The sequence below is a fragment of the Geodermatophilus sp. CPCC 206100 genome (assembly GCF_048569675.1).
GTDB lineage: Bacteria > Actinomycetota > Actinomycetes > Mycobacteriales > Geodermatophilaceae > Geodermatophilus.
In genome coordinates this window covers 1-112,861 of record NZ_JAQISV010000010.1, presented here as the reverse complement: position 1 = coordinate 112,861, position 112,861 = coordinate 1, and the positions used below count along the sequence as shown (strand labels likewise).

Here is a 112,861-nt window from a genome sequence, read left to right as displayed (position 1 = left end):
CGGCCCAGCGCCCGGGCCGCCAGGACCACGTCTCCGGCGGCCACGCAGGCGCGGATGTAGGTCGAGGAGATGGTCACCTCCCCGTCGGCCGAGGACTCCCCGGCCAGCGGGACGCCCTCCACGGTGAAGCCGAACCGCCGGCCCTCCTGGGTGAGGGTGGCCACGGTGCCCGCCGCCCGGTGGCCGTAGGTGAAGTTCTCCCCCACCACCACCGCGGCCGCGTGCAGCCGCTCGACGAGCACCGTGTGGGTGAACGTCTCCGCCGACAGCCGCATGAACTCGGGCGTGAACGGCAGCACGCACATCGCGTCGACCCCGAGGGCGGCCACCAGCTCGGCCTTGCGGTCCAGCGAGGTGAGGATGGCCGGGTGTGAGCCCGGGCGCACGACCTCGGAGGGGTGCGGGTCGAAGGTGAGCAGCAGGCACGGGCGGCCCATCGACCGGGCGCGCGCGACCGCCCGGCCGATCAGCCCCTGGTGGCCGCGGTGGACGCCGTCGTACATGCCGACGGTGACCACGGTGCGGCCGAGGTCACCGGGGGTGGCCTCCAGTCCCCGCCAGCGCAGCAATGCCGGTTCCCGCCCGCCCTCAGGAGACCCGGTGCAGCCAGCCGTGGGTGTCGGGCACCCGGCCGTGCTGGATGTCCAGCAGGTGCTCGCGCAGCCGCATGGTCAGCGGACCCGGCTCGCCGTTCCCGACGACGAAGTCCCCCGTGCGGGCCTTCACCTCGCCGACGGGGGTGATCACCGCCGCGGTGCCGCAGGCGAAGGTCTCGGTGACGGTGCCGTCGGCCACCCCGGCCCGCCACTCCTCCACGCTGAACCGCCGCTCGGTGACCCGGTGCCCGAGCTCGCGGGCGACGGTGATGAGCGAGTCGCGGGTGATGCCCGGCAGGAGGGTGCCGGTGAGCTCGGGGGTGACCAGCTCGGCGTCCTCCCCCTCGCCGAGGACGAAGAACAGGTTCATCCCGCCCATCTCCTCGACATAGCGCTTCTCCACCGCGTCGAGCCAGACGACCTGGTCGCAGCCGGCGTCGATCGCCTGCTCCTGCGCCAGCAGGCTGGCCGCGTAGTTGCCGGCGCACTTGACGTCGCCGGTGCCACCGGGCGCGGCGCGGATGTAGTCCTCCGACAGGTAGACCGACACCGGGTGCACCCCGCGCGGGAAGTACGCCCCGGCCGGGCTGGCGATGACCAGGAACAGGTACTCGTGCGCCGGGCGGACGCCGAGGAACGGCTCGGTCGCCAGCTGGTAGGGGCGCACGTAGAGGGTCTGGTCGGGGCCGGTGGGCACCCAGTCGCGGTCGGCGTCGACGAGGGCGTCGACCGCGGTGAGGAACGCCTCCTCCGGCACCGGCGGCATCGCCAGGCGGCGCGCCCCGCGGGCGAAGCGCGCGGCGTTGGCCTCGGGCCGGAAGGTGGCCACGCTGCCGTCGGGCTGCGCGTAGGCCTTGAGCCCCTCGAAGATCGACTGCGCGTAGTGCAGGGCCGCGGTCGCCGGGTCCATCTGCAGCGGGGCGTACCCGGTGAGCCGGGCGTCGTGCCAGCCCTCGCCCTGGCGCCAGCGCGCCACGAACATCGAGTCGGTGAAGTACCGGCCGAAGCCGGGGTCGGCCAGCAGCCCCTCCCGCTCGGCCGCGGGGCGCCGCCGCACGTCCTCCACGACCACCGGCACGCCCTCGGAGAAGACCCGGGGCGTGGTCCGGCTGTCGGCGAGCGTGTCGGTCATGGTCCCACCTCGCGGTGCGCAGGGGTCAACGGACGGCGTCCGGCTGCGCCGGACCCGCCCCGCCACAGTAGTCCCGCCGCCGAGCGCGGCCGACGACGCCCGCCGCCGGCCGCGCCGCGCTCAGACCTGGTTCTCCTGGTTGGCCCGGGGCCCGGCCGACTCCAGGACCTCGTAGCTCCACAGGTGGGAGGAGTTGGCGGCCGCGGGGGCGAGGGTGTCGCCGCCGCCGTCGTGGGCCCGGTCGAAGTCCTGGCTGGACTGCCAGGCCTCGTAGGCCTCCTGGGTGCTCCAGCGGGTGTAGACCAGGTACTGGTCGGTGCCCTCCACGGGCCGCAGCAACTCGAACCACTCGAAGCCGGGGGTGCTCTCGACCGCACCGGCCCGTCCCCGGAAACGCTCCTCGAAACGGGCCTGCCGCTCCGGCGGCACGGTGATCGCGTTGATCTTCACGACGCTCATGGCCCTCCCCTTCCCGGCGCGGCGGACGATCAATCGCGCATGCTGGCGCCGTGGACCTGCCGCGCACGACCGACCTCGGTTTCGCCCGCCTCGACCCCGACCGCGCGGCCCGCACCGGCACCCCGGAGGTCGTGTACGCGGCGGGCAAGACCCCCGAGCAGACGGTGACCTGCCTGGCGGGGCTCCTGGCCGACGCCCCCCTGGCGTGGGCCACGCGAGTGGACGAGGCCACCCGGGCCGCCGTCCTCGACCGCTGGCCCGGCGCCGTGGTCGACGAGGAGGCCCGGTGCGTCGCCGTCGGGGAGCTCCCCCGGCCGCAGGGCCGGGTCCTGGTGCTGACGGCGGGGACGTCGGACGGTCCCGTGGCCGCCGAGGTGGCGTTCACCCTGGCCGCGTGCGGCGTGGGCTGCCGCCGGGTGGACGACGTCGGCGTGGCCGGGGTGCACCGGGTGCTCGCCGTCGCCCCCGACCTCGCCGCGGCCGACGCGGTGGTCGTCGTCGCGGGGATGGACGGCGCGCTGCCCAGCGTGGTGGCGGGCCTGACCGACCGGCTGGTGGTCGCGGTGCCGACGTCGGTGGGCTACGGCGCGGCGTTCGAGGGCCTGGCCGCGCTGCTCACCATGCTGACCGCCTGCGCGCCCGGGGTCCTGGTGGTCAACATCGACAACGGCTTCGGCGCGGGGGTGGCCGCGGCGCGGATCGTCCGCTCCGCTCAGCGGTAGCGGACCGGGTCGGGCAGCAGCTCGTTCATCGACCCGGACCGGAAGCCGCGCGGGTCGACCTCCACCCGGTCGAAGCCGGGAACCGCGCCGAGCAGGTCCGGGCGGGCGGCGAGGGCGGGGACGACGGCGGCGTCCACCTCGATCCGCGCGACGTCGTCCCCCATGTCGCGCACCCGCAGGTCGCGGACGGCCACGCCGGCGGCGGCCATCGCCGCGCGCAGCGCCGCCTCGGCCGCCTCGACCCGGGCCAGCCGCTCGGCCGACACGGGCACGCCGTAGGCGATGCGGCTGGCCAGGCAGGCGGCGGCGGGCTTGTCGGCCAGCGGCAGCTCCCACCGCCGGGCGGCGGCCCGGACGTCGTCCTTGGTCATCCCGGCCCGGGCCAGGGGCGCCCACGCCCCCCGCTCGGCGGCGGCGCGGATCCCGGGGCGGAAGCCGGCCCGCAGGTCGTCGGCGTTGGTGCCGGTCACGACGTCGGCGATCCCGAGGCGCCGGCCCAGCGGCACGAGGACGTCGACCAGCTCGGTCTTGCAGAAGGCGCAGCGGTCCCCGGCGTTGGCCACGTAGCCCGGCCGCGACAGCTCGTCGGTGCGCGGCAGCTCGTGCCGCACCCCCAGCGAGGCGGCGAAGTCGGCGGCGGCGGCGCGCTCGGCCGCCGGGAGGCTGGGTGAGACGGCGGTGGCGGCCACCACCCGGCCGGGCCCCAGCGCCCGCACCGCGGCGGCCAGCAGGGTGCCGGAGTCGACCCCACCGGAGAAGGCGACCAGCACCCCGGGCAGGCGGCCGAGCAGCGCGTCCAGCGTGGCCAGGCGGTCGTCGAGCACGCCTGCAGGCTAGGCGCTCAGCCGGCGGGGGAAGCCGACCGCGACCCGGGCGGTGGACCCGGCGTCCTCGACCAGGGCGACCAGCCGGCCGGCGCCGTCCACCGCGGCGTGCAGACCGGCGGCACCGGTGGCCGGGATCCGCTGCCCGTGGCCGAGGGCGCGGGCCTCGTCGTCGGTCACTCCCCGCTCGGGGAAGACCAGCCGGGCGGCGTCGGTCAGGCCGAGCACGCCCGCACCGCCGCCGGCGGTCAGCGCCGCGGCGGCCTCCTCCACGGGTGCCGCCCGCTCCAGGGCGAACGGCCCGGAGGCGGTGCGGCGCAGCGCGGTGAGGTGGCCGCCGACGCCGAGGGCCGCGCCGGCGTCGCGGGCGATGGCGCGGACGTAGGTGCCCGCGGTGCAGCCGACGGTGACGTCGACGTCGACGAGGTCGGGCGTGGGCCGGGCGATCCGGTGCACCTCGAGCCGGTGGACGGTGACCGCCCGCGGCTCGAGCACCACCTCCTCGCCGGCCCGGACCCGGTCGTAGGAGCGCCGGCCGGCGACCTTGACCGCGCTCACCGACGAGGGCACCTGCAGCAGCGGGCCGGTCTGGGCGGCCAGGGCGGCGGCGACCGCGGCGTCGTCGAGGTGCGCGGCCGACGTCGTCGTCAGGACCTCGCCCTCGCGGTCGTCGGTCACCGTGGCCTGGCCGAGCCGGAGGGTCGCCTCGTAGGTCTTGTCGTGCCCACCGACGTGGCCGAGCAGCCGGGTGGCCGCGCCGACCCCGAGGACGAGCAGGCCGGTGGCCATCGGGTCCAGCGTGCCGGCGTGGCCGACCCGGCGGACCGACAGCACGCGGCGGGCCCGCGCGACCACGTCGTGGGAGGTCAGGCCGCCGGGTTTGTCGACCAGCAGCAGGCCGGGCGGGACGTCGGCGTCCGGGCGTCGGGGACTCACCCGCCCACTCCAACAGACACCCACCGGTCGCCCGACACCCGGACCACCACGGCGACCAGGCGCAGGGCGATGAACAGGGTGAGGCCGGCCCACACCCCGGCCACTCCCCAGCCCAGCGGAACGGCGAGCAGCGACAGCGGCACGAACCCGACGAGCACCGAGCCGACGGTGACCGTGCGCAGGTACCCGACGTCACCGGCGCCCATGAGCACGCCGTCGAGGGCGAACACGACACCGGCCAGCGGCTGCATGCCGGCGAGGAACCACCAGGCGAGGCCGGCCTGGGCCACCACGGCGGGGTCGTCGGTGAACAGCGGCGGGACCACGGGGCGCAGCGCCAGCAGCAGCGCCGCGACGAGAACGCCGGTGCCCAGCCCCCACCGCGCCACCCGGCGGGCAGTGGCCCGGGCGTCGTCCGGGCGGCCGCCCCCGAGCGCCTGGCCGACCAGCGTCTGCGCGGCGATGGCGTAGGCGTCGAGCACCAGGGCGAGGAAGAAGAACAGCTGGATGGCGACCTGGTGGGCGCCGAGCTCGGCGGTGCCGGCGCGGGCCACCACGCCGGTGGCGACGAGGAAGGACACCTGGAGGACCGCCGACCGCACCAGCAGGTCGCGGCCGATGACCAGCTGCACCCGCAGCGCGGCCGGCCGCGGGCGCCACGCTCCGCCCTCGCGCAGGAGCGCACGGAGGAACAGCGCCGCGGACACCGCCTGACCGGCGACGTTGGCGACCGCGGAGCCGGGCAGGCCCCATCCCACGGCGTGCACCAGCAGCGGGCACAGCACCAGGCTGACCAGGCTGCCGGCCAGGACGTAGCGCATCGGCCGGCGCAGCTCCTGCACGCCGCGCAGCCAGCCGTTGCCCGCCAGCGACACCAGCAGCAGCGGCGCGCCCAGGCTCGCGACGCGCAGCCAGGTCTCCCCGGCGGCCGCCACCGGCCCGGCGCCGCCGGCCAGCAGGCGGGTCAGCGGGCCGGCCAGCAGCTGGAACCCGGCCAGCACCGCCAGGCCGAGGGCGAGGGCGAGCCAGGTGGCCTGGACCCCCTCGGCGACGGCCCCGGCCCGGTCCCCGGCGCCCGCCCGGCGGGCGGCGCGGGCGGTGGTGCCGTAGGCCAGGAAGTTGAGCAGCGCGGCCGCCCAGGCCAGCAGCCCGCCACCCACCGCGAGGCCGCCCAGCGCCACCGTGCCCAGGTTGCCGACGACGGCCGTGTCGACCAGCAGGTACAGCGGCTCGGCGGCCAGCACCACGAGCGCCGGCGCCGCCAGGGCGGGGATGGACGGCGCGCGGGTCACCCCTCGGTCGACAACCCGGCTCTGAGCGCGGCCACGGTGCCCTCGCGGTCCGCGGTGGAGGTGTAGCCGGCCGCGGCCCGGTGGCCGCCGCCGCCGAGGGCGACGGCGACCCGGGCGACGTCGGTGGCGCCGCGCGAGCGCAGCGACACCGACCACGACCCGTCGTCCTGGCCCTTGAGCACGCAGGCGACGTCGGCCTCCTGGGTGGAGCGGACGACGTCGACCAGCGCCTCGAGCTGCTCACCGGGCAGGCCGTGCTCGGCGGCCTCGGCGGTGCTCGACCAGGTCCAGACCAGCCCGGCGCCGACGTCGGGCTCCAGCACGGCGCGGCCGGCGACGACCGACAGCAGGCCCAGCCAGCCGAACGGCGCTGTGTCGAACAGCCGCCGGCTGATCTCCGCGTGGTCGATGCCGGTGGCCAGCAGCCGGGCGGCCAGCTCGTGGGTGTCGGGGCGGGTGTTGCCGAACCGGAAGGACCCGGTGTCGGCGGCCAGCCCCGCGTACAGGCAGGTGGCCAGCCGCTGGTCGAGGACGACGCCGAGCCCGTCGAGCAGGTCGGCGACCAGCGCCACGGTGGCCGGCGCACCGGGGTCGACCGCGCGCACGTCGCCGAAGCCGGGGTTGCTCGCGTGGTGGTCCAGGACGACGGAGGTGCCCGCACGGTCCAGCAGGACCGCGAGCTCCCCGAGCCGGCCGGGCGAGGCGGCGTCCAGGCTCACGAAGACGTCCGGGGACCCGGGCACGGCCGCCGACGGCACCAGGCCCTCGGCGCCGGGCAGCCAGGCCAGCGACGCGGGCAGGACGAAGGGGTCGGGGAAGGTGGCGAGCACCCGGGCGCCGCGGCGGCGCAGCCCCTCGGCCAGCGCGAGGGTGCTGCCCAGGGCGTCCGCGTCGGGCTGGACGTGCCCGGACAGGACCACGGTGGCGTGGGCGGTGGCCGCCTCGACCAGGACGGCGGCGGCCCGGTCGGTCAGCTCGGTGCCCCGCGGGAGCGAGACCGTCACGCGCTCGGGCCGGGGTCGGCGACCGGCGGGGCGTTCTGCTCCTCCTGCACGTCGCCACCGCCCACCGGGTAGCCGATCCCGTCGTCGGGCTCGTCGGAGGTGATGCTGGGGGCGTCGCCGATCTCGCCGTACTTGCCGCCCTGGGTGGGGTCGCCGGTGTCGGGCACCGGCTTGCCACCGAGCTCGGAGTGGCCCTGGCCCTCGTCGGACAGGTGCGGATCCGGGTCGTTCTCGCTCACGAGGCACTCCTGGTCGAGGTGGGGACGTCGGCACCGTCATCGGCGGTCTCGACGTCGTCGTCCTCGGCCGGGTGCCGGTACGGGTCGGGCTCGCCGGCGTAGTCCGCACCCTCGCGGATGCGGGCCAGCTCGGCGTCGGCGTGCCGGACCCGCTCCAGCGCGGCGTCCAGCTCGCGCGCGGTGTCGGGCACGTGGTCGGCGACGAAGGTCAGCGTCGGGACGAACTTGATGCCGGTCTGCCGGCCCACCGTGGAGCGCAGCACGCCGGTCGCCGACGACAGCGCCCGGGCGGAGTCCTCGACCTGGGTGGCGTCGCCGTACACGGTGTAGAAGACCGTCGCCTCGCGCAGGTCGCCCGTGACCCGCGCGTCGGTGACCGTGACCATGCCGAGCCGGGGGTCCTTGATCTGCGTCTCGATCGCGGCGGAGACGATCTGACGGATGCGCACCGCCAGCTTGCGGGCGCGGGCCGGGTCGGCCATTCCGGACCTCCAGGGATCAGGCGCCCCGGAAGGCCGGGGCGCGGGTGGGACACGGGCGCGGGGAGCCTCCCTGCGGAGGCCCACCGCGAGCAGTGCGGAGGAGGGACGTCCTCCCTCAGTCGGTGTCGGAGAACAACTGCCGGTGCGTCGACAGCAGCGTCACCTCCGGCCGCTCGGCCAGCAACCGCTCGCACGCGTCGAGCACGTCGGTCACCTGTCCGGCGTCCGCAGCGACCGTGGCCACCCCGACCTGCACGCGCCGGTGCAGGTCCTGGTCACCGACCTCGGCGGCGGCCACGGCGAACCGCCGCCGCAGCTCGGCCACGATCGGCCGGACGACGGCGCGCTTGCCCTTGAGCGAGTGGACGTCGCCCAGCAGCAGGTCGGCGGTCAGCGACCCGGTGAACACCGGCTCTCCCCCGTCCTGGTGGTGACGCGCCGGACCGCCCGCCCCGCCCCGAGGGGGCGGGGCGGACGGACGGCCCTGCTACGGCCCCGTCCCGAGGCTCACGCCGAGCGTGCGAGGCGTGAGGAGGACGGGGTCCTTCCTCAGTCGCGCGGCTTCTCTCGCATCTCGAAGGTCTCGATCACGTCGTCGACCTTGATGTCGTTGAACGACCCCAGGCCGATACCGCACTCGTAGCCCTCGCGGACCTCGGTCGCGTCGTCCTTGAACCGGCGGAGGGACTCCACCGTCAGGTTGTCGGCGACCACGGCACCGTCGCGGATGAGCCGGGCCTTCGAGTTCCGGACGATCGTGCCGCTGCGGACCAGCGAACCGGCGACGTTGCCGATCCTCGGCACTCGGAAGACCTCGCGGACCTCCGCCGTGCCGAGCTGGACCTCCTCGAACTCGGGCTTGAGCATGCCCTTGAGGGCGGCCTCGATCTCGTCGATGGCCTGGTAGATGACCGTGTAGTACCGGACGTCCACACCCTCGCGGTTGGCGAGCTCGGTGGCCTGACCCTCGGCCCGGACGTTGAAGCCCAGGACGATGACGTCGTCGGCCAGCGCCAGGTCGATGTCGCTCTTGGTGATGCCACCGACGCCGCGGTGGATGACCCGCAGCGAGATGTCGTCGCTCACCTCGATCTTCATCAGCGCCTCTTCGAGCGCCTCGACGGTGCCCGAGTTGTCACCCTTGATGATCAGGTTGAGCTGACGCGTCTCCTTGAGCGCGGCGTCGAGGTCCTCGAGGCTGATCCGCTTGCGCATCGAGGCGTTCTGCGCGTTGCGGATGCGGGCCTGGCGGCGGTCGGCGATCTGCCGGGCCACCCGGTCCTCCTCGACCACGAGGAAGGTGTCACCGGCACGGGGCACCGAGGTGAGGCCCACGACCTGCACGGGGCGGGCCGGCAGGGCCTCCTTCAGCTTGTTCCCGTGCTCGTCGAGCAGCGACCGGACGCGGCCGTAGGCGTCGCCGGCCACGATCGAGTCGCCCTGACGCAGCGTGCCGCGCTGGACCAGCACCGTGGCGACGGGGCCACGGCCCTTGTCCAGCTTGCCCTCGATGACCACACCCTGCGGGTCCTGCTCGGTGTTCGCGCGCAGGTCCAACGAGGCGTCCGCGGTCAGCAGGATCGCCGTGAGCAGGTCCTCGAGGCCCTGACGGGTGGTCGCGGAGACGTCGACGAACATCGTGTCGCCGCCGTACTCCTCGGCCACCAGCCCGTACTCGGTGAGCTGCTGGCGGATCTTGGCGGGGTTGGCCCCCTCCTTGTCGATCTTGTTCACCGCGACCACGATCGGCACCTCGGCCGCCTGCGCGTGGTTGAGCGCCTCGACCGTCTGCGGCATGACGCCGTCGTCGGCCGCGACGACCAGGACGACGATGTCGGTGACCTTCGCGCCACGGGCACGCATCGCGGTGAACGACTCGTGACCCGGGGTGTCGATGAAGGTGACCGGACGCTCGTTGCCCTCCAGCTCGGTGACGATCTGGTAGGCGCCGATGTGCTGGGTGATGCCGCCGGCCTCGCGCGCCACCACGTTGGTGTTGCGCAGGGCGTCGAGCAGCTTGGTCTTCCCGTGGTCGACGTGACCCATGACGGTCACGACCGGCGGACGGATGTCCCAGTCGCCCTCTTCGCCCTCCTCGTCACCGAAGGTGAGGTCGAAGTCCTCGAGCAGCTCGCGGTCCTCGTCCTCCGGGCTGACGACCTGGATGATCCAGCCGATCTCGGCGCCGAGCAGCTGCAGCGTCTCGTCGTTCACCGACTGCGTGGCGGTCACCATCTCGCCCAGGTGGAACAGGGCGGTGACCAGCGCCGCCGGCTGCGCGTTGATGCGCTCGGCGAGGTCGGTCAGCGAGGCACCGCGCGGGAGGCGCACGGTCTGACCGTTGCCGCGGGGCAGCTGGACGCCGCCCATGCTGGGCGCCGCCATGGAGTCGAACTCCTGACGCCGCTGCTTCTTGCTCTTGCGGCCGCGGACCGGGCCACGTCCGCCGGGACGACCGAAGGCACCCGCGGTGCCGGCACCGGAGCCACCACGGCCACGACCGCGGCCACCGCCGCCGCCTGCGCGGAAGCCACCGCCGGCCGGAGCGCCGGCACCGCCGCCGCCACCGGCACCGCCGCCACCGCCGGGACGGAAGCCGCCGCCGCCACCGCCGGGGGCGCCGCCGGGACGACCGCGACCTGCGCCGCCGGGTCCGCCGCCGCCGGGACGGCCGGCACCGGCCGGCCGGCCGGGCATCATGCCGGGGCTCGGACGCTGCGGCATCATGCCCGGGTTCGGGCGCGGGCCACCGGGACCGGCCGCCGGGCGCGGGCCACCCGCACCGGGAGCCGGGCGCGGACCACCCGCACCGGGAGCCGGGCGGGGACCGCCGGGACCGAGCCGGGGGGGGCCCGCCGGGACCCGGACGCGGACCGGCACCGGGACGGGGCCCACCGGGACCGGCGGCCGCCGGCCGGGGACCGGGCGCACCGGGTCCAGGACGCGGAGCGCCACCGGCCGGCGCCGGACGCGGCGCACTGCTGAAGGGGTTGTTGCCCGGCCGCGGGGCCGGACGGGGACCGGGCCGCGGACCACCGGCGCCGGGGCGCGGGGCGCCGGGCGCCGACCCACCGGCCGCAGCCGGACGGGGTGCGGCCGGACCGGGCCGCGGACCGCTGGGCGCGGCGGACGGCTGCTGCGTCGGCGCACCGGCCGCGGGAGCGGCACTGGCCGCCGGCGCGACAGGAGCCGCCGGAGCAGCAGGAGCCGCCGGAGCAGCAGGAGCGGCGGGCGCCGCCGGGGCCTGGGGAGCCGGTGCCGTCGACCGCGGGCCGGGCATCGGAGCACCCGGACGGGCAGCCGCCGGACGGGGTCCGGGCGTGGGACCACCCGGGGCGCGGGTCGCCGGCGCCTGCGGTGCAGGTGCCGGGGCCTGCGGAGCCCGGGCCGGGCTCTGCGCGACCGGAGCCGCCGGGGCGGCGGGTGCGCTGGGACGGGCGGCCGGAGCCGCCGTGGTGCCGCCGTTGGCGGCGCCGAGGGCCTCGCGGAGCCGACGGGCCACGGGGGCCTCGACGGTGGAGGACGCGGACTTCACGAACTCGCCCTGCTCCTTGAGCGTGGCGAGCACGGTCTTGCTGTCGACACCGAACTCCTTGGCGAGTTCGTGTACGCGGGCTTTGCCTGGCACGGATCTCCTCTTGGTGAGGCCGGCGGCGGGCCCGCTCGACCTCGTGGTTAGTCCTGCATGGTCATCGTGGGGACTTCACGGCTTGCTCATCCGACGACGTCCTGCCCTCGACTGCGGACCGGCCGGTTGCCGGTCCGTCGGTGTTGCTGCGGTCTGTCGTTCGATTCCGGTCGCCCGCCTCCGCTCCCGCGCCCGGGGGCGCCGCAGACGGCGCACCGAGGACGTGGACCCGGAGCGGACCGGCCTCGACCGGGGAGCTGCTGCGCAGCGCCCGGACGAAGGCCCGGCGTCGCTCCGCTGCGTGCAGGCACTCCGGGGTGGGGTGCAGCGAGGCCCCCCGACCGGGGAGCCTCCGTCGCGGATCGGGGACCAGGGCCCCGCTCCGGACGACGACACGCAGCAGATCGGTGACCGGAGCGCGTTTCCGGCAGCCCACACAGGTGCGCACCGGGATCGACGTTTCGGCCACCCTGCACTCTAGCGCGCGGCGGGCCCCCGGTGTTCCGCACTCCTGGGGTTCCCCACCCGGCCGGGACGTGATCCTGCACCCGGTGCCCCCGGGCGGCCGCCGGATCCGCCCGCGCGGACCGCCGGTGCCCCGGAGCGCAGCGGTGCCCGCCCCACCCCGGGGGACGGCGTCGCGTCGTCGGGCTGGGCGTCGCTGCGGATGTCGATCCGGCACCCGGTGAGCCGGGCGGCCAGCCGCGCGTTCTGCCCCTCCTTCCCGATCGCCAGCGACAGCTGGTAGTCGGGGACGACGACCCGCACCGCCTTGGCCTGGGGGTCGACCACCCGCGCGCTGCTCACGCGGGCCGGGCTGAGCGCCGAGGCGACGAAGGTCGCGGGGTCGTCGGACCAGTCGACGATGTCGATCTTCTCGCCGTGCAACTCGCTCATGACGTTGCGCACCCGCTGCCCCATCGGGCCGATGCAGGCGCCCTTGGCGTTGAGCCCGGGCACCTTGGTGCGGACGGCGATCTTCGAGCGGTGCCCCGCCTCGCGGGCCACCGCGACGATCTCGACACTGCCGTCGGCGATCTCGGGGACCTCGAGGGCGAACAGCTTCCGGACCAGGTTCGGGTGGGTGCGGGACACGGTGACCTGCGGCCCCCGGAAGGTCCGCGCCACCGACACCACGTAGGCCTTCAGCCGGCTGCCGTGGGGGTAGCTCTCCCCCGGCACCTGCTCGGCCGGCGGCAGCACGGCCTCCACCTTGCCGATGTCGATGAGGACGGTGCCCTGCACGTTGCGGCGGTCGTGCGCCTGCACGATGCCGCTGATGATGTCGCCCTCCTTGCCGGCGTACTCCCCGAAGGTCTGCTCGTGCTCGGCGTCGCGCAGCCGCTGGACGATGACCTGCTTGGCGGTGCTGGCCGCGATGCGGCCGAAGTCGGAGGGGGTGTCGTCCCACTCGCGGACGACCTCACCGTCGGGCCCGAGCTCCTGCGCCAGCACGGCGACCTCGCCGCTCTTGCGGTCCACGTGCACGCGCACGTGCTTGGCCGCGCCGTCGGCGTGCCGGTAGGCGGTCACCAGTGCCGACTCGATCGCCTCGATGACCGTGTCGGCCGGGATGCCCTTCTCCCGCTCGACCGCCTTGAGGGCGGTCACGTCGATGTTCACTGTCCTCCTCCGTCGTCGTCGTCCGCGGGATCGGCCGGCTCGTCGGCCGCCGCCGGGTCGGGCCGGCCGAACTCCACCTGGACCCGGCCGGCGCCGAGCTCGGCCCAGGGCACCTGCCGCCGGGTCGGTGGCCGCTTCTTCGCCCCCGGCTTGCCCTGGGCCTCGACCGCGAGGGTGACCCCGCTGCCGTCGACCTCCAGGACCCGGGCGGTCACCGCCTCGACGTCCCCCGGCGGGCCGACCGGGACGGCCACCAGCCGGCCGGTGTTGCGCCGCCAGTGCCGCGGCTCGGTCAGCGGCCGGTCCACGCCGGGGCTGGTGACCTCCAGGACGTACGGGGCCCGGCCCAGGTCGCCGTCGTTGGCGTCCAGCGCCGCCGAGACCGCGCGGCTCACCTCGGCGATGTCGTCCAGGGTGACGCCGGTGTCGCGGTCGACGACCACGCGGACGACGCTGCGGCGTCCGGCCGGGGTGACGACGAGCTCCTCGAGGTCGTACCCGGCGGCGTCGACGACCGGCGCGATCCAGCCGGCCAGCCGGGTGGCGACGGGGTCGGTGCGGGGTGCGGCGGCCACGGCTCACTCTCCTTGCTCGGTCGGCGCGCGTGCGCTGCGGGGCGGGACGGGGCGCTCGGCCCGGGATCCCGGGACCCCCTGGGGACGACGGCGGACGCACCGTCGGCCCGCGACCCGGATGGGCTCAGGCTACCGCCCGTTTCCGGGGCCCGAGACCCGGAGCCGTGGGGGACCCGCCCGCCCCGTGCTCCCGGCCGCGTGGGGCCGGGGCTGAGAAGATGGCGGGTGATGCCCCCCTCCCCCGTGCCCTTCTCGCGGCGCGCCCTGCTCGCCGCCTCCGCCGGGTTGGCCCTGGCCGTGGCGGGCTGTACCGCCGACCCCGGCGGCGCGCCCGCGGTCACCACCGAGGAGGCCGACCGGCTGGCCGGTCAGGTGGCGGCGCAGGAGGCGGTGGTCGCCGCCTACGCGGCGGCCGCGGCCGCCGATCCCGCCCTCGGCGCGGCGGTGGCGGAGCTGGCCCGCCAGGCCGACGACCAGCTGGCGGCGCTCCGGGCCGCGGCGCCGTCGTCGTCCTCGTCGTCGGCCGCGCCCTCCAGCCCGCCGGGCGGACCGCCGGCCGGCGGCGACGTGCGGGGGTGGCTGCGCGACCAGGTGTCCGCCGCCGCCGGCTCGCACGCCGGGGCGTGCGCGGAGCAGGCCGGGGCCCGGGCGGCACTGCTGGGCTCGGTCGCCGCCGGGCTGCGCGGACACGAGGCGGTGCTGGCGTGAGCGCCCGGCCGGGAGGAGCGTCCCGTGGCTGACGACGGCAGCACCCTCGACGAGGGCACCGAGACCGCCGCCCTGCAGGAGGCGCTGGCGGCCGAGCACGCCGCCGTCTGGGGCTACGGGACCGTGGGGGCGGCGCTCGCCGCCGAGGCCCGCCCGCCCGCGGTGGCGGCGGAGAACGCGCACCGCGACGTCCGCGACCGCGTCGCCGCCCTCCTCGAGGACCGCGGCGCCGAGCCGGTCCCGGCCGAGGGCGGGTACACGCTGCCGTTCCCGGTCCTCTCCCCCGCCGACGCGGCGGCGATGGCGGTGCTCCTCGAGGACGGCGTGGCGGCGGCGTGGGTGCGCGTCCTGGACCAGGCCGCACAGGCCGTCGTCCGGGAGCTGGCCGCCGGCGTGCTCGCGGCCGCGGAGGTGCGCGCGGTCGGCTGGCGCACGGCGGCGGGGCAGACGCCGGCCACCACCGCGTTCCCCGGCCTCCCGGAGGGCTGAGCGCAGGGTCGCCGGACCCTGGCCGCGGTCGCCGGCGCGGGAGCAGACTCCCCGCCGCCGGAGCACCCCGCACCGGCGTCCCGGCCTCCCCGGAGGACCCCATGAGCACGACCGCTCCCCCGAACCGACCCCAGGTGAGCCTGCCGGGTCAGGTGCACACGGCCGAGGGGCCGCTGGACATGAGCGGCATGTACGTCATGCACCACGCGTTCCGCCGCGACCTGGACGCCTTCTGCGCGGCCGCGGAACGGACCCCGCTGGAGGACGCCGCCACGTGGCGGGCGCTGGCCGGCCGCTGGGAGCGGTTCGCCACGATGCTGCACCACCACCACGCCGTCGAGGACGCCAGCATCTGGCCGGCGCTGAGCGAGCGGGTGCGGGCGGTCGAGGGCGCCCCCGCCACGCTGGAGGCGATGCACGCCGAGCACGCGACGATCGACCCGGTCCTGGCCCGCTGCGCCGAACTGTTCGACGCCATGTCCACGGCGCCGGACGCGGCGACGCGGGAGGCGCTGGCCGAGCAGCTCACCGCGACCCGGGACCTGCTCATCCGCCACCTCGCGCACGAGGAGACCGAGGCGCTGCCGCTGGCCCAGCGCCACCTCCCGCTCTCCGACTGGGCGGCGTCGGAGAAGGCGGCCCAGCGCAGCTACGGCCTCCGCGACACGGGCTTCCTCGTCCCCTGGGCGGCCGAGGGGCTCAGCCAGGAGGCCCTCGACCGCGCGTTCGCGACGGTCGGGCCGACGTTCCGCCTGGCCTACCGCCTCACCCGCGGCCGGTTCGCCCGGCGCGAGGCAGCGGCCTTCCGCTACGTCTGACGAAGGACCCCCTGCCCCCCACCACTCGCAGGCTCGCGGCGGGACCCCGCAGGGGGCCAGAGGCCGAGGCGGGACCCCGCAGGGGGCCAGAGGCCGAGGCGGGACCCCCTGCCCCCCACCACTCGCAGGCTCGCGGCGGGACCCCGCAGGGGGCCGACCGAGAGGCGACTACCCGAGGCCGCCGAGGAAGGCGTCGGTCACCCCCACGGCCAGGCTGCTGGACTGCCCGCCCTCCACGAGGACGGCGAAGGCCAGGTCGCCCTGGGCCCCGCCGAGCCGGTAGCCCATGAACCAGCCGTGGGCGTCCGGCGGGGTGTTGCTGCCGAACTCGGCGGTGCCGGTCTTGCCGAACACCTCGCCGCGGTCGGCGAGCGCGGTGGCCGTCCCCGACAGCACCACCTCGCGCATCATCGGCCGCAGCGCGTCCAGCACCGCCGGGTCCGGGCCGGTCGGGGCCGGGCCGGCCGGCTCGCCGCCCACCACCTCGACGGGCACGACCGGGGTGCCGCCGGCGACCCCGGCGGCGACGAGGGCCATCTGCGCAGGGCTCATCAGCACCTGGCCCTGCCCGATGGCGTTGGCGGCCTTCGTCGTCCCGGTGCTGTCGGCCGGGACGCTGCCGCTGAAGACGTCGACCGGCAGCTGCCAGTCAGTGCCCACCCCGTAGGAGGCGGCCGCGCCGGCCAGGGCGTCGTCGGGGAGCTGCAGCGACTGCTGCATGAAGGTGGTGTTGCACGACTGCGCGAAGGCCTCGGTGAAGGGGACGGTGCCGAGGTCGAACTGGTCCTGGTTCTCGAACTCGCGGCCGTCGACGACGAAGGTGCCCGGGCAGGCCACCGGCGACTGCGGGGTGAGCGTCCCGGTCGCCAGCAGCGCCGTGGCGGTGATGGTCTTCATGCTCGAGCCGGGCGGGTACTGACCGCCGAGGGCGTTGCCCGCGGCCGCCGCCTCGTTGGAGGCGACGGCGACGATCTCGCCGGTGCGCGGGCGGACGACGACCAGGTGCGTGGGCAGCGGCTGGGTGCCGACGGCGGCGTCGGCGGCGTTCTGGACCGCCGGCACCAGCGGGGTCTGCACCGGCTCACCCGGCACCGGCTGGACCGCGCCGACCTCGCGGCCGGCGTCCCCGGTGCCCTCGTCGCTGCTGACGACCGTGACGGTGACCCCCGGCGTGCCGGTCAGCCGGTCCTGCAGGGCGCGCTGCAGGCCGGAGAGCCCCAGCTGGTCGCCCGCGGCGTAGCGCGGCCCCTCCTCCTCGCCGGTGGTCTCCTCGAGCACCTCGGCGGTCGCCGGGCCGACCCGGCCCAGCAGGGCCGAGGCGAACCGGGACGTCGGGGCCAGCAGCCGCGTCTCGGTCGGGAACACCGCGCCCGGCAGGTCGAAGACCCGGGCCCGGATCGCCTCGAAGTCCGGCCGGCGCAGCGTGATGACCGGCACGAACTGCCCCGGGGGCGCGGCCTGGACGTCGGCGGTGATCTCCTCGGCGGCGACCCCCGTGGCCGCCGACAGCGCGCCGGCCAGGGCCGGGAGGTCGGTGACCTGGCCGGGGTCGACGCCGACGTTGACGACCTCGGTGGGGGTGAACAGCGGGCGGCCGTCGGCGTCGGTGATCGGAGCCCGCTCCGGCAGCACCCGCTGGACCACCAGGTGCTGGCCCTCGCCGAGCTCGGGGTGCACCAGCGTCGGCTCGGCGACGACGTCCCAGCCCTCCTCGGCCTCGCGCAGCCGGAGGGTGGCCGGGTAGCTCCACTCGGGGGCGGCGGCGAGATCCCAGGTGGCGGTCCAGTCGACGGTGGCGGTGCCGTCCTCGACCGCGACGTCCCCCACGTCCGCGGTCAGGGTCGCGTCCGGCAGGTCGGCGGCCGCCTGGTCGAGCAGCGCGCCGGCCGCGTCGGGGTCGGTGGTGGCCCCGGCCGCGGCCGCGGTGTCCCCGGCCGCCCAGTCCTCGAGGAACGCCTGGGCCGCGGCCCGCACGTCGTCCTCCGGGTTGCCCGAGCAGCCGGCCAGCACCGGCACCGCCAGCAGCACGGCGGTGGTTCCGAGGACCCTCACCCGTCGAGTACGCACGGGGAGACAGCGTTCCAGACGGCAGTGTCGATCCTCGGGAGGCCGGCCCCGTCCAGAGGCTCGCCGCGAGCCTGCGAGCGGTGAGGAGGACGGGGTCCTCTCTCAGAAGAGGACGCTGGCGAACCGCCCGACCTCGGTGAACCCGACCCGGGCGTAGGAGGCCCGCGCGGCGGCGTTGAAGTCGTTGACGTAGAGGCTGACCACCGGCGCGATCGCGGTACGGGCGTACTCGACGACGGCGGCGGTGCCGGCGGTGCCGATGCCGCGTCCGCGGTGGGCCGGGGCCACCCACACGCCCTGGATCTGGCAGGCCGACCGCGACACCGCGCCGATCTCGGCCTTGAACAGCACCTCGCCACGCTCGATCCAGGCCAGGGACTGCCCGGCGCGGACCAGGTCGGCCACCCGGGCGCGGTAGCCGGCGCCGCCGTCCACCCGCAGCGGACTGACGCCGACCTCCTCGGTGAACATGGCCACGGCCGCCGGCAGCAGGACCTCCACCTCCGACGGGCGCACCGGCCGGACGCGGGGCTCGGGGGCCACGGCCGGCGGCCCCTCGATCGCCAGCAGCGGCTGCCGCGGCCGGTGGTCGCGGGCCGGTCCCCAGGACGGCTCCAGCAGCGCCCACAGCGGCTCGACGGTCGCGGCGGGGCCGACGATCGTCGAGCACCGGCGGCCGGCGCGGCGGGCCCGCTCGGCGAAGGCGGCCACCGCGGCGCGCTCGGCCCCGGGAAGGGCGAACGGGATGAGGTTGGCCCCGGCCAGGCAGACGGCCTCCAGCGAGCGGCCGGCGCCGAAGCCCCACAGCGGCGCGCCGAGGGAGGTCGCGGCGGTCCCGGCGGCCTCCACCCGGCCGGCGATGACGCAGGCGGCGACCGGGTCGGTGGCGAGCAGCCGGCGCACGGCCGGCTCGTCCCCCTCGTCGAGGACCCGCGCCGTCGGCGTGCGGAGCACCGGCGCGGTCAGCCGACGGTGACGACGGGCGCCCCCGAGGGGACGCCGGAGTCGGCCTGTTCACCGGCCAGCCGCATGGCCTCCTCGATGAGGGTCTCGACGATCTGCGACTCCGGCACGGTCTTGACCACCTCGCCCTTGACGAAGATCTGGCCCTTGCCGTTGCCCGAGGCCACCCCGAGGTCGGCCTCGCGGGCCTCCCCCGGGCCGTTGACGACGCAGCCCATGACCGCGACCCGCAGCGGCACCTCGAGCCCGTCCAGGCCCGCGGTGACCTCGTCGGCCAGCCGGTAGACGTCGACCTGGGCGCGGCCGCAGGAGGGGCAGCTGACGATCTCCAGGCCGCGCTGCCGCAGGTTCAGCGACTCCAGGATCTGGGTGCCGACCTTGACCTCCTCCACCGGCGGGGCGGAGAGCGAGACGCGGATGGTGTCGCCGATGCCCTGGCTCAGCAGCGCCCCGAAGGCGACCGCGGACTTGATCGTGCCCTGGAAGGCCGGCCCGGCCTCGGTGACGCCCAGGTGCAGCGGGTAGTCGCACTGCGCGGCCAGCAGCTCGTAGGCCCGCACCATGACCACCGGGTCGTTGTGCTTGACCGAGATCTTGATGTCGCGGAACCCGTGCTCCTCGAACAGCGAGCACTCCCACAGCGCCGACTCCACCAGCGCCTCGGGGGTGGCCTTGCCGTACTTGGCCAGCAGCCGCTTGTCGAGCGAGCCGGCGTTCACGCCGATCCGGATGGGGATGCCGGCGTCACCCGCCGCCCGGGCGATCTCGCCGACCTTGTCGTCGAACTTCTTGATGTTGCCGGGGTTGACCCGCACGGCGGCGCAGCCGGCGTCGATGGCGGCGAAGACGTAGCGCGGCTGGAAGTGGATGTCGGCGATCACCGGGATCTGCGACTTCTTGGCGATCGCCGGCAGCGCCTCGGCGTCGTCGGTGTCCGGGACGGCGACGCGCACGATCTGGCAGCCGGCGGCGGTGAGCTCGGCGATCTGCTGCAGCGTGGCGTTGATGTCGGCGGTCTTGGTCGTCGTCATCGACTGCACGCTGACCGGGGAGTCGCTGCCGACGCCGACGCCGCCGACGTCGAGCTGGCGGGTCTTGCGGCGTGGGGCGAGGACGGGCGGGGGCGCAGCGGGCATGCCGAGGCCGACGGGGATCGCCATGACACCCAGTATCGCCCGGTGGGCCCGCCGGTGCCGCAGCCGCGACTGTGACCCTGGCCTGGGGCTTACTGCAGCGTGATCGGGTTGACGATGTCGGCGACGAGCAGGAGGCCCGACAGCACCACGAACAGCCCCGCCACCACGTAGGCCACCGGCATCAGCCGGGCGATGTCGAAGGGGCCCGGGTCGGGGCGCCCGCGCAGCCGGGCCACGACCGAGCGGACCCTCTCGTACAGCGCGCCGGCCACGTGCCCGCCGTCCAGCGGGTAGATCGGCAGCAGGTTGAACAGGAACAGCACGAGGTTGACGCTGGCCAGCAGGCTGAGGAAGAAGCTCAGCTTCTCCATCCCGCTGAACTCCTCGATCGCGAAGACCTCGCCGGAGATCCGGCCGACCCCCACCACGCCGATTGGCCCGTTCTCGTCGCGCTCCTCCCCGAGGAAGGCGGCCCGGAACAGCTGCGGGACCTTCTCCGGGATCTCGATCAGCCGCTCTACCGAGTTGACGACGATCATCCCGAAGTAGCCGGGCAGGTCGCCGATCGACTGCCGGGCCAGCTCGGTCGTCGGGGAGACGCCGAGGTAGCCCGCGGTGGTGGTCTCGTCGCTGCCGGCCTCGACGTAGACGGTGTTCGGGATCGGTGTGACGGTGAGCTGCTGCCGTTGCCCGTCACGCTCGATGGTCAGGTCGACCGGGTTGCCCGGCGAGCTGCGGATCGCCTCCTGCACCGCCGTCCAGCTGTCGTACGCCGTCGGGTCGAGGCCGGCGCCGTCGATGGCCAGGATGGTGTCGCCGGGGCGCAGGCCCGCGGCCGCGGCCGGGCTCTGCTGGGGCAGCGCGCACCCGGCGGCGCCGGCGTCGCACAGCTGCCCGTCGGCCGCGATGGGCACCGCGCAGGGGTCCTCGGCGGTGGCGCTGGCCGCGCCGGCCGGGAGCACGCACGCGGGCACCTGCCCCACCGTGGTGGAGAGGACGTTGGTGCCGATCGCGGTCAGCGTGACCGTGAAGAACAGCACCGCCAGGACCAGGTTGTGAAGGGGTCCCGCGGACATCACGATCACGCGCTGCCACCAGGGCTTGGCGTAGAAGACCCGGCCGGCGTCGCTGGGCAGGACGTCGTTGAGCGCCTGCCCGCGCACCTCGGCGATGAAGCTGCGCATGCGGGTCGCGCGCTTGCTCTCGCCCTCCTCGGCCGGCGGGATCATCCCGACGATCCGGATGTAGCCGCCGAGCGGGATCGCCTTGAGGCCGTACTCGGTCTCGCCCCGGGTCCGCGACCACACGGTCGGGCCGAAGCCGACCATGAACTGGGGCACCCGCATGCCGAACTTCCGGGCCCAGTAGAAGTGCCCGGCCTCGTGGAAACCGATGGAGAACAGCAGCCCGACGGCGAAGGCGACGATCCCCAGGACGGTCAGGAGGAACCCGCTCAGCTCAGCCTCCGGCGATGACGCCCCGGGCGTGCTCCCGGGCCCACTTCTCCGCCGCCAGGACGTCCTCGACGCAGGTGGGGGCGCCGAGGTCCGGCGCGTCGTCGAGGGTACGCGCGACGAGGTCCACGATGCCCCGGAACGGCAGTCGACCCGCCACGAACGCCGCCACCGCCTCCTCGTTGGCCGCGTTGAACACAGCCGGCACCACCCCGCCGGCCTCCCCGGCGGACCGGGCCAGCCGGACGGCGGGGAACGCCTCGGCGTCCAGCGGCGCGAACTCCCAGGTGCTGGCCGTCGACCAGTCCAGCGCGGGCTGGACGTCCGGCAGCCGGTCCGGCCAGGCCAGGGCCAGCGCGATGGGCAGCCGCATGTCCGGCGGGCTGGCCTGGGCGATGGTCGCGCCGTCGGCGAAGGTCACCATCGAGTGCACGATCGACTGCGGGTGCACGACGACGTCGATGTCGGCGTAGGGGACGCCGAACAGCAGGTGGGCCTCGATGAGCTCCAGGCCCTTGTTCACCAGGGTCGCGGAGTTGATGGTGACCACCGTGCCCATCGCCCAGGTCGGGTGGGCCAGCGCCTGCTCGACGGTGACGCCGTCCAGCTCGGCCGCGCTGCGACCGCGGAACGGCCCGCCGCTCGCCGTGAGGACCAGCCGGGCGACCTCGCCGCGGGCGCCGCCGCGCAGGCACTGCGCCAGCGCGGAGTGCTCGGAGTCGACCGGGACCAGCTGGCCGGGCCCCGCCGCGGCGGTGACCAGGTCCCCACCGGCGACGAGGGACTCCTTGTTGGCGAGGGCGACGGTGCGCCCGGCGCGCAGCGCGCTGAGCGTCGGTCCCAGCCCGATCGAGCCGGTGATCCCGTTGAGGACGACGTCGGCCGGGCGGGCGGCGAGCTCCTCGGCGGCGCGGGGCCCGGCGAGGATCTCCGGCAGGCTGTACTCCCCCGTCGCCCAGCCCCGCTGCGAGGCCGCGGCGTAGAAGGCCAGCTGCAGGTCCTGCGCGGCGGTGGCGCGGGCGACCGCGACGGTGCGGACGCCGAGGGTGAGCGCCTGCTCGGCGAGCAGGCCGACGTCCCCGCCGCCGGCCGCCAGCCCGGTGATGCGCAGCCGGTCGGGGTTCTGCTGAGCCACCGCGATCGCCTGCCGGCCGATCGAGCCGGTGGACCCGAGCACGGTCACCTCGCGCCGGTCACTCACGGTGCCCCCCGTTCGCTCCCGCGGCACGCTCCGCTCCTCGGTCGCTGGCGCTCCCTGCGATGCTCACGCGCCTGTCCGCTCACGGCTCCATCCTCCCCGACCCGGCGAGCCGCCCGCCCTCGGGCGGTGGACCGGGCGGGGCCCTGCCAGAATGAGCGGCGTGAGTGAGCAGACCCACCGTGAGCGGATCACCACCGACCACCCGGCGACCGAGCGCGTCAACCAGCCCGGGCGCGAGGAGGCGGTGGTCCGCCACGACGCCCACCCGATCGAGCACGAGCGCCCCGAGGACTGGGGCTGGCACGGCGAGACCGGCCGCGCCGGTCGCATCGCCTCGTGGATCGCGATCATCTTCCTGCTCGCCTACCTGATCGGGAACCACGAGGGCCGCATGGAGGACTACTGGCTCGTCGCCGTCGCGGCGCTCATGATCGCGCTCAAGGTCTACGACTTCTTCCGGCGGAAGAACGCCTGGCGCAGCCAGTGACCCCGACCGGCTGACCCGAGGCCCGCTCCCCTCACGGGGGCGGGCCTCTCGCGTTCGCCGGTCCTCACGCGATGCCCCGCCCATGCCGGGTTGAGGCGTCTGCGCTGGTCACAGCCCCCAAGGCCATAGCAACTCATGCCAGCCAAAGCCGTGATCTTGGGAGTTTCTCGATAGCAAGTAGCGGGGTCCCCGGGCCGATGTATCGGTAGGAATTGCCTATCAGGTCCGGGGAACTCGGGCCGCCGACGAACCGGAGCGCCCCGATGTCTCGCTCGCCCCTCACCCGCGCCGCCGCCGCGACCGGGCTCACCGTCGCCACCATGGCCGCCGGCATCCTCCTCGCGCCGACCGCCCTGGCGGGCACCGAGCTCCCCGCCCTCACGGTCACCCCCGCTCCGGTCAAGGCCGGGGCCACCTTCACCATCTCGGGCACCGGCTGCACCAGCCCCGACGACACCCCGCTGTCGGTCAGCGCCGGCGTCGGCTACGGCGAGATGGGCGACGGGGACACCGTGGACGTCAAGGCGGACGGCTCCTGGTCCGTGACGCTCACCGTCCCCGACGAGCTCCCGAACGGCAGCTACCCCGTGTCGGCCTGGTGCGAGACCTACAGCGACGACATCGAGTACCCCGACGCGACCCTGACGGTCGGGATCGCGGCCGCTGCGCCCGCTGCGCCCGCCGCGCCCGCCGCCCCCTCCACCGCCAGCGTGACCAAGGACGCCAAGGGCGTCGTCACGGTCACCGCCGCTCCCGGCCAGTCGCTGACCCCGACGGCCCCGGTCAAGGTCGGCGAGAAGCAGACCTGGCGGCTCACCGGCTACAAGCCCGGGGAGAAGGTGACCCTGGTGCTGCACTCCACCCCGCGCACGCTGGGCACCTTCACGGCCGACGCGCAGGGCGTCGTCGTCGTGTCCTTCACCGCCCCGAGCGGCGTGGGCGCCGGAGAGCACTCGCTCAAGGTCACCCGCGCCGACGGCACGGTCGTCAGCTACCCGGTCCGCATCGCCGCCGCCTCCGGCGGCTCGGGTGACCAGCTCGCCTACACCGGCGCTGACGTGAGCGTCCCGCTGATCGCCGGCGCGGGCCTCGTCGTGCTCGGCGGTGCCACCGTCTTCGCCTCCCGCCGTCGCAAGGCGACCGCGCAGGTCTGAGCGTGACCCCAGCACACCCGACGGACGCCGGCCAGGACACCCCTGGCCGGCGTCCGTCGCGTTCGCGGTCCGGGGTCCGGCTCGTCCTCGTCGCCACCCTCGTGGCCCTGGCCGTCCTCGGCGCCGGCGCCGCCCTGCTCACTGCCCGCGTCGACCGCCTGGCCCTCGACCTCCACCCCGGTCCCGGGCGCACGTGGCTCCTCGTGGGCCTGGACTCCCGCGCCGAGCTGCCCGCCGGTGCCACGACAGCCGAATTCGGCACACCCGAGCAGGTCCCCGGAGCTCGGGCGGACGTCGTCCTCGTCGTCCACGAGGAGCGGGGCCGGACGAGGACCCTCTCCGTTCCGCGGGACCTGCTCGTGGGGACGACCTGGCACCGCAGCCGGCTCGCCACGTCCTGGCTCGACGACCCGCAGGCCACCGTGGACGCGCTGTGCGACCTCGGCATCCCGACCGACCACGTCGTGACCGTGGACCTGGCCGGCTTCACCGCGGTCGTCGACGCAGCCGGCGGACTGGACCTCGACGTCCCGCAGCCCGTCCGCGACCCCGCCGCCGGACTGGAGCTCCCGCGATCGGGCCCCCAGCACGTCGACGGCCTGACCGCCCTGGCCCTGGTGCGCTCCCGGCACCCCGAGAACCTGGTCGGCGGGCAGTGGGTCCCGGCGCCGGTCGACCCGGACGGGCGAGCGTCGGCGGCCGGGACCGTGCTCACCGCCCTCCTCGGCGCCGTGCGCAGCGACGGCTGGCAACCCGGACGGCTCCACGAGGTCGCGTGGGCCGCGTCAGGAGCGCTGTCGGTCGACCGCGGCACCTCGGTTCCCGACCTGGCGTCGCTCGCCGGCACCGACCTGTCGGGCATCGAGGTGCTGCCGACCGGCGTGGAGGGCACGAGCGGGCTGCGGCGCCCACCCACCGAGGAGACGGCCGCCGCGCTCGCCGACGCCGGCCTCAGCTGCTCCCGCTGACGCTCGTCAGCCGGTCGCGACGCCGATCGCCGACCCGATCGCGTACGTGGCGCCCGCGGCGACCGCACCGAACAGCAGCTGCCGCAGCGCGGCGTACCACCACGGCCGGGGCGTGAAGCGCGACGACAGCGCACCCGCCAGCGCCAGCCCCACCCCGCCGCAGAGCAGCGCCACCCACAGCAGCGAGAAGCCCAGCAGGTAGGGCAGCAGCGGGATGACCGCGCCCGTGGCGAAGGTGAGGAACGAGGACACCGCCGCCGTCGACGGCGACGGCTTCTCCTCCGGGTTGAGGCCGATCTCGGCCACGACGTGCAGCCGCAGCGCGGTGTCGGGGTCGCGGTGCAGCTGGACGGCGACCTGCCGGGCGAGGTCCTCGTCCACCCCGCGCACCTGCAGCATCTGGACCAGCTCGGCGAGCTCACCGCGCGGGTTGCGCTCCATCTCGCGGCGCTCCTTGGCCACCTCGAGGTCGAGCTGCTCGTTCTGGGTCTTCACCGAGGTGTACTCGCCCAGCGCCATCGAGATCGCGCCGGCGACCAGGCTGGCCGCCCCGGCGAGCACGATCGCCCGCGGTGCCGCTCCGCCGCCGCCCACTCCCGCGACCAGGGCGGTGTTGGTGACCAGCCCGTCCATGGCCCCGAACACGGCGGCCCGCAGCCAGCCACCGGAGACGTCGGCGTGGCTGTGCTCGTGCGCCTCGGCCGCCGGCACGTCGCCGGCGGGGTTCACTCGTCCGCCTCGGCGCCCAGCTCCACCGGCGGCTCGAGGGACGGCGTCGGCACGGCCACGCTGGGGACGCCCAGAAGGACCCCGTCCTCCTCACCCCTCGCACGCTCGGGACGAGCCTCGGGACGGGGCCTCAGGTCGGCGGCGGCCAGCTGACCGCAGGCCCCGTCGATGTCCTGGCCGCGGGTGTCGCGGACCGTCGTCGGCACCCCGGCCGCGCGCAGCCGGGCCACGAACTCGCGCTGCGCCGGCAGGGGGCTGGCGTCCCACGGGCTGCCCGGCGTCGGGTTCAGCGGGATGAGGTTGACGTGCGCGCGGCGCCGGGCGAGCAGCCGGCCGAGCAGGTCGGCCCGCTCGGGCTGGTCGTTCACGTCGCGGATGAGCGCGTACTCCACCGAGTAGCGGCGGCCGGTGCGCTCGGCGTAGGCGTCGGCGGCGGCGACGACCTCGCCGACCTTCCACCGGGTGTTGATCGGCACGAGCGTGTCGCGCAGCTCGTCGTCGGGCGCGTGGAGGCTCACCGCGAGGGTGGCGTTGAGCCCCTCCTCGGTGAGCCGCCGGATCGCCGGGACCACCCCGACGGTGGAGACGGTGATCGACCGCTGCGAGAGGCCCAGGCCGTGCGGCGCGGGCGTCACGAGCGCGTCGAGGGTCTTGCGCACCCGCGCGTAGTTGGCCAGCGGCTCGCCCATGCCCATGAACACGACGTTGGACAGCCGCCCCGGCCCGCCGGGGATCTCGCCGTTCGCCATCGCCGCCGCGGCCGCCACCGCCTGGCCGATGATCTCCGCCGCCGACAGGTTGCGGGTCAGCCCGCCCTGGCCGGTCGCGCAGAAGGGGCAGGCCATGCCGCAGCCGGCCTGGCTGGAGATGCACACCGTGGCGCGGTCGGGGTAGCGCATGAGCACGCTCTCGACCAGGGCGCCGTCGTGCAGCCGCCACAGCGTCTTGCGGGTGCGCCCACCGTCGGCGGCCTGGTGGCGGACCGGCGTCAGCAGACCCGGCAGCAGGGCACCGGTGAGCGTCTCCCGGACGGCGGCCGGCAGGTCGGTCATCTGCGCCGGGTCGGTGACCCCACGGTAGAAGTGCCGGGCCAGCTGGTCGGCGCGGAAGGCCGGCTGACCGAGCTCGGCGACCGCCGCGCGGGCCTCGTCGCGGGTGAGGTCGGCGAGGTGGCGCGGCGGCTTGCCCCGGCGGGGGGCGTCGAAGACGAGCGGCAGGGCAGTCATGGCGCAGTCCATGCTCCCACTAGCGTCGGTCCGGTGACCGAGGCCGAGAGGGAACTCACCCCGCTCGACACCGTCGGCGTGGGGCCGTGGGAGGGCCCGTGGCCCGAGGACCCGCGGTACGACCCCGAGCTGCTGGCCGCCGGGGACCGGCGCAACGTCGTCGACCGGTACCGCTACTGGACCGTCGAGGCCATCGTCGGCGACCTGGACACCCGCCGGCACCCCTTCCACGTCGCCATCGAGAACTGGCGGCACGACCTCAACATCGGCACGGTCGTCCGGACCGCCAACGCGTTCCTCGCCGAGGCCGTGCACGTCGTGGGACGACGGCGCTGGAACCGCCGCGGGGCGATGGTCACCGACCGCTATCAGCACGTGCGCCACCACCCCGACGTCGACGCGCTCGCCGCCTGGGCGCGGGCGGAGGGGCTGCCGCTGCTCGCCGTCGACAACCTGCCCGGTGCCCGGCCGCTGGAGACCGAGCCCCTCCCCCGCGCCTGCGTCCTGCTCTTCGGGCAGGAGGGCAGCGGGCTGTCGGAGCCGGCGCGGAACGCGGCCGACGGCGTGCTGTCCATCGCCCAGTTCGGCTCCACCCGCTCCATCAACGCCGGGGTCGCGGCCGGCATCGCGATGCACGCCTGGGTGCGCCAGCACGCGACGACACCGCCGGGCGGTGCTGTGCGCTGACGTCCGGTGGGTCGGGGCGGAGCTGCTCCTCGCGCCGGGCGGACCGGCTCCTGCCAGGCTGCACGCATGAGCCGTCTGTCCGAGGTCGACCTCAGCGTCCGGCTGTCGAAGTCCGACGCCAAGAAGCAGCTGGCCGAGGCGCAGCGCCGGCTGGTGCACCTGCGACTGCTGCTCGGCGGGCAGATCAGCGGCGGTGAGCTCGGGCCGCCGCTGTGCGTGCTGTTCGAGGGCTGGGACGCCTCCGGCAAGGGCGGGGCGATCAAGCGGCTGGTCGACGAGCTCGACCCCCGGCACGTGCGGGTCGCGCAGTTCGCCGCCCCCACCCACGACGAGAAGCGGCACCACTTCCTCTGGCGGTTCTGGCCGGTGCTCCCCGGCTGGGGCGGCATGGCCGTGCTGGACCGCACCTGGTACGGCCGGGTCCTGGTCGAGCGGGTGGAGGGGTTCGCCGCCGAGGACGCCTGGCAGCGGGCCTACCAGGAGATCGTGGACATGGAGACCACGCTGGCCGCCGAGGGCATGATCCTGGTCAAGTTCTGGCTGCACGTCTCCCCCGAGGAGCAGCTGCGCCGCTTCGAGTCCCGCCGTGCCGACCCGTACCGGGCCTGGAAGCTCACCGACGAGGACTGGCGCAACCGCGACAAGCGCACCGCCTACGAGGCCGCCGTCGAGGAGATGCTCGAGCGCACCGACCACGAGGGCGGGCGGTGGCACGTGATCGCCGGGGACGACAAGCGCTCGGCCCGCGTCGCCGTCGTCCGCACCGTGTGCGAGGCGATCGAGGGGGCGCTGGCCGCGGCCGGCATCGACCCCGACCCCCCGCTGCCGGGGGCGTGACCGCTCAGGCGGGGGCGAACCAGGCCAGCAGCAGGTAGGCCACCGCGGCGGAGGGCAGCAGCGAGTCCAGCCGGTCCATGATGCCGCCGTGACCGGGCAGCAGGTTGCCCATGTCCTTGATCCCGAGGTCCCGCTTGATCAGCGACTCCCCCAGGTCACCGGCGGTGGCGGTGACCGCCAGGGCGGCGCCGAAGGCGACCCCGCCCCACCACGGCCCGTCGAGGGCGAGGGTGACGATCGGGGTCGCGACGAGCACGCAGGCCACGACCGAGCCGGCCATGCCCTCCCAGGACTTCTTGGGGCTCACCGACGGCGCCATGGGGTGCCGCCCGGCCAGTACCCCTGCGGCGAAGCCGCCCACGTCGTTGCCGACGACGGTGGCGATGAACAACAGGACCCGGGCGACGCCGTCGTCGGGCACCAGCAGCAGCACGGCGAACCCGGCCAGCAACGGCACGTAGAGGACGACGAGGACACCGGCCGAGGCGTCGCGCAGGTACCCCTCGGGGCCGTCCCCGAGCCGCCACAGCAGGACGGCGAGCACGGTCAGGAGGAAGCCCACGACGAGGCCCGAGGTGCCGCGGGTCCAGGCCAGCGTCAGCATCGCCACCGCGCCGACCAGCACCGGCGGGAGGGGCGCGCGGGCACTCCCCGCCTCGAGGGCACGGGTGAGCTCGACGATCCCGACCAGGATCGCGGCCACGAGGACGATCAGGAACGCCGGGCGGTAGACCAGCAGCGAGGCCACGATGACCGCGCCGAGCCCCAGGCCGACGCCGATGGCGGCGACCATGTCCCGCCCGGCCCGGCCGGCCTTCCTGGCCCCGGGCACGAGCGTGGGCCCGATCGACTCGGTGGTGGACACGGGGACCGGCGCCTCCACCGTCGCCGGCTCCCCCACCGGGAGCTCCGTCGTCCGGAGTTCGGCCGGACGGGCCGGGGGAGGCGGTGGCGGCGCGGGACGTCGTCCGACGAGGGGGATCGGCCCGGTGTCGGGATCGGGTGCCATGGGTCTGGTGCCGGGTCGCTCAGACCTCGAGGAGCTCGGTCTCCTTGTTCTTCACCGCGTCGTCGATGCCGTGGGTGTGCTTGGCGGTCAGGTCGTCGAGCTCCTTCTCCGCCCGGCGGACGTCGTCCTCCCCCGCCTCGCCGTCCTTGGCGATGCGGTCCAGCTCCTCCTTGGCCCGGCGCCGGATGTTGCGGATCGCGACCTTGGCGTCCTCGCCCTTGGACCGTGCCTGCTTCACCAGGTCGCGGCGGCGCTCCTCGGTCAGCTGCGGGAAGATCACGCGGATGATCTGGCCGTCGTTGGTCGGGTTGACCCCGAGGTCGCTGTCCCGGATGGCCTTCTCGATCGCCGACAGCTGGCCGGTGTCGTAGGGCTTGATCACCGCCATGCGGGCCTCGGGCACGGTGATCGACGACATCTGCGGAACCGGGGTGGGAGCGCCGTAGTAGTCGACGAGGACCTTGTTGAACATCGACGGGGCCGCCCGGCCGGTGCGCACCGAGCCGAGGTCCTCCCGCGCGACCGACAGGGCCTTGTCCATCCGCTCCTCGGCGTCGAGCAGGGTGTCGTCGATCACGGGTCTCTCCTCCTGGGGCGGCGGAGCTGCTCCGCCGCGGGTGTCGCGGGTCTGCGGGCTGCGCCCGGTCAGGCCGGGTCGCTGATCAGCGTCCCGATCCTCTCACCTGCCACGGCGCGGGCGATGTTGCCGTCGCGCAGCAGGTTGAACACCACGATCGGCATGCGGTTGTCCATGCACAGGCTGATCGCGGTGGCGTCGGCGACCTTGAGCTGCTTGGCGAGGACGGTGGCGTAGTCCAGGTCCTCGTACATGACGGCGTCCGGGTGGTGCCGCGGATCGGCGTCGTAGACGCCGTCGACCCCGTTCTTGCCCATGAGCAGGACCTGGCACTCGATCTCCAGCGCCCGCTGGGCGGCGACGGTGTCGGTGGAGAAGTAGGGCATGCCGGCGCCCGCGCCGAAGATGACCAGCCGGCCCTTCTCCAGGTGCCGGATGGCCTTGCGCGGGATGTAGGGCTCGGCGACCTGGCCCATGGTGATCGCCGACTGCACGCGGGTCTCGAGGCCCGCTTTCTCGCAGAAGTCCTGCAGGGCCAGGCAGTTCATGACCGTGCCCAGCATGCCCATGTAGTCGGCCTTGGTGCGGTCCATGCCGGCCTGGGACAGCTCCGCGCCGCGGAAGAAGTTGCCACCTCCCATGACGACGGCGACCTGCGCGCCCTTGCCGACCACCTCGGCCAGCTGGGTGGCGATGCCCTGGACGATGCCGGCGTCGACGCCGACCTTGCCGCCGCCGAAGGTCTCCCCCGACAGCTTGATCAGGACCCGCTTGTAGCCGGCCCGGTCAGCGGGCTGGAAGGCGGTCGGCGCGGAGAGGGGCACGGCGCCCGGCGCGGCGGTCTCGGTCAACGGTTCTCCACTCGCTCGGCGTTCGACTGATCCTGCCGCATCGCGCTGCGGCCGGTCCCCGCGGGCCGCGAGGTACCCATGCCCGCCCCGGACAGACCACTGGCCCCGTCCCACGAGTGGGACGGGGCCAGTGACGGCCACCTTGCAGGGCCCCGCCGCGAGCGTGCGAGCGGTGGGGGGCAAGGGGGTCCTTCTTCAGTTCTTCAGGCCTGGCCGACCTCGAAGCGGGCGAACCGCTCGACGGTCAGGCCGGCCTCGTCGACGATCTGCTTGACCGTGCGCTTGGGCTCGGTGATCGACGGCTGCTCGAGCAGGACGAAGTCCTTGTAGTAGGCGTTGACCCGACCCTCGACGATCTTGACGATGGCCTGCTCGGGCTTGCCCTCCTCCTTCGCCGTCTGCTCGGCGACGCGGCGCTCGGTCTCGACGGCCTCGGCCGGGACCTCCTCGCGGCTGAGGTAGCGCGGGCGGGCCGCGGCGATGTGCATCGCCAGGCTGCGCGCGGCGTCCTCGCTGCCACCGCTGTACTGCACGGCGACACCGATGGCCGGGGGCAGGTCGGTGGCCCGCTTGTGCAGGTAGGTGGCCGTGGTGCCCTCGAAGACGGCGAAGCGGCTGAGCACCAGCTTCTCCCCGATGCGGGCGGACTCGCTCTCGACCAGCGCGGCGACGGTCTGCCCGTCGACCTCGGTGGCCAGCAACGCCTCGACGTCGGCCGGCTTCTCCGCCAGCACGATGTCGAGCAGGCGCTCGGCGAGCTTGACGAAGTCGGCGTTCTTGGCGACGAAGTCGGTCTCGCAGTCGAGCTCGAGCAGCGCGCCGTCCTTGTTGACGACGACGCCGTTGGTCGTGGAGCGCTCGAGGCGCTTGCCGACGTCCTTGGCGCCCTTGATGCGCAGCAGCTCGACGGCCTTGTCGTAGTCGCCGTCGGCCTCGGTGAGGGCCTTCTTGCAGTCCATCATCCCGGCGCCGGTCGCGTCGCGGAGACGCTTGACGTCGGCAGCGGTGAAGCCAGCCATGTCACTTCCCTGTGTGTCTGGTGGGTGGAGTGCTGAGTCGGGTTCCCGGACGGTGGAGTCCGGACGCGCCTCGGCGCCGTCCCCGTGGACGGGGACGGCGCCGGCGCGGATCAGCCGTTCTGGGCGCCCTGGGTGCCCGTCTCGGTGTCACCGGTGGCGGGCACGCCCTCGACCGGGGCGACCTCGTCCGCGGTGACCGTGGGCGGGGCGACCGGGGTCTCGGGCAGCGGGGTCGCCTCGGCGGCGGGCGCCTCGGCCGCGGGAGCCTCGGTGGCGGGAGCCGCAGCGGCGTCGCCGCCGGTCAGCAGCTCGCGCTCCCAGTCGGCCAGCGGCTCGTCGCCGCCGATGGCCGGCGCCGCGCCGTCCTCACGGCCGGCGTTGGCCTGCGCGGCCGAGCGGGCCATCAGACCCTCGGCGACGGCGTCGGCGATCACGCGGGTCAGCAGGGCGGCGCTGCGGATGGCGTCGTCGTTGCCCGGGATCTTGTAGTCGACCTCGTCCGGGTCGCAGTTGGTGTCGAGGATCGCGACGACCGGGATGTTGAGCTTGCGGGCCTCGCCGACGGCGATGTGCTCCTTCTTGGTGTCCACGATCCAGACGGCGCTGGGCACCTTCTGCATGTCGCGGATACCGCCGAGGCTGCGCTCCAGCTTGCCCTTCTCGCGGCTGAGGGTCAGCTGCTCCTTCTTGGACAGGCTGACCAGCACGCCGGTCTGCTCCATGTCCTCGAGCTCCTTGAGCCGCTGCAGACGCTTGTGCACGGTCTGGAAGTTCGTGAGCATGCCGCCCAGCCAGCGCTGGTTGACGTAGGGCATGCCGACCCGCTGCGCCTGCTCGGCGATGACCTCCTGCGCCTGGCGCTTGGTGCCGACGAACAGGATCGAGCCGCCGTGCGCCACGGTCTGCTTGACGAACTCGTAGGCGTTGTCGATGTACCCGAGCGTCTGCTGCAGGTCGATGATGTAGATGCCGTTGCGCTCGGTGAAGATGAAGCGCTTCATCTTCGGGTTCCACCGACGGGTCTGGTGCCCGAAGTGGACGCCGCTGTCGAGCAGCTGCTTCATGCTGACGACTGCCATGGTCGCCCTTCTGTCGCGCGCGGCCGCTCGGCGGCCGCGCTCCTCGGTTGTCGCGGGCACCGGGTGGTGCACCGCCCTGGCGTCCGAGGCGCCACACCACCCCGCGAGGAGCTCCCGCGGGGACCGAGGTGGCGACTGACCCGCCGGACCGGCGGGACTGAGGACGCGCGAAGTCGACCCGTCCAGGACGGATCGCACCCGACAGCATACGCCGTGCCCTACGGCGGCTCCCCCAGCGGCCGCGGTCGTCCACAGGCCCCTGCACTCGAGCCCGGCACCGCGCCGCGGACGACAGGCTCGGCGGCGTGCGTCCCCTGGTCCTGCTCGTGCTGACCGCCGTCTGGCTGCTCGCCCCGGCGACGGCGGTGGCCGAGCCGGCTACGGCGGTCGCCGCCCCCGCCCCGCCGGTCGGCACCCCGCTGTGGGTGCGGCCGGTCGAGGGCCCGGTCACCCGGCCGTTCGACCCCCCGCCGGGCCCCTACTCGGCCGGGCACCGGGGCGTGGACCTGGCGGCGGCGCCGGGCTCCCCCGTGCTGGCCGCCGGGGACGGTGTGGTGGCCTTCGCCGGGATGGTGGCCGGCCGGCCGGTGGTGAGCATCGAGCACGCCGGTGGGCTGCGGACGACGTACGAGCCGGTCGACGCGGTCGTGGGCGCGGGCCAGGCGGTCGCGCGGGGCTCCCCGATCGGCACGCTGGCCGCCGGGCACGGGGGCTGCCCGGCCGACGCCTGTCTGCACTGGGGGCTGCGCCGCGGGGAGACCTACCTGGACCCGCTGTCCCTCCTCCGCCCGCCTGAGGTGCGGCTCCTGCCGATGGGCTGAGCCGGCGGCCGGTCACGCCGGTGGATCGGTGGCGCGCGCTCGCTCCGCCGCGCGGACGACCAGCCCGACCGCCGCGGCCAGCCCCCGACGCGCCGCCGGCCCGGTGCTCGGCACGCAGAGCCGGCGGGTGGGGTCGTACGCGGTGCCGATCACGCCGGCGTGGTCGGTGTCGACCAGGGTCAGCTCGCACGCGACCCCCGCGGCGGCGCAGCGGTCCCGGAACTCCTCGGCGCGGTCCGGCCGGACGACGGTGTCCGCCGTCCCGTGCAGCAGGGAGAGACGGGGCACCCGCTGTCCCTGGCGCCCGAGCTCCGCGGCAGGACTGCGGCCGGTGAGGGGTGACCGCTCGTCGGTGTCGGCGGCGAGGCCCACGACCACGGCGCCTCCCCCGAGCGACGCGAGGGCCACGGACAGGGCCGCCGTGCCGCCGAGGGACCACCCGACGACCACCAGCGGGGCACCGGCCCGGTCCGCGATGCCGCGGGCGACTCTCAGCGAGGAGCGCAGGGCGTCGGCGCCGCGGTCGGGGGCGCCCACGTCCCAGTCGGGCACGACCGTCCGGACCGCCCGGTGCGCGCACGCGGCGGCCAGCGACGCGAGCACCCGGCTCTCGTGGGCACCGCGGCCGTGCCACAGCAGCGCGACCGCGTCCGGGCGCGGCTCCGGCTGGACGGGGTCCCCCGGAGGCGGCCTCCCGCTCAGGCGATGTCGGCGAGCTTGGTGCGCAGGTGCAGCACGGCCTTGGTGTGCAGCTGGCAGATCCGGCTCTCGGTGACCCCGAGCACGCGGCCGATGTCGGCGAGGGTGAGGCCCTCGAAGTAGTAGAGGCTCACCACGACCTTCTCCCGCTCGGGCAGCTGCTCGACGGCCCGGGCCAGCAGCTGGCGCGCCTCCCCGTGCTCGGCCATCGCCTGCGGGTCCAGGGCCCTGGTGTCCTGCAGCGTGTCCACCAGGCGCGGCGCGCCGCCCTCGTCGTCGGACAGCAGCTCGTCCAGGGCCACGACGTTGACCAGCGAGAGCTGACCGAGGAACTTGCGGACCTCCTCGACGTCCATGTCCATCTCGGCGGCCACCTCCTCCTCGGTGGGGCTGCGCTGCAGGCGGCTCTCGAGATCGGCGACGGTGCGCTGGAACTGGCGGGCCCGCATCCGCACCGACCGCGGGATCCAGTCGGTGCTGCGCAGCTCGTCGATGATCGCGCCGCGGATGCGGGCCATCGCGTAGCTCTCGAACTTGACCTCGCGGGAGGGCTGGTAGCGGGTGATCGCGTCGATCAGCCCGAAGGTGCCGTAGGAGACCAGGTCGGCCTGCTCGACGTGCGCGGGCAGGCCGCTGCCGACCCGGCCGGCGACGTACTTGACCAGCGGCGCGTAGTGGAGGATCAGCCGGTCCCGGAGCGCCGGGTCCCGGTCCTCGACGTAGGTCGCCCACAGCGCGGCCAGCGCGGCATCGGCGTCGGCCTCGTCGAGCCGGTGGATGGTGGCCTCGGGCACGGTCGGTACTCCCGGTCGTCGGAGGCCTGCCGTGGAAGGCCTCGGGGTCGGCTGGGCGGCGGTGGGCGACTCCATCGCGCGCAGCACCACTGTCTCAGACACGAGCGGCACTCCTCTCAGGCGCGCGGGTGCGCCTGGGCGTGGACCGCCCGCAGCCGCTCCACGGTCACGTGGGTGTAGATCTGCGTCGTCGCCAGGCTGGCGTGGCCCAGCAGCTCCTGGACCGAGCGCAGGTCCGCGCCGCCCTCGAGCACGTGCGTCGCCGCCGTGTGGCGCAGGCCGTGCGGGCCGATGTCGGGCGCGCCGGGCGTGTCGGCCACGGCGGCGTGCACGGTGCGGCGGACCTCGCGCGGGTCGAGGCGGCCGCCGCGGGAGCCGAGCAGGAGCGCCGGACCGGACCGGTCGGTGGCCAGGGCCGGTCGGCCGCGGGTCAGCCACGCGTCCAGCGCCCGCTCGGCCGGGGCGCCGTAGGGGACGCTGCGCTCCTTGCGGCCCTTGCCGAGCACCCGCAGCAGCCGGCGCCCGCGGTCGACGTCGTCGACGTCCAGCCCGACCAGCTCGCTGACGCGGATGCCGCTGGCGTACAGCAGCTCGAGGACGACCGCGTCCCGCAGTCCCACCGGCTCCTCGGCACCGGCCGCGGACTCGACGAGGGCGCGCGCCTGGTCGGGGGCCAGCACGTCGGGCAGCGTGCGCCGGGCCTTGGGGCTGACCAGGCGCAGGCCGACGTCCTCGGGCGTGAGGCCGGCGCGGCGCAGCCAGGCGGTGAGGGACCGGGCCGCGGCCGCACGGCGAGCGGTCGTCGCCCGCTCGGCGCCGCGGGTCCGGCCCTGCGCCAGCCAGCTGCGCAGCGTGGCCAGGTCCAGGTCGTCGGCCCGGGTGCCGCCGCGCCGGACCAGGTGGTCCAGCAGCCAGACGGCGTCGGTGACGTACCCGCGGACGGTGTGCTCGGAGAGGTCCCGCTGCGTGCGCAGGTGCTCCTCGTACCCGGCCAGCGCCTCCGCCAGTGGCAGGGGCAGGGCCGCACGGGCGTCGGCGGTCCGGGCGGTCACCCGGGAACGGTCCGACGGCACCCGCCGGAGGTCAAGGCGCCGCGCCGCCGCCGGAACCGCCCTGGTCCGCGGCCGTCCGGCCCGGTTCCCGCCGGTCACCTGCCCCGCTCCGTCTCCGGCCGCCTCAGCCGCCAGCCGCTGCCGGTGTGCTCCACCAGGTCGGCCAGCTCCAGGGCGGGCAGCACCCGCAGCACGTCGAGCACGTCGCAGGCGGCGATCGCGGCCAGCCGCTCCGGGCTCACCCCGGCGCGGACGGGGCAGGCGTCGAGCACCCGGCAGGCGACGTCGGACAGCCCGTCCCGCGGCTCGGACGCGCGCTCGGGACCGTCGGCCAGGTCCTCCCCCAGCCGGCCGACCTCCTGGACGACGTGGGCGGCGCTGGCCACGAGGACGGCACCGAGCTCGGCGTCCCGCAGCAGCTCGTGACAGCCGACCGACATCGCCGAGGTGACCGGGCCCGGCACGACCATCACCTGCCGCCCCAGCTTCTGCGCCCGGCGGGCGGTCGCCAGGGCGCCGGACCGGGCGGCCGCCTCGACGACGACGGTGCCGCGGGTCAGCCCGGCGATCAGCCGGTTGCGGACGAGGAAGCGGTGCTTGTGCGGCGCGGCTCCGGGCGGCCACTCGCTGACCAGGAGCCCCTCCTCCGCGAGGCGGTGGAACAGCGCGCCGTGCGCCGCCGGGTAGGGCCGGTCGACGCCGCAGGCGAGCACGGCGACGGTCGACCCTCCGGCCGCCAGCGCGCCCCGGTGGGCGGCGGCGTCGATCCCGAAGGCACCGCCGGACACCACGGTCCAGCCGCGCTCCCCCAGCTGGTGCCCGAGCTCGCCGGCCACGTGCTCCCCGTAGGCGGTCGAGGCCCGGGCTCCGACGATCGCGACCGAGCGCTCGGCCACCTCGTCGAGCCGGCTCGGCCCCCGGACCCACAGCGCCAGCGGGGGCACGGGGGCGGTCGTCCGCGGCGACTGGCGGCGCGGGTCGTCGGGCTCGGCACTGGCGGCGACGGTCAGGCCGTGCAGCAGCAGAGCGGGCCACTCGTCGTCCTCCGGCACGACGAGCCGGGCTCCGCAGCGCTGCGCGCGCAGCAGGTCGGCCCGCGAGGCGTCCTGCTCGGCGCGGGCGCCCACCAGCGCCCGGACGGCGTCGGGCGCGCGGCCGGCGCGGATCCGGCGCACGGCCTCGACCGGCCCGGCGTCCTCGACGAACCGCCAGAAGGAGACGCTCCCCGGTTCCGCCGCGCGGCTGAGCCAGGCCCGCGCCCTCCGGACCGCCGGAGAGGGGCCGGCCCCGTCCGCGAGTCCCTGCTCCAGGTCCTCGTCGAGGCTCCGGGCGGTCATGCCGCGACCCGCTGCAGGCGCATGCCGAGGGCCTCGGCGACGTCGTCGGCCGCGGGCAGGGGCCGGCCGGCGAGGTCGGCCAGCGTCCAGGCGACGCGCAGCACGCGGTCGTAGCCGCGCACCGACAGGACACCCCGCTCCAGCGCCCGCTCGACCAGCCGCAGCGCCGGTCGCGGCGGCGACCACCGGTCGCGGAGCAGCCGGCCGGGCACCTCGCTGTTCACGGCGCAGCCGCTGCCGCGCAGCCGGTCGGCCGCGGTGTCCCGGGCGGCCTGCACCCGCTGGGCGACCACGGCGGTCGGTTCCACGACCGCGCCGGCCTCGAGCCACGCGGCGCGCGTCACCGCCGGGAGGTCGACCCGCAGGTCGATCCGGTCGAGCAGGGGTCCCGAGAGCCGGGACTGGTAGCGCCGCCGCTCCAGCGGGCTGCACGTGCAGGCGGCGTCGCCCGCCGCGCTCGCGCACGGGCAGGGGTTGGCGGCCAGCACGAGCTGGGCGCGGCACGGGAAGGTGGCCGCCCCGCTGGCGCGCGAGATGGTCACCTGTCCGCGTTCCAGCGGCTGGCGGAGGGTGTCGAGCACCGCCCGTGGGAACTCCGGGGCCTCGTCGAGGAAGAGCACGCCGCGGTGCGCGCGGCACAGTGCCCCGGGGCGGATGAGGCCGGACCCACCGCCGACGAGGGCCGCCATGGTGGCGGAGTGGTGCGGGGCCTCGAACGTCGGGCGGGTCACCAGCGGCGCCCCCGGCGGCAGCGTCCCCGCCACGGAGTGGATGGCGGTGACCTCGAGGGCCGCCTGCTCGTCGAGCGCCGGCAGCAGGCCGGGCAGCCGCTCCGCCAGCATCGTCTTGCCGGCGCCGGGCGGCCCGGTCAGGAACAGGTGGTGCCCGCCGGCCGCCGCCACCTCGACGGCCCGGCGGCCGATCGGCTGGCCGACCACGTCGCCGAGGTCCGGTCCCGGTGGCGCCGGTGGCAGCGGGCTGCGGGTGTGCCGGGGCAGCGCCCGTTCCCCCCGGAGGTGCGCGACGAGATCGCCGAGGGTGCCCGCCGCCAGGACCTCGACGCCGTCGACGAGGGCGGCCTCCTCGCCGTTGCCGGCCGGCACGACCACCGTCGGGTGGCCCGCCCGGCTCGCGGCCAGGACCGCGGGCAGGGCGCCGCGGACCGCCCGCACCGAGCCGTCGAGGCCCAGCTCCCCGATGAGCACGAGCCGACCGACCGACTCCGGTGGCACCGCCCCGTCGGCGGCCAGCACGGCCGCGGCGAGGGCGAGGTCGAAGCCGCTCCCCTGCTTGGGCATGGCGGCCGGGGACAGGCCGATGGTGATCCGCCGCAGCGGCCACCTCCCGCCGGCGTTGACGACCGCGGCCCGCACCCGGTCGACCGACTGTCGCACCACCGCGTCGGGCAGCCCGACCAGCACGACCCCGGGGACGCCGGCGGACAGGTCCACCTCGACGTCCACCAGCGCGCCGTGCACCCCGGCCAGCCCCACCGACCAGGTCCGCGCCAGCGTCACGAGAACGCTCCCCGCAGGTGCGTGACCAGCGCCGGGCCGTGCGGCCGCACGAGAACGCCCACGACGTCGAACCGGAGGTCGGGCGCGTGCTCGTCGTGGGCGGCCAGCCAGCGCTGGGCGAGCGTCCGCAGCCGGCGCTGCTTGGCGTGGCCGACGGCCTCCACCGGGTGGCCGAAGCCGACGGCGCGGCGGGTCTTCACCTCGCAGAAGACGAGGGCGTCCCCCTCCCGGGCGACGATGTCGAGCTCGCCGTCGCGACAGCGCCAGTTCCGGTCGAGGACCCGCAGGCCCGCGTCGGTGAGGTAGGCGGCGGCGATGCGCTCGCCGCGGGGGCCGAGGTCCGGTGTCGTGGGCACCCGCCGACCGTCGCCCGGCCGCCGAGGCGCCCGCCAGGCCCGCAGCGGGTCTGTGGACGGCGGGGGCGCCTGTGGACGCGGGGCCGCCCCCCGACGCCGGGCCGGTGCACGCTGCCCGGCATGAGGCGCGGATCAGGGCAGGCGGGGCCCGTCGGGCAGCTCGAGGTCGGGCTTGTCGAGCTCCTCGACGTTGACGTCCTTGAAGGTCAGCACGCGGACGTTGCGGACGAACCGCGCCGGCCGGTACATGTCCCAGACCCAGGCGTCCGACAGCTTCAGCTCGAAGTAGACCTCGCCCCCGGCCTCCCGCACCTGCAGGTCCACGGAGTTGGCCAGGTAGAAGCGCCGCTCGGTCTCCACCACGTAGGTGAACTGGCGCACGATGTCCCGGTACTCGCGATAGAGCTGCAGCTCCATCTCGGTCTCGTACTTCTCCAGGTCCTCGGTGCTCATCGCGGCTCTCCGGACACAGGGCGCATGGCCCCATCATCGACCATGCGCGCCGAGCCGGTGCGGTCGGCCGTCCGACGGGCGTGCGCGTCCCGCGCGCGGACGACGTTGACGAAGCGCATGCGGTGCTCGGGGCAGGGGCCGTGACGGTCGAGCGCGGCGTTGTGCGCGTCGGTGGTGTAGCCCTTGTGGACGGCGAAGTCGTACTCGGGCCAGCGCTCGTGCAGGTCGAGCATGATGCGGTCGCGGGTGACCTTCGCCAGCACCGACGCCGCCGCCACGCAGGCCGCGACCCGGTCGCCCTTCCAGACCGCGAGCGTCGGGCAGGCCAGGCCCGGGACCGGGAAGCCGTCGGTGAGGACGTAGTCCGCGCCCGGCTCCAGGTTCCACACGGCCCGGCGCAGCGCCTCGATGTTGGTCACGTGCATGCCGCGGGCGTCGAGGTCCTCGACCGGGATGACGACCACCGACCAGGTGACGGCCCGGTCGACCACCTCCGCGTAGACGCGCTCGCGCGTGGCCGGGGTCAGGAGCTTGGAGTCGGCCAGGCCGGGCACCCGGCCGCGGCGACCCGGGGGGAGCACGCACGCGGCGGCGACCAGCGGGCCGGCGCAAGCTCCGCGGCCGGCCTCGTCGGCGCCGGCGACGGCGGCGAAGCCGCGGCGACGCAGCCGGCGCTCCATGTCCCACAGCGCGTCGGAGCGGTCCTCGGTCAGCGGCACCGACCGGGCACGGACGGTCCGCTCGAGGGGGGAAGAGGCGGTACGGAGGGCCATCGGGGTCCGACAGTACGACGGGCCGCCGACGGGATGGGCGCGGTCCCCGGACGGGCCGGAACGGACCACGGGCCGGTCCCCGGGGTCGAGGGGGACCGGCCCGTGGTGGGCGGCCGGCGAGCGGCCGGGTCGGCGCCCGGGCGGACCACCGAGGAGGCGGACGGTCCGGCCGGGCGCACCGGGTCGCGGCGGAAGTGCCGCCGCGGCCCGGAGCGGGGAGGAGGTCAGGCCTCGGCGGCGGCCAGGCTGTGCGCACCGCAGGTGCAGCCCGGGGTCCGCGAGGACAGGACCAGGGAGACCGCGTGGGCCCGGTCGCGGGCACCCAGCTTGCGCAGGATGGCCTTGACGTGGGACTTGACGGTGTCCTCGCTGATGAACAGGTTGCGGCCGATCTGCCGGTTCGACTGGCCCTGCAGGAGCTCGTCGAGCACGTCGGACTCGCGCCGGGTGAGCGGCACCTCCGGGGCGAACGGCTTCGCCGCGGGGGTGGCGGAGGGCTCGACGCGGCGGATCTGCGGGTCGACGACGGTGCGGCCGGCGCGGGCAGCCAGGATGGCCCAGCCCAGCAGGGTCGGCGAGGTGTTGAGCAGGAGGTAGCCCCGGACGCCCGCGGCCAGCGCCTCGTTGACCACGGCGGGGTCCTCGGAGGTGCCGAGCGCGATGATCGTGACGCGGGGGAACCGGTTGCGCAGGTCCCGGCAGGCGTTGAGGGTGGCGGCCCGACCGGAGCCGAGCTCCACGACCACGGCGTCGGGGCGGGCGGTCTCGGCGAGGGTGAGGGCCCGGCGCATCTCGCCCGGCGTACCGACCGACTGCATGCCGGCGGTCTCGTTGATCATGCTGACCAGACCGCGACGGAGGACCGGCGCATCGGCGAGGATGAGCACGCGGGTGACGCCGCGGGCGGCGCTCGCCAGGGGTGCGGACACAGTGGACTCCGTTTCACGCTATCGGGGGGTTACACCTTCTCCATCGGATGGGTGAGACGAATGCTTGAACGCTTTCCCGAGAATTCTTCCGCCTTTTCTCGAACCACCGGATAGGCCCGCTCCCGCCACAGGAGAAACGGTCGAATGGCCGGTGCGCAATCGTGTCGACATGGCGACGCCATTCACCGAATGGCTCCAGGAACGACGCGACCCGCACGGCCCCGGACGGGGACGTGCGGGTCGCATCGGAGCGGGCCGGCCGGCGCGGTCGCCGACCGCGGTCACCGGGGCGGCGCGGCGCGGGAGCGGTGCGCTCTCCGGCGTCGGCGCCAGGCGGTCAGCGGGACGGCGCCCACGAGGCCCAGCGCGTAGGGCCCCGCCACGGCCGCCGCCCCGGTGTCCGGGACGACGATCCCCGCACCGCCGGACGCGCCGGCCGCCTCCAGCCCCTGGATGTCGGGTGAGTCGAGCAGGCCGAAACGGTCCAGGGGCCAGACGATGAGCGCCGCCTTGCCGATCACGTCGTCCACACCGATCGTGCCGCCGTACTGGTCACCGGCGTGCGACCGCGAGTCCGCCGACGCCGACCGGTGGTCCCCCATGACCCACAGGCGGTCGTCGGGCACCTGCACCGGGCCGAACACGCGTCGTTCCAGAGGCGAGTTCTCGAAGACGTACGGCTCGTCCAGGGGCACGCCGTCCACGGTGATGCGGCCCTGGGGATCGCAGCACTCGACGGTCTGCCCCTCGGTGGCGATGACCCGCTTGACGAAGTCGTCCTCACTGGGCGGGGCGACACCCACGGCGCGACCGAGCCACAGCAGCGCACCGGAGAACCAGTTGGTGGGCTCGGCGACGGCCACCTCGGGGGTCCAGGTCTCCGGACCCTTGAAGACGACGATGTCGCCGGGCTCGGGCTCCCCGAACCAGTAGGGCACCTTGTTGACCAGCACCCGGTCCCCGGTGCAGCCGGGGCAGCCGTGCAGCGTCCGTTCCATCGAGCCGGAGGGGATGAAGAAGGCCTGCACGAGGAAGGTCTTCACCAGCAGCGCCAGCACGAAGGCCACGAGCAGCAGGACCGGCAGTTCCTTGAGCAGCGAGCCCTTCTTCTGCTCCGCCTGGCGGTCGGCCCGCCGCTGCCGCCACGACCGGGCGGGAGCGGGACCGACGTCCGCACCGGCGCCGCCGGGGTCCTCGCCGGCCACGCCCCGGCGGGGCTCCTCGTCGTCGGGAACGACGTCGGCGGGCCCCCCGGGCCGGTCGCTGCTCATCGGGAGCCAGCGTACGGCCGCGGGAGACCCGCCGACGTCAGGCCGGTGGGACCGGCCCCGGAGCGTGTCAGCGCGCGACGGTGTCGCGCTTCTCCTTGATCTTGGCGGCCTTGCCGCGCAGCTCGCGGAGGTAGTACAGCTTCGCCCGGCGGACGTCACCGCGGGTCACGACCTCGATCTTCTCGACGACCGGGGTGTGCACCGGGAAGGTGCGCTCCACGCCGACACCGAAGCTGACCTTGCGGACGGTGAAGGTCTCGCGGATGCCCCCGCCCTGGCGGCGGATGACCGCACCCTGGAAGACCTGGATCCGCGAGCGGTTGCCCTCGATGACGCGCACGTGCACCTTGACGGTGTCGCCGGGGCGGAACTCGGGGATGTCGTCGCGCAGCGAGTCGGCGTCGAGTACGTCCAGGGTGTTCATCGCGGCAGTCCTGTCCTAGCGGTTGCGTCGTTTCCGGTGCGGACAGCGAGCGGCCCCGGCTGTCCGATCCGGGGAGCTGCACTCCGGGAGGAGTTCGGGAGTCGAGTGGCCGACGGTCCGCAGCAGCTCTCTACTGTGCCACATCTTCAGGTGACGAAGCGCGGCGGCCCCGTCCAGGGCCCCGCCGCCAGCTCCGGCAGCAGGGTGGCGAGGTCCCGCGGCGCGAACTCCACGGGGGCCGCGGCGACCTCCGCGGCGCTCCACCAGCGGTGCGGCTCCTCCCCGAAGACCTCCAGTTCGGTGCGCCCGCTCGGGTCGACCTCGTGGACGACGTCCCGCAGCACGAAGAAGGTCTCGCGGGAGTCGATCTGCACGCCGGCGAACGGTCCGACGTGTCGCCGGAACCACACCGGGCCCTCGAGCGCGGCGGGCTCCACGACCAGCCCGATCTCCTCGGCCAGCTCGCGGACCGCCGCCTGCCGGACGCTCTCCCCGTCCTCCACTCCCCCGCCGGGCGTGTACCAGAACAGCACGTCGGCGGGCGGGACGGCGGGGTCGGTGAGCCGGGCGCCGAGCAGCAGGACCCGCCCGGCCGGGTCGAGCACGACGACGCGGGCGGTCGGGCGGACCCAGGCGCGCTCAGGCATCGCCGAGCGCGGCCCGGTCGGCCTCGGACAGGGAGCCGGCCGGCAGGGCGGTCAGCAGGTCCGGACGGCGGGCCGCGGTCCGGCGCAGGGACTCCGCCCGCCGCCACCGCGCGATCGCCGCGTGGTCGCCGGACAGCAGCACCGGCGGGACGTCGTGCCCCCGCCACGATGCCGGGCGCGTGTAGGAGGGCCCCTCCAGCAGGCCGTCGGCGTGCGAGTCGAACTCCACGGACTCCCGGTTGCCCACGACGCCGGGCAGCAGCCGGGTCACCGCCTCGACCATCACCAGCACGGCGGACTCGCCGCCGGCGAGGACGTAGTCGCCGATGGAGACCTCGGACACGGGCCCGGCCTCCGCCGCCCAGTCCGCGACGCGCTGGTCGATGCCCTCGTACCGGCCGCAGGCGAACACCAGCCCGGGCTCGGCGGCCCACTCCGCGGCCACGGCCTGCGTGAACGGGCGGCCGGCCGGGGTGGGCACGACCAGGCGGGTGCCGGCCGGGCGGACGGCCTCCAGGGCGCGCGCCCACGGCTCGGGCCGCATCACCATGCCGGGACCGCCGCCGTAGGGGGCGTCGTCGACCGTGCGGTGGACGTCGTCGGTCCACTGCCGCAGGTCGTGCACGCCGATGCTGACCAGGCCGCGGTCGGCGGCCTTGCCCAGCAGGGACTGCCGCAACGGCGCGAGGTACTCCGGGAAGATCGTGACGACGTCGATGCGCACGCGCGTCAGAGCTCCAGCAGACCCTCGGGCGGGTCCACCACCAGGAAGCCGCCGGCCAGGTCGACGGTGGGCACGATCGCCGAGACGAACGGGACGAGCAGTTCGGGGGCGTCCGGCCGGCGGACGACCAGCAGGTCCTGGGCCTCGTGCCGGACGGCGGTCACCTCGCCCAGGACGGTGTCGTCGGGCAGCCGCGCGGCCAGGCCGACCAGCTGGTGGTCGTAGAAGGACTCGGGGTCCTCGATCTCGGGGAGCTCCGCGACGGGGACGAGCAGCAGGGTGTTGCGCAGCGCGTCGACGGTCTCGCGGGTGTCGTAGACCTCACCGGCGGGGCCGGTCAGCTGCAGCAGCAGCGTCCCGCTGTGCCAGCGCCGGTCCAGCACCGTCAGCGGGCCCCGCTCCGGCGGGTCGGTGACCAGCACGGCCCCGGCGGCGAACCGCAGGTCGGGGTCGTCGGTGCGGACCTCGACGGTCACCAGACCACGGACACCGTGGGGCCGGCCGATGCGGCCGACCACCACGGTGTCCGGGGAGGGATCGCGCGGGGCGCGAGGCGAGCCCGTGCTCAACGCCCGTCGGTGTCGACGACGTCGACCCGCAGGCCGCGCCCCCCGACCCCGGTCATGACGGTGCGCAGCGCCTTGGCCGTCCGGCCGCCTCGGCCGATGACCTTGCCCAGGTCGTCGGGGTGCACGCGGACCTCGAGGGTCTTGCCGCGGCGACTGCTGAGGAGGTCGACGGTGACCTCCTCGGGGTGGTCGACGATGCCCTTGACCAGGTGCTCGAGCGCCTCTTCGAGCATGCTCAGCCGGCGGGCGTCGAGGCGGCGCTGCCGCCGGACTCGACACCGGCGACGGGAGCCGCGCCCGGGTCGGAGTCCTCGACACCGGCGGCCTTGACGGCCTTCTTCTTCGGGGTCGTCGCACCGGCGGCCGGCTCCTCACCACCGGAGGCGCGGACGGCCTCCTCGTAGAGGGCCTTCTTGTCCGGCTTCGGGGCGGCGACCTTCATGGGCGGCGGGGCCGGCTCGCCCTTGAACTTCTGCCAGTCACCGGTGACCCGGAGGATGGCGGCGACGGCCTCGGTCGGCTGCGCGCCGACGCCCAGCCAGTACTGCGCCCGCTCGCTGTTGACCTCGATGAAGGACGGGTCCTCCTTCGGGTGGTACTTGCCGATCGTCTCGATCGAGCGGCCGTCCCGCTTGGTGCGGGAGTCGGCGACGACGATGCGGTAGTACGGCGCGCGCATCTTGCCCAGGCGCATGAGCTTGATCTTGGTGGCCACGGTGTGTGGTGTTCTCCTCGAACGCAGGTCGTGTGCCCGCCCCTGCGGCGCGTGGGGGTACGCCGGGAGCGGTGCGGCTGGACACGGCCGGCAACGGTGAGAGGGCCGCCCACCGCCGTGTTCGACCCACCATCATGCCAGACGGTGGGTCGCCGTCGTCCGGCCCGTCCTCAGCCCCGCACGGCGGCCAGCACGCGGGCGGCCGCGTCGGCGACGGGGACCTCCTCGCGCTCGCCGGTGGCGCGGTCGCGCAGCTCCAGGACGCCCCCGGCCAGCCCCCGGCCGACGGTGACGATCGTCGGCATTCCCAGCAGCTCGGCGTCCTTGAACTTCACGCCGGGCGAGACCTTGGGCCGGTCGTCGTAGAGCACCGTGAGCCCCGCCGCGACGAGCTCGGAGGCCAACGCCTCGGCCGCCTCGAAGACCGCGGCGTCCTTGCCGGTGGCGAGCACGTGCACGTCGGCCGGGGCGATCTCCCGCGGCCAGACCAGGCCGAGCTCGTCGTGGGTGGACTCGGCGATCGCGGCGACGGCGCGGGAGACGCCGATGCCGTAGGAGCCCATGGTGACCGTGACGAGCTTGCCGTTCTCGTCGAGCACCTTCAGCTCGAGCGCCTCGGCGTACTTGCGGCCCAGCTGGAAGATGTGACCGATCTCCACCCCGCGGGCCAGCTCCAGCGGCCCGGAGCCGTCGGGCGCCGGGTCGCCGGGCAGGACCTCGGCGGCCTCGACGACGCCGTCCCAGGTGAAGTCCCGGCCGGCGACGAGGTCGAACACGTGCGTGCCGGGCTCGTTGGCCCCGGTGATCCACGCGGTGCCGGGGACGACGCGGGGGTCGACGAGGTAGCGGATGCCCGAGGGGCTGTCGGCGCCGAGCACCTGCGGGCCGATGTAGCCCTTGACCAGCTCTGGGTGCTCCTCGAACGCGGTGAACGGCTCCACCTCGGCCGGGGCGACCTGCGCCTCGAGGCGCTTGGCGTCCACCTCCCGGTCCCCCGGCAGGCCGATCACCAGCGGCTCGCGGGTGCCGTCGGGGTGCACGAGGGTGACGACGACGTTCTTCAGCGTCGACGCGGCCGTGTACCCGGCGTCGGGGAACAGCTGCTGGGCCACCGCCACGAGCGTCTCGATCGTCGGGGTGTCCGGGGTGTCCTCGACGTGCGCCTCGGGCAGCCCGTCCAGCGGGATCGCGTCGGGGACGACGGTGGAGACCGCCTCGACGTTCGCCGCGTAGCCGCCCGGGGACCGGACGAAGGTGTCCTCACCGATCACCGTCGGGTGCAGGAACTCCTCGCTCCGCGAGCCGCCCATCGCCCCGGACATCGCCGAGACGATCACGTACTCCAGCCCCAGCCGGTCGAAGATCCGGATGTAGGCGTCGCGGTGGGCCGCGTAGGACTTGTCCAGCCCGGCGTCGTCGACGTCGAAGGAGTAGCTGTCCTTCATCGTGAACTCGCGCCCGCGCAGCAGCCCGGCCCGGGGCCGCGCCTCGTCGCGGTACTTGGTCTGGATCTGGTAGAGCGACAGCGGGAGGTCCTTGTACGACGAGTACAGGTCCTTCACCAGGAGCGTGAACATCTCCTCGTGCGTGGGCCCGAGCAGGTGGTCCACCCCGCGGCGGTCCGTGAGCCGGAACAGGTTGTCGCCGTACTCGGTCCACCGGCCGGTCGCCTCGTAGGGCTCCCGCGGCAGCAGCGCCGGGAAGTGCACCTCCTGCGCGCCCATCGCGTCCATCTCCTCGCGGACGACGCGTTCGACGTTGCGGAAGACCCGGTAGCCCAGTGGCAGCCAGGTGAAGCCGCCCGGCGCGGCCCGCCGGATGTAGCCGGCCCGGACCAGCAGGCGGTGGCTCGGGACCTCGGCGTCGGCCGGGTCGTCGCGCAGGGTGCGCAGGAACAGGGAGGACATCCGCAACAGCACGCGACCATTGTCGGCCTCCGGTCTACCGGGCGGCGGACGGGGTCGGCACCGCCGGGCCCGGCCGGGGGGTGGCCGGGCCCGGCGGTGGATCCGGGGGGACCGATCAGTCGTCGTCGCCGCCGCGGCCGCGGCCACGGCCGTGCCCGGAGTCGTCGGAGTCGTCGTCGGAACCGGAGTCGTCGACCCGCCCGTCGGAGTCGTCGACGGCGGGGCTGCTGCCGGCCGGCGCGGTGCTGACCGGCGCACTGCTGGGCGAGTCGTCGCCGCCCCGGCCCCGGCCCCGGCCGTCGTCCCGGGGACCCTCGACGAGGAACTGCGGGCCCCCGTCGACACAGGCGACCGTGATCTCGACCTTCTGGGTGCCGTTCTCGAACTCCACCTCGCCGGGGTCGGACGAGTCGTCGAGCCACCAGCCGGCCGTCGGCGCGCTGGCCAGGGAGAGGCCGGCCGCGTCGCAGGACGCGTACACGGTGCCGGCCACGGTGGCCTGCTCGGCCGTCACGGGGGCCGGTTCCGGAGCCGGCGCGGGTTCCGGAGCCGGGGCCGGGGTCTCGGTGGGTGCCGGAGACGAGCCGGTCGAGGAGGCCGACGGGCTCCCGGTGGCCGACACCAGCTGCGTGCCGGCCGCCCCGCCGGCGTCCACGAACGACACGGCGAGCAGGCCGAGGCCGACGGCGGCCGCCGCCGAGGCGGTCCACAGGGCTCCGAAGGCGACGGTGTGCTTCACAGGACCGACCCTGTCGCCGCTCCGGTTAAGGCCACGCCAAGAGGGTGACAAGGGCGGCCCCGGAACTCATCCCCCTGAGTGGGGGAAGCCCGGATCGGCGCCGGACGGCGCTAACTTCCAGCCGTGGCACAACTCCTGGTCGTGGAGGACGACGAGCGCATCCGCACCGCCCTGATCCGGGCGCTGCGCGAGCGCGGGCACGCCGTGAGGTCGGCCGGCACCGCGCTGGCCGGGCTGCAGCTGGCCGTGGAGGAGCGCCCGGACCTCGTCGTCCTGGACCTCGGGCTGCCCGACCTCGACGGCGGCGAGCTGCTGCGGATGCTGCGCGCGGTGTCCGCGGTGCCGGTCATCGTCGCCACGGCGCGGGACGACGACAGCAGCGTGGTGCGGGCCCTGGACGCCGGCGCCGACGACTACGTGGTGAAGCCCTTCTCGGCCGGCCAGCTCGAGGCCCGCATCCGCGCCGTGCTGCGCCGCGCCTCGGACGCGGACGCCGGGCCGGCCGCGGTCACCGTCGGCGACCTGACCGTCGACCCGCGCAGCCGGCGGGTCACCGTGGCCGGGCGTGCCGTGGAGCTCTCCCCCAAGGAGTTCGACCTGCTGGCCTTCCTGGCCGCCCGCGCCGGCACCGTGGTGTCCAAGCGGGAGCTGCTCACCGAGGTGTGGCAGCTGCCCTACGGCGGGTCGGACAAGACCGTCGACGTCCATCTCTCCTGGCTGCGCCGCAAGCTCGGGGAGTCCGCCGCCGAGCCGCGGCTGCTGCAGACCATCCGCGGCGTGGGCGTCCGGCTGGCCGAGCCCGAGCCGTGAGGCAGCGGATCACGCTGCTGGTGGCGGCCACGACCTCGGTCGTGCTGCTGGCGTTCCTGCTGCCGGCCGCGCTGCTGGTCTCCCGGGTGGCCGAGGCGCGCGCGATGGACACCGCCCAGGCCCAGCTGCAGTTGCTGGTCCCGACCGTGGGCTTCGACGAGCGCGACGAGGTCGCGGCCGCCCTGGTCGGCGCCTCCGGGAACGGCCGGAGCGTGGGGGTGCGCTGGACCGACGGCGCGTGGCTCGGCGCCGAGGGCCGGCTCGGCGACGACGCGTCCCCGGACAGCGCCGCGGTCGTCCCCGCCGACGACGGGACGTACCTGCTGCAGCCGGTCCGGCGCGGGGACGGCGGGACCGCGGTCATCGAGGTCTTCGTCCCCGAGGGCGAGCTGCGCGCCGGGGTCGCCCGCACCTGGCTGGTCCTGGCCGGCCTCGGCGCCATCCTGCTGGTGCTCGCGCTCGTGGTGGCCGACCGGCTGGCCCGCTCGCTGACCCGGCCGATCACCGACCTCGCGGGCACCGCGCACCGGCTCGGCAGCGGCGACCTCGCCGCCCGGGTCACGCCGGCCGGGCCGGACGAGGTCCGCGACGTGGGAACGGCGCTCAACCGGCTGGCCGGGCGGATCGGCGAGCTGCTGGCCGCCGAGCGGGAGGCCGCGGCCGACCTCGCCCACCGCCTCCGCACGCCGCTCACCGCCCTCCGGCTCGACGTCGAGGCCCTGCCCCCCGGCGAGCGGGAGCGGCTGGTCGACGACGTCGACGCGCTCAGCCGCGGGATCGACGAGGTGATCAGCGAGGCGCGGCGCACGGTGCGCGAGGGCCTGGGCGCCGGCTGCGACGCGAGCGCCGTCGTGGGCGAGCGGGTGCGGTTCTGGTCGGTGCTGGCCGAGGAGGAGCACCGCGCCGTCACCGTCGCTCTCGCCGAGGGCCCGCTGGCGGTGCGGGTGGCCGCCGCGGACCTGGGGGCCGCCGTCGACGCGCTCCTCGGCAACGTCTTCGCCCACACCCCGGAGGGCACCGGCTTCCGGGTCGCCGTCCGGCCGCGGAACGGCGGTGGCGCGGAGGTGACCGTCGCGGACGAGGGACCGGGCCTGCCGCCGTCCGCGCTGGACCGCGGGCACAGCGGCGCGGGCTCCACCGGTCTCGGGCTGGACATCGCCCGGCGCACCGCGGAGGGCTCCGGCGGGGCGCTGCGGGCCACGTCCTCCCCCGCGGGCACCGAGGTCACCCTCGAGCTCGGCCCGCCGGCCGGTCAGTAGACGCGGCCGCGCAGGAGCGTCAGCCGCGGCCGGGCGAGCACGTCGAGGTCGGCCCGCGGGTCGCCGTCGTAGACCACGAGGTCGGCCGGGGCGCCCTCCTCGACGCACGGCAGCCCGAGCCAGTCACGGGCGGCCCACGAGGCCGCGGCCAGCGCCGCCTCCTCCGGCAGCCCGGCGTCGGCCAGCGCGCGGACCTCGTCGGCGATCCGGCCGTGCGCGACGCCGCCGCCCGCGTCGGTGCCGGCGAACACCGGTACGCCTGCCTCGAACGCCGCCCGCACGACCGCCCCCGACCCGGCGTGCAGCCGCCGCATCGTGCTCGCGTAGGCGGGGAACCGCTGCTCCCCCGCCGCGGCGAAACCGGGGAAGTTCTCGACGTTGACCAGCGTCGGGACGACGGCGGTGCCGCGGGCGGCCATCTCGCCGACGAGGTCCTCGGTCAGCCCGGTGCCGTGCTCGATGCAGTCGATGCCCGCGCGGATCAGGTCGGGCAGGGCGTCGGTGCCGAAGGTGTGCGCGGTGACCCGGGCACCCTCCGCGTGGGCGGCCGCGATGGCCTCGGCGATCGCGTCGGCCGGCCACTCGGGGGCGAGGTCGCCGGCGCCGCGGTCGATCCAGTCCCCCACCAGCTTCACCCAACCGTCGCCGCGGCGGGCCTGCACCCGCGTCTCGGCGGCGAGGTCGGCCGGCTCGAGCTCGATCGCCATCCCCGGGATGTAGCGGCGGGTCCGGGCCAGGTGCCGGCCGGCGCGGATGATGCGGGGCAGGTCCGGCTCGGCGTCCAGGGCGCGGGTGTCGACCGGGGAGCCGCAGTCCCGGAGCGCGAGCACGCCGGCCGCCCGCTCGGTCAGCGCCTGCTCCCGGAGGCCGGCGAGGTCCTCGACGTGCGCGCCCCCCGGGCCGACGCCCACGTGGCAGTGCGCGTCGACCAGGCCGGGCAGCAGCCAGCCGCCGCGGGACACCGTCTCGGCGCCGGGGACGGGGTCGAACGTGAGCCGCCCGTCGCGCACCCAGACGTCGCGGTGCTCCGCCTCGGGCAGGAGCACGCCGGTCAGGTGCAGCGGTGCCGATCCGCCCGTCCGCCCCGTCATCTCAGCGGCCGGGCTGCTCGTCCCCCGGCTGGTCGAACCTCAGCTTGGTGAGGTCGGGCAGCCCCTGGCCGTTGGCGAGGCCTGGCGGCAGCGCCGGCATGCCCCCGCCGCCGGGGAGGCCGCCGGGCAGTCCGCCGGGGAAGCCAGCGCCCGGCGGGAGGCCCGGAGCGCCCATCGGCCGGCGGGCGGGCCCGCCCTTGCCCTTCCCCTTGCCCTTCTTGCCCTTCTTCGACTGGGCCTGCATCTGCCGGCCGCGGGCCTTCTTCGACATGGGGCCCATGCCCGGCAGGCCCATGCTGCCGGCCATCTGGCCCATCATCTTCTGGGCCTGGGCGAAGCGCTCCAGCAGCTGGTTGACCTCGGTGACGGTCACGCCCGACCCGTTGGCGATGCGCACCCGGCGCGAGGCGTTGATGATCTTGGAGTCGACCCGCTCCTGCGGCGTCATCGAGCGGATGATCGCCGCGGTGCGGTCGAGGTCGCGGTCGTCGACCTGCTTGAGCTGCTCCTTCATCGCGCCGGCGCCGGGCAGCATGCCGAGCAGGTTGGCGATCGGGCCCATCTTGCGGATGGCGATCATCTGCTCGAGGAAGTCCTCGAGCGTGAAGCCCTCCCGCGAGGCGAGCTTGCCGGCCATCTTCTCGGCCTGGTCGGCGTCGAAGGCCTGCTCGGCCTGCTCGATGAGCGTGAGGACGTCGCCCATCCCGAGGATGCGGGAGGCCATCCGCTCGGGGTGGAAGACGTCGAAGTCGGTCAGCTTCTCGCCGGTGGAGGCGAACATGATCGGCTGGCCGGTCACGTAGCGGACCGAGAGCGCCGCGCCACCGCGGGCGTCGCCGTCGAGCTTGGTGAGGACGACGCCGCTGAAGCCCACGCCGTCGCGGAACGCCTCGGCGGTGGTGACGGCGTCCTGACCGATCATCGCGTCGACGACGAACAGCGTCTCGTCCGGCTGCACGGCGTCGCGGATGCCGGCGGCCTGCGCCATCAGCTCCGCGTCGATGCCCAGGCGGCCGGCGGTGTCGACCACGACGACGTCGTGCATGGTCCGGCGGGCGTGCTCGATGGAGTCGGCGGCCACCCGGATCGGGTCGCCGACGCCGTTGCCGGGCTCGGGCGCGAAGACGTCGACCCCGGCCTGGCCGGCGACGATCGACAGCTGGTTGACCGCGTTGGGGCGCTGCAGGTCGGCGGCCACGAGCAGCGGCGTGTGGCCCTGCGCCTTCAGCCAGCGGCCCAGCTTGCCGGCCAGCGTCGTCTTACCGGAGCCCTGCAGACCGGCCAGCATGATGACCGTCGGGGACTGCTTGGCGTAGCGCACCCGCCGGGTCTCGCCGCCGAGGATCTCGACGAGCTCCTCGTTGACGATCTTGATGACCTGCTGGGCGGGGTTGAGTGCCTGCGAGACGTCGGCGCCCCGCGCCCGCTCCTTGACCGCGGTGATGAAGGCCCGCACCACGGGCAGGGCCACGTCGGCCTCGAGCAGCGCGATGCGGATCTCGCGCGCGGTGGCGTCGATGTCGGCGTCGGTCAGCCGGCCCTTGCCGCGCAGGCCGCTGAAGACCTTGTCGAGGCGGTCGGAGAGGGTCTCGAACACAGCACGTCCTCAGCAGTTCTCGCGGGCGCGGCCGGCCGGTCGACCGACCGGCTGCTCGGCTGCCGGCACCGGGAGGACCCCGGGGCCGTCGCGCCACCTCCGGTCCAGCCTAACGAGCGCCGCCGCAGTGCGGCCCCCTGCAGGGTCCCGCCGTGAGCGTGCGAGGGGCGGGGGCAGGGGGTCCTCTCTCAGGCGGCGCGGTGGGTGAGGACGGCGACGGCGGCCACGTCCCCGCCGGTCACGACCGCGGCGCCGCAGTCGGCGCAGGCCCACTCGGGGCACTCCGCGCCGTCCTCGGTGTGACCGTCGACGCACGGCGGCTGCACGAACTCCCGGTCGTCGCCGCAGGCCGCGCAGCACCAGACGCGCCCCTCGGCGGAGGCGAGCTCGAAGGACCGGTCGGACACGTGCGGTTCCCTCCCCGTTCGGTGGAACCGTTCCGTCCCACTCCTCCCGACGGTGACACGGGGTACCGACAGATGCGGGACGTCAGCCCGGCGTGTTCCCCGCGACCGGCTCGGGCACCGCACCGCGGACGGCGGCGACGAGCGCCGCCTCCACGCGGGCCCGCTGGTCGGCGTCGATCGGCGTGCCCGAGGGGTTGCACACGTAGAAGTGGTCGGCCGCGTCGGCGCCGAGGGTCTCGATGCGGGCCGACGTGACGTCCAGCCCCTCGGCCGCGAGCGCGGCGGTGAGCCGGTACAGCAGCCCGGCGCGGTCGCCGGCCCGGACCTCGACGATCCCGGTGGCGTCGCCGGTCACCTCGTTGTTGTGCCACGCGATGCGCGGCGGTGTCGCGCGGACGCCGTCCTGCCGGTAGTCCGCCTCGCGCTGTTGCAGCCGCTCGGCCAGGGGCAGCGTCCCCTCGAGGGCGGCCCGGACCGCGTCGGCGAGGATCGACGCCACCGGCGCCCGCCCGAACCGCGGCCGCACCGCGAACACCGCGGTGGCCCGGCCGTCGACGGTGTTCACCTTGGCCGCCCGCACGTCCAGCTGGTTGAGCGCCAGGACCCCGGCCAGCCGGCTGAACAGCCCGTGCCGGTCGGGGGCGACGAACGTCACCTGCTGGCCGTCGGCGACGTCCTCCACCCCGACCGCGACGTCGGCGCCCCCACCCGGCAGGCCGGAGCACTCGGTGCTGACCTGCGGCGCGCCCGGGTGCAGCACCGGCTCCGGCTCGCGGCTCGGCGCGCCGTCCAGCCGGCCGTGCACCCGGGCGACGAGCGCGGCGACCAGGTGGGCCTTCCACGGGGACCACGCCGAGGCGCTCGTCGCGGCGCCGTCGGCCTGCGCCAGGGCGTGCAGCAGCTGCAGCAGCTCCGGGTCGGAGCCGATGGTGGCCGCGACGCGGTCGATGGTCGCGGGGTCGTCGATGTCGCGGCGGGTGGCGGTGTCGGGCAGCAACAGGTGGTGGCGCACCATCGCGGCCAGCGTCGCGACGTCGGCCTCGGAGAACCCCATGCGGGTGGCGATCGCCGCCGCGACCGGCTCCCCGACGACGCTGTGGTCGCCCGGCCAGCCCTTGCCGATGTCGTGCAGCAGCGCCCCGACCAGGAGCAGGTCCGGCCGGTCGACGTCCCGGGTGAGCTCCGCGGCGGCCGCGGCGGCCTCGACCAGGTGCCGGTCGACGGTGAACCGGTGCCACGGGTGGCGCTGCGGCAGCGACCGGACCCGGTCCCACTCCGGCAGCAGTCGCGACAGCAGCCCCTCCTGGTCCAGCTGCTCCAGCACCGCGACGGCCGGGCGGCCGCTGGCCAGCAGCCGCAGGAACGACCAGCGGACCTCCGCGGGCCACGGCTCCGGCACCGGCGGGGAGTGCACCGCGAGCACCTTGAGCGTGTACGGCGAGAGCAGCAGGTCCGCCCGGGCCGCGGCGGCCGCGCCGCGCAGCACGAGCCCGGGGTCGGCGGCGGGGCGGGCGTCCCGGGCGAGCACGACCTCGTCGCCCTGCCGCACCACGCCCTCGGCCAGCGGTTCCCGGCGCACCCGCCGGTACCGCGCGCGCGGACGGCGGACCAGCGTCGCCTCGACCCGCCGCCACGTCTCGTCGGCGACGAACGCCAGCCGCCGCCCGGCCAGGCTCACCTCGCGCAGCAGCGCGTCCTCGTCGGCCAGCCCGAGGGCGACGGCGACCGGCCGCTGCTCCTGGCGGACCAGCACGTCGCCGGCCCGGCCGGAGCGGCGGCGCAGCTCGTCACGGACGTCGAGCAGGAACGCGTAGGCCTGCTCGGCCTCGGCGGAGAGCTCGTCGGCGAGCTGGGCGGCGGCCATCGCGCGCAGCACCTGACCCTCGCGGAGCCCGCCGTAGGCCTCCTTCAGGTCCGGCTCGAGCAGGAAGGCCAGCTCCCCCACCTGCCGGGCCCGGCCGCGCCTCAGGTCCCGCAGCTGGGGCAGCAGCCGGGACGCCGACTGCCGCCAGCTGGCCAGCGTGGCGCTGCGCAGCGCGGCGGCGGGGGCGGCGTCCCCGGCGACCAGCCGGGCGTCGAGCAGCCCCAGGCCGGCCTTGACGTCGGTGGAGGCCACGCCGACCGCCTCGGCAACGGTGCGCACCGAGTGGTCCAGGCGCAGCCCGGCGTCCCAGATCGGGTACCAGACCGCGTCCGCGAGGGCGGCGATCTCCGGCCGCCCGTCGTGCACCAGGACCAGGTCCAGGTCCCCGTGCGGCGGGAACTCGCGGCGGCCCAGGCTGCCGACCGCGACCAGGGCGACCCCCTCGGTGCCGGTGCGGGGAGGCGGTGCGCCGCGGCGCGGCCGCGGAGCCGGCGTCCCGGCCGCGGCCTCGCCCAGCAGGCCGGCCAGCCAGGCGTCGAGCACCTCGCCCCGTTGCGCCCGCGGCAGCGCGGGCAGCGACCCGGTGTCCAGCACGTCTCCCCCTCTGGTTGCTCCTGGCCGACGAGAAAGGACCTCCCTGCCCCCCACCGCTCGCAGGCTCGCGGCGGGCCCCTGCAGGGAGGCCGCCGGGGCTACAGGGCGTCGGCGCCGCGCTCGCCGGTGCGGACCCGGACGATCTCGTCGATCGTCGTCACCCAGACCTTCCCGTCGCCGATCTGCCCGGTGGAGGCCGCCTCGACGATGGCGTCCACCACGCGGGCGGCGTCGAACTCCCCGACGACGACCTCGATGCGCACCTTCGGGACGAAGTCCACCTGGTACTCCGCGCCGCGGTAGACCTCGGTGTGGCCGCGCTGGCGGCCGAAGCCCTGGACCTCGCTGACGGTGAGCCCGGCGATGCCGATGAGCTCGAGGGCGTTCTTGACGTCGTCCAGCTTGAACGGCTTGACGATGGCGGTGACGAGCTTCATGCCCGGACCCCTTCCGTGTCGCGAGTGGTGTCGGTGCGCGCCGTGCCCTGCGCCGGGTCCTGCGCCAGGGCGCGCGCCTGGCCGCTCAGTGGTGCGGTGGAACCGCTGCCGCCCAGAGAGGCGAAGTCGTACCCCGACTCGGCGTGCACGACCGTGTCGATGCCGGTGACCTCGTCCTCCTCGGTCAGGCGGAAGCCGATCGTCTTCTGGATGGCGAAGCCGATCACCAACGTGAGGACGAAGGAGAAGACCAGGACGGCGACCGCGCCGACGACCTGCCGCCACAGCTGGTCGACGCTACCGCCGAAGAGGAGGCTCTCCACACCCGCGGGGGCGTCCGGGTCGGCGACGAAGCCGATGAGGATGGTGCCGACCAGGCCACCGACCAGGTGGACGCCGACGACGTCGAGCGAGTCGTCGTAGCCGAACCGGTACTTCAGGCCCACGGCCAGGGCGCACAGGGCGCCGGCGACCGCGCCGACGATGATCGCGCCGACCGGCGACACCGCGGAACAGGCGGGGGTGATGGCGACCAGGCCGGCGACCACACCGGAGGCGGCGCCCAGCGAGGTGGAGTGCCCGTCCCGCAGCTTCTCCACCAGCAGCCAGGCGAGCGTGGCGGCCCCGGTGGCGACGAGCGTGTTGACCCAGGCGACGGCGGCGGTGTTGTTCGCCGCGACGGCGGAGCCGGCGTTGAACCCGAACCAGCCGAACCAGAGCAGGCCCGCGCCGATCATGACCAGCGGCAGGTTGTGCGGGCGCATCGCCTCCCGGCCGAAGCCGCGGCGCTTGCCGAGCACCAGCGCCAGCGCCAGGCCCGCCGCACCGGCGTTGATGTGCACCGCGGTGCCGCCGGCGAAGTCGATCGCGGCGAGGTTGTTCGCGATCCAGCCGCCGGTGTGGGTGATCACGCCGTCGTCGCCGGTGAGGGTGAAGTCGAAGACCCAGTGCGCGACCGGGAAGTAGACGATCGTCGCCCAGATGCCGGCGAAGACCATCCACGAGCCGAACTTGGCGCGGTCGGCGATGGCGCCGGAGATGAGCGCGACGGTGATGATCGCGAAGACCGCCTGGAACCCGACGAAGGCCATCGCCGGCAGGCCGCCCGCCTCGGAGGTGACGTCCTCCATCAGCCCGGCGAGGCCGAAGAACTCGGCCGGGTTGCCGAGCAGCCCCCCGCCCACGTCGTCCCCGAAGGCGACGGAGTAGCCGTAGAGGACCCACAGGACGCTGATCAGCGCCAGGGCTCCGAAGCTCATCATCATCATGTTGAGCACGCTCTTCGCGCGGACCATGCCGCCGTAGAAGAGGGCCAGGCCTGGGGTCATCAGCAGCACGAGCGCCGCGCTGGTGAGGATCCAGGCGGTGTCGCCGGTGTTGACCACGGCAACCTCCTGAGGTGGGTCGTGGGCCGGGGCGGCCGCAACGGGGTGGCGGACCGGCGCACGGGGTGCGCCGGGTGGGTTGCGCTCCGCGGCGGGTGGACCGACGGGGAGCGACGCGGCGTTCACGGTGCCGTCGTCCTGTTTCCCCTGAGCGCGCGACGCTGTTTCCGGGCGGTGAACTCCGCTCCGCGTGTCCCCGCCTCGTGTTCCAGCCGTGTTGCGCGGCCCGTGCCGGTGGCGTGCAGCACACCCGGACGGGCTTGTTGCGACTGGTGTGCACTTGCCAATCGACTGCAATAAGGTCGCCCCTGGTCGCCCGCCGGAGGCGACGTCCGCGAGGAGGCACCGTGCACGTACCCGACGGGTTCCTGGACGCCCCGACGTCCGTCGCGACCGGCGTGGTGGCCGCCGGGGCGGTGGCCGTCGCCCTCCGTGGGGCGCACCGGGAGCTCGACGAGCGCACGGCTCCCCTGGCCGGCCTGACGGCGGCCTTCGTCTTCGCGGTGCAGATGATGAACTTCCCCGTCGGCGCGGGCACCAGCGGCCACCTCATCGGGGGCGCGCTCACCGCCGTCCTGGTCGGGCCGTGGACGGCGGTCCTCTGCATGACCGTGGTCCTGCTGGTCCAGGCCGTCCTGTTCGCCGACGGCGGGCTCACCGCCCTCGGCACGAACGTGACGCTCATGGCCGTGGTCGCGGTCGCCGTCGGGTACGGCGCCTACCGGCTGCTGTCGGCGGTCCTCCCCCGCACCCGGACCGGGGTCCTGGCGGCCGCCGGCGTCGGCGCCTTCCTCTCGGTCCCCGCGGCCGCGCTCGCGTTCGTCGGCCTGTTCGCCGTCGGCGGCGTCGCCGACGTCCCGATCGGCACCGTCGCCGCCACGATGGGCGGGGTCCACCTGCTCATCGGCATCGGCGAGGCCCTGATCACCGTCGCCGTCCTCGCCGCCGTCCTCGCCGTGCGGCCCGACCTCGTCTGGGGCGCGCGCTCCCTCCGCGCCGCGACGCCCCTGGCCCCGCGTCCCACCACGCCTGCTGGAGGTCCCCGATGACCAGGTCCCGGCGCACGACCGGCCTCCTCCTCGTCGGCCTGCTGGCCGCGCTGCTGGTGGCCGGGGTGGGCAGCTACTACGCGAGCTCGCACCCCGACGGCCTGGAGTGGTCGGCCGAGCAGGAGGGCTTCCTCGACACGGCCCGCGACAGCGCCGCGGCCGACTCTCCGCTGGCCGACTACGCCGTGGCCGGGGTCGACGACGGCCGGCTGTCCGGCGGGCTGGCCGGGGTCATCGGCGTCGCCGTCACCCTGGTCGTGGCCGGCGGGCTGACCCTGCTGGTGCGCCGGCGCAGCGCCGACCCCGCGGACGCGACCCGCTGACGTGGGTGCCGGGCACGGCGGCGCGCTGGGCGCCGCCTACGTCGCCGGGGCGAGCTCGGTGCACCGGCTGGAGCCGCACCTGAAGCTGGTCGCGGTCCTCGGCTTCGCGGTCGTGGTGGTGGCGACGCCGGTGCACGCCGCGTGGGCGTGGGGCGCCTACGCCGGCTACCTGGCCCTGGTGCTCGGCACGGCGGCCGTCGCCGGACTGCGGCCGGGACGCCTGGTCCGGGGCCTCGCCGTGGAGACCCCCTTCGTGCTGTTCGCGCTGCTCCTACCGGTGGTCGCCCAGGGGCCGCGGGTGGAGGTCGGCGGGCTGTCCCTGTCGCAGAGCGGGCTGGTGGCGGCCGGCGGGCTGCTGGCCAAGGCGACGTTGTCGGTGCTGGCCGCCACCGTCCTCGCGGCCACCACCGAGCCGCGGGCGCTGCTGCGCGGCCTGGAGCGGCTGCGGCTGCCGCCGGTGCTGGTGCAGATCCTCTTCTTCATGGTCCGCTACGCCGACGTGGTCGGCGGCGAGCTGCGCCGGATGCGCGTGGCCCGGGAGTCGCGCGGGTTCCGCGGCCGCCACCTCGGCGCGCTGCGAGTGCTCGGCCCGGCCGCCGGGTCGCTGTTCATCCGGTCCTACGAGCGCGGCGAGCGGGTGCACCTGGCGATGCTGTCGCGCGGCTACACCGGCCGGCTGCCCACCGGCCCGGCGGCCGCCGTGCCCGCCTCCGCCTGGCTGACCGCGCTCGTCCTGCCGCTGGCCGCAGGCGCCGTCCTGGCGTCTGGTCTGCTTCTCGGGTGACCGCACCACCCCCGTCCCTGGTCGTCGACGACCTCGCCTTCGCCTACCCCGACGGGCACCAGGCGCTGTTCGGGGTGGACCTGCGGATCGAGCAGGGCGAGCGGGTGGCGCTGCTCGGCCCCAACGGCGCCGGCAAGACGACGCTCGTGCTGCACCTCAACGGCATCCTGCGCGCCGGCCGGGGCACCGTCACCGTGGCGGGGCTGCCCGTGGACCGCGCGCACCTGCAGGAGGTGCGGCGCCGGGTCGGCGTGGTCTTCCAGGACCCCGACGACCAGCTGTTCATGCCGACCGTCGGGGAGGACGTCGCCTTCGGGCCGCGCAACCTGGGCCTGCCCGAGGCCGAGGTCGCCGCCCGGGTCGCCGCCGCGCTGGAGCAGGTGGGGATGACCGGGGTGGCCGACCGTCCGCCGCACCACCTGTCCTTCGGCCAGCGCCGCCGGGTCGCCGTCGCCACCGTGCTGTCGATGCACCCGGAGATCCTGGTGCTCGACGAGCCGTCGTCGAACCTGGACCCGGCCGGGCGGCGGGAGCTGGCCGAGGTCCTGGAGGCGCTGCCGGTGACCGTGCTGATGGTGACCCACGACCTGCCCTACGCCCTGCAGCTGTGCCGGCGGTCGGTGGTGCTCGACGGCGGCGTGGTGGTGGCCGACGGGCCGACCCGCGAGCTGCTGGCCGACACCGGGCTGCTGGCCCGGCACCGGCTGGAGCTGCCCTACGGCTTCGACCCGACGACCGTGCCCTGAGGCCCGGGCGCTCCCTCAGCCGACGACCGCACTGGTCGGCTTCCGCCCCCGGTCCGCTCCTCGCTCGCTGGTGCTCGCTGCGATGCTCCCGACGGCGTCAGCCGACGAGCGCCTCGGCGAAGGCCTGCGGCTCGAACGGCGCGAGGTCGTCGGCGCCCTCGCCCAGCCCCACCAGCTTCACCGGGATGCCCAGCTCGCGCTGCACCGAGACGACGATGCCCCCCTTGGCGGTGCCGTCGAGCTTGGTGAGGACGACGCCGGTGACGGTGACGGCGTCGGTGAACACGCGGGCCTGCACCACGCCGTTCTGACCGGTCGTCGCGTCCAGGACCAGCAGCACCTCGGTCACCGGCGACTGCTTCTCCACGACCCGCTTGATCTTGCCCAGCTCGTCCATCAGGCCGCCCTTGGTGTGCAGGCGGCCGGCGGTGTCGACGACCACCGTGTCCACCTCGGCCTCCACCCCGATGCGCACCGCCTCGAAGGCGACCGACGCCGGATCGGCCCCCTCGCGGCCGCGCACGGTCAGGACGCCGACCCGCTCGCCCCAGGTCTCCAGCTGGTCGGCGGCCGCGGCGCGGAACGTGTCGGCCGCGCCGAGGACGACGCTCTTGCCGTCCCCCACCAGGACGCGGGCGATCTTCCCCACGGTCGTGGTCTTGCCCGCGCCGTTGACGCCGACGACGAGGACGACGCCCGGGCGGCCGTCACGCCGGTCGACGCCGAGGGTGCGGTCCAGGTCCGGCCCGAGGACGGCGGACAGCTCCCGCACCAGGAGCGCGCGCAGGTCGCTGCCCGACGCGGTGGCCAGCACCATCGACTGGGTGCGCAGCCGCTCGACGATCTGCGTGGTGGCGGCGACCCCGACGTCGGCGGCCAGCAGGGTCTCCTCGACCTCCTCCCAGTCGTCCTCGGTCAGCCGCTCCCGAGCGAGCACGGTGAGCAGCCCGCGGCCCAGCGAGGACTGCGAGCGGGCCAACCGGGACCGCAGCCGCACCAGCCGGCCGGCCGACGGCGGCGGGGTCTCGAAGAGCAGCCCGGGCTCGGGTTCGGCCGGCGGCAGCTCCGTCGGCGGGGCGGGCGGCTCTGCGGTCTCCGGCGGCAGGCCGAGGCCGGACGCGGTCGACCCCGACGGCGGCGACTCCTCGGTCGGCGCCGGTGCCGGCGGGCGCGGACGGGTCAGGGTCGTGCCGGCGGTGGCGTCGTCGTCCAGGCGGGTGGTGCGACGACCACGGCCGACCAGCAGGCTGATCCCCGTGACCAGGGCGACGACGAGGATCGCGACCGCGATCAGCACGAACTCCATGGCCCCCAGTCTCCCAGGCGACGCACAGCGGGGACTGGGCGGAACCCAGGTCCGTGAGCGACGCTGAGCGGCATGCCCCTGCCCGGCCGGGACTCCCCGGTGCTCCTGCTCGGTCCGCTGCTCCGCCACGTCGACCCCGTGTCGGCCACGGTGTGGGTGGAGACCGACCGGCCCTGCGAGGTCGCGGTGCTCGACCGCCGCGCCCGCACCTTCGCCGTCGGCGGGCACCACTTCGCCCTGGTCGTCGTCGAGGGGCTGGAGCCGGGGAGCGCGACCCCGTACGACGTCCGCCTGGACGGCGAGCGGGTCTGGCCGGACGCCGCCTCCCCCTTCCCACCCAGCCGCATCCGCACGCCGGGGCGCCCTGGGCCCTTCCGGATCGCCTTCGGCTCCTGCCGGTACGCCACCCCGAGCACCGTCGACCTCGCCGAGGGCATCCCGCCCGACGCGCTGGACACCTACGCCGTGCGGCTGGCCGAGCAGTCCGAGGACAGCTGGCCGGACGCCCTGGTGCTGCTCGGCGACCAGGTCTACGCCGACGAGCTGACGACGCCCACCCGCCAGTGGCTCGAGCTGCGCCGGCGCGAGCGCGCGCCGGAGGACACCCAGGTCGCGGACTTCGAGGAGTACACCCGGCTCTACGCCGAGTCGTGGAGCGATCCGCACGTGCGCTGGCTGCTGTCGACGATCCCGTCCTCGATGATCTTCGACGACCACGAGATGATCGACGACTGGAACACGTCGGCCGCCTGGCGCCGCGAGGTCACCGGCCAGCAGTGGTGGCGCGACCGGATCGCGGGCGGCCTGGTCAGCTACTGGGTCTACCAGCACCTGGGCAACCTGAGCCCGCGCGAGCTGGCCGAGAACCGGACGTGGCAGGCGGTGCAGGAGTCCCCGGGGGACGCCGAGCCGGTGCTGCGGGCGATGGCCGAGGCCGCCGACGCCGACCCCCGCACCGTCCGCTGGAGCTACGTGCGGCACTGGGGTGACGCGCGGATGGTCATGGTCGACAGCCGGGCCGGGCGGGTGCTGGACGAGCAGGCGCGGCGGATGGTCGACGACGCGGAGTTCGCCTGGGTCGAGGCGGCGGTGCGCCAGGCGGCCGACGAGGGCGTCGAGCACGTCGTCCTCGGCACGTCGCTGCCGTGGCTGCTGCCGCACGCCATCCACGACATCGAGCGGTGGAGCGAGACGCTCAACGGCCGGCACCTGGGCCGGCCGCTGGGGTGGGTGTCGGAGAAGCTGCGGCAGGCCGCCGACCTCGAGCACTGGGCGGCGTTCGGCGACTCCTTCGAGCGCCTGGGCCGGCTGCTCGTGGCGCTGGCCCGCGGCGACCACGGCCGCCCGCCGGCGACCGCGCTGGTGCTCTCCGGCGACGTCCACCACGCCTACGCGGCTGAGCTCGTGCAACCCGAGCAGCTCACCACGCGGGTGCACCAGCTCACCGTGTCCCCGCTGCACAACCAGGCACCGCACCCGATCAAGGTCGGCTTCCGGATCGGGTGGAGCCGCTGGGCGCGGCGGCTCATGTCGGGCATGGCGCGGCTGGCCCGGGTCCGCCCCACCGAGCTCGAGTGGGAGAAGGCCGCCGGCCCGTACTTCGGCAACCAGCTCGGGGAGCTGGTCCTCGACGGCCGCGAGGCGCGCTTCCTCCTGTACGTGAGCGAGCGCGACCGCTCCGGGCGCGAGCAGCTGCGCGGGGTCCTGGACCTGCCGCTGTCCTCCCCCGTCGCCGCGGAGGTGACAGGCTGAGGCCGTGACGCGACCCGCCCCCGGCCCCGGCCAGCCGCCGATCCCCGTCCGCCTGATCACGTTCAACACCCACCACGGCGTCGGGGACGACGGCCGGCACGACCTGCCGCGGCTGGCCAAGGTGCTGGCCGCGGCGGACGCCGACGTCATCTGCCTGCAGGAGGTCGACCGGTACTTCGGCGGGCGCAGCGAGGACGTCGACCAGGCGCTGCTGCTCTCGCGGGCCCTGGACATGCAGCTGGCGTGGGGGCCGGCCATCGACGAGGAGCGGCCGGACACCGACCGGCGCCGCCAGTACGGCAACGCGCTGCTGTCGCGGCTGCCGATCCTGGTCAGCGACGTCCACCCGCTGCCGGGGAGCGGCGAGCCGCGCAGCGCCCTGCGCACGATGCTGGAGCTCGACGGGGGCACGCTGTGGGTGACGACGACGCACCTGAGCACCCGCCCGGTGGAGGACCGCACCGCCCAGATCGCGGCGCTGGCGGAGCTGCACACCGACCCGATGGCGACCGGCGTCCTCGTGGGTGACCTGAACGCCGACCCGGACGCGGGCGAGCTCGACCTGCTCCGGGAGCGGTTCACCGACGCGTGGGAGGTGGCCCCCGGGCGCGAGGACCGGTCCGGCTGGCGGTTCTGGCAGCGCGAGGAGGGGCTCACCCACCCGGCGCGGCACCCGCACCGCCGGATCGACCAGGTGTGGGTGACGGCGGGGGTGGGCGTGACCGGAGCGCACGTCCTCGACGGCGCCGGCGCCTCCGACCACCTCCCGCTGGTGGTCGACCTCGAGGTCGCCTCCGGCGTGTGAACGGGTACAGGAGGCTCTCCCCGCGTCCTCGGCGCCCCGACGCGGGTATGGCCTCCTGTGCCTGGGCCGCTAGGCGGGCTCGGCCTCGCGGAGGCGCTGGCTGATGACCCCGGTGATCCCGTCGCCGCGCATGCTCACGCCGTAGAGGGCGTCGGCGATCTCCATCGTCCGCTTCTGGTGCGTGATGACGATGAGCTGCGAGGTCGAGCGCAGCTGCTCCACGAGGGTCAGCAGCCGGCCGAGGTTGACGTCGTCGAGGGCGGCCTCGACCTCGTCGAGCACGTAGAACGGCGAGGGCCGGGCGCGGAAGATCGCCACCAGCATGGCGACGGCGGTCAGCGAGCGCTCCCCGCCCGACAGCAGCGACAGCCGCTTCACCTTCTTGCCCGGCGGCCGCGCCTCCACCTCGACCCCCGTGGTCAGCATGTCCTCGGGATCGGTGAGGTACAGCCGGCCCGAGCCGCCGGGGAAGAGGGTCGCGAAGACCTGCTCGAACTCCCGCTGCACGTCGGCGAACGCCGAGGCGAAGACGTCGTGGATGCGCTCGTCGACCTCGCGGACGACGGTCAGCAGGTCGCGGCGGGTGGCCTTGAGGTCCTCCAGCTGGGTGGCGAGGAACCCGTGCCGCTCCTCCAGCGCGGCGAACTCCTCCAGCGCCAGTGGGTTGACCTTGCCCAGCGTGGCGAGGTCGCGCTCGGCCTGCGCGGCCCGGCGCTCCTGCGCGGCGCGGTCGTAGGGCACCGGCTCCGGCTCGGGCTCGCCCGCCGCCTCGGCGGCCGCGACCTGGGCGGGGGTGGGCGGCACCGGCGCACCCGGGCCGTACTCGGCCAGCAGGGTCGGCAGGTCGACGCCGTACTCCTCGGCGGCACGCGCCTCGAGCGCCTCGATGCGGTATCGCTGCTCGGCGCGGGCGACCTCGTCGCGGTGCACCTCGTCGGTCAGCCGCTCCTGCTCGGCGGTGGCGGCCCGCACCGCGGCCCGGACCTCGAGCAGCTCGGCCTCGCGGGCGCTGCGTACCCGCGTCAGCTCGTCCCGCTCGGCGGCGGCGCGGGTCAGCGACCCGGCCAGCGCGGTGAGCGCCGCGTCGGCGCCGGCCCGCACCCGCGCCGCGACCCGTGCGCCGCGCTCGCGGGCCAGCCGGGCGGCGGCCGCCTGTTCCCGTGCCGCGCGCTCCTGGCGGGCCTGTCGGCGGAGCGACTCGGCCCGCCCGGCGAGGGCGCGGGCCCGCTCCTCGGCGGTGCGGACGGCCAGCCGCGCCTCGGTCTCCCCCTGGCGGGCGGCGGCGGTCTCCAGCCGCAGCCGGTCGCGCTCGGCGGGGTCGGGCTCCTCCTCGACCGGCGCGGCCTCGGCCTCGGCCAGCCGCTCCTCCAGTCCGGCGAGGGCCGTCTGCGCCTGCTCCAGCGCCTGCTCGGCACGCACCCGGGCGGCCGCGGACCGCTCGGCCTCGGCCGCGGCGGACCGGGCGGCGGCGCCCAGCTCGGCCAGCTGCGCGGCGACCGCGGAGCGGCTGCGGTCGGCGGCCTGGCGCGCGGCCAGCGCCGCGTCGACGTCGGCCGACCGGGCGCGGGCGGTCTCGCGCGCGGCGGTCAGCCGGTCGGCGAGTTCGGCGGCCCGCGTGACGGCGCCGGTCAACTCCCGCTCCGCCTCGTCCACCCGGGCCCGCACCTCCAGGCCCGACGGCGCGTCCGCGGAGCCGCCGACGGCCCAGTCGGCCCCGACGAGGTCCCCGTCGGTGGTGACCGCACGGACCCGCGGGTGGGTGCCGACCAGCGCCACGGCGGCGTCCAGGTCGGGGACGACGGCGACCCGGTCGAGCGCGCGGGCCAGCGCCGGGCCCAGCTCGCCGGGGGCGGTGACCAGGTCCAGCGCCCAGGAGACGCCGCCCGGCAGCTCCGGCCAGCCGTCCCGCGGGAGGGCCGGCAGCCCAGCGGTCACCAGCAGCCCGGCCCGGCCGGCCGAGCCCTCGCGCAGGCTGCGCAGGGCCGCGGCCGCCTCCGCCACCCCGGACACGACGACGGCGTCGGCCATGCCGCCGAGGACGGCGGCCACGGCGAGCTCGGCCCCGGGCGCGACGGCGATCCGCTCGGCCACCGGCCCCAGCACGCCGGGCAGGCCGGCACCGAGCACCGCGGCGGCGCCGTCGGCGGGCGCCAGGCCGAGCGCGAGGGCGTCGCGGCGGGCCTGCCAGGAGGCGCGGTCGCGCTCGGCGGCACGCTCGGCCGCGGTCAGCTCGGTCACCGCCCGCGCCGCCTCGGTGTGCGCGGCGACGGCGTCCTGGTGCGCGGTGACCAGGGAGACGTCGGCGTCCTCGGCGTCGGCGACCTCCGCGCGGCGCGCGGCCAGCCGCTCGGCGGCGACCTCGGCGCGGTCCGTCGCCTCGCCGGCGGCCAGCGCGAGCCGCTCGATCTCCGCCTCGCCGGCCCCGACGCGGGAGCGCGCAGCGGCGACCTGGCCGGAGAGCCGGGCGAGGCCCTCCCGGCGGTCGGCGAGCGCCCGCGCGGCGGCCACCCAGGCCCGCTCGGCGGCGGCGAGGGCGGCCTCCAGCTCGGTGCGGGCGGTGACGGCGGCGGCCAGCCGGCCCCGCTCCGCCTCGAGCCCGGCGGCGAGCTCGGCCTCGGTGGCGGCGATGCGGTCCGCCTCGGCCTCCAGCTGGTCGGGGTCCCGGCCGGCGGCGGTCGCGGTGGGGGCGACCGACAGGTGCCGGTGCCGCTCGGCGGCCAGCTGCGCGATGCCGCGGAACCGCTCGGTCAGCGCCGACAGCCGGTACCAGGTGTCCTGTGCGGTGCCGAGCAGCGGCGCGGAGGCGGCGAGCTGGGCCTCGAGCCCGGACTCACGCCGCGCGGCCTCGCCGAGCTGGGCCTCGACGACCGCACGGCGGCGGCGGGCGGCGGCCTCGTCGGCGACGTCCCGGTCCAGCGCGTCGCGCAGCCGCACGAGGTCGTCGGCGAGCAGCCGCAGCCGGGCGTCGCGCAGGTCGGCCTGGACGCCGGCGGCCCGGCGGGCCACCTCGGCCTGCCGGCCCAGCGGCTTGAGCTGGCGGCGCAACTCGGCGGTGAGGTCCGCGAGCCGGTCGAGGTTGGCCTGCATCGCCTCGAGCTTGCGGAGCGCCTTCTCCTTGCGCTTGCGGTGCTTGAGGACGCCGGCGGCCTCCTCGACGAAGGCCCGCCGGTCCTCGGGGCGCCCGGACAGGACGGCGTCGAGCTGCCCCTGGCCGACGATGACGTGCATCTCGCGGCCGATGCCGGAGTCGCTGAGCAGCTCCTGGACGTCGAGCAGCCGGACCTTGTCGCCGTTGATCTCGTACTCGCTCTCCCCGGAGCGGTACATGCGGCGGGTGATCGACACCTCGGTGTAGTCGATCGGCAGGGCGCCGTCGGCGTTGTCGATGGTGAGGGTGACCTCGGCGCGACCCAGGGCCGCGCGGCCGGCGGTGCCGGCGAAGATGACGTCCTCCATCTTGCCGCCGCGCAGGCTCTTCGCGCCCTGCTCGCCCAGGACCCAGGCGATGGCGTCGACGACGTTGGACTTGCCCGAGCCGTTGGGGCCGACGACGGCGGTGATCCCCGGCTCGAGGCGCAGGGTCGTCGCAGACGCGAAGGACTTGAAGCCCTTCAGCGTCAGGCTCGACAGGTGCATGGAGACGGCCCCCTGCAGGGCCCCGCCGCGAGCGTGCGAGTGGCGGGGGGCAGGGGGTCCTCGATCAGGCGAGCGCCGGCTCGGCGTTCTCGCCGGCCATGCTGAGCAGCTCGTGGGCGATGGCCGCGTCGCGCTGCGCGCGCAGCTCCTGCAGTTCCTGCTCCAGCCGGCGCACCTTGGCCCGCAGAACCGCGTTCTCCTCGGCTACTCGGAGCTCCGCGGGGGCGACGACGTGACCGAACAGGGCCTTGGCCATGGTGACAACGGCCTTTCGCTGCGTTGAGGAGGTGACCTGCGCCCCGTACGACGGTCGGCGCGGTCTGGGTGTTCCCAGGGTGACAGGCCTGGACACGCAGGTCAACGGCCACACTGCAGACCTGCCGTGTCGGGCGTGTGTCACCTTCGTCACGCCGTGGTGAAGCCGCGTCCCCCGCGTTCTGGCTCGTCGCGCACGTCGACGCGCTGCACGGCTCCCGGCGCGGCCGGGCCGTCCAGGTCGGCCAGGACGCCGGCGACCGCGTCGTCGGGCCCCTCGAGGACCACCTCGACGCGACCGTCGGGCAGGTTGGTCGCCGAGCCGGCCAGGCGTGCGGCCTCCGCCCGCCCGCGGACGAACCAGCGGTAGCCGACCCCCTGGACGGCGCCGGACACGAGGGCGACCACCCGTCGCGTCACGACCGGCGGGCTCTCGTCACGAGCGCCGCGCTCTCGGCCGCGGCTGGCAGCGCGGGCAGCTGTAGCTGGAGCGGTTCATGAAGGACTCGCGCACGATCGGCGTCCCGCAGCGCGGGCAGGGCCGGTCGGCCTGGCCGTAGACGGCGAGGAACCGGGAGAAGTAGCCGCTCTGGCCGTTGACGTCGACGTAGAGGGAGTCGAAGGAGGTCCCGCCCTGCGCGAGCGCCTCCCCGAGCACGTCGCGGACGCCGTCGAGCAGGTCGGCCACCTGCGCGCGGGTCAGCCGGTCGGTGGGCCGGGTGCCGTGCAGCCGGGCCCGCCACAGCGCCTCGTCGGCGTAGATGTTGCCGACCCCGCCGATCAGCGTCTGGTCCAGCAGCGCGCGCTTGACCTCGGTGCGCCGGCGGCGCAGCGCCGCGGTGAACGCGTCAGCGTCGAAGGAGTCCTCGAGGGGGTCGATGGCGATGTGCGCCAGGCGTGGCGGCAGCCCCCCGTCCTGGGCGGCCGGCTCCACGGCCAGCCCGCCGAACGTGCGCTGGTCGACGAACCGCAGCTCGCGGCCGCCGTCGGTGAAGGTGAACCGGGCGCGCAGGTGCGTCTCGTCCGGCGCCGACGGCTTCTCGACCAGCAGCTGCCCGCTCATGCCGAGGTGCGCGACGAGCGCCCGGCCGGTGGGCGTGCCGTCGGTCTCGGTGAGCGGCAGCCACAGGTACTTGCCGCGTCGCCGCGCGTCGGCGACCGTCCGGCCGGTCAGCTCGTGCACGAAGTGCTCGGTGCCCTCGAGGTGCCGGCGGACGGCGCGGGGGTGGTGCACGTCCACGGTGGCGACGGTGCGGCCGGCGACCCACTGCGCGAGGCCGCGCCGGACCACCTCGACCTCGGGCAGCTCGGGCACGGCCGGTCAGCTCCCGGCGGGCGCGGGCTCGGGCGCCGACAGCGCGTGCCAGGCGGCCTCGGCGGCCTCCTGCTCGGCGGCCTTCTTGGTGCGTCCGGTGCCGCGTCCGCGGACCTCGTCGCCGAGGACGACCGCGGCGGTGAAGGTCTTGGCGTGGTCGGGGCCGTCGTCCTCCACCACGTAGTTCGGTGCGCCCAGCCCCCTCGCGGCACCCAGCTCCTGCAGGCTGGTCTTCCAGTCCAGGCCCGCGCCCCGGGTGGCCGCCTGGTCGAGCAGGGGGTCGAACAGCCGGTGGACGATCGCGCCGGCGGCGTCGAGGCCGAGCCCGACGTGCACCGCGCCGATCAGCGCCTCGAGTGCGTCGGCGAGGATCGAGTCCTTCTCCCGGCCGCCGGTGGTCTCCTCGCCGCGCCCCAGGAGCAGGTGCGCGCCGAGCCCGCCGGCGCCCAGACGGCGGGCCACGCCGGCCAGTGAGGTCATGTTGACCACGGAGGCGCGCAGCTTGGCCAGCCGCCCCTCCGGCAGGTCGGGGTGGCGCCGGTACAGCTCGTCGGTGACCACCAGGCCGAGCACCGAGTCGCCGAGGAACTCCAGGCGCTCGTTGGTCGGCAGCCCCCCGTTCTCGTAGGCGAAGGACCGGTGGGTCAGCGCCAACGCCAGCAGGCCGCCGGGCAGCTCGACGCCGAGGGCGTCGGAGAGCCAGGCGGCCGCGCGGTCGGCGTGGGCCGCGCCGGCCGGGGAACGCCGGGGCGGCCCGCCCGGAGTGGGCGGGGTCCCGGCCGGCGGCGTCCCCACGGCGGGTTCCCGGATCAGACCGACAGGACCTGACGGCCGTGGTGCTGGCCGCAGTTGGGGCACGCCTGGTGCGGGGGCTTCAGCTGGCCGCAGGCGCGGTTCGGGCACGGCGAGAGGGTGGGCGCGGACGCCTTCCACTGCGAGCGCCGGGCGCGGGTGTTGGCGCGGGACATCTTCCGCTTCGGGACGGCCACGGTCAGTTCTCCTCTGGGTTGTCCGCACCGGGAGTACCCGGTGCGGAGGTGAGTCGGCCGGCCGGCGAGGCGCCGAAGCGCTGCGCCAGGCCGGCCCAACGCGGGTCGAGCACCTCGTGGGAGTGGTCGGCCGGCAGGTCGTCGAGCCGCTGCCCACAGTCGACGCAGAGCCCGGCGCAGTCCTCGTCGCAGGTCGGCGCCAGCGGCAGGCTCAGGACGACGAGGTCGCGGACCATCGGCTGGAGGTCGAGGTGGTCGCCCTCGACGGTGCGGACCTCGTCCTCCTCGCTGGTGGCCTCGGTGGTGCTGCCGGCGTAGGCGAACAGCTCCTGCACGTCGAGGTCGAGGGTGTCCTCGATCGGCTCGAGGCAGCGGGCGCACGAGCCGACCAGGGGCACCTGGACGTCCCCGGAGACCAGCACGCCCTCCATCACCGACTCCAGCCGCAGCCGCAGCCGGACCTCGGCGCCCTCGGGGACGCCGATGAGCTCCACCCGCCAGTCCCCCGGCGCCGCGATGGTGCGCTCCAGCTCCTGCAGGGACCCGGCCCGGCGGCCGAGTTCGCGCAGGTCCACGCGCCAGGGGTCGGCAGCGGGACGCCGCGCCTCGTGAGACGCGGCGCCTGGACGGGGCGGCGGTGCGGAAGACATGTCAGTACTCGCGGTAGGCAGCTGGGGAGGGGGCCGGCCGGGGTGCGGGGACCCCGGCAGTCGGACCGGATGACAAGCCTACCCGATGCCCGTCCCCCGCCGTCCGGCCCGAGCAGGTGGCGACCGCCACCCCCGGGGGGCAGGGGGTCCTCCTACTCCCGCAGCGTGGAGCGGGCCTTCTCCACCGAGCGCAGCATCCGCTCCAGCGTGGTGCCGAAGTCGGCCAGCCGGGTGTCGACGTAGTCGTCGACCTCGGCGCGCATCCGGGTGACGTCGGCGACCGTCTGGGCGCCGAGCTCGTCGGCGCGGCTCACCGCGCCGCGGTAGACCTCGGTCTCGCTGACCAGCCGCTCGTGCTCGGCCTGTCCGGCGGCCAGGATCTCGGCGTGCTGGGCCTGCGCGTCGGCGATCAGCGCCTCGCGGTGCTGGCTGGCCTCCTCGACGATGCGCGCGGCCTCCTCCTCGGCCTGCGCGAGCAGGTCCTCGGCCTCGGCCTGCGCGCGGGCCAGCAGGTCGTCGCGCTGCCGGCGGGCGGTGCCGAGGATCTCCTCGCGCTGCCGGCGGGCCGCCACCACCACCTGCTCGCTCTCGCTGCGGGTGCGGCCGGTCAGCCGCTCGGCCTCGGCCTGCGCCTGCTGCAGGATCTCGGTGCGCTGCTCGACGATGGCCCCGGCCTTGTGCACGTCCTCGGGGAGGTTCTCGCGCAGGTCGTCGAGCAGGTCGAGCAGGACGTCGCGGGGCACCATGCAGGAGCCGCCGGACATCGGCACGTTGCGGGCGTTCTCGATGACCGTGCTGAGCTCGTCGACGGTCTCGTACAGCCGGTACACGACCTCCGTCATGAGCGCTGCTCCCGGTGGGCGAGAAGCCGCTCGTGGACGGCCTTGGGCACGAGGGTGGAGACGTCCCCACCGAAGGTGGCGATCTGCTTGACCAGGCTCGAGGACAGGTGCCCGACCTGCGGCGCCGTGGGCACGAACAGCGTCTCGATGCCGGCCAGCTCGCGGTTCATCTGCGCCATCTGCAGCTCGTACTCGAAGTCGCCGACCGCCCGCAGCCCCTTGACGATCACCGGGATGTCGGTCCTGCGGCAGTAGTCGACCAGCAGCCCCTGGAAGCTGTCGACGGTGACGTTGGGCAGCTCGGCGACCGCGTCGCGGAGCAGCTCCATGCGCTCGTCGACGGAGAACAGCCCCGCCTTGCCGGGGTTGACCAGGACGGCGACGACCAGCTCGTCGTACAGCGCCGCCGCCCGCTCGATGACGTCGACGTGCCCGTTGGTCACCGGGTCGAACGACCCGGGGCAGACCGCTCGCCTCACGGAGAGCGACCGTACCGGAGCACGGCCTCCCCGTAGCGGCGGTCGCGCACTCCGTGCAGGGGTGTCGGCCACTCCCACGGCTCCTCGCGGCTGGACCGCTCCACCACCAGCACGGCCTCCTCGGCCAGCCACTCCCCCGTGACCAGCGCCTGGAGCACGCCGAGGACCTCGGCGACGGGCGTGGCGTAGGGCGGGTCGGCGAGCACCAGGTCGAAGCGGGCCGGCGGCCGCCCCGCGACCACGGTGGGCACCGAGCCGGCGACCACCCGGCCGCCGGGCAGGCCGACGGTGGCCAGGTTGGCCTTCAACACCGGCAGCACGCGCGGCCCCGACTCGACGAACACCACCTGCTGCGCCCCGCGGCTGAGCGCCTCCAGGCCGAGGGCGCCGGAGCCCGCGTAGAGGTCGAGGACGGCGGCGCCCTCGAGGTCGAGCAGCGTCGAGAGGCTGTTGAACAGCCCCTCCCGCGCCCGGTCCCCGGTCGGGCGGACACCCGAGGGCGGCACCGCGAGCCGCCGTCCGCCGGCGAGCCCGGAGATGAGCCGCGTCACCCGCCCGCCTCCCTCACGCCTTCTCGAGGTACTCGGCGCGCTCGTCGGTGGCCAGCGCGGCGACCTCCATGGCCAGGCCCGGGTGGTCGGCCAGACCGCGTTCGGTGGCCAGCAGCGCGGTGGCCTCCGCCCGCGCCTCGGCGATGAGCTCCTCGTCCTCGAGCAGCGAGAGCAGCTTGATCGTCGACCGCCGGCCGGACTGGGCGGCGCCGAGCACGTCGCCCTCCCGGCGCGTCTCGAGGTCCAGGCGGGCCAGCTCGAAGCCGTCGGAGGTGGACGCCACCGCGGCCAGCCGCTGGCCGGTGGCCGACGAGGTGGCGGCCTCGCTCACCAGCAGGCACAACCCCGGGTGCTTGCCGCGGGCGACCCGGCCGCGCAGCTGGTGCAGCTGGCTGACGCCGAACCGGTCGGCGTCCATGACCACCATGACGGTGGCGTTGGGGACGTCGACGCCCACCTCCACGACCGTGGTGGCGACGAGGACGTCGATCTCGCGGGCGGCGAAGGCCCGCATGGTGGCCTCCTTCGCCTCCGGGGCGAGTCGGCCGTGCAGCACCTCCAGGCGCAGCCCGGCCAGCGGTCCGGCGCTCAGGGCCTCGGCGACGTCGATCACGGCCAGGGGCGGACGGCGGTCGGGAGCGTCGTCCGCGGGTGCGCCGTCGGCGTCGTCGGGCTCCTCCTCGGCGCCGGCGTCCTCGCCGATGCGCGGGCAGACGACGTAGGCCTGCCGCCCGGCCGCCACCTCCTCGCGCAGCCGCTCCCAGGCGCGGTCGACCCAGCCGGGCTTCTCCCGTACGGGCACCACGGAGCTGGCCACCCCGCCGCGGCCGCTGGGCAGCTGCCGCAGCGTGGAGGTCTCCAGGTCGCCGTAGACGGTCATGGCGACGGTGCGCGGGATGGGCGTGGCGGTCATGACCAGCACGTGCGGCGGCCGGTTCCCCTTGGCCCGCAGCGCGTCGCGCTGCTCGACGCCGAAGCGGTGCTGCTCGTCGACGACGACCAGCCCGAGGTCGGCGAAGTCGACGCCCTCCTGCAGGAGGGCGTGGGTGCCGACGACGATGCCGGCGCTGCCGTCGGCGACCGCGGCGCGGGCCTCGCGCCGGGCGGCGGCCTTCTGCGAGCCGGTGAGCAGCACGATTCGGGTGCCCTCCAGCGCCCCGTCCAGCTCACCGGCGCGGCCCAGCGGCCCGAGCAGCGCGCGGATGCTCCGGGCGTGCTGGGCGGCGAGCACCTCGGTGGGCGCCAGCAGCGCGGCCTGGCCGCCGGCGTCGACCACCTGCGCCATGGCCCGCAGCGCCACGACGGTCTTGCCGGAGCCGACCTCGCCCTGCAGCAGGCGGTGCATCGGCTGCTCCCGGGCCAGCTCGGCCGCCAGCTCCTCCCCCACCTCGCGCTGGCCCTCGGTGAGCGCGAACGGCAGCGCGGCGTCGACGGCGTCGAGCAGGCCGCCCGGCCGCGGGGGCCGAGCGATGCCGGGCTCGAGTGCGGCGGCCTTCCGGCGTGCGGCCAGGGTGAGCTGGAGGGTGAGCGCCTCGTCCCACTTCAGCCGGTGCTCGGCGTGCTCGACGTCCTCGGCCGAGGTGGGGCGGTGGATGTCGAGCAGCGCCGCCGCCAGGCTCGGCAGGCCATGGCGGGCGCGCATCTCCTCGGGCAGCGGGTCGTCGACGAAGCCGAACCCGCCGGCGGCGTCGAGCAGCAGCTTCACCGAGCGCTGGACGACCCAGCTCGAGACGTCCTTGGTGGCCGGGTACAGCGGGATGAGGGCGCGCGCCCAGTCCTCGTCGTCGTCGCCGGTCATGAGGTGGCAGTCGGGGTGGGCGAACTGCTTGCTGTTGCGCCACTCACCGACGGTGCCGGCGAACAGGCCCCAGGCGCCCTCCTGGAGGTTGGCGTGCCTGCGGTTGAAGAAGACCAGCTGCATCGAGTTCGCACCGTCGCCGACGGTCACCTCGGTGAGGGAGCCGGGCCGGTTGCGCATCTTCCGCGTCGTCACCTTGCGCACCTGGGCGAGGACGGTCACCCGGTCGCCGACCTGGAGGTCCTCGAGCTTGGTCATCTCCCCGCGGCGGGCGTACCTGCGCGGATAGTGCCGCAGCAGGTCGCGGACGGTGTGCAGGGACAGCTGCTCGGCCATGGCCTTGGCGGTCTTCGCCCCGAGGACGCGGTCGAGCCGAGTCGCCATGTCGACGGCCATCACTCCACCCCCACCTGGAGCGGCACCCCGCCGGGCCCGCCGTCGTAGCGGGCCACCTCCACGGTCGGGTGGACGGCCGACAGGTGCCGGCAGACCGCGTCCCCCAGGGGGGCGTCGGGCCCGACGACCAGCGTCACCAGCTCGCCGCCGGCCGACAGCATCCGGTCCAGCAGGTCGCAGCACACCGCGGCGGGGTCGCTGCCGATCAGCACGACGTCGCCCTCCGCCGAGCCGAGGACGTCGCCGGGCCGGCACCGCCCGGCGCTGGTCAGCGCCTCCTGCTCGGCCACGGCCACCTCGGCCCAGCGGGTCGCCGCCGCGGCCTCGGCCATGGCGATGACGTCGTCGTGGAAGCGCCGCGAGGGGTCGGCGACGGCGAGGGCGGCCAGCCCCTGCACCGGGGACCGGGTCGGGACGACGGCGACCTCGCGGCCCTCCTCACGCGCCCGCTCGGCGGCCCGGGCGGCGACTCCGGTCAGCTCCGGGTCGTTGGGCAGGACGACGACGTCGGCCGCGCCCGACCCGATGAGCTCGGCGAGCACCGCGTCCTCGGTGACGCCCTCGGGACCGCGGGACAGCACCCGCGCGCCCTCACCCGCGAACAGCTGCACCAGCCCGTCGCCGGGGACGATCGCGACGACCGCCCGCTCCCCGGCGACCGGCGCCGGCGGCCGGACCGGCGCCAGCGGCGTGACCGAGATCCGGTACGGCCGGCCGGCGTCGATGCCCGCCTCGATGGCGGCCCCGACGTCGGAGGTGTGCACGTGGACGTTCCACTCGCGGCCGGTCGGGGTGTCGACCCCGACGACGACGAGGCTGTCGCCGAGCGCGGCGAGCCGGTCGTGCAGCCGGGTCACCGCCGCGTCGTCGCTGCCGGCGAGCAGGTACTGGACCTCGCTGCCGGGGCCGGCCGGCGGCTGGTGCGGGACGTCGGCCGCGGACTCGTGCGGGCGGGCGGGCCGGCGGACCAGCGGCGGGCGGGCCGGCTCGACGCCGGTGACGGTGGTGACCAGCGCGTCGAGGACCAGGCACAGCCCGGCTCCGCCGGCGTCGACCACCCCGGCGTCGCGCAGCACGGCGAGCTGGCCGGGGGTCGCCTCGAGCGCCGCGCGGGCGCCGTCGGCCGCCGCCCCGACGACGTCGGCCAGCGCCGTCCGGTCGCCGGCCGCCGCGGCCACCGCGGCCTCCCCCCCGGCCCGCGCCACGGTGAGGAAGGTCCCCTCCTCGGGGTCGGCGACCGCGGTGTAGGCGGTGTCGGCGGCCTTCTGCAGCGCGGCGGCGAACGAGGGCCCGTCGGCCGGCGGCGAGTCGGCCAGCTGGTCGGAGAGGCCACGCAGCAGCTGGGCGAGGATCGTGCCGGAGTTCCCTCGGGCGCCCAGGACCGCGCCGCGGGCCAGCAGCTGCCACGCCGACTCGCCGCCCGCCGCGCCCGCGTCCAGGGCCGCCAGCGCCGCCTCGGCCGTGAGCAGCAGGTTGGTCCCGGTGTCGCCGTCGGGGACGGGGAACACGTTGAGCTCGTCGAGGCGGGTCCGGGACCCGGACAGGGCCGTGACCGCGGCCCGGCACCATCGACCGACCGCGGCGTCGTCGAGCGCCGTCAGCACGGGCGGAGGGTACCCAGCCGCTGCGACACGGCCCGGTCCGCGAGCGGCCGCGCCGCCCAGTGGGCAGCCGCGGTCCCGGCCCGGCCGACGGCCTCGCGCGGGAACGGCTAGACTGACGGACGGTCTGTACGCGGGCGCTTCTGCGCGCCGCCTTGTCTGAACGATTCTCTGGGAGTGATCCGCCGTGGCTGCCGTGTGCGATGTCTGTGGCAAGGGGCCCGGTTTCGGTATGTCGGTGTCGCACTCGCACCGCCGCACGCCGCGCCGTTGGAACCCGAACATCCAGTCCGTGCGGGCGCTCGTCGCCCCCGGCAACCGTCGCCGGATCAACGCCTGCACCTCGTGCATCCGCGCCGGCAAGATCACCCGCGCCTAGCAGCGGACCCCCGTCCTCCCCACCGCTCGTCGAGGGGCTGAGGACGGGGCCGACGGTTCGTGACGGACCCCGGAGGTCACCCGACCTCCGGGGTCCTTCGCGTGCGCCGGGATCAGCGGCCGAGCCCGCGGGCCCGGGCCGCCGAGACGACCAGCTCGACCACCGCGTCGAGCGGCAGGGCCGTGCTGTCGACCACCAGGTGGTAGTTCCCGGCCGCGGCGGGGTCCCGCCGGTAGAAGTGCCGCACGTACCCCTCGCGGGCCGCGTCGTTGGCCTCCTGGTCCCGCCGGAGCTCCTCCGCCGGCCGCCCGGTGCGGACCACCATCGCGCTCAGCCGCCGATCCCGCGGACCGTCGAGGCGGACGTGCAGCGCGTCGGGCCGGTCCCCCAGCACGATCGCGGCCGCCCGCCCGAGCACCACCCCGCCCGCACCGTCGGCGATCTCGCGGACGACTCGTTCGGTCTGCTGCCGGAACGCCCGCTCGTCGGGCTGCGGGGTCATCGGCACCACGCCGCCCACCGGGTCGGGCATCGTGCCCAGCGACGCGACGACCCGCCACAGTCCGCGGGCCACGCGCTCGTCGTTGGCCTCGGCGTCCGCGAGGGACACCCCCAGGCGCCCCGCCACCTGCGCCGGGATCGCCCGGTCGTGGAAGTCCAGGCCGAGCTGCTCGGCCGCCGCCCGGCCCACCTCGGCGCCCCCGGCCCCGTACGAGGCCGAGATCGTCACGACGCCCATGCCCGCTCCCTCCCCTCCACCGGCAGGTCCCGGCCCAGGAAGACCGCCCCCGGCGCCTGCGCGTAGATGCCGTACCCGGGCACCGGTGTGTAGCCCAGCGCCGCGTAGAGCGCCAGCGCCTCGGGCTGCCGGTCCCCCGTGTTGAGGACGACCCGGCGGTGCCCGGCCGCGGCGGCGCTGTCCTCCAGCGCGGCCATCACCAGCTCCGCCAGGCCCTGCCGGCGGACGGCCGGCTCGACGTAGACGCGCTTGACCTCCACGGTCCCGGGGGCGTGCACGCGCCACGCCCCGCAGCCGGCCGGCCGGCCGTCCACCTCGGCGACCAGGAACAGGCCGGCCGGCGGCGCGAACTCGGCGGGGTCGACGACGGCCCCGTCGGGACCTCCGTAGCGGACGACGTACTCCTGCTGCACGCGGGCGATCAGCGCGCGGGCCACCTCGTCGTCGTAGGGCACCGCGCGCAGGACGACGGGCCGCCCGTCGGCCAGCCGCGGCTCAGCGGAAGTGGACATGGCCGGTCCCCTCCGCGCCCAGGGCCGCGGCGACGGCGTCGGCCGGCTGCCCGTCGACCAGCACCCCCGGCGACCCGTCCGCGGCCCGCACCGCGCCGATCGCCGTCCAGCCCCATGGCAGCGGCGCCCCGGCGGGGAAGGTGGCGAGCAGCGCGTGGTCCTCCCCGCCGGTGAGCACCCAGGCCAGCGGGTCCCCACCGAGCGCCGCGGCCACCTGCTGCAGCGGTCCCGGCGGCTCGAGCGTGGCCCGGACCAGCGCGGCCCGGTCGAGGTCGACGCGCACGCCGCTGTCGGCGGCGAGGTGGCCGGCGTCGGCGAGCAGGCCGTCGCTGACGTCGCACATCGCCGTCGCCCCCGCCTCGGCGGCGGCCGGCCCGGCCGCGTAGGGCGGGGCGGGACGCCGGTGCGCGGCCACCGCCGCCGCCGGGCTCGTGAAGCCGCGGCGCAGCACCGCCAGCCCGCACGCCGACCAGCCGAGCCGGCCGGCCAGCGCCACCACGTCGCCCCGGCGCGCCCCCGAGCGCAGCACCGGCGCCCGCCCCCCGAGGTCGCCCAGCGCGGTCACGGAGAGGACGACGGCGCCGCTGTCGGGCGCGGCGGCCACGGTGTCCCCGCCGACCACGGCCGCGCCCAGCGGCGCGCACTCGGCGGCCAGGCCGGCCGCGACGCCCTCCAGCCAGGTGGTGGAGGTCTCCGGCGGGCAGGCCAGCCCGACCAGCAGCGCGGTCGCGACGCCGCCCATAGCGGCGACGTCGGCGAGGTTGGCCGCCGCCGCCTTGTGGCCGACGTCCTCGGGCGAGGACCAGTCGCGCCGGAAGTGCCGCCCCTCGACGAGCACGTCGGTGGTCGCCACCACGCGCCCGTCGGGAGCCCGCAGGACGGCGGCGTCGTCCCCGGGCCCCACGACGGACACCCGGGCGCTGCCGGCCCGGGCGAGGACCCGGGCGATGACGCCGAACTCGCCGACGACCCGCACGCTGTCGGCCGGGTCCTCCCGCGGCACCAGCGGTCGAGGACGAGTCATCGGTTCCCCCCCGCCGCTGAGGTAGGTTGCCGAACTGTCCGCCCACCGGCGCCGGCGCCGCACCGGCGGCGCTGCCCGAGGAAAGGTCTCCCGTGGTCCACGCCTACATCCTCATCCAGACCGAGGTCGGCAAGGCCGCCCAGGTCGCGTCGACGATCAGCCAGATCTCGGGCGTCACCAAGGCCGAGGACGTCACCGGCCCCTACGACGTCATCGTGCGGGCCGAGGCGGAGACCGTCGACGAGCTCGGGCGGCTGGTCGTGGCCCGGGTGCAGTCGGTCGACGGGATCACCCGCACGCTGACCTGCCCCGTCGTCAACATCTGAGTTGCTGACCGAGGACCGCCCGGTCGACGCCGCGGCCCCGGGGCAGCCGGCCGGGGGACGGCGGCCGGACGACCCGCTGCGGCGCGCCGCCCTGTGGGTGACCGCCGTCGTGCTGCCGGTCGTCGTCGTCCTGCTGGTGCTGGTGCGGGTGGTCGGGGACGACGGCGCGCCGGGCGGCGCGGACGACCCGGTCGCCGACGTCGAGGGCGCCCCCGTCCCGCAGCGGGCCGACCTGCCGCCGCTGCCGGTCGCGGTCCCCCCGGTGACCCCGGAGGCCGAGGCCGCCTGCCCGGCGCTCGTCGCCGCGCTGCCGCTGGAGCTCGCCGGCGAGCCCTCCCGCCGGGTGGAGTCGGACTCCCCGTTCGCCTACGCCTGGGGTGAGCCGCCGATCGTGCTGGTCTGCGGCGTCGACCGCCCGGCCGGCCTCGAGCCGACCTCCCCGCTCATCCAGATCAACGGCGTCAACTGGCTGGTCGACACCGACGACCCCGGCGCGATCGTCTGGACCGCCGTCGACCGCCCGGTGTACGTGCAGGTGACCGTCTCGGCCGACACCGACAGCGCCCCGGTCACCGCGCTCGGCCCGGTGATCAACGACACCCTGCCCGTGCAGGAGGTCCGGCCCGGGGGCTGAGCCGCTCAGGACGGCGGCAGCCGCTCCAGCTGGGCCGCGACCACGGCGTGCACCTCGTCGGAGGCCGCCGAGACCGACTCGGCCACGGCCACCACGCCCACGCTGAAGACCCCGTGCCCGCACCAGGCGAACGCCGCCGGGCCGTCCAGCCCGCTGTCGGGGGCGGCCTGCTCGACGGTGAGCAGCCGGCAGCCGCCGGGCAGGTGCGGCGGCTGGTCGCGCAGGACGCCGTCGTAGAACTCGGCGTCGTTCTCGGCCAGGTCGCGGGCGTAGTCCCCGGCGCCGGCGCGGGTGTCGAACTGGTCGACGAAGACGCTGGTCAGCGGGCCCGACCCCGAGCTCCAGAAGCGCTCCCAGCCGTAGCGGTAGCCGTAGGCGGCCAGCACCGAACGCTCGCGGTCCGGGTCGTCGGCGTACTCGGCGACGTCGTCGGCGGACTTCTCCCCCGCGGGCGGCGTGAGGTGCTCGTCGGGCACCCGGGGCAGCCCGGAGGGCACCTCGGTGACCAGCAGCTCCTCCAGCGCCTGGGCGGAGGCCGGGGTGGGGTCCGCGGCCGCGGCCGCGGCGGTGCCCTCGACCGACGTCGTGCAGGCGGTCAGGCCGGGCAGGACGGCCAGCAGCGCCGCCGCCGCGACCCGCCGGCTCACGCCCGCGCGCCGCCGTCGAGCGCTGGGTCCTGCGCCGGCCGGGAGGTCGCCACGGCGGCCTCGACGAGCCGGTCCACCACCTGCGCCGAGGTCACCCCCGTGGCCGCCCACATCCGCGGGTACATCGAGATCGGGGTGAAGCCGGGCATGGTGTTCACCTCGTTGACCACCAGCCGGTCCTCGCCGTCCGGGCCGGTGCCGAGGAAGAAGTCGACCCGCGCCAGGCCCTGGCAGTCCATCGCCAGGTAGGCCCGGCACGCGGTCTCCCGGACCGCCCGGGTCTGCTCCGGCGTGAGGTCCGCGGGGACGTCGAAGTCGGCGGCGTCCTCGAGGTACTTGGCGGTGAAGTCGTACCAGTCGGTGCCCGGGCGCAGCCGGATCTCGGCCGGCAGGCTGGCCTCGGGCAGGCCGCCGCCCGGACCGGCCAGCACGCCGCACTCGATCTCCCGCCCCGGGACGGCGGCCTCCACGACCACCTTGGGGTCCACCGCCGCTGCCGTGGCCACCGCCTCGGGGAACTGCACCCAGTCGGTGACCCGGCTGATGCCGATGCTCGACCCGGCCCGGGAGGGCTTGACGAACACCGGCAGCCCCAGCCGGTCGCGGGTGGCGGCGTCGAGCACGCCGGGGTCGGCCGACAGCGCGCCGGCGGCGTCCCGGAGGACGACGTGGTCGCCCTGCGGCAGGCCGGCGGCGGCGAGCAGCTTCTTGGTGAACTCCTTGTCCATCGACGCCGCACTGGCGAGGACGCCGGAGCCCACGTAGGGCAGCCCGCTCATCTCCAGCAGCCCCTGGATGGTGCCGTCCTCGCCGTGCGCGCCGTGCAGGACGGGGAAGACGACGTCCACCTCCACCAGCGGGCCGCCGGCCAGGGGCAGCAGCCCCCGCCCGGAGGGGTCGCCCACCAGCGTCACGGGCGTTCCGCCGGTGACCTCCGGCAGCGCGCCGTCGACGATCTCCAGGCGCAGGCCGGGGTCGGGCAGCACCCACCCGCCCGCACGGGTGATGCCGACGGGCACCACCTCGTACCGGTCGGGGTCGAGTGCCGCGAGGACCGCTCCGGCGGAGACGCAGGAGATGGGGTGTTCGACGCTGCGGCCGCCGAAGACGACGGCGACGCGCAGCGTGCCGGGCTGTCCGCTCATCGCGGCCGACACTAGTGGAGCCTCCTCCGGGCGCCCCGGCGACGGGCGGGCCGCGGCGCCGTCCGGCCTCCGGTGTGGCAGCCTCCACCCGATGCACGACAACGTGGCGGCCCCGCCCCAGGGGAGGCGTTCCGACACCCCCCGCTCGCGGCGGCTGGCCGGGGCGGCGGTGCACGTCTACACCGCCACCGGCTCGGTGCTCGCGCTGCTGATCGTGCTGGCCGCCGTCGACGGGGACGCGGTCACCGCCCTGTGGCTGGGCCTGGCCGCGCTCGTCGTCGACGGCACCGACGGGATGCTGGCCCGCTGGGCGCGGGTCAAGGAGACGATCCCCTGGTTCGACGGCGCGCGGCTCGACGACATCGTCGACTACCTGACCTACGTCTTCGCGCCCGTCGTCCTGCTGTGGACCACGGGCTCGCTGCCGTCCGGGGCGATCGGCTGGATCGTGGCCGCGCTGCCGCTGCTGGCCTCCTGCTACCAGTTCTGCCGGGTGGACGCGAAGACCGACGACAACACCTTCCTGGGCTTCCCCAGCTACTGGAACGTGGTGGCCTTCTACGCCGTCGTGCTCGACGTGCCGCCCGGCGCCGTGGCCGCCTTCGTCGTCGTCTTCGCCGTGCTCGTGTTCGTGCCGGTGCGCTACCTGTACCCGTCGCGCACCCTCGCGCTGCAGGGCGTGAGCCTGCTGCTGACCGCGGTCTGGTTCGCCACCTACGCGGTGCTGCTCGTGCAGTACCCCGATCCCCACCCGGTGGTCGTCGGGCTGTCGCTGTCCTACCTCGTCTACTACCTGGGGGTCAGCGGCTGGCTGACCGCCCGGGCGGCGCACCGGAGGCGGCAGGCGGCCCGCAGCGGGCGGGAGGACGGGCCGGCCTGACGGTCATCCCCGGAAGGGGCTGCGCAGCACCAGCTCGACGTTGCGGTCGCCCGGCCCGCCGGCCAGCCCGGCGGCCAGGCCCGCCCACGGCACGTTGGCCGACAGCTCGCGGTGCAGCGAGGCCAGGGCGGCCGGCGCGCGGGAGGCGGGGTCCAGGGGGTCCGGCGGCCGGGCGGGGCTGTCGTGGTCGACCATGGTGCAGACCAGCGACAGCGTGCCGTCGCCGTTGTCGAGGAACTCGATCAGCCGCGCCTGCCCCGGCCAGTCGACGACCGCGCAGGTGGTGACCTCCCAGAAGCCGCGGCCGGGCTCCGCGGGCGAGCCCCAGGGGCGGACCTCGCTGACGTGGGTGTGCCCGTTGAGCCACAGGACGACGTTGGGGAACCGGTGCAGCAGGGCGACCAGCTCCGGGCCGCCGAGGTCGCCGGCGCCGGCCGCGGAAGGGGGCCGGAAGGGGTCGTGGCGGGCCAGCGTGCTCGAGCCGTGGTGGGAGATGACGACGACCAGCCGGTCCTCGTTGCCGGTGACCACCCGGGTGCCGTCGGGCGCGAGGTGGGACGAGGAGACCTCGGCCAGCCGGTCGGCCAGCCAGCGGCCCTGCTCGGCGTCCAGCGAGCCGTCGCCGCCGCCGGTGACCCGGGTGGTGTCCAGGCAGAGCACCCGGATGCCGGGCAGGCCGTCCCAGGCGTAGTAGGCCGTGCCGTCCCGGAGGTTGTCCTCGGTGAACCCGTGCCCGGCCGGCAGCCCCCCGTCGGCCAGGTGGGCGGCCACGAAGTCGCGGCGGTCGATGAACCGCCGGGCGGCCAGCGGCGTGACGGTGCGCGCACCGGCGGTGGTGAAGACCTCCGAGGAGTGCGTGAACAGCCGCAGGGCGTCGTCCAGCGGCACGTCGGGGGCCAGCTCCACCGGCTTGCGGTCGGCCAGCAGCAGCCCCTGCAGCGCCGGGGTGGGGACGCCGACGCCCTGGATGAGCGCCTCGTGGTTGCCGTGGCAGCCCAGCCACGGCAGCCGCAGCCCCTCGGCGGTGAACGAGGCGAACGCCGCGGCCAGCAGCCCCGGCCGGTCGGGGAAGCCGTGCCGCGACCGGTAGAGATCGGGCTCTCCCCCGCCGTCGCACTCCGGCCGCCAGAACAGGTCGTGCGGCCAGCCGGCGGCCTGCACCCCGTCGTAGGCGGTCAGCCCCGCCCCGGGGGACACCCGCCCCCCGCCGAGGATGGACAGCAGCAGCTCCAGCTCGTTCCACTGGGCGTTGTCGATGGCGTCGCCGGTGGTCAGCACGACCTGCACGGGGGAGCCGGTGCGCGGGCCGCCGGAGATCCCGTTGAGCGTCCGGACCAGCGCGTCGATGGCGTGCGCGGTGATCGCCTCCTGGGGCCGGTGCATCGGCACCAGCGCGCGCATCCGCGGGTCGGTGAAGTGCCCGTTGAAGAACTCGAAGCGCGCCGGGGAGCACACGTCGGCCAGCTGCAGGTCGGTGACGTGCGCGAGGCAGGCCAGGGCCCGGACGCCGGTGCGCGGGGGCTTCCACGACGGGTCGACCAGGTCGCGGCGGGCCCGGTGCGGCTCGCCGGCGGACCAGGCCAGCGCGTGGTAGTCGGTGTCCCGCCCGCGGCCCAGCACGGGCCCGGCGCCGAGCACCCGCTCCAGGGTGGTCCGGCTCACAGCGCGTCGAGCGCGGTGCCGAGGTCGGCGACGAGGTCGGCGGTGTCCTCGATGCCGCAGGAGAGCCGCACGAACCCGGCGGGCACGGCGTCGCCGCCCCACTGCGCGCGCCGGTCCAGGGTGCTGTGCACACCGCCGAAGCTGGTCGCCGCCGTCCACAGCCGGCACGCCCCGAGCAACGTCGACACCGCCGCCTCGTCGGCCAGCTCGGCGGAGACCACGCCGTTGGGGCGCAGCATCTGCCGCGTGGCGAGCGCGTGCGACGGGTCGCCGGGGCGCCACGGCCACCGCACCCCGGTCACCGACGGGTGGGTGGCCAGCAGCTCGGCCACGGCCGCGGCGGTGGCCGCCTGGCGGGCCAGCCGCAGGTCCAGGGTGCTCATCGACCGGTGCCCGAGCCACGCCTCGAACGGCCCCGGGACACTCCCGGTGGAGTCGCGGAAGGCCTTGACGCGGGCGTACAGCTCGTCGTGGGTCGTGCTCACGTGCCCGAGCAGCAGGTCGCTGTGGCCGGTCAGGGCCTTGGTGTCGCTGCCCAGGGTGAGGTCGGCGCCGAGCTCCAGCGGCCGCTGCCCCAGCGGCGTGGCCGTGGTGTTGTCGACGGCCAGCACGGCGCCGGCCGCCCGGGTGGCGCGGGCGACGGCGGCGATGTCGCAGACGTCGAGCTGCGGGTTGCTGGGCGTCTCGATCAGCACCAGCCGGGCGCCGGCGAGGTCGCCGCGGGCCGCGACCGCCTCGATCTCGGGGGTGGCGACGTACTCCACCCGGACGCCGAACCGCTCGAGCTCCTCACGCGCCAGCAGCCGGGTCGTGTAGTAGCCGTCGGAGGGCAGCACCACCCGGTCGCCCGCCCCGGCGACGGCCAGGACCGCGGCGCCGATGGCGGCCATCCCGGTGGCGAAGGACAGGCAGCGGCCGCCGTCGAGCTCCCCGACCGCCGCCTCCAGGACCCGGAACGTGGGGTGCTCGGTGCGGGCGTAGGCGTCGGCGCCGCCGGCGCGGGGCGGCTGGTCGCCGAGGTGGTAGGGGGCGGCGAACACCGGCGAGGGCCGCAGCGGCGCGCCCGGCACGGGGGCCGGCTCGCCGGCGCGCACCGACCGGGTGCCGTCGCCCCAGCTGGCGTCCATCACTCGGGCTTGGCTTCGCGGGACATGATCTCCTTGACGATCTGGGGCACCGGGACGCCGTCGTGGCAGACCCGGACCACCGCCTCGGTGAGGGGCACGTCCACCCCGTGCGCGCGGGCGAGGTCGAGCACCGGCCGGCAGCTCTTGACCCCCTCGGCGACCTGGCGGGTGGTCCGCTGCACCTCCTCGACCGTCATGCCCCGGCCGAGCCGCTCCCCGAACGTCCGGTTGCGCGACAGCGGCGAGCTGCAGGTGGCCACCAGGTCGCCGAGGCCGGCCAGGCCGGCGAAGGTGGTCAGCTCCGCGCCGAGGGCGACCCCCAGCCGGGCGGTCTCCGCCAACCCGCGGGTGATCAGCGAGGCCCGGGTGTTGTCGCCGAAGCCCATGCCCTCGGTGATCCCGCAGGCCAGGGCGATGACGTTCTTCACCGCGCCGCCGAGCTCGCAGCCGACCAGGTCGGGGTTGGTGTAGGGCCGGAAGTAGGGGGTGTGGCAGGCGGCCTGCAGCTGTCCGGCGCGCGAGGGGTCGGAGCAGGCGATCACGGTCGCGGCCGGCTGCTCCTCGGCGATCTCGCGCGCCAGGTTCGGCCCGGACAGCGCCGCCACCCGGTCCTCGCCCGCGCCGGTGATCTCGCAGATCACCTGGCTCATCCGCTTGGTGCTGCCCAGCTCGATGCCCTTCATGAGCGACAGCAGGACGGCGTCGGAGGGCAGCAGCGGCGCCCACTCGGTGAGGTTGGCGCGCAGCGACTGCGAGGGGACGGCGAGCACGACGACGTCGGCGCCCCGCAGCGCCTCCGCCGGGTCGGTCGTGGCGCGCAGCCGGTCCGGCAGCCGGATGCCCGGCAGGTAGTCGGGGTTCTCGCGGGTCTCGGTGATCGCCCGGGCCAGCTCGGGACGGCGGGCGTGCAGCGCGACCGCGCAGCCGGCGTCGGCCAGCACCTTGGCGAAGGTGGTGCCCCACGAGCCGGCACCCAGGACGGCGGCCCGCGTGCCGTGCCCGCCGCCTCCGAGGTCGCTCACGCGGCGCTCCCGGGCCGGTCGTCCCCGGGCAGGGGGTGGGCCGGTCCCGGCGCGAACCCCCCCGGGGCGGGCTCACCCCGCAGCTCGGCCAGCTGGTCGCGCACGGCGCCCATCATGCGGTCGGTGACCTCGCGCAGCAGGTCGCCGCTGAGCGCCCGGCCGGCCCGCACCTGCGCCCGCAGGTCCTCGAGGTCCAGCGGCTCGCCGACCAGGTAGTCCGCCGGCGTCCGCAGCCGCAGGTGCAGCTTCTTGGCGTGGTAGTCGTGGACCCGCTGCGGCCCCCACTGGGCCACCGGGAGGACGACGGCCTCCGTGGTCAGCGCCAGCCGGGCCACGCCCGTGCGGGCCTGCATCGGCCACCAGTCCGGGTCGCGGGTGACCGACCCCTCCGGGTAGATGACGACGACGTTGCCCGCGGCCAGGTCGGCCTGGGCCGCCGCCAGCGACCTCCGCGCCTCCGCCGAGCCGCGTGCCACGGGGATCTGGCCGGCGGCCCGGAGGATGCGGCCGGCCAGCCCCCTGAACACAGCGGCCTTGGCGAGGAAGTGCGGCACCCGCCCGCAGTCCCAGACCAGCCGCGCGCAGGCCAGCGGGTCGAGCACGGAGACGTGGTTGGCCACCACGATCACCGGGCCGGTGCGCGGGAAGCGCTCGGGGTGCCGGTACCGCAGCCGGAAGACGAGGGAGGCCACCGGGTACACGACGACGAAGCACAGCCACAGCGCCGGCGGGAACGGCCGGCGGGTGCGCCACCTGGACGGCGTCCGCCCGGGGCGCGCGCCGCCGGTCGCCGGGGACCGGTCCTGGCTCACCGGCACCCTCCCTCCTGCCACTCCCGGGGCCCTGCGCACCGGGATGGGATCTGCGCCCATGATCGGGCCTGCGCCGGTCCCGCGCGTGCACGGGGTCCCCGCCGGGCCCCTCCGGCGCTCCCGTGTGCTCACATGGGCAGGTGCGGAGCTGGTCGGTCGTGGTCCCCGCGAAGCGGCTCGCGGTCGCCAAGACGCGGCTGACCCCGCTCACCGACACCCTGGGCGGCCCGCCGGGGAGCGCGCACGCCGAGCTGGTCCTCGCCCTGCTGTCCGACACCGTCGCCGCCGCGCTGGCCTCTCCCGCGGTCGGGGGCGTCCTCGTGGTCACCGACGACCCGGCCGCGGCCGCGGTCGTCACCGCGCTGGGGGCACGCACCGTGGCCGACGAGCCCGACCGCGGGCTCAACGCCGCGCTGGCGCACGGCGCGCGGGCCGCCGGCGGTCCGGCGGTGGCCGCCCTCTCCTCCGACCTGCCGGCGCTGCGGCCGGCGGAGCTGACCGCGGCGCTCACCGCCGCCGGGACCGCGCCGCGCTGCTTCGTCGCCGACGCGCAGGGCACGGGCACCACGCTGCTCACGGCGGCCGGGGCCGACCTGGCCCCCGCGTTCGGTGCCGGCTCGGCGCAGCGGCACCGCGCCGGCGGGGCGGTGCGGCTGACCGGCGACTGGCCGGGGCTCGCGCGCGACGTCGACACCGCCGCGGACCTCGAGGCCGCACTGGCGCTGGGAGTGGGCCCGGCGACCGCCGCCCTGCTGGTCGGGGACCGGCGGCCCGGCCCCTGACCGGGCACCCGCCGTTCACCTTGCTGCGGCACGATGACCGGGTGCCCTCCACTCGATCCGGCGTGCCCGCCGACCGGTACATCAACCGCGAGTTGTCCTGGCTGGACTTCAACGCCCGGGTGCTCGACCTGGCGGAGGACGAGTCGCTGCCCCTGCTGGAGCGGGCCAAGTTCCTGGCGATCTTCGCCAGCAACCTCGACGAGTTCTACATGGTCCGCATCGCCGGGCTGAAGCGCCGCCAGAGCACGGGGCTCACCGTCCGCTCCCCCGACGGGCTGACCATCCGGGAGCAGCTGGCGCGGGTCACCGAGCGCACCCGCGACCTGGTGCACCGGCACGGCGACGTCTTCACCAAGGACATCACGCCCCGGCTGGAGGAGGCCGGGATCCGGATCGTGCACTGGGAGCAGCTCGCCGAGCCGGAGAGCACCCGGCTGCGGGAGTACTTCCGCGACCAGATCTTCCCGGTGCTGACCCCGCTCGCGGTGGACCCGGCGCACCCCTTCCCCTACATCAGCGGGCTGTCGCTCAACCTCGCCGTCTCGGTGCGCGACCCCGACACCGGGGCGCCGCGGTTCGCCCGGCTCAAGGTGCCCAACAACGTGCCGCGCTTCATCCCGGTCGGCGCGGACACGGCGCACGACGCGGCCTCGGAGGCGACCTTCCTGCCGCTCGAGGACCTCATCGCCGCCCACCTCCAGCAGCTGTTCCCCGGCCTCGACGTGCTCGACCACCACTTGTTCCGGGTCACCCGCAACGCCGACCTGGAGGTGGAGGAGGACCGCGACGAGGACCTGCTGCAGGCCCTGGAGCGCGAGCTGGCCCGCCGGCGGTTCGGACCGGCGGTGCGGCTGGAGGTCGCCGAGTCGATGGACCCCCGGATCCTCCAGGTGCTGATCAACGAGCTGGAGGTCGACAAGGAGGACGTCGTCCACGTGCCCGGGCTGCTCGACCTGGGCGCGCTGTGGGCGCTGTACGCCCTGGACCGGCCCGAGCTCAAGGACGACCCGTTCGTGCCGGCGACGCACCCGCGGCTGTCGGAGGGCGAGACCCCGAAGAGCGTGTTCGCCACGCTGCGCGAGGGCGACGTCCTGGTCCACCACCCCTACCACTCGTTCGCGACCAGCGTGCAGCGCTTCATCGAGCAGGCCGCCGCCGACCCCAACGTCCTGGCGATCAAGCAGACCCTCTACCGGACCTCCGGCGACTCCCCCATCGTCAACGCGCTCATCGACGCCGCGGAGGCCGGCAAGCAGGTCGTGGTGCTGGTCGAGATCAAGGCGCGCTTCGACGAGGAGGCCAACATCAGCTGGGCCCGCTCGCTGGAGCGCGCCGGCTGCCACGTCGTCTACGGGCTGGTCGGGCTGAAGACGCACTGCAAGACGGCGCTCGTGGTGCGCCGCGAGGGCAGTGTCATCCGCCGCTACTGCCACATCGGCACGGGCAACTACAACCCCAAGACCGCCCGGCTCTACGAGGACCTCGGCATCCTCACCGCCGACCCCCGGGTGGGCGCCGACCTCACCGACCTGTTCAACACCCTGACCGGCTACTCGCGGCAGACCAGCTACCGCCGGCTCATGGTCGCTCCGCACGGGGTCCGCGCCGGGCTGCTGGAGAAGTTCCGCCGGGAGGCCCGGAACGCCGCCGAGGGCCGGCCGGCCGGCATCCGCATCAAGATCAACAGCCTGGTCGACGAGCGCATCATCGACGCGCTCTACGAGGCGTCGGGCGCCGGTGTGCCCGTCGAGCTGTTCGTCCGCGGCATCTGCTCGCTGCGGCCGGGCGTGCCGGGGCTGTCGGAGAACATCCGGGTGCGCTCGATCGTCGGGCGGTTCCTCGAGCACTCGCGGGTCATCAACGTCCGCAACGGCGGCGAGGACGAGTGGTGGATCGGCAGCGCCGACCTCATGCACCGCAACCTCGACCGGCGGGTGGAGGTGCTGCTCCAGGTGTGCGACGACCAGGCGCAGCGCCTGATGCAGGGCGTCTTCGACGCCGCGATGGCCGACGACGTCCGCTGCTGGGAGCTGGGCCCCGACGCGACCTGGACCCGCCTGGAGGGCCGGGACTACCAGGCCGGGCTCATGGCGCAGGCCACCGAGCACGCCGTCGCGGCCGGCTGATGGTGGTCCGGGCCGCGGGCGGGGCGCTGTGGCGGCCGGCCGGCGACGGCGCCGTCGAGACCGCGGTGGTGCACCGGCCCCGGTACGACGACTGGTCGCTGCCCAAGGGCAAGCTGGACGACGGGGAGCACCCGCTGAGCGCCGCCGTCCGCGAGGTGGTCGAGGAGACCGGGCTGGACGTCGTCGCCGGGCGGCGCAGCGTGCGCACCGAGTACGAGGTCGACGAGGGCACCAAGCGGGTCGACTACTGGCTGATGCGGGTCACCGGCGGGGAGTTCGTGCCGAACGACGAGGTCGACGAGCTGCGCTGGCTGCCGCTGGAGGACGCCGCCGCCCTGGTGAGCCACGAGGCCGACCGGGCGGTGCTGGCCGACCTGTCCCGCACCGGCGTCCCGCGGGAGCTCACGCTGCTCCTGGTGCGGCACGGCCGGGCCGGGGACAAGAGCTCGTGGGACGGCCCCGACGACGCGCGCCCGCTGGACGGCAAGGGCCGACGGCAGGCCGCCCGGCTGGCCGAGGTGCTGCCGCTGTTCCGGCCCACCGCGGTCCGCACCGCGCGACGCACCCGGTGCCGGCAGACGGTGGAGCCGCTGGCCGAGCACGTGGGGCTGGCGCTGGAGGAGCTGCCGGAGCTGGGCGAGGAGGAGTACAGCGCCGACCCGCCGGCGGGGCTGGCCGCCGTCGAGCGGCTGCTGGCGCCGCGCGAGGAGCCGGGCGTCACCGTCGTCTGCAGCCAGGGCGGGGCGATCCCATCGGTGCTGATGAGCCTCGGCGTCCGCTGGGCCGGGGCCGCCGGTGCCCTGTGGCCGCCGGCGGCGAAGGGCAGTGTGTGGGCGCTGGGCGGCCGCCCCGGAGCGCTGGCCGCCGACTACTACCGCGACTTCTGGCCCGACGGCGACGACCCGGGCCCCCGCTGAAGGCCCCGTCCCGGGTCCCGCCCCGAGCCTGCGAAGGGTGGGGAGGACGGGGTCCCGCCTCAGAGGACGGGCAGCGCCTTCGGCAGCCACGGCTGGCGGGCGGCCTCGTAGGCCTCGACGTCGGCCAGGTGGCGCTCGGTGAGCCCGACGTCGTCCAGCCCCTCCAGCAGCCGCCAGCGGGTGTAGTCGTCGATGTCGAAGGGCACGACGGTGTCCGCGTAGCGCACCTGCTTCTCCTGCAGGTCGACGGTCACCTCGGTCGTGGGGTCGGCCTCCACCGCCGCCCACAGCGCCTCGACGTCGGCCTGGGGCAGCAGCACGGTGAGCAGCCCGGCCTTGGTCGAGTTGTTGCGGAAGATGTCGGCGAACCGGGAGCTGATGACCGCCCGGAAGCCGCCGTCCATCAGGGCCCAGACGGCGTGCTCGCGGGAGGAGCCGGTACCGAAGTCCGGTCCCGCGACCAGGACCGAGGCGTTCGCGTACTCGGGCCGGTTGAGCACGAAGTCGGGCTCGTTGGTGCGCCAGGCGACGAACAGGCCGTCCTCGAAGCCGGTGCGGGTGATCCGCTTGAGGTACTCGGCCGGGATGATCTGGTCGGTGTCGACGTTGGTCCGCCGCAGCGGGGCCGCGGTGCCGGTGTGCGTGGTGAAGGCGTCCATCGGGCTCAGACTCCAGCGCTCTCGAGGGCCGGCTCCAGGTCGGCCGGGGCGGTCAGGTGGCCGGTCAGCGCGGTGGCGGCGGCGACGGCGGGGCTGACCAGGTGGGTGCGCCCGCCCTTGCCCTGCCGGCCCTGGAAGTTGCGGTTGCTGGTGGACGCCGAGCGCTCCCCCGGCTCGAGCTGGTCGGGGTTCATGCCCAGGCACATGGAGCAGCCCGCGCCCCGCCACTCGGCGCCGGCCTCGAGGAACACCTGGTCGAGGCCCTCCGCCTCAGCCTGCGCCTTGACCGCCACCGAGCCCGGGACGACGAGCATCCGGGTGTCGGGGTCGATGTGCCGGCCGCGCAGCAGCTCGGCGGCGACCCGCAGGTCCTCGATGCGGCCGTTGGTGCAGGAGCCGAGGAAGACCGTGTCGACCTCGATCTCGCGCAGCGGGGTGCCCGGCGTCAGGCCCATGTAGGCCAGCGCGCCCTCGACGTCGCGCCGGGAGTCCTCGTCGGCGATCTGCGCCGGGTCCGGCACGCTGGCCGAGATCGGCAGGCCCTGGCCGGGGTTGGTGCCCCAGGTGACGAACGGCGCCAGGGTCGCCGCGTCGATGACCACCTCGCGGTCGAAGACGGCGCCCTCGTCGGTGCGCAGGGTCTCCCAGTACTCGACCGCGGCGTCCCAGTCAGCGCCCTGCGGCGCGTGCGGCCGGCCCTGCAGGAAGTCGAACGTCGTCCGGTCGGGGGCGATCAGCCCGGCCTTGGCGCCGGCCTCGATCGACATGTTGCAGATCGTCATGCGGGCCTCCATCGACAGCTTCTCGATGGCGCTGCCGCGGTACTCGATGACGTGCCCCTGGCCCCCGCCGGTGCCGATCTGCGCGATCACGGCCAGGATGACGTCCTTCGCGCTCACCCCGGGCGGCAGCTCGCCGTCGACGGTGACCGCCATCTGCTTGGGCCGGTACTGCGGCAGCGTCTGGGTGGCCAGCACGTGCTCGACCTCGCTGGTGCCGATGCCGAAGGCCAGCGCGCCGAACGCCCCGTGGGTCGACGTGTGGCTGTCGCCGCAGACGATCGTCATGCCCGGCTGGGTCAGGCCCAGCTGCGGGCCGATGACGTGCACGATGCCCTGGTCACGGTCGCCCATGGGGGCCAGCCGGATGCCGAACTCGGCGGCGTTGCGGCGCAGCGCCTCGACCTGCGCGCGGCTGACCGGGTCGGCGATCGGCGCGAGGATGTCCAGCGTCGGGACGTTGTGGTCCTCGGTGGCCATCGTGAGGTCGGGCCGGCGCACGGTCCGCCCGGCGGCCCGGAGCCCGTCGAAGGCCTGCGGGCTGGTCACCTCGTGCACGAGGTGCAGGTCGATGAAGAGCAGGTCCGGCTCGCCTGCGGCACTGCGGACGACGTGGGCGTCGTAGACCTTCTCCGCCAGGGTCTTCGGCACGGCTGGTCCCTCCTGGTTCGCGGCTCGCACCCCATCGTGCAGCTGTCGCTGGCCATCTCATGGTGTGGGATGCGAGTATTGCTACGTGGGACAGCCTAACCCCGTTGCCGTGCTGGACAAAGCGGTGGCGATCCTCCGCGCCGTCGCCGCCGAGCCGGCGACGCTCGCCGAGCTGGTCGAGCGCACCGGCCTGCCGCGCGCGACGGCCCACCGGCTCGCGGTCGCGCTCGAGGGTCACCGCCTGGTTCGCCGCTCGCCCACCGGGGCCTGGACGCCGGGACCCGGGCTGGCCGAGCTCAGCCGCGGCACCACCGACCTGGCCGGGCTGGCCGGCCGGCACCTGGTCGCGCTGCGCGACGCCAGCGGGGAGAGCGCCCAGTTCTACGTGCGCGACGGCGCCAGCCGGGTCTGCGTGGCCGCCGCGGAGCGCACCAGCGGCCTGCGCGACACCGTCCCGGTGGGCGCCCGGCTGCCGATGACGGCGGGGTCGGCCGCGCACGCGCTGCTGGCCTTCGCCCCGGCCGACGAGGTGACCCCGCTGCTGCCGGCGGCCAGCTTCACCGCCCGCACGCTGCTCGACGTCCGCCGGCGCGGGTGGGCGCACAGCGTCGCCGAGCGCGAGCCCGGGGTGGCGTCCCTGTCGGCGCCGGTGCGAGACGCCAACGGCGGGGTGCTGGGCGCGGTCTCGATCTCCGGGCCGGTGGAGCGCCTGGGCCGCCGCCCCTCCCCCGAGGTGGTCGGCGCGGTGCTGGAGACCGCCGGCGCGATCTCCCGCGCCGCCCGCTGACCCTCCGGCCGTCGTGGCCACGGAGGCCCTCCGCGGCGGCGGGTCAGTGACCGGGCGGCGGGCCCTCGCCGTCCTCGGCCGGGCGCTCCTCGACGACGACCGGGCGCAGCCGCGACCACAGGGCGAACGCGGCGGCGAACACCAGCATCGCGATGCCGGTCCACAGGTTGGCGTTGACGTCGCCGGTCTTCGCCCGCTCCGCCTCGTCGTTGGCGAACAGCCCCATGAGGACGAGCACCACCCCGTAGAAGCCGACGAGACCGGCGATGACGTTGCGGACGTCGAACGCCGCCGCGGGGTGCCTGCGCTGCTCGGTCACGTCCCGATCCCCTCTCACCGGAAGACCACGTTCAGGGCGACGACCAGGACCAGGGAGATCCCGGCCAGCTTGGTCGGCGACTGGTACCAGGGCAGCAGGTGCGCCTCCGGGTCGGTGCGCTGCTCGCGCGGCGTCTCGGAGTACACCAGCCCGGCCAGCTCGGCCACCGGCTTCGGCCGGGTGACCAGGGTGACCACCACGCTGACGACGATGTCGACGACGAACGCGGCGCTGGCGGCGACGAAGCTCGCCCCCTGACCGCTGAGCGGGATCACGCCCACCGACGCGGCGCCGAGCGCGTCCTCGCTGAGCACCGCGACGAGGACGGCGCCGAGCGTGCCGGACACCAGGCCCGCCCACCCCGCGGTCGGCGTCATGCGCTTCCAGAACATGCCGAGGATGAAGGTGGCGAACAGCGGGGCGTTGAAGAAGCCGAACAGCGTCTGCAGGTAGTCCATCAGGTTGCTGTAGCCGGAGGCGATCAGCGCGGTCCCGATGGCGACCACCGTCGCGCCGACCGTCGCCCACCGGCCGACCTTCAGGTAGTAGCCGTCCGGCCGGTCCGTGCGCACGTACTGCTGCCACAGGTCGTAGCTGAAGACGGTGTTGAAGGCGGAGATGTTGGCCGCCATGCCGGCCATGAACGCGGCCAGCAGGCCGGCGATCGCGACGCCGAGCAGGCCGTTGGGCAGCACGTCGCGGATCAGCCCCAGCATGGCGTCGTTGTACTGGAGGGCGCTGTCCTCGCCGGCCTTGAGCTGCTGGATCTCCGGCACCAGGACGCCGGCGATGATGCCGGGGATGACCACGATGAACGGCACGAACATCTTGGGGAAGGAGCCGATGATCGGCGTGCTGCGGGCCGCGGACATCGACTTGGTCGCCATGGCCCGCTGGACCTCGACGAAGTTCGTCGTCCAGTAGCCGAACGAGAGCACGAAGCCCAGGCCGAACACGATCCCGATCACCGACCACACCGGGCTCTCGAACGTGGACAGCTCGGTGCCGGGCCAGGACCGCAACTGCTCCCCGTCCCCGGCGTCGGTCACGCGGTCGATGAGCCCGCCGACCCCGCCGACCCGGTGCAGGCCGATCAGGGTGAGCGGCAGCAGCGCGGCGACGATCACGAAGAACTGCAGGACCTCGTTGTAGATGGCCGCCGACAGCCCGCCGAGGGTGATGTAGCTGAGCACCACCGCCGCGGCCACGATCAGCGACACCCACAGCGGCCAGCCGAGCAGGGACTCGACGATCGTGGCGAGCAGGAACAGGTTGATGCCGGCGATGAGGACCTGGGCCACCGCGAAGGACAGCGCGTTCACCAGGTGCGCGCCGGTGCCGAACCGGCGGCGCATGAACTCCGGGACGCTGCGCACCTTCGACCCGTAGTAGAAGGGCATCATCACCACGCCCAGGAAGAGCATGGCGGGCACCGCGCCGACCCAGAAGTAGTGCATGGTCGGCATGCCGTACTGCGCCCCGTTGGCCGACATCCCGACGATCTCGACCGCGCCCAGGTTCGCCGAGATGAACGCCAGGCCGGTCACCCACGCCGGCAGGGACCGGCCGGAGAGGAAGAAGTCCAGGCTGTCGGAGACGCGGCGGCGGGCCGCGAACCCGATCCCCAGGACGACGGCGAAGTAGACGGCGACGAGCACGTAGTCGACGACGTTCGCGTCGAGGCGTAGGGCGTCCACGGGGTGACCTCCGGTCTGGGGTCGGGACGGACGGGCTCAGCCGAGCCGGCGGGCCCCCGGGGACGGCACGACCGCGAAGGTCCGCGGCGCGCCGAATCCCGCCTGCGCGAAACGATCCGCGATCATCCTGGCGACCCCGCTGGTCGACCGCACGTCGACGAGCACGATCGCGCTGCCGCCGAAGCCGCCGCCCACCATGCGCGCCCCGGCGGCGCCGGCCTCCAGCGCGGTCGCCACGCAGGTGTCCAGTTCGGGCGTGGAGATCTGGAAGTCGTCGCGCAGGGACGCGTGACCCGCGGTCAGCACCGGCCCGATGGCCGCCGGACCGTCGCTGCCGCGCAGCACCCGGACGACGTCGAGCACGCGGGCGTTCTCGGTGACGATGTGCCGCGCCCGGCGCAGCAGCACCGCGCCCTCCGCCGTGCCGTCGTCGAGGACGGCGAGCGCGGCGACGTCCGGCACGTCGCGCAGCGCCGGCACGCCGAGACGGGCGGCGGCCTCCTCGCACTCGCGGCGGCGGTCCCCGTAGCCCCCGGTGGCGTGGTCGTGCGTGGTCCCGGTGTCGACGACGAGCAGCTCCAGCCCGGCGGCGGCCAGGTCGAAGGGCACCTGCTCGGCGGACCGGTCGCGGGTGTCGAGGAACAGCGCGTGGCCGGCGGTGCACAGCATCGACGCCGACTGGTCGAGGATCCCGGTCGGCGCCCCGACGAAGTCGTTCTCCGCCCGCCGGGCGACGTCGACCAGGTCGGCCGGGCCGAGGTCGGGCGCGGCGAGGTCGCGCAGCGCGAGGGCCACGGCGCACTCCAGCGCCGCCGACGAGGACAGCCCGGCCCCCGAGGGGACGTCGCCGTCGACGAGCACGCTCACCCCGCCGGGCACCCGGTCACGCAGCTCGTGCACGACGCCCGCGGGGTACCCCGCCCAGCCCCCCGGGCGGCCGGGGGCGAGCTCGGCGACGGGCACCTCCACCCGGTCGCCGGGGTGCTGCGCCGAGACCAGCGCCACGAGGCCGTCGTCCCGCCGGGCCACCGCGGCCCGGGTGGTGTGCGGCAGGGCCACCGGCAGCACGAAGCCGTCGTTGTAGTCGGTGTGCTCCCCGATCACGTTGACCCGCCCGGGAGCGGCCCACACGCCCTCGGGCTGGGTGCCGAACGCCTCGACGAACGCCTGCCGGGCCCGGTCGGCGGCGCTCAACGAACGGCCCGGAGCTGCTCGGCGACGTCCTCGGGGGTGGTGTCGCTGATGAACGCGCCCATCCCCGACTCCGAGCCGGCCAGGTACTTGAGCTTGCCCGGGGCCCGCCGCAGCGAGAACAGCTGCAGGTGCAACCACCAGTCGTCGCGGCCGCGGCCCACCGGCGCCTGGTTCCACGCGGCGATGTAGGGCATCGGGGTGTCGAAGCGGCGGGCGAACCGGCCGAGGACGTCGAGGTAGACCTCCGCCAGCGCGGTCCGCTCGGCGTCGTCGAGGGCCGGCAGGTCGGGCACCCGGCGGTGCGGGAAGAGCTGCAGCTCGTAGGGCCAGCGCGCGGCCGCCGGGACGAACGCCGTCCAGTGCTCGTTGGCCGCGACCACCCGCGGACCGGACCGCTCGGCGGCCAGCACGTCGGCGAACAGGTCGCCGCCGGTCTGCCGCCGGTGCCGCTCCACCGAGGCGAGCACCTTCTCCACCCGCGGGGTCACGAACGGATAGGCGTAGATCTGCCCGTGCGGGTGGGACAGGGTCACCCCGATCTCCTCGCCGGAGTTCTCGAAGACGAAGACCTGCTCCACCCCGGCGATGCCCGACAGCTCCGCGGTCCGCTCGGCCCAGACGTCGACGACCAGCCGGGCCCGCTCGGGGCCCAGGGTGGCGAAGGACCGCTCGTGCTCGCTGGTGAAGACGACGACCTCGCACCGGCCGAAGCCCGGTCGCAGCTCGGTCAGCGGCGCGCCGGGGGCGGTCGGCGGCACGTCGCGCTCGACCGCCGTGGCCAGCGACGGGAAGCGGTTCTCGAAGACGACGACCTGGTAGTCGGCCTCGGGGATCTCGGTGGGCTCGCGGTCCGGGCGGGCCGGGCACAGCGGGCACTGGTCGGCCGGCGGCAGGAACGTGCGGGTCTGGCGGTGCGAGGCCAGGACGACCCACTCGCCGAGCAGTGGGTCCCACCGCAGCTGGGAGCGGGTGCTCACCGGCGGGAGGTCGCGCGGGTCCTCCGCCGTCCGCGGCGCGGCGGTGTCGCCCGCGTCGAAGTAGAGGACCTCCCGGCCATCGGCCAACCGACGACTCGTCCGGATCACGTCGGACCTCCCGTCTCTCCCTGACACGGCGAGAGCCCCCGGCCGGCTGGCCGGGGGCTCTCACCCGCTGTAGCCCCGAAGGGATTCGAACCCTCGCTACCGCCGTGAGAGGGCGGCGTCCTGGGCCGCTAGACGACGGGGCCGTACACGGTCATCCTGCCACGCCCCCTTGCGGCGCGGCGCATGGGGGGCGGGGACGACGAGAGCCCCCGGTCGATGACCGGGGGCTCTCGCGTGGGCGTAGCCCCGAAGGGATTCGAACCCTCGCTACCGCCGTGAGAGGGCGGCGTCCTGGGCCGCTAGACGACGGGGCCGTGCGGTGGTGCTGAGGAACCAGGCTTCCTCGCTGGGGTACCAGGACTCGAACCTAGACTAACGGAACCAGAAACCGTCGGGCTGCCAATTACCCCATACCCCAAGGGCCGTGCTGCGCCTCGCGGCGCCGGTCAACACCATACCCGACGTCCTCGGGCCCGGTCGGCACCCCCCGGGGTGACGGTGGTCGCAGGTCCCGCGCCGCGCTGTGGGTCTCCGGCCGCAGCCGCGGGCCGGAGCGGGCCACGAGGAACACGTAGGCGCCCATCGCGAGCAGGTCGATGGCCACGACCAGCAGCCCCGTGCCTTCCGGCACCGAGTCGCTGGTCACCCCCTCCCCCAGCCCGCCGGCCAGCAGGAAGACCAGCACGTTGTTGACCGCGTGCAGCACGATCGCCGCCTCCAGGCCCCCGGTCAGCCAGACGACGGCGGAGGCGGCGAGCCCGAAGGCGAACCGGTCCAGGAAGGTCCAGAAGTCCGGCGGGACGTGCGCCGCGGAGAACAGCGCGGCGGTGAGGACCCCGGCGACGACCGCGCCGGCCCGCGGAGCGCGGATCCAGCCCGCGACCGCCTGGCTGAGGTACCCGCGGAAGACGTACTCCTCGGCCGCCGACTGCAGCGGCGTGGTGAGGACGACGACCAGCACCAGCCAGACGTAGGACGACGACGGCCCCTCGACGTCCCCGCCCTCGAGCAGGAAGCCGAACAGGACGCTGAGCAGGATGCCGACGCCCAGCGTGGGCAGGGACAGCAGCGTGTACGGCAGGAACAGCCGCCAGCGCAGCCGCGCCAGCACCGACGACGACCAGCCCCGTGCCATCCCGTGGGCGGCCACCCACGCCAGCCAGACGATCGGGATGGCCACGATCAGCGACGCGTTGGTGATCAGCAGGACGGCCGGGTCCACCAGGTCGAGGAACTGCAGGTCCGGGAAGGCGCCGGTGAGGAACGCGACGAGGACGACGACGGTCGCGGCGACGGTGTAGACGACGGTGATCAGCAACAGCCCGAGCAGCGGGCGCCACCAGCGCCAGTCGCGCGAGCGCATGGCCTGCAGGTAGCCGACCGGCTCGTCGTGCGGCGGGGTGCCCGGGGGCGGCGCCCAGCGGACGCCCCGGTCCGGCGCCGGGGCCGGCGGCCCCGGCCGCCAGTCGAGCAGCGCCCGCTGCCAGGGCGGCAGGTGGGCCGGGTACGGCCCGTACGGGCCGGGCGCGTACGCCCCAGGCGGGTACGGGCCGGGCGGGTACGGCGGGTACGGCGGGTACGGCCCCGGCGGCCCCGCCGGGTGCGTGTGCGGCCCGGCCTGCAGCGGCACCGGCCCGAGCGGCCAGGCCACCGGCCCCGCCCACGCACCGGTCGCCGGCAGGGAGTGGACCCCGTGCAGCGCCCCCGGGACGACCGGCGGCGCCGCGTAGGGACCGGTCGGCGGCGGACCGGTGTAGGGCTCGTCGTCGGCCGGCTCCGGCCAGCCGGACGGCACGGTGCCGGTCATGAGGGTCCGGTCACCCGGCGACGGTCGCCCGGGCCGCGGCGAGGCGGGCCAGCGTCCGCTCCCGGCCGAGCAGCTCGATCGACTCGTACAGCGGCGGGGAGACCGTCCGCCCGCTCACGGCGACGCGCACCGGTCCGAAGGCCTGCCGGGGCTTGCGGCCCAGGCCCTCGACCAGCGCCTGCTTGAGCGCGCCCTCGATGTCGGGGGTGGTCCAGGCCGGCAGGTCGCGCAGCGCCGTGGTGGCCGCGTCGAGCACCTCGGCGGCCTCGGGCCCGGCCAGCTGCTTGGCCGCGGCCGCCGGCTCGATCTCCACCTCCTCGACGAAGAGGAACCGCAGCAGGCCGACCGCCTCCGACAGCACGACCATCCGCTCCTGCGCCAGCGGCGCGATCGCGCGCAGCACCCGGTCCTGCTCGGGTGCCGGCGGGTCGCTGACCAGGCCGGCGCGGGCGAGGAACGGCACCACGCGGGACACGAAGTCCTCGACCGGCAGCGCGCGCAGGTGGGTGGCGTTGATCGCCTCGGCCTTCTTGAGGTCGAAGCGGGCCGGGTTGGCGCTCACCCGGGTGACGTCGAAGGCCTCGACCATCTCGGCCATGGAGAAGATGTCGCGGTCCTCGGCGATCGACCAGCCCAGCAGCGCCAGGTAGTTGGCGAAGCCCTCCGGCACGAAGCCGCGCTCGCGGTACACGTCGACGTTGGACTGCGGATCCCGCTTGGACAGCTTCTTGCTGCCCTCCCCCGTCACGTACGGCAGGTGGCCGAAGCGCGGGGTGCCCGACGCGACGCCGATGTCGGTCAGCGCGGCGTACAGCGCCAGCTGGCGGGGCGTGGAGGGCAGCAGGTCCTCCCCCCGCAACACGTCGGTGACCTGCATGAGCGCGTCGTCCACCGGGTTGACGAACGGGTACAGCGGAACGCCGGTGCCGCGGACGAGCACGAAGTCCGGGACCGACCCGGCGCCGAAGCGCACCTCGCCGCGCACCAGGTCGGTCCAGACGAGGTCCTCGTCGGGCATGCGCAGCCGCAGCACCGGCGCGCGCCCCTCGTCCCGGAACGCCGCCTTCTGCGCCTCGCTCAGGTCGCGGTCGGCGTTGTCGTAGCCGAGCTTGGGGTCCTGGCCCGCGGCCAGCCGGCGCGCCTCGACCTCCTCGTTGGTGGAGAAGGACTCGTAGGCGTGCCCGGCGGTCACCAGGCGGGCCGCCACGTCGCGGTAGACCTCGTGCCGCTCCGACTGCCGGTAGGGCCCGTGCGGGCCGCCGACCTCGGGGCCCTCGTCCCAGTCCAGCCCGAGCCAGCGCAGGCTGTCCAGCAGGTGGCGGTAGGACTCCTCGGAGTCGCGGGAGGCGTCGGTGTCCTCGATGCGGAAGACGAACGTGCCGCCGGTGTGCCGGGCGTGCGCCCAGTTGAACAGCGCCGTCCGCAGCAGCCCGACGTGGACCGTGCCCGTCGGTGACGGGCAGAACCGGGTGCGGACGCCGGTGGGAGCGGGCGGGCCGGCGGTCACGACAGGCCCCCGGCGGTCGAGGTCGAGTCGGCGCCGGTGACGGTGTTGGCCAGGGTGCCCAGGCCCTCGACGGTGACCTCCACCCGCTGGCCCGGCCGGATCGGCCCGACGCCCGAGGGCGTGCCGGTCAGCACGACGTCACCGGGCAGCAGGGTCATGACCTGCGAGATGTGGGAGATCAGGGTCGGGACGTCGAACAGCAGCTGGCTGGTGCGGCCGGACTGGCGCAGCTCGCCGTCCACGGTGCAGGTGATCTCGAGGTCGGCGGGGTCCTTGCCGAGCCCGGCGAGGTCGGTCTCGATCCAGGGGCCGAGCGGGCAGAACGAGTCGAAGCCCTTGGCGCGGGTCCACTGCCCGTCGCTCTTCTGCATGTCCCGCTCGGTGACGTCGTTGCCGATCGTGTAGCCGAAGACGCTTGACAGCGCCTGCGCCGGGCTGACGTGCCGGGCGCCGCGGGCGCCGATGACGACGGCCAGCTCGGCCTCGTGGTGCACGTTCGTGCTGCCCGGCGGGATGCGGATGGCGTCGCCGGGGCCGATGACCGACGTCGAGGGCTTGAGGAACAGCAGCGGCTCCGCGGGCGCCTCGCCGGTCTTCATCTCCGCGATGTGCGCGGCGTAGTTCTTGCCGACGCACACCACCTTGCTCGGCAGGATCGGCGACAGGAGCCGGACGTCGGCCTGCGCGTGGCGCTGGCCGGTGAAGGAGATGGTGCCGAACGGGTGGCCCTCGATCTGGGCCACCTGGCCGTCCCCGTCGAGGACACCGAAGGACATGCCCGAGGGCGAGGCGAAACGGACGATGCGCACGGGTCGAGGCTACTGACCCGCCGCCCCGCCGCCGCGCCCGCGCCGCGACGGCCCTACGGTCGGGCCATGGCGTGCCGGCTCAGCGAGATCGTCGTCGACTGCCGCGAGCCCGAGGCGCTGGCCGCCTGGTGGGCCGAGGTCCTGGGGTACCGCGTGCTCTCCCGCGACGAGGGCGAGGTGGAGATCGGCCCGGAGGCCGGGTTCGGCGGTCCGGCGCCGACCCTGGTCTTCGGGCGAGTCGCCGACCCGAGCCCCGGCAAGCCGCGGTGGCACATCGACGTGAACCCCACCGACCGGGACCAGGACGCCGAGCTGGAGCGGCTGCTGGCGCTGGGCGCCACGCCGGCCGACGTCGGCCAGACCGGCGACGAGCAGTGGCACGTGCTCGCCGACCCCGAGGGCAACCCGTTCTGCCTGCTCCGCCGCCGGCTCGACCCATGACACCGTCGTCCTCCCGGACGACACCGCGGCCAGGAGCAGTCCCCGGCTCTGCGGAGCCCGTCCGGCCGCCCCTCGCGGAGCCCTCCGGGCCCCACTCGGAACGACCCAGGGAGAGACCGTGATCCTGATCGTCATCAAGTTCCCCGTCCGCCCGGACAGCATCGAGCAGTTCCGCGCCCAGGCCGACGAGTACGCCCGCGCGGTGAACGCCGAGGAGGGCAGCCTGTTCTTCGAGTGGTCCCGCAGCGTCGAGGACCCGAACACCTTCGTCTGCATCGAGGGCTTCCGGGACTCCGACGCCGGCGCCTCGCACATCGCCACCCCGCACGCCCAGGCCGCCTTCGACTGGATGTCGGACCTGGTCGCCGAGCAGCCGCAGATCATCTACATCGACGCCCCCGAGGTCAGCGGCTTCGGCCCGATGGGCGAGGTGACGCCGCGACGATGACCGCCCGGACGGCGCGGCCGCGTTGACCGGCCGCGCCCCCGGCGCGACAGTGACCGCGTGAACCGGGCCCTGGCGGTGCTGACCTGCGTCGCGCTGCTCACCGTCGCGGCGGAGGCCACCGACGACGTCCACCCGTGGCTGGCGGTCGCGCTGGCGTCGACGTACGCGGCGCACTCCCTTCTCGCGCTCCCGTGGCTGACCCGGCAGCCCGCGCCGCGCCGGTACTGGCTGACCGCCGGGCACGTGTGCCTGCAGCTGCCGCTCGGCGTGGTCATGTTCGGTGCGGCCGAGGCCGGGGTCGGGGCGACGCTGCTGCTGCTGGTGCTGGTCGCGCAGTGCGTGCTGCTCCTGCCCCTGCCCGCCGCGGCGGTGGTGACGGCGGTCGTGCCGCTGGTGCACCTGGGCATGGGGTGGGCCGACTTCGCCCGCAACGCGCTGGGCCTGCTGGGCGCCGCCGTCTTCACCGCCGTCGTCACCGCCCTGCTGCAGCAGGCGCTGCGGGCCCGGGGCGAGCTGGCCGAGGCCAACGAGCTGCTGCGCGGGCTCGCCGCCCAGGCCGAGGAGCTGGCCACCACGCGGGAGCGCAACCGGTTGGCCCGCGACATCCACGACGGTCTGGGCCACCACCTCACCGTCGTGCAGATGCAGGTCCAGGCCGCCCGGGCGGTGCTGCCGACCGATCCCGGCCGGGCCGACGAGGTGCTGGCCAAGGCCCAGCACCAGGCGAGCGAGGCGCTGGCCGAGGTCCGGCGGTCGGTCGCCGCGCTGCGCGACCCGGCGTCCGCCCCGCCCCTGCGGACGGCCCTGGAGGCGCTGACCGCGGAGGTGTCCGCCGCGGGCCTGCCGGCCACCCTGGAGGTGGTCGGGCCGGCCCGCCGCCTGCCCGCCGAGTCGGAGGAGTCGCTGTTCCGCTCGGCCCAGGAGGGGCTGACCAACGTCCGCAAGCACGCCGGGGCCACCTGCGCCCGGGTGACGCTCACCTACGCCGGCGACGGCACCGTGCGGCTCGCCGTCCGCGACGACGGCCGCGGCGTGGTGGCACCCCAGGACACCGGCGGGGAGCAGGCCTCCTTCGGGCTGCTCGGCCTGCGCGAGCGCGCGGCCCGGGTGGGCGGGCGCGTGACCGTGGAGTCCGCTCCGGGGTCCGGCACGGCGCTGCTGGTCGAGGTGCCCGGGTGAGCGCGGTCCGGGTGCTGGTCGTCGACGACCAGGCGCTGTTCCGGGAGGCCCTGGTCACCCTGCTGGGGTCGCGCCCCGAGATGGCGGTGGTCGGGGAGGCCGGCGACGGCGCCCAGGCGCTCGACCGCGCGGCCGCGCTGCAGCCCGACGTCGTCCTCATGGACCTGCACATGCCCGTGCTGGACGGGATCGCCGCCACCCGGCGGCTGCGGGTCGAGCAGCCCGACGTCCGCGTGCTGGCGCTGACGACGTTCGACGACGACGAGGACGTGTTCGCCGCGCTGCGGGCCGGCGCGGTCGGCTACCTGCTCAAGGACGTCTCCTCCGACCGGCTGGTCGAGGCGGTGCTGTCCGCCGTCCGCGGGGAGTCGGTGCTCCAGCCGTCGGTCGCGGCCAAGGTGGTCGCCCGGTTCGCGCAGCTGGACGACGCGCCGCGGCCGCGCCCCCAGCCGCTGGTCGAGCCCCTGTCCGCGCGCGAGCTCGACGTCCTGCGGCTGCTGGCCGACGGGCGCAGCAACCGGGAGATCGCCGCGGCGCTCTTCCTCGCGGAGGGCACGGTCAAGAACCACGTCACCAACGTGCTCGGCAAGCTCGGCGCGCGGGACCGCACCCAGGCGGCCCTGCGGGCACGGGCCTTGGACCTGGTCTGAGCGGGCGTCGTGCCGGGTCGTGACCCCCGAGCATGACCTCCGGCACGTGGCACGGACGCCGCGGCGCCCGACGCTCCCCGCATGACGACGACGCAGCACTCCGAGCACCGCACCGCCTCCCGCCGCCGGCACGTCTGGCACTTCGTCCGCCACTACCTGGAGATGGTCGTGGCCATGGTGGTCGGGATGGTGGTGCTCGGCCCGGTCGAGGAGCTGGTGTGGCCCGGGCTCGACGACCGCCTCGACGTCCACGTGCTCGTCATGGCGACCAACATGGCGATCGGCATGGGCGCGTGGATGCGCTTCCGCGGCCACTCGTGGCGGGCGGTCACCGAGATGTCGGCAGCGATGTACCTGCCGTTCGCCGTGCTGCTGGTGCCCTACTGGGCCGGCGCGGTCTCCGGCGGGCTGGTCATGACCGCCGGCCACGTCGCGATGCTGCCGCTGATGGCGCTGGCGATGCTCCTGCGTCCCGCCGAGTACGCGCACTGACACCGTCGGCCCGGCCGACACCGCGGCCACGTGCCGTCCCCGGCCTGCGCCGAGCCCACCCCGTGGATCGGTCGGGAGCCCTCCGGGCCCCACGACCGGTCCACGTCAGCGCGCGCGGTGGCGGACGGCGTAGGTCAACGCGTCGACCAGCGCGTGCCAGGAGGCCTCGACGATGTTGTCGTGCACCCCGACGGTGGTCCACTCCCCCACGCCGTCGGTCGTGTCGATCAGCACCCGCGTCGTGGCGCTGGTGCCGCCCTTCCAGCCGAGGATGCGCACCTTGAAGTCGGCCAGGGAGACCTCGGCCAGCTCGGGATAGCGGCCGGACAGCGCCGCCCGGAGGGCGTTGTCGAGGGCGTTGACCGGCCCGTTGCCCTCCCCGGTGCTGATGATGCGCTCGCCGTCGACGTGCACCTTGACGGTGGCCTCGCTGACCACGACGCCGTTGCTCCAGTGCTCGACGGAGGTCTTGTAGCTCTCCAGCTCGAACAGCGGGGACGGCGCGTCGGGCAGCTGGGCGCGCAGCAGCAGCTCGAAGGAGGCGTCGGCGGCCTCGAACGACCAGCCGTCGGCCTCGAGCACCTTGACCTGGTCGACCACCCGGCCGATGGCGTCGGCCTGCCCGTCCAGGTCGACCCCGAGCTCGCGGCCCTTGAGCTCGACCGAGGCCCGGCCGGCCATCTCGGTGACGAGGATGCGCATGTCGTTGCCGACCACGGCCGGGTCGAGGTGGTTGTAGAGCTCGGGGCTGACCTTGATCGCGCTGGCGTGCAGGCCGGCCTTGTGCGCGAACGCCGAGACGCCCACGTAGGGCTGGTGGTCGTCGGGCGCGATGTTGGCCAGCTCGGCGATGGCGTGGCTGACCCGCTGCAGCTCGGGGAGGCACTCGGCCGGCACCACGGGCAGCTCCATCTTGGTGACCAGGTTCGCGATCAGCACGAAGGTGTCGGCGTTGCCGGCCCGCTCGCCGTAGCCGTTCGCCGTCCCCTGGACGTGAGTGACGCCGGCCTCGACGGCGGCCAGGCTGTTGGCCACGGCGCACCCGGTGTCGTCCTGGCAGTGGATGCCGAGCCGGCCGCTGGTCCGCGACCGGACCTCGGCGACCACTCGGCCGACGTCCATCGGCAGCATCCCGCCGTTGGTGTCGCACAGGACCCCGACCTCGGCCCCGGCGGCGAACGCGGCCTCGAGCACGCGGACGCCGTAGTCCCGGTCGGCCCGGTAGCCGTCGAAGAAGTGCTCGCAGTCGAGGAACACCCGCCGGCCGGCGCCGACGAGGAAGCCGACGGTGTCGGCCACCATCGCGAGGTTCTCCTCGAGCGTCGTCCGCAGGGCGTCGCGGACGTGCCGGACGTCGGACTTCGCGACCAGGCACACGACCGGGGTCTCCGCGTCGAGCAAGGCGCGCACCTGGGCGTCGTCCTCGACCGGGACGCCGGCCTTGCGGGTGGCGCCGAAGGCGACCAGCTGGGCGTGCCGGAGCTTGAGCTCGGACCGGGCGCGGGCGAAGAACTCGGTGTCCTTGGGCATCGCGCCGGGCCAGCCACCCTCGATGAAGCCGACGCCGACCTCGTCCAGCAGGCGGGCGACGGCCAGCTTGTCGGCGACGGAGTAGCTGACGCCCTCACGCTGGGCGCCGTCACGCAGGGTGGTGTCGAAGACGTGGAAGTCGGTGTCCACTGGAGCGCTCCTGGGGCGAGACGAGAACGGGCCCGAACACGAAAAAGACCCCCCGGGTACGGGAGGTCTGCGCGCAGTCGGGAGAGGGTGACTGCGCGCTAGTCGAGAATGATCGAGCCGGTGCGGTACATCACGTGCGAGTAAAGCACACCGCACCGGCACCACCGCGGCCCCTCTGGAGGGTCCCTCCACGGCGGGAGCAGAGGGGTCCTCCGTCAGCCGCTGGCGAGGGCCGCGAGCCGGTCCCCGACCTCCTGGGTGCGGATCGTCGCCTGCGGGTCGCGGGTGGACAGGTCGAAGGCGACCGCGGCGTTGACCTTCTTGGCCTGATCGGTGCGCCCGAGGTGCTCGAGCAGCAGGCCCACCGAGAGGACCGTCGCCGTCGGGTCGGCGGTGCCCCGGCCGGCGATGTCGGGAGCCGAGCCGTGCACCGGCTCGAACATGCTCGGGTTGGTGCCCGACGCGTCGAGGTTGCCGCTGGCGGCGAGGCCGATGCCCCCGGTGACCGCGGCGGCCACGTCGGTGACGATGTCGCCGAACAGGTTGTCGGTGACGATGACGTCGTAGCGGCCGGGGTCGGTGATGAAGAACATCGTGGCGGCGTCGACGTGCTGGTAGGCGACGGTGACCTCGGGGAACTCGGCCGCCACCTCCTCCACGACCCGCGACCACAGCGACCCGGCGTGGGTGAGCACGTTGGTCTTGTGGATCAGCGTGAGGTGCCGGCGCGGCCGCGCCAGGGCCCGCTCGAAGGCATAGCGGACGACCCGCTCGACGCCGAAGGCGGTGTTGAGGCTGACCTCGGTGGCGATCTCCTGCGGGGTGTCCTTGCGCAGGACCCCGCCGTTGCCGACGTAGGGCCCCTCGGTGCCCTCGCGCACGCACAGCATGTCGATGGGACCGGGATCGGCCAGCGGGCTGCGGACGCCGTCGAACAGCCGCGCCGGGCGCAGGTTCACGTGGTGGTCGAGCTCGAAGCGCAGCCGCAGCAGCAGCCCCCGCTCCAGGATGCCCGGCGGGACGCTGGGGTCGCCGATCGCACCGAGCAGGATCGCGTCGTGCTGGCGCAGCTCGTCGAGCACCGTGTCCGGCAGCAGTTCCCCGGTGCGCTGCCACCGCAGGGCGCCGAGGTCGTACGGGGTGGGCTCCAGGTCGGGGGCCACCTCGCGGAGGACCTTGAGGCCCTCGTCGACCACCTCGGGGCCGATGCCGTCTCCAGGGATCACTGCCAGGCGCATGGGTGCAGACCCTAGGTCAGCGCGGGGTGAGGTCCGCCGAGCGGGCCTCGCGCGCGCCGATCCGGCCGGCGATGTCGCCGAGCAGCTCGGCGGGCACCGGGCTGTCGACCGTGACGGCCATGAGCGCCTCCCCGCCGCGGGTGGTCCGGCTGACCTGCGCTCCGGCGATGTTCACCCCGGCCTCCCCCAGCGCCGCGCCCACGATGCCGACCACGCCGGGCCGGTCGGTGTAGACGAAGAAGATCAGGTGACCGGAGGCGTCGAGGTCCATGTCGAAGCCGTTGACCTCGACCAGCTTGGGCACCTGGTTCTTGCCGAACAGCGTTCCCGAGACGGTCAGCTCCGTGCCGTCGGCCATCGCGCCGCGGACCCGGATGAGGTTGCGGTAGTCCGGGCTCTCCGGGTCGCTGGTCAGCGCGACGTCCAGGCCGCGCTGCTCGGCGAACAGCGGCGCGTTGACGTAGCTGACCTGCTCCTCGACGACGTCGGAGAAGACGCCCGTGAGGACCGCGAGCTGGAGGACCGAGTCGTCGAACTCGGCGATCTGGCCGCGCACCTCGACGGTCACCGACTGGGCCAGCCCCTCGGCGACCGCGGTGAACACCCGGCCCAGCTTCTCGGCCAGGGGCAGGCTCGGGCGCACCTGTTCGGCCACCACCCCGCCCGCCTGGACGTTCACCGCGTCGGGCACGAACTCGCCCTTGAGCGCCAGGCGCACCGAGTGGGCGACCGCGGTGCCGGCCTTGTCCTGCGCCTCGGTGGTGGAGGCGCCCAGGTGCGGCGTGACGACGGTGGTGGGCAGGCCGAACAGCGGGCTGTCCGTGCAGGGCTCGGTGGCGTACACGTCGACGCCGGCGGCACCCACCTGACCCGAGCGCAGCGCGTCGGCCAGCGCGGCCTCGTCGACCAGGCCACCGCGCGCGGCGTTGACGACGATCACGCCGGGCTTGGTGGTGGCCAGCTCCGCGGCGCCGATCAGCCCGATGGTCTCCGGCGTCTTCGGCAGGTGGACGGTGATGAAGTCGGCCTCCCGGAGCAGCTCCTCCAGCGACACCATCCGGACGCCGAGCTGCGCGGCCCGGCCCGGCTGGATGTAGGGGTCGTAGGCGATCAGGACGACCCCGAAGGCGGCCATGCGCTGCGCGACGAGCTGGCCGATCCGGCCCAGGCCGACCACGCCGACCACCTTGTCGCTGACCTCGACGCCGGTGAACGCCGAGCGCCGCCAGGCGCCCTGGCGCAGCGCCGCGTCGGCGGCCGGGATGTGGCGGGCGGCGGCCAGCAGCAGCGCCACGGCGTGCTCGGCGGCGCTGACGATGTTGGCGGTGGGGGCGTTGACCACCATGACGCCGCGCTCGGTGGCGGCGGCGACGTCCACGTTGTCCAGTCCGATCCCCGCCCGGGCGACCACCTTCAGCTGCGGTGCGGCGGCGAGGGCCTCCGCGTCGATCTGCGTGGCGCTGCGGATCATGACCGCCGACGCCTCCGCCAGGGCCGGCAGCAGCGCCGCCCGGTCGGCACCGTCGACGTGCCGGATCTCGACCTCGCCGCCGAGCACCTCCAGCACGCTCGGGGCGAGCTCTTCGGCGATCAGGACGACGGGCGGGCTCGTGGTCACGGGTGACGAGCGTAGGGACGAAGTCGCCTCCCGGCCCCCGCCGGCCCTCCCGCTCCTGTCCGTGCAGGGACGACCGCGCTGCGACACCCCCCGCCGAAGGGGTGGTCGTGCTTGCCCGGGTGTGGTCCGGCCGACATCCTGGCCGCGCAGAGTCGGCACAGCCGGCGCCGACGGAGGAGATCATGAGCACCCAGGACAACGAGCCCGGCGCCACGGCCGGCTCGCAGTACGGCCAGCAGCCGCAGTACGGCCAGCAGGGGTACGGCCAGCAGGGGTACGGCCAGCAGGGCGGACAGCACGGCGGCGACGAGCCCGGCCAGCAGTACGGCCAGCCGCAGCAGCCCTACGGCCAGCAGTACCCGCCCGCGGCGTACGGCCAGGGCCAGCCCTACGGCCAGCAGGCGGGCTATCCGCAGCAGTACGGCGACCCGTACGGCCAGCAGGGCTACGCCCAGCAGTACGGCCAGTACGGGCAGTACGGCCAGTCGGCGGTGCCGGCGAAGCCCGGCGGCGTCATCACCGCGGCGGTGCTCGGCTTCGTCTTCGGCGCCATCGGGGTCCTCTTCAGCCTCGCGTTCATCTTCGCGGGTGCTGTCTTCGGCGGGGCCGGAGATGACACCGAGATCCCCGGCTTCGGGGAGTTCACCGGCGCCGCGGCTGGCATCGCGCTGGTCTTGGGGCTCCTGGCTCTCGCCTGGACCGTCACGATGATCTGGGGCTCGGTCTGGGCCCTGACCGGCCGCAGCCGGGTCATGCTGCTGGTCGGCGGGTCGATCGCCACGGCCGTCACCCTGATCGGGCTGATCGGCAACCTCAGCGACGCCGACACGGCCGGCGCCGGCGGCATCATCACCAGCCTGCTGTTCTTCCTGGCCGCGCTGGCGATCGTCGTCCTGCTGGTCGTGAAGCCCGCCGCGGCCTTCTTCGCCGCCCACCGCGCCCGCCGCGGTCGCTGACCGGTCCGGTCCGGGGGCGCCGCGCGCGGCCCCGGACCGGCCTCGCCCCCACCCCGCCGCTCGTTCCCACGGCGGGACCCCGTTCCAGGAGGAAGCCGCCCCATGTCCGGCCCCAGCGGTCCCGAGCACCACTCCGCCCAGGGAGGTGGCCCCGAGGACCAGCCCGGCTGGGGCGCGCCGCCGCCCCCGCCGGGCTACGCCCCGGCGCCGAACTGGTCCGACGCGCCGGCCGGGTACGGCGCTCCGGCCGGCCAGCGCCCCCCGCAGGTGCTGACCGCCGCCGTCCTCGGCTTCGTCGTCGCGTTCTTCGCGCTGATCGGCGCCCTGGGCCTGTTCGCCCTCGCGACGATCTTCGCGCTGTTCGCGATCTTCGGGGTGCTCTACCTGGCGATCGCCGTGATGAACATCTGGGGCGGGGTCCAGGCGCTGAGCGGCAGGGGCAGCACCGTCCTGAAGACCGGCGGCCTGGTCACCGCGGGGCTGGCGTTGCTCGGCCTGATCACCTCGCTGACCCAGGGCGAGTTCAGCTCCTGGTCGATCGTGCTCATCGCGGCCGGCGTCGGGATCTTCTTCCTGCTCAACCAGCCGGCCTCCCAGCAGTACTTCGCCGCCCGCGGCGCCCGCTGACGGACACCCGACGACACAGAGCCCCCGCTGCCCGGCCGCGGCGGGGGGGCTGGCGTCCCCCCCCTGGTGGGGGGGGGGGTCCCCG

General features: G+C 75.4%; 117 protein-coding genes and 3 tRNA genes (1 of these 120 cut by a window edge). 33 read left to right on the top strand and 87 right to left on the bottom strand.

Annotated elements, in window-relative coordinates:
- From PGN05_RS05955 to PGN05_RS05945, 3 genes are all read right to left on the bottom strand, one after another.
- On the bottom strand, positions 1-569 hold the 5' portion of the coding sequence (locus PGN05_RS05955; RefSeq protein WP_419751606.1) for a bifunctional riboflavin kinase/FAD synthetase. The gene continues 394 nt to the left of window position 1, outside the view; only the first 569 of its 963 coding nucleotides appear in the window; it begins with the start codon at positions 567-569; the stop codon falls past the left edge of the window.
- Between the two features lie 19 nt (positions 570-588).
- The gene (locus PGN05_RS05950) at positions 589-1,728 is read right to left on the bottom strand and encodes a branched-chain amino acid aminotransferase (protein WP_419751605.1); all 1,140 of its coding nucleotides are present in this window, start codon (positions 1,726-1,728) and stop codon (positions 589-591) included.
- A gap of 120 nt (positions 1,729-1,848) precedes the next feature.
- Positions 1,849-2,187: an antibiotic biosynthesis monooxygenase family protein gene (locus tag PGN05_RS05945; RefSeq protein ID WP_419751604.1), complete on the bottom strand. Its 339-nt coding sequence runs from the start codon at positions 2,185-2,187 to the stop codon at positions 1,849-1,851.
- 50 nt (positions 2,188-2,237) lie between these two features.
- Between PGN05_RS05945 and larB the strand changes: the two genes are divergently transcribed.
- Positions 2,238-2,909, top strand: coding sequence for a nickel pincer cofactor biosynthesis protein LarB (gene larB, locus PGN05_RS05940; RefSeq protein ID WP_419751603.1), 672 nt, complete (start codon positions 2,238-2,240; stop codon positions 2,907-2,909).
- On the opposite strand, the gene larE is transcribed toward larB, so the two are convergent.
- The 11 genes from larE to rimP all read right to left on the bottom strand — a co-directional run bounded on the left by larE (position 2,900) and on the right by rimP (position 13,512).
- Entirely contained in the window at positions 2,900-3,733 is an 834-nt protein-coding gene (larE, locus tag PGN05_RS05935) for an ATP-dependent sacrificial sulfur transferase LarE (RefSeq protein ID WP_419751602.1), read from the bottom strand. The two genes, larB and larE, sit on opposite strands and share 10 nt — an antisense overlap.
- A gap of 9 nt (positions 3,734-3,742) precedes the next feature.
- Entirely contained in the window at positions 3,743-4,669 is a 927-nt protein-coding gene (gene truB / locus PGN05_RS05930) for a tRNA pseudouridine(55) synthase TruB (protein WP_419751601.1), read from the bottom strand.
- A complete protein-coding gene (locus PGN05_RS05925) occupies positions 4,666-5,961 on the bottom strand; it encodes an MATE family efflux transporter (protein ID WP_419751600.1) in 1,296 nt (431 codons plus the stop codon). Before PGN05_RS05925 ends, truB begins: the two co-directional genes overlap by 4 nt.
- Positions 5,958-6,965: a DHH family phosphoesterase gene (locus PGN05_RS05920; RefSeq protein ID WP_419751599.1), complete on the bottom strand. Its 1,008-nt coding sequence runs from the start codon at positions 6,963-6,965 to the stop codon at positions 5,958-5,960. Before PGN05_RS05920 ends, PGN05_RS05925 begins: the two co-directional genes overlap by 4 nt.
- Positions 6,962-7,204, bottom strand: a complete 243-nt coding sequence (locus PGN05_RS05915) for a hypothetical protein (protein ID WP_419751598.1) — start codon at positions 7,202-7,204, stop codon at positions 6,962-6,964. The genes PGN05_RS05920 and PGN05_RS05915 overlap by 4 nt, the downstream gene beginning before the upstream one ends.
- A complete protein-coding gene (rbfA, locus tag PGN05_RS05910) occupies positions 7,201-7,686 on the bottom strand; it encodes a 30S ribosome-binding factor RbfA (protein WP_419751597.1) in 486 nt (161 codons plus the stop codon). The genes PGN05_RS05915 and rbfA overlap by 4 nt, the downstream gene beginning before the upstream one ends.
- Before the next feature lie 115 nt (positions 7,687-7,801).
- Positions 7,802-8,095 carry a DUF503 domain-containing protein gene (locus tag PGN05_RS05905; protein WP_419751596.1) on the bottom strand — a complete coding sequence of 98 codons (294 nt, stop codon included), beginning with the start codon at positions 8,093-8,095 and terminating at the stop codon, positions 7,802-7,804.
- Positions 8,096-8,235: 140 nt separating this feature from the next.
- A complete protein-coding gene (infB, locus tag PGN05_RS05900; protein WP_419751595.1) occupies positions 8,236-10,071 on the bottom strand; it encodes a translation initiation factor IF-2 in 1,836 nt (611 codons plus the stop codon).
- 1,304 nt (positions 10,072-11,375) lie between these two features.
- Entirely contained in the window at positions 11,376-11,750 is a 375-nt protein-coding gene (locus tag PGN05_RS05895) for a YlxR family protein (protein ID WP_419751615.1), read from the bottom strand.
- A 41-nt stretch (positions 11,751-11,791) separates the two neighbouring features.
- Positions 11,792-12,937, bottom strand: coding sequence for a transcription termination factor NusA (nusA, locus tag PGN05_RS05890; protein ID WP_419751594.1), 1,146 nt, complete (start codon positions 12,935-12,937; stop codon positions 11,792-11,794).
- The gene (gene rimP / locus PGN05_RS05885; protein ID WP_419751593.1) at positions 12,934-13,512 is read right to left on the bottom strand and encodes a ribosome maturation factor RimP; all 579 of its coding nucleotides are present in this window, start codon (positions 13,510-13,512) and stop codon (positions 12,934-12,936) included. The genes nusA and rimP overlap by 4 nt, the downstream gene beginning before the upstream one ends.
- Before the next feature lie 228 nt (positions 13,513-13,740).
- Here rimP and PGN05_RS05880 point away from each other — a divergent pair, with 228 nt between their 5' ends.
- The 3 genes from PGN05_RS05880 (at position 13,741) to PGN05_RS05870 (ending at position 15,527) form a co-directional block, all read left to right on the top strand.
- Positions 13,741-14,220: a hypothetical protein gene (locus PGN05_RS05880; protein ID WP_419751592.1), complete on the top strand. Its 480-nt coding sequence runs from the start codon at positions 13,741-13,743 to the stop codon at positions 14,218-14,220.
- A 24-nt stretch (positions 14,221-14,244) separates the two neighbouring features.
- The gene (locus PGN05_RS05875; protein ID WP_419751591.1) at positions 14,245-14,709 is read left to right on the top strand and encodes a ferritin-like domain-containing protein; all 465 of its coding nucleotides are present in this window, start codon (positions 14,245-14,247) and stop codon (positions 14,707-14,709) included.
- 101 nt (positions 14,710-14,810) lie between these two features.
- Positions 14,811-15,527, top strand: a complete 717-nt coding sequence (locus PGN05_RS05870; RefSeq protein WP_419751590.1) for a hemerythrin domain-containing protein — start codon at positions 14,811-14,813, stop codon at positions 15,525-15,527.
- Positions 15,528-15,695: 168 nt separating this feature from the next.
- Here PGN05_RS05870 and PGN05_RS05865 read toward each other — a convergent pair whose 3' ends face one another.
- The 5 genes from PGN05_RS05865 to dxr all read right to left on the bottom strand — a co-directional run bounded on the left by PGN05_RS05865 (position 15,696) and on the right by dxr (position 22,348).
- Positions 15,696-17,579 carry a penicillin-binding transpeptidase domain-containing protein gene (locus PGN05_RS05865; RefSeq protein WP_419751589.1) on the bottom strand — a complete coding sequence of 628 codons (1,884 nt, stop codon included), beginning with the start codon at positions 17,577-17,579 and terminating at the stop codon, positions 15,696-15,698.
- Positions 17,580-17,696: 117 nt separating this feature from the next.
- Positions 17,697-18,548, bottom strand: coding sequence for a GNAT family N-acetyltransferase (locus tag PGN05_RS05860; RefSeq protein WP_419751588.1), 852 nt, complete (start codon positions 18,546-18,548; stop codon positions 17,697-17,699).
- A gap of 8 nt (positions 18,549-18,556) precedes the next feature.
- Positions 18,557-19,693 carry a flavodoxin-dependent (E)-4-hydroxy-3-methylbut-2-enyl-diphosphate synthase gene (gene ispG, locus PGN05_RS05855; protein ID WP_419751614.1) on the bottom strand — a complete coding sequence of 379 codons (1,137 nt, stop codon included), beginning with the start codon at positions 19,691-19,693 and terminating at the stop codon, positions 18,557-18,559.
- An 89-nt stretch (positions 19,694-19,782) separates the two neighbouring features.
- Positions 19,783-21,120 carry a M50 family metallopeptidase gene (locus PGN05_RS05850; RefSeq protein ID WP_419751613.1) on the bottom strand — a complete coding sequence of 446 codons (1,338 nt, stop codon included), beginning with the start codon at positions 21,118-21,120 and terminating at the stop codon, positions 19,783-19,785.
- Positions 21,121-21,151: 31 nt separating this feature from the next.
- Positions 21,152-22,348: a 1-deoxy-D-xylulose-5-phosphate reductoisomerase gene (dxr, locus tag PGN05_RS05845; RefSeq protein WP_419751587.1), complete on the bottom strand. Its 1,197-nt coding sequence runs from the start codon at positions 22,346-22,348 to the stop codon at positions 21,152-21,154.
- A 160-nt stretch (positions 22,349-22,508) separates the two neighbouring features.
- On the opposite strand from dxr, the gene PGN05_RS05840 reads away from it, so the two are divergent.
- The 3 genes from PGN05_RS05840 to PGN05_RS05830 all read left to right on the top strand — a co-directional run bounded on the left by PGN05_RS05840 (position 22,509) and on the right by PGN05_RS05830 (position 24,957).
- Entirely contained in the window at positions 22,509-22,835 is a 327-nt protein-coding gene (locus tag PGN05_RS05840) for a DUF2631 domain-containing protein (protein ID WP_419751586.1), read from the top strand.
- A 263-nt stretch (positions 22,836-23,098) separates the two neighbouring features.
- Positions 23,099-23,989 (top strand): LPXTG cell wall anchor domain-containing protein, encoded by an 891-nt coding sequence (locus tag PGN05_RS05835; protein WP_419751585.1) that lies wholly within the window; start codon positions 23,099-23,101, stop codon positions 23,987-23,989.
- Positions 23,990-23,991: 2 nt separating this feature from the next.
- Complete coding sequence (locus PGN05_RS05830) at positions 23,992-24,957, top strand: LCP family protein (RefSeq protein ID WP_419751584.1); 966 nt, start codon at positions 23,992-23,994, stop codon at positions 24,955-24,957.
- 6 nt (positions 24,958-24,963) lie between these two features.
- Here the strand turns inward: PGN05_RS05830 and PGN05_RS05825 are convergent, their stop codons facing one another.
- Both PGN05_RS05825 and rlmN read right to left on the bottom strand, forming a co-directional pair.
- Positions 24,964-25,686 (bottom strand): VIT1/CCC1 transporter family protein, encoded by a 723-nt coding sequence (locus PGN05_RS05825; protein ID WP_419751583.1) that lies wholly within the window; start codon positions 25,684-25,686, stop codon positions 24,964-24,966.
- Positions 25,683-26,912 carry a 23S rRNA (adenine(2503)-C(2))-methyltransferase RlmN gene (gene rlmN / locus PGN05_RS05820; protein ID WP_419751582.1) on the bottom strand — a complete coding sequence of 410 codons (1,230 nt, stop codon included), beginning with the start codon at positions 26,910-26,912 and terminating at the stop codon, positions 25,683-25,685. The genes PGN05_RS05825 and rlmN overlap by 4 nt, the downstream gene beginning before the upstream one ends.
- Before the next feature lie 33 nt (positions 26,913-26,945).
- On the opposite strand from rlmN, the gene PGN05_RS05815 reads away from it, so the two are divergent.
- Complete coding sequence (locus tag PGN05_RS05815) at positions 26,946-27,599, top strand: TrmH family RNA methyltransferase (RefSeq protein WP_419751581.1); 654 nt, start codon at positions 26,946-26,948, stop codon at positions 27,597-27,599.
- 66 nt (positions 27,600-27,665) lie between these two features.
- A complete protein-coding gene (locus PGN05_RS05810; RefSeq protein ID WP_419751580.1) occupies positions 27,666-28,436 on the top strand; it encodes a polyphosphate kinase 2 family protein in 771 nt (256 codons plus the stop codon).
- A 4-nt stretch (positions 28,437-28,440) separates the two neighbouring features.
- Here PGN05_RS05810 and PGN05_RS05805 read toward each other — a convergent pair whose 3' ends face one another.
- The 5 genes from PGN05_RS05805 to rpsB all read right to left on the bottom strand — a co-directional run bounded on the left by PGN05_RS05805 (position 28,441) and on the right by rpsB (position 32,971).
- Positions 28,441-29,301 carry a phosphatidate cytidylyltransferase gene (locus PGN05_RS05805; protein ID WP_419751579.1) on the bottom strand — a complete coding sequence of 287 codons (861 nt, stop codon included), beginning with the start codon at positions 29,299-29,301 and terminating at the stop codon, positions 28,441-28,443.
- A 163-nt stretch (positions 29,302-29,464) separates the two neighbouring features.
- Positions 29,465-30,022, bottom strand: coding sequence for a ribosome recycling factor (frr, locus tag PGN05_RS05800; RefSeq protein WP_419751578.1), 558 nt, complete (start codon positions 30,020-30,022; stop codon positions 29,465-29,467).
- A 68-nt stretch (positions 30,023-30,090) separates the two neighbouring features.
- Positions 30,091-30,846, bottom strand: a complete 756-nt coding sequence (gene pyrH, locus PGN05_RS05795; protein ID WP_419751612.1) for a UMP kinase — start codon at positions 30,844-30,846, stop codon at positions 30,091-30,093.
- 230 nt (positions 30,847-31,076) lie between these two features.
- Entirely contained in the window at positions 31,077-31,892 is an 816-nt protein-coding gene (gene tsf / locus PGN05_RS05790) for a translation elongation factor Ts (protein WP_419751577.1), read from the bottom strand.
- Positions 31,893-32,002: 110 nt separating this feature from the next.
- Positions 32,003-32,971, bottom strand: a complete 969-nt coding sequence (gene rpsB / locus PGN05_RS05785) for a 30S ribosomal protein S2 (protein WP_419751576.1) — start codon at positions 32,969-32,971, stop codon at positions 32,003-32,005.
- 305 nt (positions 32,972-33,276) lie between these two features.
- Here rpsB and PGN05_RS05780 point away from each other — a divergent pair, with 305 nt between their 5' ends.
- On the top strand, positions 33,277-33,792 hold the full coding sequence (locus PGN05_RS05780) for a M23 family metallopeptidase (protein WP_419751575.1): 516 nt from the start codon (positions 33,277-33,279) through the stop codon (positions 33,790-33,792).
- 12 nt (positions 33,793-33,804) lie between these two features.
- Here PGN05_RS05780 and PGN05_RS05775 read toward each other — a convergent pair whose 3' ends face one another.
- The 18 genes from PGN05_RS05775 to PGN05_RS05690 form a co-directional block, all read right to left on the bottom strand.
- Positions 33,805-34,395 (bottom strand): hypothetical protein, encoded by a 591-nt coding sequence (locus tag PGN05_RS05775; protein ID WP_419751574.1) that lies wholly within the window; start codon positions 34,393-34,395, stop codon positions 33,805-33,807.
- A gap of 95 nt (positions 34,396-34,490) precedes the next feature.
- Positions 34,491-35,285 carry an RNA polymerase sigma factor WhiG gene (gene whiG, locus PGN05_RS05770; RefSeq protein ID WP_419751573.1) on the bottom strand — a complete coding sequence of 265 codons (795 nt, stop codon included), beginning with the start codon at positions 35,283-35,285 and terminating at the stop codon, positions 34,491-34,493.
- 116 nt (positions 35,286-35,401) lie between these two features.
- Positions 35,402-36,337 carry a tyrosine recombinase XerC gene (locus tag PGN05_RS05765; protein WP_419751572.1) on the bottom strand — a complete coding sequence of 312 codons (936 nt, stop codon included), beginning with the start codon at positions 36,335-36,337 and terminating at the stop codon, positions 35,402-35,404.
- A gap of 95 nt (positions 36,338-36,432) precedes the next feature.
- Positions 36,433-37,674: a DNA-processing protein DprA gene (dprA, locus tag PGN05_RS05760; RefSeq protein WP_419751571.1), complete on the bottom strand. Its 1,242-nt coding sequence runs from the start codon at positions 37,672-37,674 to the stop codon at positions 36,433-36,435.
- Positions 37,671-39,191 carry a YifB family Mg chelatase-like AAA ATPase gene (locus PGN05_RS05755; RefSeq protein WP_419751570.1) on the bottom strand — a complete coding sequence of 507 codons (1,521 nt, stop codon included), beginning with the start codon at positions 39,189-39,191 and terminating at the stop codon, positions 37,671-37,673. Before PGN05_RS05755 ends, dprA begins: the two co-directional genes overlap by 4 nt.
- Positions 39,188-39,547 carry a YraN family protein gene (locus PGN05_RS05750; RefSeq protein ID WP_419751569.1) on the bottom strand — a complete coding sequence of 120 codons (360 nt, stop codon included), beginning with the start codon at positions 39,545-39,547 and terminating at the stop codon, positions 39,188-39,190. Before PGN05_RS05750 ends, PGN05_RS05755 begins: the two co-directional genes overlap by 4 nt.
- Positions 39,548-39,679: 132 nt before the next feature.
- Positions 39,680-40,000: a DUF2469 domain-containing protein gene (locus PGN05_RS05745; protein WP_135146486.1), complete on the bottom strand. Its 321-nt coding sequence runs from the start codon at positions 39,998-40,000 to the stop codon at positions 39,680-39,682.
- Entirely contained in the window at positions 39,997-40,773 is a 777-nt protein-coding gene (locus tag PGN05_RS05740; protein ID WP_419751568.1) for a ribonuclease HII, read from the bottom strand. Before PGN05_RS05740 ends, PGN05_RS05745 begins: the two co-directional genes overlap by 4 nt.
- A 224-nt stretch (positions 40,774-40,997) precedes the next feature.
- Positions 40,998-41,702: a LuxR C-terminal-related transcriptional regulator gene (locus tag PGN05_RS05735; protein ID WP_419751567.1), complete on the bottom strand. Its 705-nt coding sequence runs from the start codon at positions 41,700-41,702 to the stop codon at positions 40,998-41,000.
- 281 nt (positions 41,703-41,983) lie between these two features.
- Positions 41,984-42,973 (bottom strand): signal peptidase I, encoded by a 990-nt coding sequence (gene lepB, locus PGN05_RS05730; RefSeq protein ID WP_419751566.1) that lies wholly within the window; start codon positions 42,971-42,973, stop codon positions 41,984-41,986.
- A 67-nt stretch (positions 42,974-43,040) separates the two neighbouring features.
- Complete coding sequence (gene rplS / locus PGN05_RS05725) at positions 43,041-43,397, bottom strand: 50S ribosomal protein L19 (RefSeq protein WP_419751565.1); 357 nt, start codon at positions 43,395-43,397, stop codon at positions 43,041-43,043.
- Positions 43,398-43,543: 146 nt separating this feature from the next.
- Positions 43,544-44,044 carry an NUDIX hydrolase gene (locus PGN05_RS05720; RefSeq protein ID WP_419751564.1) on the bottom strand — a complete coding sequence of 167 codons (501 nt, stop codon included), beginning with the start codon at positions 44,042-44,044 and terminating at the stop codon, positions 43,544-43,546.
- Entirely contained in the window at positions 44,037-44,768 is a 732-nt protein-coding gene (gene trmD / locus PGN05_RS05715; protein WP_419751563.1) for a tRNA (guanosine(37)-N1)-methyltransferase TrmD, read from the bottom strand. The genes PGN05_RS05720 and trmD overlap by 8 nt, the downstream gene beginning before the upstream one ends.
- 5 nt (positions 44,769-44,773) lie before the next feature.
- A complete protein-coding gene (rimM, locus tag PGN05_RS05710; RefSeq protein ID WP_419751562.1) occupies positions 44,774-45,286 on the bottom strand; it encodes a ribosome maturation factor RimM in 513 nt (170 codons plus the stop codon).
- A gap of 47 nt (positions 45,287-45,333) precedes the next feature.
- Positions 45,334-45,570 (bottom strand): RNA-binding protein, encoded by a 237-nt coding sequence (locus tag PGN05_RS05705; RefSeq protein WP_419751561.1) that lies wholly within the window; start codon positions 45,568-45,570, stop codon positions 45,334-45,336.
- A 2-nt stretch (positions 45,571-45,572) separates the two neighbouring features.
- Positions 45,573-46,052, bottom strand: a complete 480-nt coding sequence (rpsP, locus tag PGN05_RS05700) for a 30S ribosomal protein S16 (RefSeq protein ID WP_419751560.1) — start codon at positions 46,050-46,052, stop codon at positions 45,573-45,575.
- A gap of 170 nt (positions 46,053-46,222) precedes the next feature.
- Positions 46,223-47,971: a proline--tRNA ligase gene (locus PGN05_RS05695; RefSeq protein WP_419751559.1), complete on the bottom strand. Its 1,749-nt coding sequence runs from the start codon at positions 47,969-47,971 to the stop codon at positions 46,223-46,225.
- Positions 47,972-48,074: 103 nt separating this feature from the next.
- The gene (locus tag PGN05_RS05690; protein WP_419751558.1) at positions 48,075-48,698 is read right to left on the bottom strand and encodes a hypothetical protein; all 624 of its coding nucleotides are present in this window, start codon (positions 48,696-48,698) and stop codon (positions 48,075-48,077) included.
- A 123-nt stretch (positions 48,699-48,821) separates the two neighbouring features.
- On the opposite strand from PGN05_RS05690, the gene PGN05_RS05685 reads away from it, so the two are divergent.
- Entirely contained in the window at positions 48,822-49,508 is a 687-nt protein-coding gene (locus PGN05_RS05685; RefSeq protein ID WP_419751557.1) for a response regulator transcription factor, read from the top strand.
- A complete protein-coding gene (locus PGN05_RS05680) occupies positions 49,505-50,767 on the top strand; it encodes a HAMP domain-containing sensor histidine kinase (RefSeq protein WP_419751556.1) in 1,263 nt (420 codons plus the stop codon). Before PGN05_RS05685 ends, PGN05_RS05680 begins: the two co-directional genes overlap by 4 nt.
- Here PGN05_RS05680 and PGN05_RS05675 read toward each other — a convergent pair.
- The 6 genes from PGN05_RS05675 to PGN05_RS05650 all read right to left on the bottom strand — a co-directional run bounded on the left by PGN05_RS05675 (position 50,761) and on the right by PGN05_RS05650 (position 58,142).
- Entirely contained in the window at positions 50,761-51,858 is a 1,098-nt protein-coding gene (locus PGN05_RS05675; RefSeq protein WP_419751555.1) for an amidohydrolase family protein, read from the bottom strand. The two genes, PGN05_RS05680 and PGN05_RS05675, sit on opposite strands and share 7 nt — an antisense overlap.
- A gap of 1 nt (position 51,859) precedes the next feature.
- Positions 51,860-53,455, bottom strand: coding sequence for a signal recognition particle protein (gene ffh / locus PGN05_RS05670; protein WP_419751554.1), 1,596 nt, complete (start codon positions 53,453-53,455; stop codon positions 51,860-51,862).
- A 188-nt stretch (positions 53,456-53,643) separates the two neighbouring features.
- Entirely contained in the window at positions 53,644-53,862 is a 219-nt protein-coding gene (locus PGN05_RS05665) for a hypothetical protein (RefSeq protein ID WP_419751553.1), read from the bottom strand.
- Between the two features lie 82 nt (positions 53,863-53,944).
- A complete protein-coding gene (locus PGN05_RS05660; protein ID WP_419751552.1) occupies positions 53,945-56,320 on the bottom strand; it encodes a [protein-PII] uridylyltransferase in 2,376 nt (791 codons plus the stop codon).
- Positions 56,321-56,418: 98 nt separating this feature from the next.
- Positions 56,419-56,757: a P-II family nitrogen regulator gene (locus tag PGN05_RS05655; protein WP_419751551.1), complete on the bottom strand. Its 339-nt coding sequence runs from the start codon at positions 56,755-56,757 to the stop codon at positions 56,419-56,421.
- Positions 56,754-58,142 carry an ammonium transporter gene (locus PGN05_RS05650; RefSeq protein WP_419751550.1) on the bottom strand — a complete coding sequence of 463 codons (1,389 nt, stop codon included), beginning with the start codon at positions 58,140-58,142 and terminating at the stop codon, positions 56,754-56,756. The genes PGN05_RS05655 and PGN05_RS05650 overlap by 4 nt, the downstream gene beginning before the upstream one ends.
- Positions 58,143-58,489: 347 nt before the next feature.
- Here PGN05_RS05650 and PGN05_RS05645 point away from each other — a divergent pair, with 347 nt between their 5' ends.
- Genes PGN05_RS05645 through PGN05_RS05630 form a run of 4 tightly spaced genes read left to right on the top strand, consistent with a single transcriptional unit; the run spans position 58,490 to position 61,044 of the window.
- A complete protein-coding gene (locus PGN05_RS05645; protein ID WP_419751549.1) occupies positions 58,490-59,191 on the top strand; it encodes an energy-coupling factor ABC transporter permease in 702 nt (233 codons plus the stop codon).
- Complete coding sequence (locus PGN05_RS05640) at positions 59,188-59,514, top strand: PDGLE domain-containing protein (protein ID WP_419751548.1); 327 nt, start codon at positions 59,188-59,190, stop codon at positions 59,512-59,514. Before PGN05_RS05645 ends, PGN05_RS05640 begins: the two co-directional genes overlap by 4 nt.
- A gap of 1 nt (position 59,515) precedes the next feature.
- A complete protein-coding gene (cbiQ, locus tag PGN05_RS05635) occupies positions 59,516-60,298 on the top strand; it encodes a cobalt ECF transporter T component CbiQ (RefSeq protein ID WP_419751547.1) in 783 nt (260 codons plus the stop codon).
- Entirely contained in the window at positions 60,295-61,044 is a 750-nt protein-coding gene (locus PGN05_RS05630) for an energy-coupling factor ABC transporter ATP-binding protein (protein ID WP_419751546.1), read from the top strand. Before cbiQ ends, PGN05_RS05630 begins: the two co-directional genes overlap by 4 nt.
- 97 nt (positions 61,045-61,141) lie before the next feature.
- Here the strand turns inward: PGN05_RS05630 and ftsY are convergent, their stop codons facing one another.
- The gene (ftsY, locus tag PGN05_RS05625; protein ID WP_419751545.1) at positions 61,142-62,350 is read right to left on the bottom strand and encodes a signal recognition particle-docking protein FtsY; all 1,209 of its coding nucleotides are present in this window, start codon (positions 62,348-62,350) and stop codon (positions 61,142-61,144) included.
- A gap of 72 nt (positions 62,351-62,422) precedes the next feature.
- On the opposite strand from ftsY, the gene PGN05_RS05620 reads away from it, so the two are divergent.
- Positions 62,423-64,102 (top strand): alkaline phosphatase D family protein, encoded by a 1,680-nt coding sequence (locus tag PGN05_RS05620; RefSeq protein ID WP_419751544.1) that lies wholly within the window; start codon positions 62,423-62,425, stop codon positions 64,100-64,102.
- Between the two features lie 4 nt (positions 64,103-64,106).
- Complete coding sequence (locus PGN05_RS05615) at positions 64,107-64,907, top strand: endonuclease/exonuclease/phosphatase family protein (protein WP_419751543.1); 801 nt, start codon at positions 64,107-64,109, stop codon at positions 64,905-64,907.
- A gap of 69 nt (positions 64,908-64,976) precedes the next feature.
- On the opposite strand, the gene smc is transcribed toward PGN05_RS05615, so the two are convergent.
- The 12 genes from smc to PGN05_RS05555 all read right to left on the bottom strand — a co-directional run bounded on the left by smc (position 64,977) and on the right by PGN05_RS05555 (position 77,422).
- Positions 64,977-68,543 carry a chromosome segregation protein SMC gene (smc, locus tag PGN05_RS05610; protein ID WP_419751542.1) on the bottom strand — a complete coding sequence of 1,189 codons (3,567 nt, stop codon included), beginning with the start codon at positions 68,541-68,543 and terminating at the stop codon, positions 64,977-64,979.
- A 64-nt stretch (positions 68,544-68,607) separates the two neighbouring features.
- Complete coding sequence (locus tag PGN05_RS05605) at positions 68,608-68,799, bottom strand: hypothetical protein (RefSeq protein WP_419751541.1); 192 nt, start codon at positions 68,797-68,799, stop codon at positions 68,608-68,610.
- 149 nt (positions 68,800-68,948) lie between these two features.
- Positions 68,949-69,218 carry an acylphosphatase gene (locus tag PGN05_RS05600; RefSeq protein WP_419751540.1) on the bottom strand — a complete coding sequence of 90 codons (270 nt, stop codon included), beginning with the start codon at positions 69,216-69,218 and terminating at the stop codon, positions 68,949-68,951.
- A 16-nt stretch (positions 69,219-69,234) separates the two neighbouring features.
- Positions 69,235-70,113 (bottom strand): bifunctional DNA-formamidopyrimidine glycosylase/DNA-(apurinic or apyrimidinic site) lyase, encoded by an 879-nt coding sequence (gene mutM / locus PGN05_RS05595; RefSeq protein WP_419751539.1) that lies wholly within the window; start codon positions 70,111-70,113, stop codon positions 69,235-69,237.
- A 6-nt stretch (positions 70,114-70,119) separates the two neighbouring features.
- Positions 70,120-70,908, bottom strand: a complete 789-nt coding sequence (gene rnc, locus PGN05_RS05590) for a ribonuclease III (RefSeq protein WP_419751538.1) — start codon at positions 70,906-70,908, stop codon at positions 70,120-70,122.
- A gap of 14 nt (positions 70,909-70,922) precedes the next feature.
- On the bottom strand, positions 70,923-71,102 hold the full coding sequence (rpmF, locus tag PGN05_RS05585) for a 50S ribosomal protein L32 (protein WP_419751537.1): 180 nt from the start codon (positions 71,100-71,102) through the stop codon (positions 70,923-70,925).
- A 2-nt stretch (positions 71,103-71,104) separates the two neighbouring features.
- The gene (locus PGN05_RS05580) at positions 71,105-71,677 is read right to left on the bottom strand and encodes a YceD family protein (RefSeq protein WP_419751536.1); all 573 of its coding nucleotides are present in this window, start codon (positions 71,675-71,677) and stop codon (positions 71,105-71,107) included.
- Between the two features lie 227 nt (positions 71,678-71,904).
- A complete protein-coding gene (locus PGN05_RS05575) occupies positions 71,905-72,594 on the bottom strand; it encodes a hypothetical protein (protein WP_419751535.1) in 690 nt (229 codons plus the stop codon).
- Positions 72,591-73,073, bottom strand: a complete 483-nt coding sequence (coaD, locus tag PGN05_RS05570; protein ID WP_419751534.1) for a pantetheine-phosphate adenylyltransferase — start codon at positions 73,071-73,073, stop codon at positions 72,591-72,593. Before coaD ends, PGN05_RS05575 begins: the two co-directional genes overlap by 4 nt.
- Positions 73,070-73,624 carry a 16S rRNA (guanine(966)-N(2))-methyltransferase RsmD gene (rsmD, locus tag PGN05_RS05565; protein ID WP_419751533.1) on the bottom strand — a complete coding sequence of 185 codons (555 nt, stop codon included), beginning with the start codon at positions 73,622-73,624 and terminating at the stop codon, positions 73,070-73,072. The genes coaD and rsmD overlap by 4 nt, the downstream gene beginning before the upstream one ends.
- Positions 73,625-73,637: 13 nt before the next feature.
- Complete coding sequence (recG, locus tag PGN05_RS05560; protein ID WP_419751532.1) at positions 73,638-75,806, bottom strand: ATP-dependent DNA helicase RecG; 2,169 nt, start codon at positions 75,804-75,806, stop codon at positions 73,638-73,640.
- An 11-nt stretch (positions 75,807-75,817) separates the two neighbouring features.
- Positions 75,818-77,422: a DAK2 domain-containing protein gene (locus tag PGN05_RS05555; RefSeq protein WP_419751531.1), complete on the bottom strand. Its 1,605-nt coding sequence runs from the start codon at positions 77,420-77,422 to the stop codon at positions 75,818-75,820.
- Between the two features lie 184 nt (positions 77,423-77,606).
- Here PGN05_RS05555 and rpmB point away from each other — a divergent pair, with 184 nt between their 5' ends.
- Positions 77,607-77,798, top strand: a complete 192-nt coding sequence (gene rpmB, locus PGN05_RS05550) for a 50S ribosomal protein L28 (RefSeq protein ID WP_419751530.1) — start codon at positions 77,607-77,609, stop codon at positions 77,796-77,798.
- A 112-nt stretch (positions 77,799-77,910) separates the two neighbouring features.
- Here rpmB and PGN05_RS05545 read toward each other — a convergent pair whose 3' ends face one another.
- Genes PGN05_RS05545 through PGN05_RS05535 form a run of 3 tightly spaced genes read right to left on the bottom strand, consistent with a single transcriptional unit; the run spans position 77,911 to position 80,073 of the window.
- Positions 77,911-78,537: an AAA family ATPase gene (locus PGN05_RS05545; RefSeq protein ID WP_419751529.1), complete on the bottom strand. Its 627-nt coding sequence runs from the start codon at positions 78,535-78,537 to the stop codon at positions 77,911-77,913.
- Positions 78,525-79,049: a GNAT family N-acetyltransferase gene (locus tag PGN05_RS05540; RefSeq protein WP_419751528.1), complete on the bottom strand. Its 525-nt coding sequence runs from the start codon at positions 79,047-79,049 to the stop codon at positions 78,525-78,527. Before PGN05_RS05540 ends, PGN05_RS05545 begins: the two co-directional genes overlap by 13 nt.
- Positions 79,033-80,073, bottom strand: coding sequence for a thiamine-phosphate kinase (locus PGN05_RS05535; protein ID WP_419751527.1), 1,041 nt, complete (start codon positions 80,071-80,073; stop codon positions 79,033-79,035). Before PGN05_RS05535 ends, PGN05_RS05540 begins: the two co-directional genes overlap by 17 nt.
- 92 nt (positions 80,074-80,165) lie before the next feature.
- On the opposite strand from PGN05_RS05535, the gene PGN05_RS05530 reads away from it, so the two are divergent.
- Together PGN05_RS05530 and PGN05_RS05525 are read left to right on the top strand one after the other, a co-directional pair.
- Positions 80,166-80,399 (top strand): Lrp/AsnC ligand binding domain-containing protein, encoded by a 234-nt coding sequence (locus tag PGN05_RS05530; protein WP_135140864.1) that lies wholly within the window; start codon positions 80,166-80,168, stop codon positions 80,397-80,399.
- 1 nt (position 80,400) lies between these two features.
- Positions 80,401-81,033 carry a DUF3515 domain-containing protein gene (locus tag PGN05_RS05525; RefSeq protein ID WP_419751526.1) on the top strand — a complete coding sequence of 211 codons (633 nt, stop codon included), beginning with the start codon at positions 80,401-80,403 and terminating at the stop codon, positions 81,031-81,033.
- A 5-nt stretch (positions 81,034-81,038) separates the two neighbouring features.
- On the opposite strand, the gene PGN05_RS05520 is transcribed toward PGN05_RS05525, so the two are convergent.
- Positions 81,039-81,680, bottom strand: a complete 642-nt coding sequence (locus PGN05_RS05520) for a hypothetical protein (RefSeq protein WP_419751525.1) — start codon at positions 81,678-81,680, stop codon at positions 81,039-81,041.
- Entirely contained in the window at positions 81,677-82,825 is a 1,149-nt protein-coding gene (locus PGN05_RS05515) for a D-alanine--D-alanine ligase family protein (RefSeq protein WP_419751524.1), read from the bottom strand. The genes PGN05_RS05520 and PGN05_RS05515 overlap by 4 nt, the downstream gene beginning before the upstream one ends.
- Before the next feature lie 91 nt (positions 82,826-82,916).
- Between PGN05_RS05515 and PGN05_RS05510 the strand changes: the two genes are divergently transcribed.
- Complete coding sequence (locus PGN05_RS05510) at positions 82,917-83,705, top strand: CDP-alcohol phosphatidyltransferase family protein (RefSeq protein WP_419751523.1); 789 nt, start codon at positions 82,917-82,919, stop codon at positions 83,703-83,705.
- 3 nt (positions 83,706-83,708) lie between these two features.
- Here PGN05_RS05510 and PGN05_RS05505 read toward each other — a convergent pair whose 3' ends face one another.
- Genes PGN05_RS05505 through PGN05_RS05490 form a run of 4 tightly spaced genes read right to left on the bottom strand, consistent with a single transcriptional unit; the run spans position 83,709 to position 88,328 of the window.
- Positions 83,709-85,367 (bottom strand): TIGR03767 family metallophosphoesterase, encoded by a 1,659-nt coding sequence (locus tag PGN05_RS05505; protein ID WP_419751522.1) that lies wholly within the window; start codon positions 85,365-85,367, stop codon positions 83,709-83,711.
- Positions 85,364-86,494 (bottom strand): cystathionine gamma-lyase, encoded by a 1,131-nt coding sequence (locus PGN05_RS05500; protein ID WP_419751521.1) that lies wholly within the window; start codon positions 86,492-86,494, stop codon positions 85,364-85,366. Before PGN05_RS05500 ends, PGN05_RS05505 begins: the two co-directional genes overlap by 4 nt.
- A complete protein-coding gene (locus tag PGN05_RS05495) occupies positions 86,494-87,516 on the bottom strand; it encodes an NAD(P)H-dependent glycerol-3-phosphate dehydrogenase (RefSeq protein WP_419751520.1) in 1,023 nt (340 codons plus the stop codon). Before PGN05_RS05495 ends, PGN05_RS05500 begins: the two co-directional genes overlap by 1 nt.
- Positions 87,513-88,328: a lysophospholipid acyltransferase family protein gene (locus tag PGN05_RS05490; RefSeq protein ID WP_419751519.1), complete on the bottom strand. Its 816-nt coding sequence runs from the start codon at positions 88,326-88,328 to the stop codon at positions 87,513-87,515. The genes PGN05_RS05495 and PGN05_RS05490 overlap by 4 nt, the downstream gene beginning before the upstream one ends.
- 158 nt (positions 88,329-88,486) lie before the next feature.
- Between PGN05_RS05490 and cofC the strand changes: the two genes are divergently transcribed.
- From cofC to PGN05_RS05475, 3 genes are read left to right on the top strand one after another with little or no spacing between them, the layout of a single operon-like run.
- Complete coding sequence (gene cofC, locus PGN05_RS05485; protein WP_419751518.1) at positions 88,487-89,110, top strand: 2-phospho-L-lactate guanylyltransferase; 624 nt, start codon at positions 88,487-88,489, stop codon at positions 89,108-89,110.
- 41 nt (positions 89,111-89,151) lie between these two features.
- Positions 89,152-91,236 (top strand): RNA degradosome polyphosphate kinase, encoded by a 2,085-nt coding sequence (locus PGN05_RS05480; protein ID WP_419751517.1) that lies wholly within the window; start codon positions 89,152-89,154, stop codon positions 91,234-91,236.
- Positions 91,236-92,153 carry an NUDIX hydrolase gene (locus tag PGN05_RS05475; RefSeq protein ID WP_419751516.1) on the top strand — a complete coding sequence of 306 codons (918 nt, stop codon included), beginning with the start codon at positions 91,236-91,238 and terminating at the stop codon, positions 92,151-92,153. The genes PGN05_RS05480 and PGN05_RS05475 overlap by 1 nt, the downstream gene beginning before the upstream one ends.
- 59 nt (positions 92,154-92,212) lie before the next feature.
- Here the strand turns inward: PGN05_RS05475 and leuD are convergent, their stop codons facing one another.
- Positions 92,213-92,812 carry a 3-isopropylmalate dehydratase small subunit gene (gene leuD, locus PGN05_RS05470; RefSeq protein ID WP_419751515.1) on the bottom strand — a complete coding sequence of 200 codons (600 nt, stop codon included), beginning with the start codon at positions 92,810-92,812 and terminating at the stop codon, positions 92,213-92,215.
- Between the two features lie 5 nt (positions 92,813-92,817).
- Complete coding sequence (gene leuC, locus PGN05_RS05465) at positions 92,818-94,242, bottom strand: 3-isopropylmalate dehydratase large subunit (RefSeq protein WP_419751514.1); 1,425 nt, start codon at positions 94,240-94,242, stop codon at positions 92,818-92,820.
- 85 nt (positions 94,243-94,327) lie between these two features.
- Here leuC and PGN05_RS05460 point away from each other — a divergent pair, with 85 nt between their 5' ends.
- Complete coding sequence (locus tag PGN05_RS05460; RefSeq protein ID WP_419751513.1) at positions 94,328-95,029, top strand: IclR family transcriptional regulator; 702 nt, start codon at positions 94,328-94,330, stop codon at positions 95,027-95,029.
- Positions 95,030-95,072: 43 nt separating this feature from the next.
- Here the strand turns inward: PGN05_RS05460 and PGN05_RS05455 are convergent, their stop codons facing one another.
- The 10 genes from PGN05_RS05455 to PGN05_RS05410 form a co-directional block, all read right to left on the bottom strand.
- Positions 95,073-95,348: a hypothetical protein gene (locus tag PGN05_RS05455; protein ID WP_419751512.1), complete on the bottom strand. Its 276-nt coding sequence runs from the start codon at positions 95,346-95,348 to the stop codon at positions 95,073-95,075.
- Between the two features lie 14 nt (positions 95,349-95,362).
- Entirely contained in the window at positions 95,363-97,045 is a 1,683-nt protein-coding gene (locus PGN05_RS05450; RefSeq protein WP_419751511.1) for a sodium:solute symporter family protein, read from the bottom strand.
- 36 nt (positions 97,046-97,081) lie between these two features.
- Positions 97,082-98,239, bottom strand: a complete 1,158-nt coding sequence (gene galK, locus PGN05_RS05445) for a galactokinase (RefSeq protein ID WP_419751510.1) — start codon at positions 98,237-98,239, stop codon at positions 97,082-97,084.
- A complete protein-coding gene (gene galT, locus PGN05_RS05440) occupies positions 98,236-99,303 on the bottom strand; it encodes a galactose-1-phosphate uridylyltransferase (protein ID WP_419751509.1) in 1,068 nt (355 codons plus the stop codon). Before galT ends, galK begins: the two co-directional genes overlap by 4 nt.
- Positions 99,304-99,394: 91 nt before the next feature.
- A tRNA-Glu gene (locus PGN05_RS05435) sits at positions 99,395-99,467 on the bottom strand.
- 98 nt (positions 99,468-99,565) lie between these two features.
- Positions 99,566-99,638, bottom strand: a tRNA-Glu gene (locus PGN05_RS05430).
- Between the two features lie 32 nt (positions 99,639-99,670).
- A tRNA-Gln gene (locus PGN05_RS05425) sits at positions 99,671-99,742 on the bottom strand.
- Positions 99,728-101,131: a CPBP family intramembrane glutamic endopeptidase gene (locus PGN05_RS05420; protein WP_419751508.1), complete on the bottom strand. Its 1,404-nt coding sequence runs from the start codon at positions 101,129-101,131 to the stop codon at positions 99,728-99,730. Before PGN05_RS05420 ends, PGN05_RS05425 begins: the two co-directional genes overlap by 15 nt.
- Before the next feature lie 10 nt (positions 101,132-101,141).
- The gene (gltX, locus tag PGN05_RS05415) at positions 101,142-102,638 is read right to left on the bottom strand and encodes a glutamate--tRNA ligase (protein ID WP_419751507.1); all 1,497 of its coding nucleotides are present in this window, start codon (positions 102,636-102,638) and stop codon (positions 101,142-101,144) included.
- The gene (locus tag PGN05_RS05410) at positions 102,635-103,447 is read right to left on the bottom strand and encodes a fumarylacetoacetate hydrolase family protein (RefSeq protein WP_419751506.1); all 813 of its coding nucleotides are present in this window, start codon (positions 103,445-103,447) and stop codon (positions 102,635-102,637) included. The genes gltX and PGN05_RS05410 overlap by 4 nt, the downstream gene beginning before the upstream one ends.
- A gap of 66 nt (positions 103,448-103,513) precedes the next feature.
- On the opposite strand from PGN05_RS05410, the gene PGN05_RS05405 reads away from it, so the two are divergent.
- The 5 genes from PGN05_RS05405 (at position 103,514) to PGN05_RS05385 (ending at position 106,657) form a co-directional block, all read left to right on the top strand.
- On the top strand, positions 103,514-103,888 hold the full coding sequence (locus PGN05_RS05405) for a VOC family protein (protein WP_419751505.1): 375 nt from the start codon (positions 103,514-103,516) through the stop codon (positions 103,886-103,888).
- Between the two features lie 118 nt (positions 103,889-104,006).
- Positions 104,007-104,336: a putative quinol monooxygenase gene (locus PGN05_RS05400; protein WP_419751504.1), complete on the top strand. Its 330-nt coding sequence runs from the start codon at positions 104,007-104,009 to the stop codon at positions 104,334-104,336.
- 57 nt (positions 104,337-104,393) lie between these two features.
- Positions 104,394-105,515 (top strand): sensor histidine kinase, encoded by a 1,122-nt coding sequence (locus PGN05_RS05395; protein WP_419751503.1) that lies wholly within the window; start codon positions 104,394-104,396, stop codon positions 105,513-105,515.
- Positions 105,512-106,165 (top strand): response regulator, encoded by a 654-nt coding sequence (locus PGN05_RS05390; protein WP_419751502.1) that lies wholly within the window; start codon positions 105,512-105,514, stop codon positions 106,163-106,165. Before PGN05_RS05395 ends, PGN05_RS05390 begins: the two co-directional genes overlap by 4 nt.
- Before the next feature lie 81 nt (positions 106,166-106,246).
- Positions 106,247-106,657, top strand: a complete 411-nt coding sequence (locus PGN05_RS05385) for a hypothetical protein (RefSeq protein WP_419751501.1) — start codon at positions 106,247-106,249, stop codon at positions 106,655-106,657.
- A 105-nt stretch (positions 106,658-106,762) separates the two neighbouring features.
- Here PGN05_RS05385 and cimA read toward each other — a convergent pair whose 3' ends face one another.
- The 3 genes from cimA to serA all read right to left on the bottom strand — a co-directional run bounded on the left by cimA (position 106,763) and on the right by serA (position 111,193).
- On the bottom strand, positions 106,763-108,337 hold the full coding sequence (cimA, locus tag PGN05_RS05380; protein ID WP_419751500.1) for a citramalate synthase: 1,575 nt from the start codon (positions 108,335-108,337) through the stop codon (positions 106,763-106,765).
- Between the two features lie 215 nt (positions 108,338-108,552).
- Complete coding sequence (locus PGN05_RS05375; protein WP_419751499.1) at positions 108,553-109,575, bottom strand: 3-isopropylmalate dehydrogenase; 1,023 nt, start codon at positions 109,573-109,575, stop codon at positions 108,553-108,555.
- A 16-nt stretch (positions 109,576-109,591) separates the two neighbouring features.
- A complete protein-coding gene (serA, locus tag PGN05_RS05370) occupies positions 109,592-111,193 on the bottom strand; it encodes a phosphoglycerate dehydrogenase (RefSeq protein ID WP_419751498.1) in 1,602 nt (533 codons plus the stop codon).
- Between the two features lie 182 nt (positions 111,194-111,375).
- On the opposite strand from serA, the gene PGN05_RS05365 reads away from it, so the two are divergent.
- Positions 111,376-112,149: a hypothetical protein gene (locus PGN05_RS05365; protein WP_419751497.1), complete on the top strand. Its 774-nt coding sequence runs from the start codon at positions 111,376-111,378 to the stop codon at positions 112,147-112,149.
- A gap of 102 nt (positions 112,150-112,251) precedes the next feature.
- Complete coding sequence (locus tag PGN05_RS05360) at positions 112,252-112,776, top strand: hypothetical protein (protein ID WP_419751496.1); 525 nt, start codon at positions 112,252-112,254, stop codon at positions 112,774-112,776.
- Positions 112,777-112,861: the final 85 nt, after the last annotated feature.

Coding starts and splice junctions, on each gene's coding strand:
- PGN05_RS05375 (WP_419751499.1), bottom strand. CDS start 109,575: ATGCGCCTGGCAGTGATCCCTGGAGACGGCATCGGCCCCGAGGTGGTC.
- PGN05_RS05720 (WP_419751564.1), bottom strand. CDS start 44,044: ATGCCTGAGCGCGCCTGGGTCCGCCCGACCGCCCGCGTCGTCGTGCTC.
- smc (WP_419751542.1), bottom strand. CDS start 68,543: ATGCACCTGTCGAGCCTGACGCTGAAGGGCTTCAAGTCCTTCGCGTCT.
- PGN05_RS05475 (WP_419751516.1), top strand. CDS start 91,236: ATGGTGGTCCGGGCCGCGGGCGGGGCGCTGTGGCGGCCGGCCGGCGAC.
- PGN05_RS05575 (WP_419751535.1), bottom strand. CDS start 72,594: ATGACGGAGGTCGTGTACCGGCTGTACGAGACCGTCGACGAGCTCAGC.
- ispG (WP_419751614.1), bottom strand. CDS start 19,693: ATGCCCGCTGCGCCCCCGCCCGTCCTCGCCCCACGCCGCAAGACCCGC.
- PGN05_RS05950 (WP_419751605.1), bottom strand. CDS start 1,728: ATGACCGACACGCTCGCCGACAGCCGGACCACGCCCCGGGTCTTCTCC.
- ftsY (WP_419751545.1), bottom strand. CDS start 62,350: ATGGAGTTCGTGCTGATCGCGGTCGCGATCCTCGTCGTCGCCCTGGTC.
- PGN05_RS05640 (WP_419751548.1), top strand. CDS start 59,188: ATGACCAGGTCCCGGCGCACGACCGGCCTCCTCCTCGTCGGCCTGCTG.
- lepB (WP_419751566.1), bottom strand. CDS start 42,973: ATGAGCAGCGACCGGCCCGGGGGGCCCGCCGACGTCGTTCCCGACGAC.
- PGN05_RS05500 (WP_419751521.1), bottom strand. CDS start 86,494: ATGGACGCCAGCTGGGGCGACGGCACCCGGTCGGTGCGCGCCGGCGAG.
- PGN05_RS05405 (WP_419751505.1), top strand. CDS start 103,514: ATGGCGTGCCGGCTCAGCGAGATCGTCGTCGACTGCCGCGAGCCCGAG.
- PGN05_RS05545 (WP_419751529.1), bottom strand. CDS start 78,537: ATGGGCGTCGTGACGATCTCGGCCTCGTACGGGGCCGGGGGCGCCGAG.
- PGN05_RS05835 (WP_419751585.1), top strand. CDS start 23,099: ATGTCTCGCTCGCCCCTCACCCGCGCCGCCGCCGCGACCGGGCTCACC.
- PGN05_RS05705 (WP_419751561.1), bottom strand. CDS start 45,570: ATGCTCGAAGAGGCGCTCGAGCACCTGGTCAAGGGCATCGTCGACCAC.
- PGN05_RS05360 (WP_419751496.1), top strand. CDS start 112,252: ATGTCCGGCCCCAGCGGTCCCGAGCACCACTCCGCCCAGGGAGGTGGC.
- PGN05_RS05675 (WP_419751555.1), bottom strand. CDS start 51,858: ATGACGGGGCGGACGGGCGGATCGGCACCGCTGCACCTGACCGGCGTG.
- PGN05_RS05880 (WP_419751592.1), top strand. CDS start 13,741: ATGCCCCCCTCCCCCGTGCCCTTCTCGCGGCGCGCCCTGCTCGCCGCC.
- PGN05_RS05745 (WP_135146486.1), bottom strand. CDS start 40,000: ATGAGCACCGAGGACCTGGAGAAGTACGAGACCGAGATGGAGCTGCAG.
- PGN05_RS05740 (WP_419751568.1), bottom strand. CDS start 40,773: ATGGCCCTCCGTACCGCCTCTTCCCCCCTCGAGCGGACCGTCCGTGCC.
- PGN05_RS05365 (WP_419751497.1), top strand. CDS start 111,376: ATGAGCACCCAGGACAACGAGCCCGGCGCCACGGCCGGCTCGCAGTAC.
- PGN05_RS05655 (WP_419751551.1), bottom strand. CDS start 56,757: ATGAAGCTCGTCACCGCCATCGTCAAGCCGTTCAAGCTGGACGACGTC.
- PGN05_RS05515 (WP_419751524.1), bottom strand. CDS start 82,825: ATGAGCGGACAGCCCGGCACGCTGCGCGTCGCCGTCGTCTTCGGCGGC.
- PGN05_RS05535 (WP_419751527.1), bottom strand. CDS start 80,073: ATGACTCGTCCTCGACCGCTGGTGCCGCGGGAGGACCCGGCCGACAGC.
- PGN05_RS05420 (WP_419751508.1), bottom strand. CDS start 101,131: ATGACCGGCACCGTGCCGTCCGGCTGGCCGGAGCCGGCCGACGACGAG.
- PGN05_RS05385 (WP_419751501.1), top strand. CDS start 106,247: ATGACGACGACGCAGCACTCCGAGCACCGCACCGCCTCCCGCCGCCGG.
- PGN05_RS05510 (WP_419751523.1), top strand. CDS start 82,917: ATGCACGACAACGTGGCGGCCCCGCCCCAGGGGAGGCGTTCCGACACC.
- PGN05_RS05620 (WP_419751544.1), top strand. CDS start 62,423: ATGCCCCTGCCCGGCCGGGACTCCCCGGTGCTCCTGCTCGGTCCGCTG.
- dprA (WP_419751571.1), bottom strand. CDS start 37,674: ATGACCGCCCGGAGCCTCGACGAGGACCTGGAGCAGGGACTCGCGGAC.
- rpsB (WP_419751576.1), bottom strand. CDS start 32,971: ATGGCAGTCGTCAGCATGAAGCAGCTGCTCGACAGCGGCGTCCACTTC.
- PGN05_RS05810 (WP_419751580.1), top strand. CDS start 27,666: ATGAGCCGTCTGTCCGAGGTCGACCTCAGCGTCCGGCTGTCGAAGTCC.
- PGN05_RS05870 (WP_419751590.1), top strand. CDS start 14,811: ATGAGCACGACCGCTCCCCCGAACCGACCCCAGGTGAGCCTGCCGGGT.
- tsf (WP_419751577.1), bottom strand. CDS start 31,892: ATGGCTGGCTTCACCGCTGCCGACGTCAAGCGTCTCCGCGACGCGACC.
- recG (WP_419751532.1), bottom strand. CDS start 75,806: ATGGCGACTCGGCTCGACCGCGTCCTCGGGGCGAAGACCGCCAAGGCC.
- leuD (WP_419751515.1), bottom strand. CDS start 92,812: ATGGACGCCTTCACCACGCACACCGGCACCGCGGCCCCGCTGCGGCGG.
- rplS (WP_419751565.1), bottom strand. CDS start 43,397: ATGAACACCCTGGACGTACTCGACGCCGACTCGCTGCGCGACGACATC.
- PGN05_RS05540 (WP_419751528.1), bottom strand. CDS start 79,049: ATGTCCACTTCCGCTGAGCCGCGGCTGGCCGACGGGCGGCCCGTCGTC.
- rbfA (WP_419751597.1), bottom strand. CDS start 7,686: ATGGCCGACCCGGCCCGCGCCCGCAAGCTGGCGGTGCGCATCCGTCAG.
- PGN05_RS05605 (WP_419751541.1), bottom strand. CDS start 68,799: ATGGCCAAGGCCCTGTTCGGTCACGTCGTCGCCCCCGCGGAGCTCCGA.
- PGN05_RS05945 (WP_419751604.1), bottom strand. CDS start 2,187: ATGAGCGTCGTGAAGATCAACGCGATCACCGTGCCGCCGGAGCGGCAG.
- infB (WP_419751595.1), bottom strand. CDS start 10,071: ATGGCGGCGCCCAGCATGGGCGGCGTCCAGCTGCCCCGCGGCAACGGT.
- rlmN (WP_419751582.1), bottom strand. CDS start 26,912: ATGACTGCCCTGCCGCTCGTCTTCGACGCCCCCCGCCGGGGCAAGCCG.